This is a genomic window from Streptomyces sp. NPDC030814 (assembly GCF_055572155.1).
This window is the reverse complement of record NZ_JBVIDX010000029.1, coordinates 1-101860: the sequence shown is the minus strand read 5'-3', so window position 1 is coordinate 101860 and position 101860 is coordinate 1. Positions and strand designations below refer to the sequence as shown.

General features: G+C 69.5%; 81 protein-coding genes and 16 pseudogenes. 52 read left to right on the top strand and 45 right to left on the bottom strand.

What is annotated here, in order from left to right; all coding sequences use genetic code 11:
• Nucleotides 1–185 precede the first annotated feature (185 nt).
• Both ACZ43N_RS37075 and ACZ43N_RS37070 read right to left on the bottom strand, forming a co-directional pair.
• Nucleotides 186–497 (bottom strand): NIPSNAP family protein, encoded by a 312-nt coding sequence (locus tag ACZ43N_RS37075; RefSeq protein WP_468103510.1) that lies wholly within the window; start codon nt 495–497, stop codon nt 186–188.
• 103 nt (nt 498–600) lie between these two features.
• A complete protein-coding gene (locus ACZ43N_RS37070; protein ID WP_468103508.1) occupies nt 601–1233 on the bottom strand; it encodes a hypothetical protein in 633 nt (210 codons plus the stop codon).
• A gap of 335 nt (nt 1234–1568) precedes the next feature.
• Between ACZ43N_RS37070 and hisC the strand changes: the two genes are divergently transcribed.
• Together hisC and ACZ43N_RS37060 are read left to right on the top strand one after the other, a co-directional pair.
• The gene (hisC, locus tag ACZ43N_RS37065) at nt 1569–2615 is read left to right on the top strand and encodes a histidinol-phosphate transaminase (RefSeq protein ID WP_468103507.1); all 1047 of its coding nucleotides are present in this window, start codon (nt 1569–1571) and stop codon (nt 2613–2615) included.
• A gap of 4 nt (nt 2616–2619) precedes the next feature.
• A complete protein-coding gene (locus ACZ43N_RS37060) occupies nt 2620–4314 on the top strand; it encodes an aldehyde dehydrogenase family protein (RefSeq protein WP_468103505.1) in 1695 nt (564 codons plus the stop codon).
• A 117-nt stretch (nt 4315–4431) separates the two neighbouring features.
• Here the strand turns inward: ACZ43N_RS37060 and ACZ43N_RS37055 are convergent, their stop codons facing one another.
• Nucleotides 4432–4932: an Lrp/AsnC family transcriptional regulator gene (locus tag ACZ43N_RS37055; RefSeq protein ID WP_468103504.1), complete on the bottom strand. Its 501-nt coding sequence runs from the start codon at nt 4930–4932 to the stop codon at nt 4432–4434.
• Between the two features lie 120 nt (nt 4933–5052).
• Here ACZ43N_RS37055 and pdhA point away from each other — a divergent pair, with 120 nt between their 5' ends.
• From pdhA to ACZ43N_RS37025, 6 genes and pseudogenes are all read left to right on the top strand, one after another.
• Nucleotides 5053–6240: a pyruvate dehydrogenase (acetyl-transferring) E1 component subunit alpha gene (gene pdhA / locus ACZ43N_RS37050; RefSeq protein ID WP_468103502.1), complete on the top strand. Its 1188-nt coding sequence runs from the start codon at nt 5053–5055 to the stop codon at nt 6238–6240.
• Between the two features lie 6 nt (nt 6241–6246).
• Nucleotides 6247–7266 (top strand): alpha-ketoacid dehydrogenase subunit beta, encoded by a 1020-nt coding sequence (locus tag ACZ43N_RS37045; protein ID WP_468103500.1) that lies wholly within the window; start codon nt 6247–6249, stop codon nt 7264–7266.
• Nucleotides 7263–8693 (top strand): dihydrolipoamide acetyltransferase family protein, encoded by a 1431-nt coding sequence (locus tag ACZ43N_RS37040; protein WP_468103499.1) that lies wholly within the window; start codon nt 7263–7265, stop codon nt 8691–8693. Before ACZ43N_RS37045 ends, ACZ43N_RS37040 begins: the two co-directional genes overlap by 4 nt.
• A gap of 110 nt (nt 8694–8803) precedes the next feature.
• Entirely contained in the window at nt 8804–10516 is a 1713-nt protein-coding gene (paaN, locus tag ACZ43N_RS37035; RefSeq protein ID WP_468103497.1) for a phenylacetic acid degradation protein PaaN, read from the top strand.
• A gap of 10 nt (nt 10517–10526) precedes the next feature.
• Nucleotides 10527–10711, top strand: a pseudogene (locus ACZ43N_RS37030) (3-oxoadipyl-CoA thiolase); the annotation flags it as partial.
• A gap of 8 nt (nt 10712–10719) precedes the next feature.
• Nucleotides 10720–10873: pseudogene (locus ACZ43N_RS37025) on the top strand (enoyl-CoA hydratase/isomerase family protein); the annotation flags it as partial.
• A 532-nt stretch (nt 10874–11405) separates the two neighbouring features.
• Here the strand turns inward: ACZ43N_RS37025 and ACZ43N_RS37020 are convergent.
• The gene (locus tag ACZ43N_RS37020) at nt 11406–12725 is read right to left on the bottom strand and encodes an outer membrane protein assembly factor BamB family protein (RefSeq protein WP_468103495.1); all 1320 of its coding nucleotides are present in this window, start codon (nt 12723–12725) and stop codon (nt 11406–11408) included.
• A gap of 366 nt (nt 12726–13091) precedes the next feature.
• Here ACZ43N_RS37020 and ACZ43N_RS37015 point away from each other — a divergent pair.
• Nucleotides 13092–13436, top strand: a pseudogene (locus tag ACZ43N_RS37015) (SulP family inorganic anion transporter); the annotation flags it as partial.
• A 376-nt stretch (nt 13437–13812) separates the two neighbouring features.
• On the opposite strand, the gene ACZ43N_RS37010 reads toward ACZ43N_RS37015, so the two are convergent.
• A complete protein-coding gene (locus tag ACZ43N_RS37010; protein ID WP_468103494.1) occupies nt 13813–14418 on the bottom strand; it encodes a dihydrofolate reductase family protein in 606 nt (201 codons plus the stop codon).
• 524 nt (nt 14419–14942) lie between these two features.
• Between ACZ43N_RS37010 and ACZ43N_RS37005 the strand changes: the two genes are divergently transcribed.
• Nucleotides 14943–15620: a hypothetical protein gene (locus ACZ43N_RS37005; protein ID WP_468103493.1), complete on the top strand. Its 678-nt coding sequence runs from the start codon at nt 14943–14945 to the stop codon at nt 15618–15620.
• A 416-nt stretch (nt 15621–16036) separates the two neighbouring features.
• Here ACZ43N_RS37005 and ACZ43N_RS37000 read toward each other — a convergent pair whose 3' ends face one another.
• The 10 genes from ACZ43N_RS37000 to ACZ43N_RS36955 all read right to left on the bottom strand — a co-directional run bounded on the left by ACZ43N_RS37000 (nt 16037) and on the right by ACZ43N_RS36955 (nt 24881).
• Nucleotides 16037–16588 (bottom strand): alpha/beta fold hydrolase, encoded by a 552-nt coding sequence (locus ACZ43N_RS37000; protein ID WP_468103491.1) that lies wholly within the window; start codon nt 16586–16588, stop codon nt 16037–16039.
• 266 nt (nt 16589–16854) lie between these two features.
• Complete coding sequence (locus ACZ43N_RS36995) at nt 16855–17277, bottom strand: nuclear transport factor 2 family protein (RefSeq protein ID WP_468103489.1); 423 nt, start codon at nt 17275–17277, stop codon at nt 16855–16857.
• Nucleotides 17278–17282: 5 nt separating this feature from the next.
• A complete protein-coding gene (locus ACZ43N_RS36990) occupies nt 17283–18089 on the bottom strand; it encodes an MBL fold metallo-hydrolase (protein ID WP_468103488.1) in 807 nt (268 codons plus the stop codon).
• A gap of 61 nt (nt 18090–18150) precedes the next feature.
• Nucleotides 18151–18774: a DsbA family protein gene (locus ACZ43N_RS36985; protein ID WP_468103486.1), complete on the bottom strand. Its 624-nt coding sequence runs from the start codon at nt 18772–18774 to the stop codon at nt 18151–18153.
• Nucleotides 18775–18931: 157 nt separating this feature from the next.
• Nucleotides 18932–19426 carry a MarR family winged helix-turn-helix transcriptional regulator gene (locus ACZ43N_RS36980; RefSeq protein WP_468103484.1) on the bottom strand — a complete coding sequence of 165 codons (495 nt, stop codon included), beginning with the start codon at nt 19424–19426 and terminating at the stop codon, nt 18932–18934.
• A gap of 379 nt (nt 19427–19805) precedes the next feature.
• Entirely contained in the window at nt 19806–21077 is a 1272-nt protein-coding gene (locus tag ACZ43N_RS36975) for a multidrug effflux MFS transporter (RefSeq protein ID WP_468103483.1), read from the bottom strand.
• A 238-nt stretch (nt 21078–21315) separates the two neighbouring features.
• Nucleotides 21316–22257 carry an SMP-30/gluconolactonase/LRE family protein gene (locus tag ACZ43N_RS36970; protein ID WP_468103481.1) on the bottom strand — a complete coding sequence of 314 codons (942 nt, stop codon included), beginning with the start codon at nt 22255–22257 and terminating at the stop codon, nt 21316–21318.
• Nucleotides 22258–22352: 95 nt separating this feature from the next.
• Nucleotides 22353–23003 carry an NADPH-dependent F420 reductase gene (locus tag ACZ43N_RS36965; RefSeq protein ID WP_468103480.1) on the bottom strand — a complete coding sequence of 217 codons (651 nt, stop codon included), beginning with the start codon at nt 23001–23003 and terminating at the stop codon, nt 22353–22355.
• Nucleotides 23004–23034: 31 nt separating this feature from the next.
• A complete protein-coding gene (locus tag ACZ43N_RS36960; protein WP_468103478.1) occupies nt 23035–24048 on the bottom strand; it encodes an SMP-30/gluconolactonase/LRE family protein in 1014 nt (337 codons plus the stop codon).
• A gap of 53 nt (nt 24049–24101) precedes the next feature.
• On the bottom strand, nt 24102–24881 hold the full coding sequence (locus ACZ43N_RS36955; RefSeq protein WP_468103477.1) for an MBL fold metallo-hydrolase: 780 nt from the start codon (nt 24879–24881) through the stop codon (nt 24102–24104).
• A 128-nt stretch (nt 24882–25009) separates the two neighbouring features.
• Between ACZ43N_RS36955 and ACZ43N_RS36950 the strand changes: the two genes are divergently transcribed.
• Complete coding sequence (locus tag ACZ43N_RS36950; RefSeq protein ID WP_468103475.1) at nt 25010–25918, top strand: AraC family transcriptional regulator; 909 nt, start codon at nt 25010–25012, stop codon at nt 25916–25918.
• A 378-nt stretch (nt 25919–26296) separates the two neighbouring features.
• Here ACZ43N_RS36950 and ACZ43N_RS36945 read toward each other — a convergent pair.
• From ACZ43N_RS36945 to ACZ43N_RS36935, 3 genes and pseudogenes are all read right to left on the bottom strand, one after another.
• Nucleotides 26297–26767 (bottom strand): annotated as a pseudogene (locus ACZ43N_RS36945) (hypothetical protein); the annotation flags it as partial.
• A 232-nt stretch (nt 26768–26999) separates the two neighbouring features.
• Nucleotides 27000–27197, bottom strand: a pseudogene (locus tag ACZ43N_RS36940) (transposase); the annotation flags it as partial.
• 73 nt (nt 27198–27270) lie between these two features.
• On the bottom strand, nt 27271–28032 hold the full coding sequence (locus tag ACZ43N_RS36935; RefSeq protein ID WP_468103474.1) for a ribosome-inactivating family protein: 762 nt from the start codon (nt 28030–28032) through the stop codon (nt 27271–27273).
• A gap of 854 nt (nt 28033–28886) precedes the next feature.
• Here ACZ43N_RS36935 and ACZ43N_RS36930 point away from each other — a divergent pair.
• The 5 genes from ACZ43N_RS36930 (at nt 28887) to ACZ43N_RS36910 (ending at nt 35342) form a co-directional block, all read left to right on the top strand.
• The gene (locus tag ACZ43N_RS36930) at nt 28887–29822 is read left to right on the top strand and encodes a MerR family transcriptional regulator (protein WP_468103472.1); all 936 of its coding nucleotides are present in this window, start codon (nt 28887–28889) and stop codon (nt 29820–29822) included.
• Nucleotides 29823–30352: 530 nt separating this feature from the next.
• Complete coding sequence (locus ACZ43N_RS36925) at nt 30353–31627, top strand: DUF418 domain-containing protein (protein WP_468103470.1); 1275 nt, start codon at nt 30353–30355, stop codon at nt 31625–31627.
• A gap of 7 nt (nt 31628–31634) precedes the next feature.
• Nucleotides 31635–32798, top strand: a complete 1164-nt coding sequence (locus ACZ43N_RS36920) for a sensor histidine kinase (protein ID WP_468103469.1) — start codon at nt 31635–31637, stop codon at nt 32796–32798.
• Nucleotides 32795–33460 (top strand): response regulator, encoded by a 666-nt coding sequence (locus ACZ43N_RS36915; RefSeq protein ID WP_468103467.1) that lies wholly within the window; start codon nt 32795–32797, stop codon nt 33458–33460. Before ACZ43N_RS36920 ends, ACZ43N_RS36915 begins: the two co-directional genes overlap by 4 nt.
• Before the next feature lie 1048 nt (nt 33461–34508).
• Nucleotides 34509–35342, top strand: a complete 834-nt coding sequence (locus tag ACZ43N_RS36910) for a PIG-L family deacetylase (RefSeq protein ID WP_468103466.1) — start codon at nt 34509–34511, stop codon at nt 35340–35342.
• A gap of 1202 nt (nt 35343–36544) precedes the next feature.
• Here ACZ43N_RS36910 and ACZ43N_RS36905 read toward each other — a convergent pair.
• Entirely contained in the window at nt 36545–37180 is a 636-nt protein-coding gene (locus ACZ43N_RS36905; protein ID WP_468103464.1) for a TetR/AcrR family transcriptional regulator, read from the bottom strand.
• Between the two features lie 133 nt (nt 37181–37313).
• On the opposite strand from ACZ43N_RS36905, the gene ACZ43N_RS36900 reads away from it, so the two are divergent.
• On the top strand, nt 37314–37703 hold the full coding sequence (locus ACZ43N_RS36900) for a VOC family protein (RefSeq protein WP_468103462.1): 390 nt from the start codon (nt 37314–37316) through the stop codon (nt 37701–37703).
• Nucleotides 37704–38198: 495 nt separating this feature from the next.
• Here the strand turns inward: ACZ43N_RS36900 and ACZ43N_RS36895 are convergent, their stop codons facing one another.
• Complete coding sequence (locus ACZ43N_RS36895; protein ID WP_468103460.1) at nt 38199–38522, bottom strand: ANTAR domain-containing protein; 324 nt, start codon at nt 38520–38522, stop codon at nt 38199–38201.
• A gap of 577 nt (nt 38523–39099) precedes the next feature.
• Here ACZ43N_RS36895 and ACZ43N_RS36890 point away from each other — a divergent pair.
• From ACZ43N_RS36890 to ACZ43N_RS36880, 3 genes and pseudogenes are all read left to right on the top strand, one after another.
• On the top strand, nt 39100–39687 hold the full coding sequence (locus tag ACZ43N_RS36890; RefSeq protein ID WP_468103458.1) for an RNA polymerase sigma factor: 588 nt from the start codon (nt 39100–39102) through the stop codon (nt 39685–39687).
• Entirely contained in the window at nt 39684–40298 is a 615-nt protein-coding gene (locus ACZ43N_RS36885) for a hypothetical protein (RefSeq protein WP_468103456.1), read from the top strand. Before ACZ43N_RS36890 ends, ACZ43N_RS36885 begins: the two co-directional genes overlap by 4 nt.
• A gap of 310 nt (nt 40299–40608) precedes the next feature.
• Nucleotides 40609–40740 (top strand): annotated as a pseudogene (locus ACZ43N_RS36880) (MFS transporter); the annotation flags it as partial.
• Between the two features lie 307 nt (nt 40741–41047).
• Here ACZ43N_RS36880 and ACZ43N_RS36875 read toward each other — a convergent pair.
• A complete protein-coding gene (locus ACZ43N_RS36875) occupies nt 41048–41581 on the bottom strand; it encodes a hypothetical protein (protein ID WP_468103519.1) in 534 nt (177 codons plus the stop codon).
• A gap of 50 nt (nt 41582–41631) precedes the next feature.
• On the opposite strand from ACZ43N_RS36875, the gene ACZ43N_RS36870 reads away from it, so the two are divergent.
• The gene (locus ACZ43N_RS36870; RefSeq protein WP_468103454.1) at nt 41632–42834 is read left to right on the top strand and encodes a serine hydrolase domain-containing protein; all 1203 of its coding nucleotides are present in this window, start codon (nt 41632–41634) and stop codon (nt 42832–42834) included.
• A 493-nt stretch (nt 42835–43327) separates the two neighbouring features.
• Nucleotides 43328–43639: pseudogene (locus ACZ43N_RS36865) on the top strand (VOC family protein); the annotation flags it as partial.
• A 186-nt stretch (nt 43640–43825) separates the two neighbouring features.
• Here the strand turns inward: ACZ43N_RS36865 and katG are convergent.
• The 8 genes and pseudogenes from katG to ACZ43N_RS36825 form a co-directional block, all read right to left on the bottom strand.
• Complete coding sequence (gene katG / locus ACZ43N_RS36860) at nt 43826–46018, bottom strand: catalase/peroxidase HPI (protein ID WP_468103452.1); 2193 nt, start codon at nt 46016–46018, stop codon at nt 43826–43828.
• A gap of 555 nt (nt 46019–46573) precedes the next feature.
• Nucleotides 46574–47479: a hypothetical protein gene (locus tag ACZ43N_RS36855; RefSeq protein WP_468103450.1), complete on the bottom strand. Its 906-nt coding sequence runs from the start codon at nt 47477–47479 to the stop codon at nt 46574–46576.
• A 114-nt stretch (nt 47480–47593) separates the two neighbouring features.
• Entirely contained in the window at nt 47594–47953 is a 360-nt protein-coding gene (locus ACZ43N_RS36850) for a DUF6069 family protein (protein WP_468103448.1), read from the bottom strand.
• A 689-nt stretch (nt 47954–48642) separates the two neighbouring features.
• Entirely contained in the window at nt 48643–50289 is a 1647-nt protein-coding gene (locus ACZ43N_RS36845) for a glycoside hydrolase family 27 protein (protein WP_468103447.1), read from the bottom strand.
• 86 nt (nt 50290–50375) lie between these two features.
• Nucleotides 50376–51791, bottom strand: a complete 1416-nt coding sequence (locus ACZ43N_RS36840; RefSeq protein WP_468103446.1) for a non-reducing end alpha-L-arabinofuranosidase family hydrolase — start codon at nt 51789–51791, stop codon at nt 50376–50378.
• A 166-nt stretch (nt 51792–51957) separates the two neighbouring features.
• Nucleotides 51958–54264, bottom strand: a complete 2307-nt coding sequence (locus ACZ43N_RS36835) for a beta-L-arabinofuranosidase domain-containing protein (RefSeq protein WP_468103444.1) — start codon at nt 54262–54264, stop codon at nt 51958–51960.
• 27 nt (nt 54265–54291) lie between these two features.
• Complete coding sequence (locus tag ACZ43N_RS36830) at nt 54292–55620, bottom strand: glycoside hydrolase family 43 protein (RefSeq protein ID WP_468103513.1); 1329 nt, start codon at nt 55618–55620, stop codon at nt 54292–54294.
• A 417-nt stretch (nt 55621–56037) separates the two neighbouring features.
• A pseudogene (locus ACZ43N_RS36825) lies at nt 56038–56493 on the bottom strand (IS701 family transposase); the annotation flags it as partial.
• Nucleotides 56494–56722: 229 nt separating this feature from the next.
• Between ACZ43N_RS36825 and ACZ43N_RS36820 the strand changes: the two are divergent.
• Together ACZ43N_RS36820 and ACZ43N_RS36815 are read left to right on the top strand one after the other, a co-directional pair.
• Nucleotides 56723–57010, top strand: a pseudogene (locus tag ACZ43N_RS36820) (IS5 family transposase); the annotation flags it as partial.
• Between the two features lie 95 nt (nt 57011–57105).
• Nucleotides 57106–58047: an RNA-binding protein gene (locus tag ACZ43N_RS36815; protein WP_468103442.1), complete on the top strand. Its 942-nt coding sequence runs from the start codon at nt 57106–57108 to the stop codon at nt 58045–58047.
• Nucleotides 58048–58230: 183 nt separating this feature from the next.
• Here ACZ43N_RS36815 and ACZ43N_RS36810 read toward each other — a convergent pair.
• A pseudogene (locus ACZ43N_RS36810) lies at nt 58231–58410 on the bottom strand (telomere-protecting terminal protein Tpg); the annotation flags it as partial.
• 443 nt (nt 58411–58853) lie between these two features.
• On the opposite strand from ACZ43N_RS36810, the gene ACZ43N_RS36805 reads away from it, so the two are divergent.
• From ACZ43N_RS36805 to ACZ43N_RS36795, 3 genes are all read left to right on the top strand, one after another.
• Entirely contained in the window at nt 58854–59921 is a 1068-nt protein-coding gene (locus tag ACZ43N_RS36805) for a YihY/virulence factor BrkB family protein (RefSeq protein WP_468103440.1), read from the top strand.
• 77 nt (nt 59922–59998) lie between these two features.
• Nucleotides 59999–60541 (top strand): phosphatase PAP2 family protein, encoded by a 543-nt coding sequence (locus ACZ43N_RS36800; RefSeq protein WP_468103439.1) that lies wholly within the window; start codon nt 59999–60001, stop codon nt 60539–60541.
• Nucleotides 60542–60603: 62 nt separating this feature from the next.
• Nucleotides 60604–60834: an e9imm peptide gene (locus ACZ43N_RS36795; protein WP_468103438.1), complete on the top strand. Its 231-nt coding sequence runs from the start codon at nt 60604–60606 to the stop codon at nt 60832–60834.
• Nucleotides 60835–60910: 76 nt separating this feature from the next.
• On the opposite strand, the gene ACZ43N_RS36790 is transcribed toward ACZ43N_RS36795, so the two are convergent.
• Nucleotides 60911–61936, bottom strand: coding sequence for a cyclase family protein (locus tag ACZ43N_RS36790; protein ID WP_468103436.1), 1026 nt, complete (start codon nt 61934–61936; stop codon nt 60911–60913).
• Nucleotides 61933–62925 (bottom strand): annotated as a pseudogene (locus ACZ43N_RS36785) (fumarylacetoacetate hydrolase family protein). Before ACZ43N_RS36785 ends, ACZ43N_RS36790 begins: the two are co-directional and overlap by 4 nt.
• 185 nt (nt 62926–63110) lie before the next feature.
• Here ACZ43N_RS36785 and ACZ43N_RS36780 point away from each other — a divergent pair.
• Nucleotides 63111–63945 (top strand): annotated as a pseudogene (locus ACZ43N_RS36780) (LysR family transcriptional regulator); the annotation flags it as partial.
• A 12-nt stretch (nt 63946–63957) separates the two neighbouring features.
• Here the strand turns inward: ACZ43N_RS36780 and ACZ43N_RS36775 are convergent.
• Entirely contained in the window at nt 63958–64545 is a 588-nt protein-coding gene (locus ACZ43N_RS36775) for a carboxymuconolactone decarboxylase family protein (RefSeq protein WP_468103434.1), read from the bottom strand.
• Between the two features lie 69 nt (nt 64546–64614).
• Nucleotides 64615–65520, bottom strand: a complete 906-nt coding sequence (locus ACZ43N_RS36770) for a helix-turn-helix domain-containing protein (protein ID WP_468103432.1) — start codon at nt 65518–65520, stop codon at nt 64615–64617.
• A gap of 177 nt (nt 65521–65697) precedes the next feature.
• Between ACZ43N_RS36770 and ACZ43N_RS36765 the strand changes: the two genes are divergently transcribed.
• The 13 genes from ACZ43N_RS36765 (at nt 65698) to ACZ43N_RS36705 (ending at nt 83555) form a co-directional block, all read left to right on the top strand.
• Nucleotides 65698–67647, top strand: coding sequence for a maleylacetate reductase and hydroxyquinol 1,2-dioxygenase domain-containing protein (locus ACZ43N_RS36765; protein WP_468103430.1), 1950 nt, complete (start codon nt 65698–65700; stop codon nt 67645–67647).
• Between the two features lie 46 nt (nt 67648–67693).
• Nucleotides 67694–69454 carry an FAD-dependent oxidoreductase gene (locus ACZ43N_RS36760; RefSeq protein ID WP_468103428.1) on the top strand — a complete coding sequence of 587 codons (1761 nt, stop codon included), beginning with the start codon at nt 67694–67696 and terminating at the stop codon, nt 69452–69454.
• Nucleotides 69455–69969: 515 nt separating this feature from the next.
• A complete protein-coding gene (locus tag ACZ43N_RS36755; protein WP_468103426.1) occupies nt 69970–70293 on the top strand; it encodes a hypothetical protein in 324 nt (107 codons plus the stop codon).
• Nucleotides 70294–70713: 420 nt separating this feature from the next.
• The gene (locus tag ACZ43N_RS36750; RefSeq protein ID WP_468103424.1) at nt 70714–70995 is read left to right on the top strand and encodes a hypothetical protein; all 282 of its coding nucleotides are present in this window, start codon (nt 70714–70716) and stop codon (nt 70993–70995) included.
• A gap of 297 nt (nt 70996–71292) precedes the next feature.
• Nucleotides 71293–73866 (top strand): GMC oxidoreductase, encoded by a 2574-nt coding sequence (locus ACZ43N_RS36745; RefSeq protein WP_468103422.1) that lies wholly within the window; start codon nt 71293–71295, stop codon nt 73864–73866.
• Nucleotides 73863–75779, top strand: coding sequence for a hypothetical protein (locus ACZ43N_RS36740; protein WP_468103420.1), 1917 nt, complete (start codon nt 73863–73865; stop codon nt 75777–75779). The genes ACZ43N_RS36745 and ACZ43N_RS36740 overlap by 4 nt, the downstream gene beginning before the upstream one ends.
• A 13-nt stretch (nt 75780–75792) precedes the next feature.
• Complete coding sequence (locus ACZ43N_RS36735; protein WP_468103419.1) at nt 75793–76797, top strand: alpha/beta hydrolase family protein; 1005 nt, start codon at nt 75793–75795, stop codon at nt 76795–76797.
• Nucleotides 76794–77723 carry an acetoacetate decarboxylase family protein gene (locus ACZ43N_RS36730; RefSeq protein WP_468103418.1) on the top strand — a complete coding sequence of 310 codons (930 nt, stop codon included), beginning with the start codon at nt 76794–76796 and terminating at the stop codon, nt 77721–77723. Before ACZ43N_RS36735 ends, ACZ43N_RS36730 begins: the two co-directional genes overlap by 4 nt.
• A complete protein-coding gene (locus ACZ43N_RS36725; protein WP_468103417.1) occupies nt 77720–78202 on the top strand; it encodes a hypothetical protein in 483 nt (160 codons plus the stop codon). Before ACZ43N_RS36730 ends, ACZ43N_RS36725 begins: the two co-directional genes overlap by 4 nt.
• Complete coding sequence (locus tag ACZ43N_RS36720) at nt 78199–78660, top strand: hypothetical protein (RefSeq protein ID WP_468103415.1); 462 nt, start codon at nt 78199–78201, stop codon at nt 78658–78660. The genes ACZ43N_RS36725 and ACZ43N_RS36720 overlap by 4 nt, the downstream gene beginning before the upstream one ends.
• Before the next feature lie 14 nt (nt 78661–78674).
• Entirely contained in the window at nt 78675–80069 is a 1395-nt protein-coding gene (locus ACZ43N_RS36715; RefSeq protein ID WP_468103413.1) for a patatin-like phospholipase family protein, read from the top strand.
• Nucleotides 80070–80340: 271 nt separating this feature from the next.
• Nucleotides 80341–82362 carry a LodA/GoxA family CTQ-dependent oxidase gene (locus ACZ43N_RS36710; RefSeq protein WP_468103411.1) on the top strand — a complete coding sequence of 674 codons (2022 nt, stop codon included), beginning with the start codon at nt 80341–80343 and terminating at the stop codon, nt 82360–82362.
• On the top strand, nt 82359–83555 hold the full coding sequence (locus ACZ43N_RS36705; RefSeq protein WP_468103410.1) for an NAD(P)/FAD-dependent oxidoreductase: 1197 nt from the start codon (nt 82359–82361) through the stop codon (nt 83553–83555). Before ACZ43N_RS36710 ends, ACZ43N_RS36705 begins: the two co-directional genes overlap by 4 nt.
• Nucleotides 83556–84763: 1208 nt before the next feature.
• Here ACZ43N_RS36705 and ACZ43N_RS36700 read toward each other — a convergent pair.
• Nucleotides 84764–85651: a hypothetical protein gene (locus ACZ43N_RS36700; protein ID WP_468103408.1), complete on the bottom strand. Its 888-nt coding sequence runs from the start codon at nt 85649–85651 to the stop codon at nt 84764–84766.
• Nucleotides 85652–86561: 910 nt separating this feature from the next.
• On the opposite strand from ACZ43N_RS36700, the pseudogene ACZ43N_RS36695 reads away from it, so the two are divergent.
• Nucleotides 86562–88003, top strand: a pseudogene (locus tag ACZ43N_RS36695) (NF041680 family putative transposase).
• 120 nt (nt 88004–88123) lie between these two features.
• Here ACZ43N_RS36695 and ACZ43N_RS36690 read toward each other — a convergent pair.
• Nucleotides 88124–88627: a MarR family winged helix-turn-helix transcriptional regulator gene (locus tag ACZ43N_RS36690; RefSeq protein WP_468103511.1), complete on the bottom strand. Its 504-nt coding sequence runs from the start codon at nt 88625–88627 to the stop codon at nt 88124–88126.
• 85 nt (nt 88628–88712) lie between these two features.
• Here ACZ43N_RS36690 and ACZ43N_RS36685 point away from each other — a divergent pair, with 85 nt between their 5' ends.
• A complete protein-coding gene (locus ACZ43N_RS36685; RefSeq protein ID WP_468103406.1) occupies nt 88713–89582 on the top strand; it encodes an alpha/beta fold hydrolase in 870 nt (289 codons plus the stop codon).
• A 78-nt stretch (nt 89583–89660) separates the two neighbouring features.
• Here the strand turns inward: ACZ43N_RS36685 and ACZ43N_RS36680 are convergent.
• Nucleotides 89661–89913, bottom strand: a pseudogene (locus ACZ43N_RS36680) (IS5/IS1182 family transposase); the annotation flags it as partial.
• Nucleotides 89914–90382: 469 nt separating this feature from the next.
• On the opposite strand from ACZ43N_RS36680, the gene ACZ43N_RS36675 reads away from it, so the two are divergent.
• The gene (locus tag ACZ43N_RS36675) at nt 90383–90940 is read left to right on the top strand and encodes an FG-GAP repeat domain-containing protein (RefSeq protein WP_468103404.1); all 558 of its coding nucleotides are present in this window, start codon (nt 90383–90385) and stop codon (nt 90938–90940) included.
• Nucleotides 90941–91543: 603 nt separating this feature from the next.
• Here ACZ43N_RS36675 and ACZ43N_RS36670 read toward each other — a convergent pair.
• The 4 genes from ACZ43N_RS36670 to ACZ43N_RS36655 all read right to left on the bottom strand — a co-directional run bounded on the left by ACZ43N_RS36670 (nt 91544) and on the right by ACZ43N_RS36655 (nt 94701).
• Complete coding sequence (locus ACZ43N_RS36670; protein ID WP_468103402.1) at nt 91544–92056, bottom strand: hypothetical protein; 513 nt, start codon at nt 92054–92056, stop codon at nt 91544–91546.
• 131 nt (nt 92057–92187) lie between these two features.
• Nucleotides 92188–92349, bottom strand: a complete 162-nt coding sequence (locus ACZ43N_RS36665; protein ID WP_468103401.1) for a hypothetical protein — start codon at nt 92347–92349, stop codon at nt 92188–92190.
• A 34-nt stretch (nt 92350–92383) separates the two neighbouring features.
• Nucleotides 92384–92857 carry a cation transporting ATPase C-terminal domain-containing protein gene (locus ACZ43N_RS36660; protein ID WP_468103399.1) on the bottom strand — a complete coding sequence of 158 codons (474 nt, stop codon included), beginning with the start codon at nt 92855–92857 and terminating at the stop codon, nt 92384–92386.
• Nucleotides 92773–94701, bottom strand: coding sequence for an HAD-IC family P-type ATPase (locus tag ACZ43N_RS36655; protein WP_468103397.1), 1929 nt, complete (start codon nt 94699–94701; stop codon nt 92773–92775). Before ACZ43N_RS36655 ends, ACZ43N_RS36660 begins: the two co-directional genes overlap by 85 nt.
• A gap of 38 nt (nt 94702–94739) precedes the next feature.
• Here ACZ43N_RS36655 and ACZ43N_RS36650 point away from each other — a divergent pair, with 38 nt between their 5' ends.
• The 4 genes and pseudogenes from ACZ43N_RS36650 to ACZ43N_RS36635 all read left to right on the top strand — a co-directional run.
• The gene (locus ACZ43N_RS36650) at nt 94740–95093 is read left to right on the top strand and encodes a hypothetical protein (RefSeq protein WP_468103518.1); all 354 of its coding nucleotides are present in this window, start codon (nt 94740–94742) and stop codon (nt 95091–95093) included.
• Between the two features lie 306 nt (nt 95094–95399).
• On the top strand, nt 95400–95744 hold the full coding sequence (locus ACZ43N_RS36645; protein WP_468103395.1) for a PadR family transcriptional regulator: 345 nt from the start codon (nt 95400–95402) through the stop codon (nt 95742–95744).
• A 77-nt stretch (nt 95745–95821) separates the two neighbouring features.
• On the top strand, nt 95822–96652 hold the full coding sequence (locus ACZ43N_RS36640) for an HD domain-containing protein (RefSeq protein WP_468103393.1): 831 nt from the start codon (nt 95822–95824) through the stop codon (nt 96650–96652).
• Nucleotides 96577–96750 (top strand): annotated as a pseudogene (locus ACZ43N_RS36635) (transposase); the annotation flags it as partial. The gene ACZ43N_RS36640 and the pseudogene ACZ43N_RS36635, both read left to right, overlap by 76 nt.
• A 232-nt stretch (nt 96751–96982) precedes the next feature.
• Here the strand turns inward: ACZ43N_RS36635 and ACZ43N_RS36630 are convergent.
• From ACZ43N_RS36630 to ACZ43N_RS36615, 4 genes are all read right to left on the bottom strand, one after another.
• Nucleotides 96983–97237, bottom strand: coding sequence for a hypothetical protein (locus ACZ43N_RS36630; RefSeq protein WP_468103516.1), 255 nt, complete (start codon nt 97235–97237; stop codon nt 96983–96985).
• Between the two features lie 586 nt (nt 97238–97823).
• Entirely contained in the window at nt 97824–98282 is a 459-nt protein-coding gene (locus tag ACZ43N_RS36625; RefSeq protein ID WP_468103391.1) for an NUDIX hydrolase, read from the bottom strand.
• A complete protein-coding gene (locus ACZ43N_RS36620) occupies nt 98279–98464 on the bottom strand; it encodes a hypothetical protein (protein ID WP_468103390.1) in 186 nt (61 codons plus the stop codon). Before ACZ43N_RS36620 ends, ACZ43N_RS36625 begins: the two co-directional genes overlap by 4 nt.
• 403 nt (nt 98465–98867) lie before the next feature.
• A complete protein-coding gene (locus ACZ43N_RS36615; protein WP_468103389.1) occupies nt 98868–99647 on the bottom strand; it encodes a Mu transposase domain-containing protein in 780 nt (259 codons plus the stop codon).
• Between ACZ43N_RS36615 and ACZ43N_RS36610 the strand changes: the two genes are divergently transcribed.
• The 4 genes and pseudogenes from ACZ43N_RS36610 to ACZ43N_RS36595 all read left to right on the top strand — a co-directional run.
• Nucleotides 99646–100176 carry a hypothetical protein gene (locus tag ACZ43N_RS36610; protein WP_468103515.1) on the top strand — a complete coding sequence of 177 codons (531 nt, stop codon included), beginning with the start codon at nt 99646–99648 and terminating at the stop codon, nt 100174–100176. The genes ACZ43N_RS36615 and ACZ43N_RS36610 overlap by 2 nt on opposite strands.
• Before the next feature lie 250 nt (nt 100177–100426).
• Nucleotides 100427–101215: pseudogene (locus ACZ43N_RS36605) on the top strand (IS5 family transposase).
• A 40-nt stretch (nt 101216–101255) separates the two neighbouring features.
• Nucleotides 101256–101582, top strand: a complete 327-nt coding sequence (locus ACZ43N_RS36600) for a hypothetical protein (protein ID WP_468103388.1) — start codon at nt 101256–101258, stop codon at nt 101580–101582.
• Nucleotides 101583–101618: 36 nt separating this feature from the next.
• On the top strand, nt 101619–101860 hold a 242-nt coding region (locus ACZ43N_RS36595), incomplete at its 3' end, for a helix-turn-helix domain-containing protein (protein WP_468103387.1).

Here is a 101860-nt window from a genome sequence, read left to right as displayed (position 1 = left end):
GCTGTCCCGTAATCCCCGGCGGGCGCACGACGCCGGCTACGGCACCTCGCCGCGTTGTCGGAACGCCCGCATACATCCCGTATGCGGACGCCCCTGCGCCTTGCGATGCTCCCCCACTGCCTGAACGGCGTGGGAGGCAGCATCCGACGCCGTGCGCTGATCCACCGCGGATCACGGGACAGCCCTTAGGATCCGCCGTCGAGCGGTCGCAGGAAGCGGCGCTCGTACCGCTTGATACAGCGGGTGTCACGGGCCAGTTGGAACGCTTCCCGGCACTCCGGGTCGGACATGCTGTCCGTGCGGTACTGCTCGTACACGGCCAGGCTGGGAAAGGAGAACAGGGCGTAGGCGATGTCGCTGTCACCCTCACTCGGCAGGAAGTAGCCGTGGTGCGTCCCGCCGAAACGGTTGACGAGCCGGATCCAGCGGCGACCGTACTCCTCGAAGTCCTCCAGCTTGTCGGGGTCGATCTCGTACTTCAGATGAACAGTGATCATGTCCGTATGATGCCGTGCGGCAGTCCTGAGCACCCCATGGCGGGGGAGGGCGGAGCGGAGGACGGGCTCCGGCCTGCGTGAACGCTCCCCTTGGGGGCGTCGCTCACGGGTGGTTGCTGCCCCAGGGGTTCGGCGTGGTGGGAGGGGCCGTCATGCTCTCTCCGTTCGCGCGGCATGATTCCGGTTCCGATGGGGGGAGCAGCCGGTAGGCGGCGATCCGGTCGGTTCTGAACCTCACCTCCGCGGTGCCGGGAATCAGGTGGCCGATGTCCTCGGGCAGTTCGCTCTCGGTCAGGGGCTCGCCCACGTACACCGCCATGAGGACGCCGGTGCAGCCGCCGCGTTCCCCGGCGGAAAGCCCGGCGGGGAAGCCGATGCTTCGTTCGTCACCGCCACTGGTGGCCAGCCGCATGTGCTGTCCGGGCCTCGTCTCCGTGCCCGCTGCGGTGGCGCTGAGCTTCCAGAACTCGACCTCCACCGCTATCGGCTCACACAGCAACCCCCCGTTGCCGGCGGCACGCGGGTGCATCACGACAGCCTCGTCGCCGCGCGCGGACCCGGGAAACGAGACGGTGGGGCGCAGCCATTCCGCCCGCTGCTCGGCCGTCCAGTCGCCGTTCTCGCGGCAACCACCGGCGTGCGCGGTGTCGGAGGTTCCCGAGCAACCGGCGGTCAGCAGCGTGGCGGCCGTTGCCAGTGACGTCAATGACCGGTGTGCGAGATGGGTCCTGGACATGGGCTTCCTCGGTCGGAGCGGGCGAGGCGCGGAGACCTCACGGGGTCGGGGAGCAGTCTTCGGGGCCGTTCCGACGACCAGGGGCCGGAAAGGGCCATGTGGCCGACTTGTGATCAGTGGGCGGGGTCCGGGCCCGGCGGAGCCCCGGCAGTCCGTCTCACGGGAGGGGCCCTGACCGGACTGCGGTCGGACTACTTGCCGGTACAGGTGCGGTCGATCGGCTGTCTGTCGCCTGATCTGCCAACTGGTTGAACGTTTGTCATCCGTTGCCCACGATTCTCCTGTCGAGTGCCCGAAGGCACGGCTTCGGGCCACGCGGAAGAAGCGAGTCGAGCATGGTGTGTGTCCGTCCGGCCCTGGCGCAGTTGCCCGCCTATGTGCCGGGTCGCAAGCTCCCGGGTGCGGCCGCCCTGGCCAGCAACGAGTCCCCGTACGGGATGCTGCCGGGAGTGGTGGGAAGGCTCGGGGAGCTGGCCGGTGGTGTGTCGAGGTATCCGGACATGAGCGCGGCCTCTCTCGTGGTGGCCCTGGCCGAGCATCACGGCGTCGATCCGGAGCGGATCGCGGTCGGCGCCGGTTCCTCGGAGGTCTGCGCACAGTTGCTGCACTCGGTCGTCGGCCCCGGTGACGAAGTCGTCTTCGGGTGGCGGTCCTTCGAGGCCTATCCGATTCTCACGGCGGTGGCGGGCGGCAGGGCGGTGCAGATCCCGCTTCGCGAGCACGCGCTGGACCTCGACGCCATGGCCGAGGCGATCAACGGCCGGACCCGACTGGTCTTCGTCTGCAACCCCAACAACCCCACCTCCACCGCGGTCGGCGCGCGGGCGTTGCGCGACTTCGCGGACCGGGTGCCCGACGAGGTACTGATCGTCGTGGACGAGGCCTATCGGGAGTACGCCGATCCGGCCCTGGTCCCCGATGCGCTCGACCTGCTCGGCGACCGGCCGAACGTGGTGGTGTTGCGGACCTTCTCCAAGGCGTACGGCTTGGCGGGCCTGAGGGTCGGCTACTGCGTGGCACCGAAGGAGATCGCCGCCACGGTGCGCAAGACGCAGGTGCCGTTCAGCGTCAGCGCGCTCGCCCAGGAGGCCGCCGTCGTCGCTCTGGGTGAGCGCGCGGAGGTCGCCCGCCGCGCCGCGCTCACGGTCGCCGAGCGGGAACGGGTGACGGGGCGGCTGCGTGCGCTCGGCTTCGAAGTGCCGGACTCCCAGGCCAACTTCGTGTGGCTGCAGCTCGCCGGCGCCGGCGCCGACTTCGCCCTGCACTGCCTCAGCGGCAAAGTGGTCGTCCGCCCGTTCCTCGGCGAAGGCGTCCGGGTGACCATCGGCCTGCCGGAGGAGAACGACGCCCTGCTCGCGCTCGCAGCGACCTGGAGAGGCTGAGGCCGTGCGCCCCGGTCCCTACGAGCGGCATCGCGACCTGCTCCAACAGGCGGTACGGGCCGTCACAGCCGGTGAACGCTGCGCGTCCTTCACGGAGACGACATGGAGCGGCGCCACCAGCACGGGCATGCGCTCGCCCCGGACGGCGGCGAAGGTCTTCGGTTCCCTGCTGGGCCGTGCCTTCGACCTGGACCAGCCCGGTGAGCTCGGCCGGCTGGCCACGGAGTCCTCTCCGTACGGCACGGTCATGGACATCGGCTACCCGCGGTGCGACCCCGCGGTCCTGGTGGCGGCGGCGCGACGGGCGACCGCCGAATGGCGGGTCGCCGGGCTCCACCACCGGGCGGGGCTGGCGGTGGAGATGCTGCGACGGCTGAACACACGCAGCCACGAGCTGGCCCTCGCCGTGCACCACACCACCGGTCAGCCGCCTCCGGCGGCGTTCCGGGCCGCCGGACCGAGCGCCCAGGACCGGGCCCTGGAGGCGGTCGCGATCGCCTTCGCCGAGTCGGAGCGCGCCCCTGCGGACCGGCGCTGGGGGAAGACCCGCCGCCGGGGGCAGTCGCTGCCGGTGTGCGGCACCAGCACCCTGGTCCCGCGCGGGGTGTCGCTTCTCATCGGTTGTCCCGACTACCCCCTCTGGAACGGGTATCCGGGCCTGTTCACCAGCCTGGTGACCGGGAACCCCGCGATCGTGGCTCCGCATCCACGCTCCGTGCTGCCCCTGGCGATCACCGTGCGCATCGCCCGCGAGGTGCTGGTGGAAGCCGGCCACGACCCGGACATCGTGACCCTGGCGGTGGCCGCACCCGGGGAGCGCCTGCACCAGCGGCTGGCCATGGACCCCGCGGTGCGGATCGTCGACTTCACCGGGTCGGCACGCTTCGCCGACTGGCTGGAGCGGCACGCCCACCAGGCCGCCGTGTTCGCGACCCGGACCGGGCTGAACACCGTGATCGTCGACTCCACCGACGACTACCGGGGACTGCTGCGCGGCCTCGCCCTCGCCCTGTGCCGGTGCAGCGGCACGGTCCGCACCACGCCGCAGAACATCCTGGTTCCGGCGTCGGGCTTCGACACCGACGAGGGCGCCAAGAGCCTGCGGGAGTTCGGTGCCGACCTCGGCGAGGCCGTGGACCGGCTGCTCGCTCATCCAGCGCGGGTGGCGAGGCTGGTGGGCGCGCTCGCGGGCGAAGAAGTCCGGGCGGCGCTCGCGGAGGCCGGGCGGTACGGCCCGGTGGTGCACGCGTCGCAGCCGCTGTGCCTTCCGGGTCGCCCCGTCGTCGATGTGCGCAGCCCGCTCATCGTCCGGCTCGGGGCGGAGAACGAGCGCGTCTACACCCGGGAGTGGCCGGGGCCGGTGGCGTTCCTGGTGAGCACCGAGTCGACCGCGCACAGCCTTGCCGTGTTCCGCGGCACCGTCGGCCGCCACGGCGCGCTGTACGCCGCGGTGCACTCGGCCGATCCACTGGTGCTGGCGGCCGCCGAGACGGCAGCGCTCGACGCCGGGGTGCATCTGGTGCAGAACGTCGCCGACGACCTCCCCGGCGATCCGTCCTCGGCCGTCGCCGACCTCCCCGGTACGGGTGCCCACTTCGTCACCGGGCGGTTCCGGGTGCTGCGGTCGCGGCACGCCTCCGTGCCGGCCACGGTCACGGCCGGGGATCGGGGGCCCGCCGGTGCGCTGCTCGACGTCTGACCGGAACGGCCGGTCGGCGGAAGGATCGGCACAGGCATCGGCATCGGCTGCGGCATCGTCGTCGGCGGGGAGGGCCACCGCGGTACGACGGGCGGGGCCCGGGCGTCGGGCCCATGGTCAGGCGGTCCAGTCGGCCCCCGGGCCGCGTACCTCGTCGAAGACCAGCCAGGTACGGGTCGAGCGCACCCCGGCGATCGCCTGGATGCGCTCCAGCACGATGTTGCGCAGCGCCTCGTTGTCCGGTGTCCGGACCAGCACCAGGACGTCGAAGTCGCCCCCGACGAGGGCGACGTGCTCGACGTACGGGATCTCACGCAGATCGCGTGAGATGTCGCGCCAGGCGTTCTGCTCGATGGTCACCGTCACGTACGCGCTCGTGCCGAGGCCCGCCCGCTTCGGGTTCAGGCACGCGGTGAAGCCGCTGATCACCTCCTCGGCGAGCAGCCTGCCGATCCGCGTGTAGGCGTTGGCGCGCGAGATGTGGACCTGTTCGGCCAGCGAGCGGACCGACACCCGGCCGTCTTCGAGGAGCCTGCTCAGGATCTGCCGGTCGATGCCGTCGAGTGTGGCGGCAGTTCGTCCGGACACAGGGGCCGACGTCGAGTCCTTCTCAGACATTCTGCGCTCCCATGTGACCCGTTTCGGCAGTTCGTCGCCGGTTCTTTCGAAGCATTGAACACTTATTTCGTAGTAGCGACCATTCCCTTGTCAAGTGTCCAGAGAAAGTGAGCGCCCTCCATGTCCGTGAAGAGCCTCCGACAGACGGTCCAGGGCCTCCTGCCGTCGTTGACGCCGGTTCGGTTCGTGGCCGAGGACGGCACTCCGGCCAAGCCGCCGGCCGGATACACCGAGCCCCCGGCCGATCTGCTGCGCGCGGCGTACCGGCACATGGTCCTGGGGCGCCGGTTCGACACGCAGGCGACCGCGCTGACGAAGCAGGGACGGCTCGCCGTCTATCCGTCCAGCCGGGGCCAGGACGCCTGCCAGGTCGGCGCCGTGCTCGCGCTGCGCCCGACCGACTGGCTCTTTCCGACCTACCGGGACTCCGTCGCCCTGGTCACCCGTGGCATCGACCCCCTGGAGGTGCTGACGCTGCTGCGCGGCGACTGGCACTGCGGATACGACCCTGCCGCCACCCGCACCGCACCGCAGTGCACCCCGCTGGCCACCCAGGTACTGCACGCCACCGGCATGGCGGAGTCCCTGCGCCGCAAGGGCGAGGACGGCGTGGCGATGGCGCTGGTCGGCGACGGCGCCACCAGCGAGGGCGACTTCCATGAGGCACTGAACTTCGCGGCCGTCTTCCGCGCGCCGGTGGTCTTCTTCGTGCAGAACAACAAGTACGCGATCTCCGTGCCGCTGGCCCGGCAGACCGCGGCGCCCGCCCTCGCCTACAAGGGCATCGGCTACGGGGTGCGCTCCGAGCAGGTCGACGGCAACGACCTCGTCGCGGTCCTGGCGGTGCTGACCGCCGCCGTCGAACACGCGCGCGCCGGGCACGGTCCCTTCCTGGTGGAGGCGCACACCTACCGCATGGACGCACACACCAACGCCGACGACGCGACCCGCTACCGGGACGACGAGGAAGTCGAGCGATGGGGCGCCGCCGACCCGCTCAGCCGCCTGGAGGCCTACCTGCGAGCCCGCGGGGCGCTCACCGACGAGGACGTCGCGGCGGTGCGGGAGCAGGCGGAGACCATGGCCGCGGGGCTGCGCGCGGGCATGAACGCGGAGTCCGTTCCCGACCCGCTGGAGCTCTTCGACCACGTCTATGCCGAACCGACCCCGCAACTGCGCCAACAACGCGCCCTGTTGGCGGCCGAACTGGCAGAGGCCACCGAATCCACCGAACCCACCGAATCCGCCGAATCCGCCGAATCCGCCGAATCCGCCGGATCCACCACGCCGCAGACTCAGGAGGGCTGATCCGCCATGGCGAAGGTCACGATGGCGCAGGCGCTGAACACCGCGCTGCGGGACGCGTTGCACGAGGACGAGCGCGTACTCGTCTTCGGCGAGGACGTCGGCCCGCTGGGCGGCGTCTTCCGCATCACCGACGGGCTGACCCGCGACTTCGGCGAGCAGCGGTGCTTCGACACCCCGCTCGCCGAGGCCGGCATCGTGGGACTGGCCGTCGGCATGGCCATGGGCGGCTTCCGGCCCGTGGTGGAGATGCAGTTCGACGCCTTCGCGTACCCGGCGTTCGAGCAGATCGCCTCGCACGTCGCCAAGCTGCGCAACCGGACCCGGGGGCGGCTCACGCTGCCGATGGTGATCCGCGTCCCGTACGCGGGCGGCATCGGCGGAGTCGAGCACCACTGCGACTCCAGCGAGGCGTACTACGCGCACACTCCGGGACTGAAGGTCGTCACCCCGGCGACGGCCGAGGACGCTTACTGGCTGCTGCGGGACGCCGTGGCCGACCCCGACCCGGTGGTCTTCCTGGAGCCGAAGAAGCTGTACTGGTCGAGGGAGGACACCGACCTGGAGCGGCGCGGAGCCCTGCCGTTCGGGCGGGCGGCGATCCGGCGGGAGGGCCGCGACGCCACGGTCGTCGCATACGGGCCGTCGGTTCCCGTGGCCCTTGCGGCCGCGGAAGCGGCGGCGACCGAGGGCGTCGAACTCGAGGTCGTGGACCTGCGGACCGTGGTGCCCTTCGACGACGAGACGGTGAGCGCGTCGGTACGCCGGACCGGGCGCTGCCTGGTCGTGCAGGAGGCGCAGGGCTTCGCCGGTGTCGGGGCGGAGATCGCCGCACGCGTGCAGGAACGCTGCTTCCACTCGCTGGCCGCACCTGTTCTGAGGGTCTCCGGGTTCGACATCCCGTATCCGCCGCCCAAGCTCGAGCACGCCCATCTGCCCGGTGTCGACCGGATCCTCGACGCCGTCGACCGTCTCCAGTTCGACGACGAGCCGGACACCCGGCATCTGCTGAAGGGAGCGGTCGCATGACCACCGCAATGCTCCGGGAGCAGCTGTTCCGGCTGCCCGACCTCGGCGAAGGACTGACCGAGGCCGAGATCATCGAGTGGAAGGTCGCGGTCGGCGACACTGTGACGATCGACCAGATCGTCATCGAGGTCGAGACCGCCAAGGCCGCGGTCGAGGTGCCGGTCCCGTACGCGGGCACCGTGCTTCGACTGCACGCGGAGGCCGGCACGGCGCTGGCAGTGGGGGAACCGCTGATCACGGTGGGTGCCGGAGCCCCCGGGGGGGCCGGAGGCACGGGCGAGGGCTCGGGCGTTGCGTCGCCCGGCGGGTCCGCCGCCGAATCCGCGTCGGCCGGGGCCGCCGCGGAGCGATACCGCGAGGAGGAGCAGGCCGGGTCCGGCAACGTCCTGATCGGCTACGGCACCGGCCACGGTCCGGCTCCGCGTCGCCGCCGCCGTCGACGCGCCGGTGTGGCCACGGCAGGCGGTCCGGGTGCCGAGGCAGCGCAGCCCACCGGGCCGCACGCCCCCCGGGTCATCTCGCCCCTCGTACGGCGGATGGCACGGGAACAAGGGATCGACATCGCCGGATTGACGCCCTCCGGTCCCGCAGGCGTCGTTCTCAGACGAGACGTGGAGCAGGCTCTCGCTCGCGTCCGGCAGACGGCGGGGCATTCCGGTGCCGCACCGGTCGCTCCCGCTCACCGGCCGTCGGCGAACCCCACCGTCGCACCGCAAGGGCGGCCGGAGTCGGACGGTCCCCAGCGCATCCCGCTCCGCGGAGTGCGCCGTGCCGTGGCGGACAAGCTCTCCCGCAGCCGGACCGAGATCCCCGACGCCACCACCTGGGTCGATGTGGACGCGACCGGGCTGCTCCAGGCCAAGAAGGCGCTGGAGGCCACCCAACCCGGCCGCCGCATCGGGCTCATGGCCCTGCTGGCGCGCATCTGCGTCGCCGGACTGAGCCGCTACCCGGAGCTTAACTCCACGGTGGACACCGAACGGCGGGAGATCGTCCGCTACAGCGAGGTGCACCTCGGCTTCGCCGCACAGACCGAGCGCGGCCTGGTCGTCCCCGTCGTCCGTGACGCCCAACTCATGACGACCGTACAACTGGCATCCGAACTGGCCCGGTTGACCGAGCTCGCCCGCAACGGAAGCCTGCCGCCCGATCGTCTGACGGGTGGGACCTTCACCCTCAACAACTACGGCGTGTTCGGTGTCGACGGATCCACGCCCATCATCAACCACCCGGAGGCCGCACTCCTCGGGGCGGGACGCATCGTGGACAAACCGTGGGTGGTGGACGGTGCCCTGGCCGTCCGCAAGGTCATGCAGCTCTCCTTCAGCTTCGACCACCGAGTCTGCGACGGCGGTGTGGCGGGCGGGTTCCTGCGCTATGTGGCCGACTGCGTGGAACGCCCGGCGATCCTGCTCGCCGACGTCTGATCCCACCCTGTTCCCCGCCGACGTCTGATCCCACCCTGTTCCCCTGCGTCAGCCCTGGGCGCCCCGCACCACACCCACTCACCTACCGAACGTTCGGCCTGGAGTTTCTCGTGACCACCGACCACAACCCCGACTTCTTCGTCCGCCACACGGAACTGCTCCACCAGGCGGTGGCGCGTACCGCCGACCGCGGCTACTGGACGCCGTACCCCGAAACCCCCAGCGCCTCCGCGTACGGAGCCGGTGCACCCGAGCTGGGCGAGGCCGCCTTCCGCGGCCTCCTCAACCACCCCTTCGCCCTTGAAGGCCACCCCACCACCGGCACCGTCCCCGCCGGCGAGGTTTCGCCCTACGGCTTTTCGCTCGGCGTCAGCTACCCGTACCTGGTACCCGAGGTGGCCGTCGCGACGGCCAAGGCCGCCGCAGTGGCATGGCGCTCCGCAAGCCCCGACACCCGGGCCGGCGTCGCGGCTGAGATCCTCGCCCGGCTGAACACGGCGAGCTTCGAGATCGCGCACGCCGTCCAGCACACCACCGGCCAGCCCTTCATGATGGCGTTCCAGGCCGGCGGCCCGCACGCCCAGGACCGCGGTCTGGAAGCGGTGGCGTACGCCTGGGCGGAGCAGAAGCGGCAGGTCGGCGCGGCGCGCTGGAGCAAGCCGCAGCGCAAGGGCGGGCCGCTGGTGATGGACAAGACGTACACGCCTGTGGGACGGGGCGTGTCCCTACTGATCGCCTGCAACACCTTCCCCACCTGGAACGGCTACCCGGGCCTGTTCGCCAGCCTGGTCACCGGCAACCCAGTGATCGTCAAGCCGCACCGCAAGGCCGTACTGCCCCTGGCGATCACGGTACGGGTGGCCCGCGAGGTCCTCGCGGAGGCCGGTTTCGACCCGGATGTGGTGCTGCTCGCCGCCTCGCGTGCGGACGAGCGCCCCGCGCCCGCCCTGGCCACCCATCCCGACGTGCGCATCGTGGACTTCACCGGCTCGAAGGAGTTCGGCGACTGGCTGGAGGCCAACGCCCGCCAAGCCGTCGTCCACACCGAGAAGGCCGGGCTGAACACCGTGGTCGTGGACTCCACGGACGACTACGCGGGACTGCTGCGCAATCTCGCCTTCTCCCTGTCGCTCTACAGCGGCCAGATGTGCACCACCCCGCAGAACATTCTCGTACCCCGCGACGGCTTCCCGACGGACCAGGGGCCCCGCACGGCCGACGAGTTCGCCGCCGACCTGGGCGCCGCCCTGGACAAGCTGCTCGGTGATCCGGCGCGCGCGGCCGCCACCCTCGGGGCCATCGTCAACGACGGGGTGCTCAGGCGCCTCGACGAGGCGACGGGGCTGGGCAGGACCGCTCACCCGTCGAAGAGCGTCACCCACCCCGAGTTCGCCGAAGCGGTCGTCCGCACCCCTCTGGTGGCACGGCTCGACGCCGAAGCCGACGAGGAGACCTTCACCAGCGAATGGTTCGGGCCGGTCTCCTTCGTCATCGGCACCGACTCCACCGCGCACAGTCTGCGGGTGCTCCACGACACCGTGCGCCGGCACGGTGCGCTGACCGCCTCCGTGTACGCCACCGGCGAGGCCGCACTGGACGCCGCGCGCACGACGGCCCTGGAGGCGGGCGTGCATCTGTCGGAGAACCTGACCGGCGGAGTCTTCGTCAACCAGTCCGCCGCGTTCAGCGACTTCCACGGCACGGCGGCCAACCCCGCCGCCAACGCAGCCCTCACCGACCCGGCCTTCGTCACCGGACGCTTCTCGGTTCTCCAGTCCCGCCGGCACGCGCCCACCCCCGCAGACGAGAACTCCCTGGGCTGACAAGGCGTCCCTGATCGACGGGGCTCGCAGCCGCAGGGCCCTTACTGCGGGGATCGGCTTCCGTACGGGCGGATGACCTGCCCGTACTTGTGGTCTGCGAGGCGGCGCGGTGGTCGGGGACCCCTGGCCGAGCCGTGGACGAGGTGATCCGCGGAGCGGCCAACCCAGGCCGGTGAGGACCACTGGGACGTGGCCACTCACGGGGCGCGGCAGGGGCCGTCGCCGACGGCGCCGCCATCGCCGAACTGCGCACCCGAGGCCGTGAGGACGCCCTCCAGGGCAGCAGGCTGCCTGCCCACCATGGCCGCCGTGGACGGTTGGGCGCTGGGCGGAGGCGCTGATCAGGCGTTCGCCTGCCGCACTGAGATGATGCCCGGCGCCTTCCGCCAGACCCGCCCGTGAGGTCCGCGAAGCCATGAACGACTGACCCATCGCAACGCCGGCCGTGCACCCCGGCACACCGCCGGGGCGCGCGGTCTTCCGACCCCGCGGAAGTCCCTGATGTACCTGCTCCCTTGATGGTCACCGAGTAGCCCCGCGTTCGCAGCGCGGGTCGGGAAGGCACGCCCGCGCCCAGCGTAGTCACCGACGACGGCTCCTTCCGGTCGGGCTCCCTGATCGAGGAGATCGTCCGCGAGGGCGCCAGGCGGATGCTCACTGCCGCGCTGCAGTGAGTGCGCTGGTCCGGTGGCCGGCTACGGGGCTGCGGCGGTCTGCGGGCGAAGCGACGTTTGTACCTGTGACGCCCCTGAACGGGGGCCGGGTCATGCGGGGTATCGGTGGGGGAGAGAGCCGCAAGGCGGCGGGCGTCCATGCGCGGACCGACATCAAGGTCGCCTCCGCCTGCCGACGTTCGGAGCCACCGGCGGTTTCTGAGGTCCGCGGAAGGTCAGTCCGTGACGACGAGCAGCTCGTTCCGGCCGCTGCGCCATCGGATGGTGACAGCTCCGTCGGCGACCGCGACGTCCAGTACGGTGCGGGAGTCGACCCGCTCGGGTGCGGTCAGCTCCGGCAGCCGCAGAGTATGTAGCGGGCGTCCGGTGTCCGCGTCGAGGACGAGCAGGTCGGCACCGGTGAGGGTGTCGGCGTCCCCGTATCGGAAATCCTGTTGGCGGACGACGTACACGCGGCCGTCGGCGATCGCGGGCTCGCCGAACGCCTGGCGGGACGGAGCACGTAGCGTCCACAGCGGGTGTCCGTCCGCGAGGTCGTAGGCACTCAGCAGAGTGTTCGACTCGATGTCGTAGATCTCCGGGTCGAGGTAGGAGACCAGGAGTCCGTCGCCCGCGACGGTCGCCCAGGTCTCCCTCACCCGGACCTCGCCCCGCTCGGAGACCCCGGCGCGGTTCACGTCGAGCAGGTCGACGCGCGGGATGAGCCGGTCCGGGTCGAGAGCGACCAGGGTGTCCTCGTCGCCGCCGACCACGTCGTCCGCCCGGGAAGGCCGCTCCCACAGCAGGGCGCCGGTACGGTCGTCGACGCCGAGCAGGAGTTCGGTGCTCTTCTCGACGTCGGGCGTGGTCGAGGGCGGGCCGACGTCCTTCTTCGGTGCGCTCAGCGTGTCGCAGCTGATTCGGATCACGGTCAGGTGATCCGGGAACGCGTACGTCGACAGGATGGGTGTTTCGTCGCAGGAGCGGCGTGGCTTCACGGTCCACAGGGTGCGGCCGTGGCGCTCGGAGAGGGCGCGCAGGCTGCCGCGGACGTCGATGACGACCTGGCCGCGGCCCACGGTCCCGGTCGCGGGGCGACGGCTCTTGGCCCACGGAATCCGGGTGTGCCACAGCGGTCTGCCCGTCCGCAGGTCGACGGCGGTGAGCTTCCGGTCGGGGAACCAGATGACGACGGTGCGTTCCGACGCCTGGAGCCACGCCCCCGTGACGGTCGTGTCCCGGCGCTCATAACGCCAGTACCACTTGCCGGTCCGCAGGTTCACCGCCCGCACACCGGAGTCCGTCGACCGCAGGCCCAGTCCGTGCACCAGGACCTCGTCGCCCGTCGTACGCCGGATGACATGCTCGGGCGCGGCCTGGGCGTCGGCCCTGAGCGCGGGAGGGAAGGCGCCCCGCGCGCCGGTCACCAGGTCGGGCTTCTTCTCGGTGGCCGCCGACCGGGCGTACCACTGCGCCAACTGCGACAGCAGGACGACCGCGGCGCCGAAGGCCACGACGAGCAACAGCGTGTCACGGGCCGAGCGGCCGATGCGCACGGGCGCCACCCCACGAATCACCGCAGCCCCCAACCGGCAGCGCGCCTGATCACCACGACCGGCGGATGAGGGATCCTGCATCACACACGCACCGCCCGGCAACCCCCGGAGCACATGTCCTTGCGAGGAGAACCGGCGAACACTTCGAATCCCAGCCGGCCGCGACCTACCTGATCCGTATACGCCGGCGAAAACGATGAACGTGTTCCCTGGACAAGTCCCCTCGGTGGGTCGTTCGTGAGGGCGTTGGCAGGCACGCCGATCAGGGCCTCCGTGGTGACCCGCACCGCGTACCTCCGCCGCGACCGCACGCCCCCGCGACCACACGCCCCCGTGACAGGACTCCTCCAGCCGTTTGAAGCAAGCTCCATCACCGTCATGGTCATCTTCGCCAAGCGCGTCGCCCACCTCGCCGAAGACACCGCCGTGGTCGACCCCGACGGCGAGACGGCCGTCCAGCGGGTCACCGGCGAGCCGTTCTTCGCCTCCTCCAACGACCTCGTCGGCCGGTTCGACTACGCCGGCTACCCGGAAAAGGTCGTCATCACCTGTCCGCCGACCACATCTGGGACGCCTCCTCCGTTGCCGACCTTGACGCGATCGAGACCACGTACGCCCAGCGCGACAAGACCGTGGAGATCAACGGGCCTGAACGACCCCGGTGCCCACCTGCACGGCAAGCTCAGCGGCGAACTCGCCGCCGGCCACTGACGCACGGACCGGCCCGCCCGTCGCCGGCACCCGCCACCAGGGGGCGGCGGCGGTCGGCTGCCGTGTACAGCGTCCCTCCGCTCGCCCGGGGCTGGGCACGAACGCCGGCACGCCGATGGGGCGACTCGTTGCGCCGCCCGCAGGTGTACGCACCGCCGGGGGCGGCCAGCGCATGGGCCACAGGCGTGAGAACTCCGCGGCCGACCCATGCCCGGACGGTCACGTCCACCGGTACCGGTTGCTCAGCCTCGCCTTCAAGGGCGCCTCACGACTTGGACCGGGCGTCCCGACGTTGGCCGTTTCCCCGCTATCGTTCTTGCTCCGTGCCCACCGGCGCCGGCCCTGGCGGCCGTCCAGGCGCGCGGACGGGGCGACGTCACGCAGGGACGCCGAGCGGCGGGTGCTCGAGCACGCGGGGCTTGTACTCGACCAGCTGGATACGGCCGTCGAAGGTGCGGTGTTCGATCATCTCGAGGGCAACGTCCGGATAGCCGTCATAGATGCGTTCTTCGCCCGTGGCCCCGGTGATCACCGGGAACATCACGACCCGGAAGCGGTCGACGAGTCCGGCTCGCAGCAGGGACCGGCACAGGCTGAGACTGCCGATCGTGCTGAGGAGCCCCGAGCCACTCGACTTCATGGCGCGGACCGCCTCGACGGCGTCGTCGCGGACGAGCGTGGAGTTGGCCCACGTCAGTGGCTCCTCGAGTGAGGAGGAGAACACCACCTTGGACGCTTGCGTGAGCGCGTCGACGGACGCCTCTTCCTCGGGCCTGAGCTCGTCTTGGCCATTCGGGACCTCGCCTGCGGCGAAGCCCGACATCAGGCGGTAGGTGTTCGCTCCCATCAGGTAGGTGGCCTCGGGCTGCTCGCCGAGCCATGCGAGGTACTCCGGGCCCTCGAGGCCCCAGAACCCGGGCCATCCCTCTGCCGATGCGTGGCCGTCGAGGGAGGTGATGAAGTCGACGAGGAGCTCCGACAAGGCGGTGTCCTTTCGTAGGGTGTCACTAGCTTGGACCGGTCGGGAGCCACAAACTCATCGGCCGCGCCGTGGACCAACGAGACAACTCCCGCTATGGCCTGCCTCCCGATCACAGCGGCGTGCCCGATCACAGGGCGGCACGGCTCGAAAGACTGTGCTCGTGGCGTTCTTTCTGCACCTCGTGTGTGCGACTTTCGCCGGCAACGGGTCGACTGCGAGCGACCTCGCAAGCAGCGGGCCGCAACCGCACTACTTGACCGCGGCACCCGCCGTCTGCAGGAACCGCACCACCAGACTTGTAGGGGCAGTGTCGGCGGTGTGATCAGCGCGTCCTCCCAGGGCGGGGAGTTCCCGGGGGCGGTCGATGTCGCGTACCCGTTGAGACCACCGGGGCCCGCCACTGCGCGGGCCTTTGCCGTTCCCCCTCACTCTCGTGTGTCACAGAACGATCGCGAAGTCTTCACATCATCCACACATCAACTAGATTCGCCCCCCACGCACAAAAGCACGCCATGGGGGGCGAGATGAACCAGCAGTACCCGCAACAGCCGGGACCGGGGGGACCGCAACAGCCTGGGTGGGGACAGCAGCCGCAGTACCCGCAGCAACAGCCCGTATGGGGCGGACCGCCCCCGCCGCCGAAGAAGACCCCCGTCGGCATGATCGTCGGCCTCGGATGCCTCGGCGTCGTCGTCCTCTTCGTTCTCATCGGCGTCGTCGGCGCCATCGCCGGAGACGGCTCCAGCAACACCAGCAAGGGCACCTCCGTCACCGCCGACAAGGACACCAAGAAGGACGCCGAGGCCGAGAAGAAGGACGACGAGCCCGCGGCCGAGGAAGATCCGACCGAAGAGGCAACCAAGGAAGAGGCCGAGGAAGAGCCCAAGAAGAAGGCCAAGAAGCCGGTCGTCACCTTCAAGGTCTGGGGCACCGCCCCCGCCGGCGTTCTCGGCCCCCTCGACATCACCTACGGCTCCGACAGCGACACCCGCAAGGGCAAGTTCAGCAACGGCAAGTTCACGGCCACCCTCCCCCTCGACGAGGACGCGCTGTACTTCAGCGTCATGGCGCAACTCCAGGGCGAGGGCGACATCAACTGCTCGATCACCGTCGACGGCCACACCGAGAAGGCACACGCGGCCGGCGGGTACAACATCTGCCATGCCCAGGCCAACGCCGGTCTCCTCGGAGGCTGGGACTGACCCAGCCGGCCGGCCACGACCCACGGACGCTTGGACCAAGCCTGGGGACCGGCCACCACGCTCACCGTAGGGAGCGGCCGGCTTTGGGGTCATCTCATTTTGCGAGTCTGTGCGACGATTCCTCGGCCAGTGGGAATCCATGAGCGGTGGCGAAAGGCCGATGTAGTACGTCAATCTCGCGCAGGCCGGCGACCTGTCAGGGTTCCTGGACCCGGCTAGCCACCTGAGGCACCCACCAACGATCGCCGGTGACCTGCCGCCAGGGGCCCGGGGCTTTCGCCACGGACACGGACCACTAGGCGGAGGTCGAGTTCCAGCACAACTGCTGGAAGCATGACCAGGACTTGCTGATCCGCTAATTCTCCGCGAACGACATCAGGAGCGGTGCCGTGTATGACTTGTGGATCGGTTGACGGTCAGCCGCGGACGGGGTTGCGCGGGCCGTTTGCGGCGGTCCGAGCGTGCAGGTCGTTCGTCCCGTCCACGGCGTCGGGGTTGAGGTAGTGGTGCAGCTCCAGCCACGCGTCCTCGGCGAGGGCGTCGGCGACATGGTCGGCGTGGGACAGGTGTGGGGAGTGCCCGGAGGGGACGCGGAGGGTGTGGGCGGCACGCGCTGCCCACTGTTCCTGTACGGCGGGCGGCAGTGCCGGATCCTCGGTCGCCACGACGTACGTGAGGGGGACCTTCGTGGGTGCGGCGCCCAGCCTCTCGGTGAAGGCGCGCATGCCCTGCCAGTTGAGGCGTTCGACAGCCTCGGCGGTCAGGGCGGGGTCCACGCCGCTGAAGATGGACTGCTCCGCGTCCGCTGCCTTGACGGCCAGGCCGTCGGGGGAGTGGATCCAGGTGGGCGGGAAGTCGCCGCCCATCCACTCCAGCATCGAGGTTCCGGGTTCGAGTGCGAACGCGGCGAGGTAGACGAGTTCGGCGACCCGGTCCGCTTCTGCGGCAGCCCAGGTGGCGGGGGACACCGCCGTAGGAGTGGGCGGCCAGCACGACGGGCCCTTCAGCGGCTTGGATCGCGGCGCGGACCACGTCGACGTCCTCGGTCAGCCCTCGGGCTTCGGTGCTGTCGGGGTTGCTGCTGGGCAGCTGCACGGCGCGGGAGGTGACGCCGGGGGCGGTGAGCCGCTCGCGCAGCGGTTCGAAGATCCACGGGGTGTGCATCGCCCCGTGGACCAGCACGACGGTCGCGTTCATCGGGTAAGTCCTTACGTCCTTGAGGTGGCGCGGGAGGTCAGTCGGTCATCGCGTCGCTGACGAGCGCGGTGTCGACGAACTGCTCGAAGCGGACGATCAGGCCGCCGCGGACGGTGAAGTGGTGGGCGACGCGGACGTCGATCGGTTTGCCGGTGGCCTTGTTGGTGGCGGTGTATCGGGCCAGGACGACGACGTTCTCGCCGTCGACGACGTAGGTGTCGTCGTGGGCAGTCCAGTCCTCCCAGTCCTGGCCGAGCTTCTCCATTACGTTGGACGTGACGCCTTCGGGGGTGCGGTAGGTGCCGGCGAGGGGGAAGCCGGCCATCTCGGTCCACTCGACGTCGGGGGCGAGGGTGGCGCGCAGTGCCTTCAGGTCGCCGGCCGCCGAGGCCAGGTACTGGCGGCGTACGACGTCGGCGGGGGCGGTGGAGGTGGCGAAATCGGTGCGGTCGTGCGTCATGGTGCTCAGCCCCACTTCATCTCGCCCTTGGCGACCTTCGCACCGATCTGGGCGGCGATCAGCATGCCGTTGTCCGGGTAGCGCTTGACCAGCGCGTCGGTCAGGGCGGCGCCGTCGGCTGCCTTGCCGAGCTCCTCCTCGAAGGCGAGGAGATAGTCGCGGGTGGCGGTGATGGCGGAGGCGTCGGCGGGCGTGCCGGGCAGGCGGTGGCCGGGCACGACCAGTTCCGGCTCGAGGGCGGCCATCTCGTCCAGGAGGTCGATCCAGGCGGCGCGGTCGGCGGGGGTGGCGGTGTCGGCGACCCAGACGTGCTCCTGCTGGAACAGCAGGACGCCGCCGAGGATCGCCTTGTGCTCGGCCTGCCACAAGTAGTGCCGGTCGGGCAGGCCGGCCGGGCCGCCCTTCAGCTCGAAGCGGTGGCCCTCCAGGGTGAGCTCGCCCGTCAGGGGCTCCAGGTCGACCAGACGGGTGGGCAGGTTCGGGCCGAGGGCAGCCCACGCCTTGAGCTTGCCCTCGTAGGAGTGCCGGATGTGCTCGATGACGATCGGGGTGGCGACGAAGCGCGCCTGCGGGAAGGCGTCGGCGAGCACTTCGGCGCCGAAGTAGAAGTCGGGGTCGCCGTGGGAGATGAAGACGGTGGTCAGCTTCTTGCCGGAGTCGAGGATCTCGGCGGCCAGGCGGTGGCCGTCGGCGCGGGTGAAGGCGGCGTCGACCAGCAGGGCCTCGTGCTCGCTGGTGACCAGGGTGGCGGTCTTGTTCTTGGTGCCGGCCGGGAAGTCCAGGTCGAGGACCTTGAAGGAAAGGGTGCTCATGGCTGCCTCCTTGGGAGCTCTGGGGCTTACGCGGACGGGGCTGTGGGGACGGGGGTGCAGGTCAGACGGTGTGGGCGGCCGTGAACGCGAGACGACGCTCGACCTCGTCCGCGGTGGCGTGGCCGCGGGCCAGGGTGGTCACGCGCTCGCCGTCGACGGCGAGGAGCGTGGGGAAGCCTTCGACGCCCAGCTCGGCGGCGCGCGCGAAGTCGGCCTCGCCCGCAGCCCGGGCTGCGGGCGCTTCGAAAGCGGCGGCGACGGCGACCGCGTCCAGCCCGGTCTGCTCGGCGATCTTCCGGTAGGTGGCCGTCTCGGACAGGCTGCGGCCGTCGAGATAGAAGGCCCGTTGGGCAGCGGCAGCCAGTTCCACCGCCCGCGCGGGAGCGACCTGGCGCAGGGCGGCCACGCCGCGGGCGGCGGCCTCGGAGTCCATCACGAACGAGCCGTCGGCGATCAGCCGCTCGTATGCCTCGCCGAACTCCGCGCCGGTCAACTCACGGATCTTGGTATTGGCGCCCTGGACATAGCCGAACTCCCGGATCGGTACCCGGCGCTCTGCGGTGAACAGGCCGCCGGAGACCACGTCTACTGGGAGCTCGGGATGCCGGGAGGCCACTTCGCGCAGCGTCGGGGAGAATCCGTGTGACCAGCCGCAGTAGGCGTCGAAAACGTAGATGAGCTTCATCGAGGACCTCGGCAGAACGGTGCGGTGCCCGCTGATGCGAGCCTTTCACCTGACACAACAGTATCTGATAAGTCAGGTATTTCGGTCGATGGAGTGGCGGCCATCACACACTGGTGCCCACCTCCGCGGATCCTGCGCCGCCCGCCGCAGACCGCGGTCAGGGAAGCCGGGGCAGCATGTCCCGCGCCGCATGACTCAGCATGCGCAGGTTCTCGGCGAACCGCTCCCGGTCCTCGACCGGCAGGGGCGCGAGGAAATAGCGCCTGATGTTCTCCACGTGCACCCGTGACGCGGCGACCGTGGTCCGCTCCCCCAGCGGAGTCAGACGCACCAGCCGTCCGCGCCGGTCCCCGGGGTCCTCGACGCGCTCGACCAGGCCGGCCGCCTCCATGCGGTCCACCAGACGGGTCGCTCCTCCCGTGGTCAGCACCTGCTCCTGGGCGATGGCCCGCATCGACAGCCCCGGCTCGCCGGCACGCCCCAGAATGAGCAGCACCTCGAACATCAGATGGCTGATGCCGCACTCCACCTCCAGAGCCCGGCCCAGGATGTACTCCAGCCGGTTCGCCGCCCCCTGCAACCGCCCGAAGGCCAGGACCAGCGCGTTGTTCGCCGCATCCTTCGACGTAGAGATCTCCGCCTGTTCGTCCACAGTCGTGGCGCCCCCTTCCGTCCCGCTTCCACCCCGCCCACCGATCATGCCGCACAGCAGCAGACGACTCCTCGTTCACTGCCCCCTCTGACCGGTCAGGTGTGTCCATGCAGCGGTGTGACCACAGGTGGGTGGGGGTTACCAGCGGCCGACTGAGAGCCGGCCGTCGATGGTGATCCCGGGAGGCGTTCAGCGCGGTTCTCCTGCGCTGAGACCAGCGTCCGCGGCCCTGCCAGCTGGGCCGGGCCCGCCGACCATGCGGACGCACGCCGGCGCGGTGGCTCCCGGCGTGCCGCGGGTGCTGGGTGCATGGAAGGGGTTCGCTTGCTGCGGTGTTCGATCGGTCTGAGGGTGTGGTCTCGTGTCCTCGCTCGTCGGCTCACTGGGCCAGCGGGTCGGGAGTGGCTCGCCAGGGGCGGCACAGGGCGAGGAAGCAGCCGGCCGCGGCCAGTGCGAGGCTGAGGACCGACAGGGCCATGGGCAGGGCGGTGGGCCGTCCGCCGAGGCCGGCCAGGGCGGGCGCGAGGGCGCCCATCAGGAACTGGGTGGTGCCCAGCAGTGCGGAGGCGCTGCCCGCCGCGTGTGGCGCGCGCTGCAGGCACAGGGCCGTGGTGGTGGGCAGGATCAAGCCGACCGGGCAGGCGGTGAGGAAGAGCGCGGCGGCGATCCAGGGCAGGCCCGCGTGCGTGGCGGTGACCAGGAGGACCAGGGCGATGCCCGCAACACCCAGCAGCGCCAGGCCCGTTGCCAGGACGCGGTGCGAGGAGAAGCGGCCCAGCAGCAGCTTGCCATTGAGCTGGCCGGTCGCGACCAGGCCGATCGAGTTCAGGGCGAACAGAAGGCTGTAGGTCTGGGGGGAGGCGCCGTAGATCTGTTGCAGGGTGAAGGAGGAGCCGGCGATGTAGGCGAACATGGCCGCGAAGCCGAGGCTGCCGGTGAGCAGGTAGCCGGTGAAGCGGGCATCGCGGACCAGGTCGCTCATGGTGCGCAGGGTGCTGGTCAGTCCGCCGGGGCGGCGGTGTGCCGGGGGCAGGGTCTCGGTCAGCTGGGCGGTGGTGGCGGCCAGTATCGCCAGGCCCAGCAGGGTGAGAGCGGCGAAAACACCGCGCCAGGAGGTCAGGCGCAGGAGTTGGGCGCCGAGTACGGGGGCGAGGACCGGGGCGGTGCCGGAGACGAGCATCAGGGAGGACAGCAGGCGGGCGGCGGCGAGTCCGTCGTACAGGTCGCGGACGACGGCCCGGGCGATGACGATCCCTGCGGCGCCGGCCAGGCCCTGGACCAGACGCATGCCGATGAGCACCGCCGGATCCGGAGCGAGGGCGCATACGGCGCCTGCCGCGATGTACACGGTCAGTCCGGTCAGGAGGGGACGTCGTCGGCCGAGGGTGTCGCTGAGCGGGCCGATGACCAGTTGGCCGACGGCTGTGCCGATCATGAAGGCGGTCAGGGTGAGTTGGGTGACGGCCTGTGAGGCGTGCAGGTTTGCGCTGACCTGGGGCAGGGCGGGCAGGTAGAGGTCGATGGTGAGGGGGCCGAGCGCGGTCAGTGAGCCCAGGATCAGCACGAGCGGCAGACGGCGGGGGTGGCGTGCTGGGGTCGGCGGGCCGGGGGCTTGCGTGGGGGCGGCGCCGGCCGGGGATGGTTCGGACATATCTGTTCCAGGGCTTTCGGGGTGGACAGGCCGGGTGCCTCGCGCGCCGGGGGGATGTGTGATCGTTGGCGGCCCCGGGGGCTCCGTCCGTGGGGTTCCGGTGTCAGGGCTTGCGGCCTCGGCAGCCGGACGGGAGCCCCCGGCCGTTGTGCCGCCGCTGCCTGACCGTGCCGGTGCCGTCCGGTCGGCGCGGCACCGCCACGGTCACGGATGAGGTGCGCTGTCCTGGTGGGCCGTGTCAGTGGTCGAGGTGTGCGACGAGCAGGTTGGGGTCCTCGTTCGTGAGGTAGGCGGCGCTGGGGATGTACACCGTGTCGCCGTGGATTGCGACGGACGTGGGGGTCTGCAGGCCGTCGGCCGCGGTGAGCACGGTGGTGTGGGTGCCGTCGGGGCGGACGAGGTCGACTTCGTTGTTGTCGCGGGCGGCCAGGAGGGTGTCGCCGTGGCCGGTGAAGGCGAAGTCGTCGATGGACGGCATGCCGGTGGCGCGGACCTGGACGGGTCCGGCCGTGCCGCGTGCGGTGACGGGGATGCGCAGGACGGTGCCCTTGTCGAGGTTGGTGGCCCAGACGGCGCCGTGGTGCAGCTTCAGTCCGTTGGCGCCGGCGAACGTGGTGGGCTTCAGGGCCTCGTCGTCGGCCCAGACGGTGGCCCTCCCGCCGTGCGCGGGGAGGCGGTAGATGACGCCGTGGACGGAGTCGGTGATGTAGAGACGGCCGGTGCGCCGGTCCAGGGCGAGGCCGTTGGGCAGGCCGTCGGCGGGCAGGGCGGCGATGCGGTGCGGACGGCCGCCTGGGCGTACGGCCCACACGCCGGTGAGGTCGGCCGTACCGGTGGCGTAGGTGACGTAGAGCGTGCCGTCGTCGGCGCGGGCGATGCCGCCGACGAACGCCTTGCCCAGGTTGGGGGTGCTCGCCTTGGCGGGGGCCGGGAGCGTGGCCAGGACGTGGGTGCGGCCGGACGGGGTCACGCGGGCGATCTGCCGGGCGAAGGAGAAGGTCAGGTAGGCGGATCCGTCGCCGTCCAGGGTGATGTTCTCGGGCTGCTGGGCGGCGGGCAGGCTGAAGTGGGCGGCGATCCGGGGTGCGGAGAGTGGCTCGGTGGCCGCGGTGGCGGTGGGTGCGCAGACCAGCAGGGCCGAGGTGACCGCGAGGGAGGTGAGCAGGGTGCGGGGGTGCATGGGGCGGTTCTCCTGAAGGCAATGGGTGACGGTCCGCTGCCGGCCCGTGGGGGAAGCGGGCCGGCAACGGGGTGCAGGGGGCGTGCCCGCGCGGCTCACGGGGCGATGATCTTGATGGTGCTGGCCCAGCCGTGGCCGCCTTCGCGGATCTGCAGGGCCATGTGCAGCAGCTGGAAGCCCTCCAGTTCGCGTGCGTGCTTGAGGGCACCGACGTCGACCGGATTCAGCCCGCCGGAGCTGACGAGGTCGGCGACCTTCCCGCGGGCCGCCTCGTCGTCGCCGGCGATGAAGACGTCCAGCGGCGTGCCGTCGACCTCTCCGGCGGCCAGGGTCGTGGCGAAGGTGGTGTTGAAAGCCTTGACGACGCGCACCTGCGGCGGGGCAGCTGCGGCGATCTGCTCGGCGGCCGAGGTGCCCGGGGCGACGACGAGCGCGTCCAGCGCGGCGTCGACGGGGTTGCTGATGTCGACCAGCACCTTGCCGTTCAGGCGTGCTCCGTAGGAGGTGGCGAGGTGCTTCGCCGCCTCGAAGGGCACGGCCAGGATGACGATGTCCGCGTCGTCCACAGCCAAGTCGTCGGCGGCGTCTATCCGGCCGCCGCCGTGGTTCTGCTCGCGCAGTTCGTCGGCGAGCCGTCCGGCCTTGTCGGCGTCCTTGGCCGTGATGGTGACCGTGTGGCCGCCGGCCAGGGCGCGGGTGGCGATGCCGCGGGCCATGTTGCCGGCGCCGATGACGGTGATCTTCATGGTTGTCGCCTTTCCTGGTGGTGTGCGGCCGCTACTCGACGTGGACTCGCACCACGTCGAACGGCAGGTGCGGGTCGGCGATCTGGAACTGGAAGTTGACGATCAGCAGGTCGGGGCCGTCGAAGGCCGCCGTGGACGGGCTGTGCATGCCGTGGCCGTGGACGGTGCGCACGAGCCGTGCCCCGGTGTAGTCGTGGCTGAGCTTCAGGACGCTGATCTGGCCCTCGGGGTGGTCGAGTTCGGTGACGGCGGTGAGGGTGTTGCCGCGCAGCAGCAGTCCGTCGCCGGAGATGCCCTTGGCGCCGCCGAGGTCGATCGGGACCACCCGATGAGTGCGGACGTCGATGCGGTAGAAGGCGTAGTCGTTGTAGTCGGCGAGCAGGACGTAGCGGCCGTCGCGGGTGACCGCCAGGCCGTTGCCGTTGAAGCCGGCGTCGTAGACCATCGGCGACCGGCTCAGATCCACTCCGACGCGCAGGGGCTGGTGGACGGTCCCGCTGTGCAGCTCGGTTGCGGTGATGTGCCACAGGGCCGGGTGGAGGGAGTCGGAGATGTAGGCGTCGCCGTTCGGGGCGAGGGCCACGTCGTTGAGGAAGACGTCGGTGCGGCCGGTGTCGAAGACGTGCAGCAGGGCGCGGGTGCGGGTGTCGTAGACGAAGACCTTGCCGGTGGCGCCGCCGGCGACGATGAGTCGGCCCGCGCGGTCGGTCTTCATGCCGGCCACCGACGTACGTCCGTCCTCGCCGCCGGGCAGGAACACCCGGGTATCAGGTTGGTGCACGTCGCCGCGGTAGATCGTGCCGTCGGTGGTGCTGCCGACGTAGAAGTAGGGCGTGCCGTGCTGGCGGGCGATGCCCTCGGGGTAGGTCTTGTCACCCGGGATCGTGTAACTGCTGGGCAAGGGAGGCTTTTTCGCAAGGGCGGGGTGGTGGGACCTGCCGCCGCCGGAGGTGGCGAGGGCCGCCGGGGCCGCGCCGCCCAGGACGAGCAGGGCGGCCGTCGCGACAGCCGCGGCACAAAGGCCGCGAAGACGTACTGAGGACATGGTGGATCTCTCTGTGGCGTGTGCCGGAGGGAAAATGAGAACCGAGAGGGGAGTCAGCCGGCGGCGGGGAAGAGGGACCGGTTGGCGATGTCGATGATGAACGGGCCGACGTGGGCGGGGTAGCGGTCGACGATGGCCTTCTTGTATGCGTCGCCGTCGTCGCCGAGGAGTTCGCGGGCGTCGGTGAGGTAGCGGCGGATGTCGTCGTAGACCTCGGGGCCGGCGGGGGCGCCGTGGCCGGCGAGAATCGTGTCGTAGCCGGACTCGGAGGCCAGCGCGTCCACGAGCTGCTGCCAGCCGGTGATGTCGTTGTTGCCCAGGTAGAGGTGGACGTCGTTGTAGACGAGGTCCTGGGCGACCAGGACACCCTGATCGGGCAGCTTGATGAGGAGTTCGTCGGCGGCCTCACCACCGGAGACGGCCTCGAAGACGAACGGGACACCGTCGATGACCTCGCGTCCCGGGGTGATGTCCACGCTCCCGGGCAGGTCGGTGGCCGCGATGGCCAGGCCGCCCGGCAGTTGGGCCGCAGGACGCGCTGCGATCTGCTCACGTACCAGGGGCAGAACGTGGACCGGCACGCCGAAGCGGTCGGCTCCGTTGTAGTGGTCGGGGTGGGCGTGGGTGACGATGAGCCGCTCCAGCGGCTTGCCGAGCCCCTTGGCGTAAGCGACGGCCTCGTCGGCGTAGGCAGGGTTCAACTGGGCGTCGATCGCAATGATCCGTGCCGGGGTCTCGATCAGCTGAGTGGTGGCATGGAAGGTGTCCGCCGGCGACATGTAGCTGTGGATGCGGACCGCGCCCTTGTCGAGGACCGTGACCGTGCCGTTCATAGGATGCTCCTTGCGGTGAGGGCGGACTGGCGCCGCCTTGACGCCCTCCACTCTCGCCGGGAAAGCGCAGGCAGGCGAGATACGCTGGAGACCCGCCGTGGTAAATCGAGGACATTCAGGAGCCCGTGATGATCCCAGCGGACCCTGCCGGGGCTGATCGTGGCCCGGGCGGTGACATCCCCAGGCTCGACTTCAATCCGCCCGAGGAACGGGTCCCCGGCTTCGAGATCATCGACCTGGCCACCCTGCACCAGCGGCGCCGACGCCGGGGCAGCCGGCAGGACGCGGTCCACCGGGTGGACTTCCACACCCTCACCCTCATCACCGAAGGCAGCGGCGAACACGCCGTCGACTTCGTGACCCATCCGCTGCGTCCGGGCACGCTGCTGTGGGTCCGCCCCGGACAGGTGCAACGGTTCGTCCGGCCGGGCACCGCGAACGGCACGCACCTGCTGTTCACGCCCGCCTTCCCGCCGCACACCAGCAGCGCCGACCGGCTGGTCAACGAGTGGTACGGGCCGGGGTGCTGGCAACTGGGTGCCCGTCCGCAGTACGCGGTGCTGTCCACGCTGCTGGGCCAGTTGCGGGCCGAGTACGGCCGGCCGGAGCAGACCGTGTCGGCGGAGATCCTTCAACTTCTGCTGGCGACCGTGTTGTTGCAGATCGACCGGCTGCCCCACCCCCACGGCGGCGGGGACCCGAATGCCGGCGGGGAGGTCTACGCCCGCTTCCGCTCCGAACTGGAACGCTCCTACGCCACCACCCGCCGCGCCGCCGACTACGCCTACCGCCTCGGCTACACCGTCAAGACTCTGACCCGAGCCTGCACGGCCGCCACCGGGCAACCCGTCAAACACGTCATCGACGGCCGTGTCGCCCTGGAGGCCCAGCGGCTGCTGGCACACACCAACGACCCTGTGGCCACCATCGCCCGCCGCCTCGGCTTCCCCGAACCCACCAACTTCGGCAAGTTCTTCGCCCGCCACACCGGAATCACGCCCGGCGCCTTCCGTCAGCTCCATAAAGGCCACCAGTGAGCGGCACATCATGCGCTGCTTACCGCGCCCAGCGGTTCAGGACTCCATGAACGACGCTGTCCGGCCGCGATCACTCGCTTGCTCCACAACCGCGAGGTCGATGCGGACGCCTCCGCAGGGCCGATCTATTTCATGATGCACGGCGTGTCGAGCGAAGAGCGAGCCCGTGAACTCGAGGCCGCACTCCACGCCGCCTTGCACGGAGATTTGGGAACCTCTGCAACGCGCCGTTGCTCCCCACGTCCTGACCTGAACGCTCAGACGAGGACTCGCTGAGGCCACCTATTGATCCTCACGAGGGCCAACTACATATCCTCGCAGCCCGCCGACCTCGTCGACGCCCGAGGGCACGAGGCCATCTATCGATCGAAGCCACAGCAGCGACAGCATCAGCAGCGTGACCGCGACGGGCGCCGCCAGCAGGGCCGTCCGCCGGGAGACGGGCTGCGGCAGGGCGCGGGCGGCCACCAGACCCAGCGCGACGACCAGCAGCAGAGTGCCGAAGGTCCAGCCCCAGCCAAGAGCCTGCTCGGCCGCACGCGTGAGGGGCTTCAAAACGAGTCCCCCGAACGGGGTACCCGTGAACCGCGTCGAGTCATACAGCGAACCCGCCACATGCAGCACGCCGTCCGGCCCCACCCAGGTCTCCAACTCCGTCAGCCGCTCCCCCTTGGGCGTGCGCAGCACCAGGGCGATCTGCCGCACCGCCAGAACGGCGGCGACCAGCCAGAGCACGACGCGCGTCGTCCCCAGCCGCACCGCCGCACCCGTGCCGACGACACCGCCCGGTCCGCTCTGCTCCGCGTTCGCCACGCCCTGTCGTCCCTCCCGCCCCGTTCGCCGTCCCATGGAAAAGGCTTGCACCGCCTCGCTGGTGGCACGTGGGCAACCCCCGCCTCACCTCACAGCCGCCCGTCTGTCGAGTGCGTCCCCCTTGAGGCGGGGGAGCGGGCGGTGGATCGGTGCGGGCGCCGGCAGCATGCCGATGCGCCCGCACGATGGAGGAGTCGACCGAGATGTCACAGTCGATCTCGCCCCCAGCGTCAGCCTGAGCATGAACCTGCTGGAGTAGGCGCTCACAGGTGCCGTCGGCCGACCACAATCGTTGCCGCCCATACACGGTCTTGCCCGGACCGAACCGTTCGGGCAGGTTACGCCACTGAGCGCCTGTCCATACCCGGTGTAGAACCTCGTCGATCACCTGCCGGGTGATCCCGCCACCTGCCACAACGTCTGTTGCTGAACGGCAGGAACGGCCGCAGCCGGTCCCATTCGGCATCCGCCGGATCACCCCGCCCCATGTCCACATCAATGATCCGAACGCGCAGTAGTCGCATGATCGACCGGACACGTCATTGCGCATGGGTCGACTGCTGTGCGGTGAGGAAGACGTTGGACCCGTTGTCCAGGCCGTTCGCGATGCGGTGGGCGATGGGGCGGAAGCGGGAAGCTTCGGTGATGGCGATGAGGTACCGCAGCATGCCGCGTGCCTGGGCGGTGCGGTCGGTGCCGCGGACGCCGAGGTCCCTGAGGCTGTTTTCGAGGCTGGACTCGCTCAGATCGACGCCGGTCAGCGACTGGTTCGCGACGCGGGTGAGGGCGTCGTAGGCCTCCTTGCCGAGGAACCAGTTGTCGTCGGTGGCGTCGTTCTTGTGGGGGAGGTCTGAGGTGAGGTTCAGGACGAAGTCGTGTGGGGTGTCGCTGGAGAAGAACCGCACGACGTGGAAATCGCTGAGCCGTACGACCGCATGCACCGTGGGGGTGTCGTCGTCGCTGCTGATCACAAGGTCGGCGAAACTCCGGCTCTCTGTGGCGTCGGTGACGGCGAGGTTCATCCCGGTGTCGAGGCTGCGTGCGTGGCGGCCGTCGGCGGAGGTTTCAGCGAGGTTCCGCAGCTGGTCGAGCATTGTCAGGTAGGCGCCCGAGCCGCGGCTGATGTTCCAGCGGACCCGTGGGAAGTCGATGTGCTTCTTGCCGACGACGGTCTCGGTGTTGGTCGTCGTATGCTCCGCCGCCGTCAAGTCCGTTCTGTGGCTGTCCACCCAGTGCAAGGTGATCACCAGGAATCCGAGAAGGACGGACAAGGCGACCACGGCCAGGACGCTGGTGGGCATGGTGCGCTCCGGATTGTTCGACGTGCGGCGATGTCACGACTGACACTCACAGCCCGGAAGTTGTTTGGCAGGCCCCCTTTGTCACCGCAGACAATTCCAGACGATCAAGTTTCGCATTCTTTGTCCGGATATCGTGTTTTCGTTGCCTCCCGTGTCTACCTCACTGGCTTTCACCCCCGAGGCCACGAAGGTGGACGCGAGCAGTGCGTGCAAGCGACGTGTCACGGAACTCGCCCCGCAGAGCGGTATCGACACCTTGAGGAACATCTGGCGGGCGACACGCTGGCGCAGCACGCCACCGGCGTCGGGGGCTGCGCGGCAACCTGCTCGATGCCCTGGCCGCCTCTTCGCGCCGGGGGGGGGCGAAGCCCGCGCCCGCACGTTCGCCCGCGCACGTTTCCCGGAGTGATGGCGGCGACGGCCAGGCCACGACAGCCTGAAACAGGCTGCCGGAGTCGTACGTGCAGCAACTGGTGTCAGCGACCGGCGGAAGCGGCCATCCCCCTGGGGCCTTGTCCCACTCGCTGTCGGCTCGGCCTACGGCAAGGCGGGGGCTATGGCGTCACAGCCGAGTTGTCTCGGTAGGGACGCCCAGCAGCATCCGTCCGGTCCTTTTACGCGCACGACGACGACCTGCGCGCGCTGGCCTACCGAGAACAATGACGGACCATGCCCCGGCTCGGGCACACGAAGTCGCGGAGGAACTCCGCGAGAAACACACCACGGACCTGGGGGCCGACGGTACGACAGAGGTTCCGCGCCGCTGAGTAGGCGGGGGCTGGTGGCATCGGTCCTGCCTGCTGGCAGGCGAAGGGACTTGAGTCTCCAGTAGGGGGAGACACAAAGGTGGGGACATGGACGGCGACACGCTCTACTCGATCGGTGAACTCGCTCGACGGACCGGTCTCACGGTCAAGACCATTCGGTTCTACTCCGATCGCGGAATCGTGGCGCCGACGGACCGCAGCCCGGCCGGCTACCGCCTCTACAGCATCGACGCCGCCGCGCGCCCGGACCTCGTGCGGACCCTGCGCGAGCTGGGACTGGACCTTCCCACGATCCGCAAGGTCGTGGACCGCGAGCTCTCGCTTCCCGAAGTCGCCGCAGCGCACGCCGAAGCACTGGCAGTGCAGATCCGCGTCCTGCGCCTGCGGCGCGCGGTGCTGACTGCGGTGGCCGAGCGCGGGTCCACACCTGAGGAGACGAAACTCATGCACCGGCTGGCCCAGCTTTCCGAGGACGAACGCAGACGTCTGATCGGCGATTTCCTCGACGCCGTCTTCGGCGGTCTTGACGCCCCCGCATTCGCGGGGATCATGCGTTCGATGACCCCCGAGTTGCCCGACAACCCGGAGGCAGAGCAGGTCCAGGCGTGGGTGGAGCTGGCCGAAATGTCCCTGGACCCGGGTTTCCGCGCCGTCGTGCGGCGGATGGCCGAGGACCAGGCCGCCGAGCAGACCCGAAGCGACATGACGGTCCCGCGCCGCGACATCGCCGCAGCCGTCCGTGACCAGGCCGCCCCGGCCCTGACCGCAGGCATCGACCCGGCCTCACCCCAGGCCGATCCGATCGTCGCGGAGTTCACGGCTCACTACGCGCACCTCCTCGGCCGGCCCGACGACGTCGAGCTTCGCCGCCGGCTGGCGACTCGGCTGGAGAGCGTGAACGACCCACGTAGGGAGCGATACCTCCAGCTGCTCGCAGTGGTCAACGGCTGGCCGGCCCCGGAGAGTCTGGCTCCAGTGTTCGATTGGTCCGTCCAGGCTCTGCGCGTCCGGACACAGCAATGACGGGGCGGTCGCATGGCGGCATACGCAAGGCGGCATGGGGCGGACTCGGCTGGCGTCGAGTGAAAACGCCGCCGCATATGATCGGTTGATGAGTGCCCCGGTCGTACTTCGGGTGGCCGCGTCGCCGGTCTCTCCCGCTCTCGTTCTTCGCCCCTGACGCATAGAGGACGTTGCCGTATTGGTCGAGGTGAGCCGGGATCCCGCACTGCGCCGGTGGGCGAGCTCTGTCGTGGACAACGATGCCGACGGGACACGCTGGGTGCAGGCTCAGCAGCAGGGCTGGGCAGCGGGGGGACCGGTTCGGCTTCGCCGTCCCTGAGGCACAACCCGGTTCAGTTCGTTGTCGGGCAGCGGGGTGCTCGCAGACCCTCTGACGGGCGATCAAGCGCCGGGCCCGAGCCCCAGACGACTCCTCGAGCGGCGTCAGCGGGCATCACCCCTTCTGAGGGTCGTCCCTCCGCCGAAGTGATGAGGCGGCCTTGTACGTCGGTCTGACGTGTCCGCGGGCACCGCCGCCATAGCTTCGCCTCGTGTCAAAGGAAACCAAGTCGAAAGAAGCACAGGCGAGTCGGCGTTTACAGTCGCTGGATGTGCTGCGCGGTGTCGCCATCATCGGAACGCTGCTGACCAACATATGGATCTTCGTCATCGGCTCCGGGGGCGATCCTGTCCAACTCCTCGGCAGGTCGGAGGAGTTCCTGGCTCCCCTATCGAACGCCATCTCGAACGGTAAGTTTCTCGGGCTCCTGTCGATTCTGTTCGGTGTCGGCATGGCGATCCAGTTCGAGTCGGCGGTCCGCAACGGGCTTCGCTGGCCATGGCGGTACGAGTGGCGCTCGCTCCTGTTGCTGGCCGACGGCTTTCTCCACTTCGCGCTCGTCGTGGAGTTCGACATCCTCATGGGCTACGCGCTGGTCGGCATGGTGATCGCCCCGCTGCTGCGCCTGAGCACCCGCTGGCTGGTGGTGGCGACCGTGCTCTCCGGGGCACTGCACCTGGCGCTGGAGTTCAACCGCATGCTGGCGGGCCGAGCCGCCGGTGGGCGTGCTGGGGACGACGACTGGGCGGAACGGTTCGACGAGGGCTCGTTCGGATTCGGATTCGGCGGCGCCTGGGACGACGAAGTGCCCACAACCTACTTCGCCGAAGTCGCCGGTCGGGTGGGGGACTTCTGGGCCCTTCGCGAGGAAGCGTTCATCATCGCCCCGCCCCTGTCGGCATTCCTCTTCCTGTGCGGGGTGTTGCTGTGGCGGGCGGGACTGTTCAGGGGCGACGCGCGGGCGCACGCGATGAGCCGCTGGCTCGCGGTGGGCGGGCTGACCATCGGCGGAACACTGACGGCGTGGGAAAATCTGCCCCTGGCTGGGAACGACATCATCGGGGCACTGTCCCGCTACACCGTCGCTCCGATCGTGGCGTTCGGCTATCTGGGGCTGATCCTCATCCTGCTGCGCCGCCGTGGCGGCTCGGGGTTCCTCAGCCGCCGCCTCGCAGATGTCGGCCGCACCGCGCTGTCGTGCTACATGCTGCAGAACGTCGTCGCCATAGTGGTCTTCTCCCAGTGGGGACTGGGTCTGGGACCGTTCGGCCCCCTTGGTACGGTGCTGTCCTGGGCGGCGATCAGCGCCCTGCTGATGCTCGCCGCCTGGTGGTGGCTGCGGCACTTCCGCCAAGGCCCGTTCGAACTCGTCTGGCGCTGGGCCGTCAACGCCCCCTTCCAACGCGCCGACCGCAGGCAACGGGAAAAGCGTGATGAGGACGAGAAGCAAGCGGCGGCCGGCAAGACCTCCGTCGGCGCCCCGTAGCGGCACCGTGCTGACAGCGCTGGCTGTGGTCGCGGCCTCGATCGACCTGGTGGAGCTGCTGTGGTTCGAAAGGACAACGGCCCACACCGTGCTCCTGGCCGTCTCCGCGGCCGTGTTCGCGTTCGCCGTCCTGTGGCGCCGCTCGCGTCCGGTGACGGCTCTGGCCGTCGTCGGTCTGGGGTACCTGGTCACGTCGGCCTGGCTGGGTGACCAGGCCGCGACGACGCCCGCCCTGGCGCAGGCAGGCGTGTGGGTCGCCGCGTTCAGCGCGATCGCAGCGGGCACGGCCCGGTTACGACTGGCGGCCATCGCCGCGCTGGGCGCCTGCGTCGCCGTGGACGCCTACCGCGCCCCATGGAGCGCCGAGGCCTACGACGTCGGGCTGGTGGGGCTCTTCTACGATACGGCGGTCTTCGGCTTCATGCCCGTGGTGGTGGTGGCGATGGCAGATGCGGCGCGCAGCCGTGTCCAGCTGGCCGCCACGCAGGCCGAGCAGGCCGAACGGCTGCGGGAGCTGGACGCCCGCGCAGCCGCTCGCGACGAGCGGCTGCGCCTGGCCCGTGAGTTGCACGACGCGGTGGCGGGCCGGCTCAGTGCGGTGGCGATGCGGGTCACGGCCGTCGGTCATGTCCACCGGGACCGGTGCACACCGGAGGGCGAGGCCCTCGCCGAGATCGGCCGGGAGGTCGGCGCCGCGCTGGGCGAGCTGCGCGGCGCGCTGGACTCGCTCAGGGACGACGAGGCCGCCGCCGACCTCGTGGCGCAGCCGTCGCTGCGGGAGGTCGAGGCGCTGGCCGACCAGGCGCGACGGGCCGGCGCCGCGGTGGACATCGTGACCAGCGGCGAACCGGGCCCCCTGTCCCGTATGGTCGACCTCGCCGCCTACCGCATCGTCCAGGAGGCGTTGATGAACGTCGCTCGGCACGCCCGCCCACCACACGCGACGGTCAGGCTCGACTACGGCAGGGATCGGCTGTGCATCCGCGTCGACGACGAGGGAGCGCCCCAGGGCAGGCCGCGGACCCGCCCGACCACCGGTCATGGGCTCATCGGGATACGGGAACGCGCCGCGCTGTGCGGAGGCTCGGCCACAGCGGGCCCCCGGCCGGACGGCGGCTGGAGGGTCGACGCGATGCTGCCCCTCCCGACGGAGGAGGCACGGCAGCAGTGACCATCTCCGTGCTGCTCGCCGACGATCAGGACCTGGTGCGTACCAGCATGCGCATGATGATCGATGTCGAGCCCGATCTCGTGGTCGTCGGAGAGGCCGCCGACGGGGCAGCCGCGGTGGAGCTGGCCGCCCGGCTACGCCCCGACGTGGTGGTCATGGATGTGCGTATGCCGCGGCTGGACGGCGTCGCGGCCACTCGGCAGATCATGGCCCAGGCAGGTCCGCCACCCATCCTCGCGCTCACCACCTTCGACCTCGACGAGTACCTGTTCGGAACGCTGCAGGCCGGAGCCACCGGGTTCGTGCTGAAGGACGACCCTGCCGCCACGTTGCTGGACGGCATCCGGGCGGTCGCCCGCGGTGACGGGTTCGTCTCGCCGGGCCCGACCCGAAGGCTGATCGCCCGGGCATCCAGCCACAGCATCGGGATCGTCACGCTGCCCGACGGCCTGACACCGCGGGAACGCGAAGTCCTCGCCCTGGTCGGACACGCCCTGAGCAACGCGCAGATCGCCCGCCGACTGCGCGTCGAGGAGAGCACCGTCAAGACGCACGTGCAGAAACTGCTGGCCAAGCTCGACGTCCGCACGCGGGTAGAGGCGGCGCTCATCGCGAGCCGGGCCGGGCTCGTCCAGAACGGTTCGGCCGAGCCAAAGAGATGAAAATGCTGGGAGAGCCCGCCGAGAGCAAGTGGATCAAGCGCCTGGTGTGGGGCAGCTGTTGAGCCTGCTCGTCGATCTTGTTCATGGCCTGCTGCCGCTCAGCTGCACCAAGCGGTATTCCTGTTCCGCGAGTGAGGCGCGGGGCCTACGGCTGTCACGTGACCGACCCGGCAGCCGCTCCCGTCCTCAGACCGGGCCCCATCGGTCGATCGCCGACCGGAGGCCCAGCGGGAGCGGTTTCTGTTTCTCCTCCGAGATCGGCCAGTCGACGCATGGGGTGCGCCACATCACCTCGAACTCGTCGCCATCCGGGTTCACGCCCTGCAGGGGCCTGGCCGTCAGGAGGTCGGTGCTCCCCGTCAGGCCTGGCGCGCTTCGAGAAGTTCCGCCGTCTCGGCGGGTTCACCAAGTGGGCCAACCTCCCGGGCGAGATGGTGCAGTCCGACGGGTCGCCCTGCGAGCCGGGCGCGTCGGGTTCAAGGGTGAAGAGGCCGAGATCTGCTTTCCCCCCTGCACAGTCGGCGAGAAACCCCTGGCCGTCTGCCAGCCGGAGCATCAGTTGAGGGACATGCGCCCGCACCCCGCTCGGCCCGCGCCACCGCAGTCCAAGCGGCCGGGCGGCCGGGCGGCCAAGCCAATGACGCGCGGGTGGCGATCGAGGAGCATCACGTGCAGTCGCATCGCCGCGGATCCGTAGTGCATCAATTGCCCAGTGGTTGACGGGCCACCACCATCCCGGCGCCAGCCGCCTGCTCTTGCGGGCTGGAGACGGTTGCAGCGTGGGCACCGCTCAAAGGCCACCTCAGGAGCAGCCGCCTGGTCATCTGGAAATCTTGAGGTGCGAGGAGGTGCTTCCACGCCCTACCTGCCGCCGCGCCGGGAACAGCCGGCCCGGCCGGCAGTGTTGCATCGACCGAGGGACCGGCGCTGCACGAGCGGGGAACAAGGAGACCACCAGGTCGTCCGTCCCACCAGGATCCGGGGCTCCAGGAGCGGTACGCCCGCCGCACACTCGGACCAAGACGTATTTCCACAGGAGGACTGCTTGATGACTGACCGGCCCTTGACGTTTATGGCCGTACACGCCCACCCCGACGACGAGGCCACCGGAACCGGAGGGGTCCTCGCGCGGTACGCGGCGGAAGGCATCCGCACGGTTCTCGTGACGTGTACCGACGGCGGTTGCGGTGATGGACCGGGGGGTGTCAAGCCGGGCGATCCCGGGCACGATCCGGCGGCGGTCGCCCTGATGCGCCGTCAAGAACTCGAGGCGAGCTGTGACGTCCTGAAGATCAGCGACCTGGAGATGCTGGAGTATGCCGACTCCGGGATGATGGGCTGGCCCAGCAACGATGCCCCCGGATCCTTCTGGCAGACCCCCGTGGAGGAAGGCGCGGCCCGACTCGCTGAACTCATGCGGCACTATCGACCCGATGTGGTCGTCACCTACGACGAGAACGGTTTCTACGGCCATCCCGATCACATCCAGGCCCACCGCATCACGATGGCGGCGCTGGAGATGACCGCGCTGACACCGAAGGTGTACTGGACCACGGTGCCCCGTTCGGGAATGCAGCGGTTCGGGGAGATCATGCGCGAGTTTCATCCGGACATGCCGGAGCCGGATCCTGCCGAGGCCGCCGCGATGGCCGAGATCGGCCTCCCCGACGATGAGATCACCACATGGGTGGATACCACCGCTTTCAGCGGCCAGAAGTTCGACGCGCTGGCCGCGCACGCCAGTCAGGGCGAGAACATCTTCTTCCTCAAGATGGGCAAGAAGAGATTCGGCGAGTTGATGGGCATGGAGACCTTTGTACGGGTCCAGGACTCCACCGGCGCGGCCGTACCCGAGAACGATCTCTTCGCCGGACTGCGCTGATCCACCCATCCGGGGCGGAGCTAAGAGCTGTCCCGTAATCCCCGGCGGGCGCACGACGCCGGCTACGGCACCTCGCCGCGTTGTCGGAACGCCCGCATACATCCAGCATGCGGACGCCCCTCCGCCTTGCGATGCTCCCCCGCTGCCTGAACGGCGTGGGAGGTGCCCCCAGCATCCGACGCCGTGCGCTGACCCACCGCGGATTACGGGACAGCCCTTAGGGAAGGCTCATCGGGCGCGCGGCGCGATCGAGCGCGTCACACAGCCGGGGGCCTTTCCGCGCGGTCTCCGCGGCCCATGGCCATGGCCACTCGGCGGCCGATGAGCCAGGAATCCGAGATCGACGGTCCCACCCTTCACGTGATCTTCGGCAAGTAGCGATGCCGTGATGGATGAGGGGGCGCCTGTCGTGCTCGGCGGGGCGTCAGGGGCCCTGCTGAAACGGGCTGTGCGGCGTTGATCGAGGCCGTGTCGGGCAGGACGAGGACTGATGGGCGGCGTGTTGTCGCGGAGTGGAGACAAGAGGTGACTGACTCATAGAGCCTTCGTCGTGGTCGGCCTGATGCTCGTGGCCTGATGCTCCTGGCCGGATGCGAGGACTCACGAGGAATGCCGCCCCCGCCGCCCACTGGAATGTCTGCCATCGCCTCGTGTGCGACGGCACCAGGGGTGCTGATCACTGACCTGAACGACGACGGGCATCCGGATCGCGCATCCGACCCGTCCCGTAGTGGCACTCACTTCACCATCACCTTCGGTGTCGGCTCGGCCGATGAAGCGACTGTCGGGGCGCGAGCCTTGGCCGACTACACCGGTGGCCGGCAGGGGTACGTGATCGGCGCGCCGCCGCGGACTTCAACCGTGACGGATGGGCCGACCTGGGCATCGTCGCGAGAGACAGGCAGGCAGGCGATAACCCGATCCATTTCTGCGGATCACTTGAGCGGATACGGGGGCTCGTCGAGGCGTGGAGCGAGCTCACCGGCCTGGGTGACACCTGACCTTGTTGCCCGCTCGCCGCGCTCCGCAGGAGGGTGCCGGTGGTCCAGGTCTCCAACGAACGCCCGGGAGACGAAGACCTTGCCCCGGTCGATGACGTTCGATGAACGCCGCCAGCGGCAGCAGCCACTGCTGCTGACATCGGGTGCGGGCAGCCGCCGGATGCCCCGCACCGGGCGTCGTCCGGGCTCTGGAGGCGGCGCTCATGCCACGGCGTAGTGACCGAGGGCCGGTTCCAGGAGGCCGAAGGCGTCGGCGGCTTCTTCCGCGACGACTGCGGCGATCTCGTCGTCCGTGCGGCCGGCGAGGGTCAACTCCTGGATACGGCGGAACATGACGCGGTGCACCGCTGCGAGGAGGGCCGCGGCGGTGCGCGCGGTGATGGCGTCAGGAGAGGAACCGGTGGCCTCGGCGAGGGCGGCGGCGAGTACTTCTTCGCGCCGGTCGTGCAGTGTGCGCAGGCAGGCCGAGAGAGTCGGACTCTCGTGGATCATCCGGGAGAAGTCCTGGCCGGCGAAACCGATCACCGGGTCCTGGGCGGCGACGCCCGCTTCGAAGGTACGGCGCAGCGCGCCGAGGGCAGACTCTCCGGCGCGGCGGGCGGCCACGGCCTCGGCCAGGCTCGCAACGAACGTCTCCTGGTGGTCGAGGGCCATGTCCTCCTTGCGCGGGAAGTAGTTGGTCACGGTCTTCTTGGCGACGCGGGCGGCGGTGGCAATCTCCGCGATGGTCGTCGACTCGAAACCCTGCGCGATGAACAGGCGGGTGGCGTGGTCGGAGATCAACTGCCGGGTCTCGCGCTTCTTGGACTCGCGCAGTCCGGTGCTCTCGATACTCATGGCTAAATCTTACATCCTTAGTAAAATTATGTTGACCTCAAGCTCGCCTCTGGACTAACTTTACGTCCAACGTAAGTTTCACTTTCAGCTTGCGTCGCCTGCTCCCTATTCGTCCCGAACCGAAGGAACCCGCGTGCAGATCACTGCTTCCACCGTGTCCCTCACTGTCGACGACGTGGCCGCGTCCCGCTCCTTCTTCATCACCCACCTCGGCTACGAGGAACGCATGGCTGCCGACGGCTTCTCCTCGCTGAGCCGGCCCGACGCCGCGGCCGACATAGTCCTGTTGCGGCGGGGCATGGAGGTCCTGCCGACCGACCAGCGCGATCAGCGCGCCGGCGGGCTCATCCTCGCGTTCACTGTCGACAGCGGCATCGCCGAGGAAGAGGGCAGGCTCCGGGCCGCGGGCGTCGACATCACCATGCCGCTGCGTGAAGAGCCGTGGGGCGAACGCCTCTTCCAGATCACCGACCCCAACGGTGTGGTCGTCCAGTTCGTGGAGTGGGCCTCCGCCACGACCTGACCTCCGGCACCGCAGACAAGTCGACCACCCCACGGAAGCGCACCAGTTGCGCAAGCGTGTACCGCATCGCCTCCACCCACGATGGCTTCATTGCCGGGCCTGACGGGGCGGACCCATCGGCCCCCACGGCTTCTGGCCGATCGCTCCCGGCGACACCAAGCACCTGGCCGCTACGTACCCCGACACACACGCTGCACCGCAGCGGCCCGCGAGCTGCTGGGCATCACAGGCGAGGGCACCTATTGCGACGCCGTCCTCGAGGGCCGCATGAGCCACGAGATGGAAGGGCGGGGGGGGCACCTTGGTGTAATGCAGGCAGAGGGCACCTGAAGGCCTGCAGCGCGCGGTGACGAGCCGCGGCGTCAGAGCGTGCACAACCTCGCTGTGCGGGTCTGCGGCGAAGCGCAGTACAGACCCCAGCTGCTCCGCCAACGCGGCGGCCGGGTCATCCGGGGTATCGGTGGGGGAGTGGTGGGCGGGTTCGGCCAGTGCTGTTCAGTTCGCATCTGCCCGTCTGTCTTTCTGCGTACGGCGGGATGGGCCCAGGTGCATCCGGCTGCCTCTCCATGAGGATGGCGGCGTGCCGGGTGATTCTTCGCCGGAGCCCGCTAGCTCTGCCTCTGGCGGGTGAGCGCCTTGGGCAAAGGCCATGATGTGTTCGGTGGCGGTGCGCAGTTTGGTGCTGGTGCCGGTGGGGCACGTCGACAAGGCTCGGCAGGCCTCTTCGGGAGGCATATGTCCAAGGGTGACGATGGCGCCGATGGCCTGGTCGACGATGGCGTGTGAGGTGATGGCCTGCTGGAGCTGAGCGACTTCCACGGCGAGACCTTCGTTTTCCAGGACGAGGTCGCTGTTTCAGATTTATTCCGCTTGGCCGCCTGCCGACGACGTTGGGTGGATCGCGACCACCGGCCTGACCCTCGGACACTCAGCAGGCCGCCGGAAGTACAGCCCGGGACCGGGGTGGGCTCCAGTCCGCCGACACGTCACGAGGCGTCGTGTTGATCGACCAGGCCCCGGAAACATGAGCCGGAATCGGCCATGTCGGCTCGGGTGCCCCTCTCCGGACAACTGCAGGCCACCCGCTTGGCCTCGGCCGTCGCGGCAAAGAACGCGGACAGAAGCCTTGCCGGCCTGTGGGGCAGGGGGCCGGTGGATCTCGAGGGCGGGCCGTGGATGGTGAGGTGCTTGGCGAGCGTGGTGAGCCCTTCTCCCTTTGGAGCAGGTGGCGATCAGGCACGGGCGATCGCGCGGGTGTGTACTCACGGCAGGCTCGTGATCTGTGTCCCGCCTGCCAAGACGGCCCGCACTCGAGTTGTCCGGAGGCTGTAAGAGATCCGGCCCGGCCGTACATCTCCCGGTTGACGGCAGTTGACGGACGGACCATGGAGGTGTTGTGAGACGACGACGAACAACCGCAGGGAAGTACGGTGACCCGGACGGACACCGGGCCCTGGAGGCTCTCTACACGGCTCATGCCGATCGGGTACTCGCGTATCTGCTGCACCGTACGGACCGGGAGACAGCACAGGACATCCTGTCGGAGACCTTCGTGCTCGCCTGGCGCAAGTCCGGCTCCGTACCCGACGATGCTCTGCCGTGGCTGCTCGCTTCGGCTCGGCGGCTGCTCGCCAACCGCGTGCGGTCCGACCAGCGGCACCGCGCACTGGCCGAGCGCTTGGCCGTGATGGCCGACCGGCCGGAGGCCTCGGAGATCGGCGACGCGATAGGGACGCGTGCCGAGGTGGCCGCCGCGCTCTCGGCGCTTTCGGAACAGGACCGGGAGGTGCTCGTTCTGAGTGCCTGGTACGGCCTGACGTCCAAGCAGGCGGCCGTGGTCGTGGGCTGCACGGCCACTGCCTTCGCCGTGCGCCTGCACCGGGCACGCAAACGGTTCAGGGCTGCGCTGCCCCGTACAGCCCATGTGCAGCCGGTCCATGGCGCTCTTGCCCAGCCCCATCTCACCCAGCGGGAGTCAGCATGAAGCCGACCATCACCCAGCACGGCCAGGCACCCGACCTCGCCGCCATCCGAGCCCTGCGCCCCACCGGCGACGACACCAACGGCTGGACCACGTCCCCCGACGGCCAAGCCGTCCTGCGGAACATCCTGCGACGCACCGAACAGCCGCCTGCCAGGGCCGGTTCAGCCAGGCGTCGGCATCTGTTCATGGTGAGTGCGGTCACGGCCGCCCTCCTGGGGGGCGCCACCACGGCCGCCGTAGCCACGCTCGGGCCCTGGGATGAGGACGGGCGCAATGTCATGTGCGCTCGCACACTGTCACCCGAGGCCGACCTGAGCCAGCTGCCGCTCAAAGACATGAAGGATTTCGATCCGCGGGACGCGACGCGTTCCTGCGCCGTGACCTGGGACCGGCTGTGGAACCAGCCTGGACAGGGCACGGTGCCACCGATCCCCAGACCGACCTGGTTCGTGGCCTGCTATCACCCCAACGCGCAGCCCGACCACGGCGAGTCCTCCGCCACCGACGGCCATGAGGTACTCGGCGGGCCGGTGATCTACCCGGCGGACGGCTACGCCACGAAGAAGGCGGCCTGCGCGGCCATCGGCTCCAAACCCGTGACAGGCGGCTGAGGCCGACGGGGGACAGCTGACGCAGGTCGTTTCGAAACAGCCCAGGAGTCCAGAACACGGCCTCCGGCCTCAACAAGCGGGGGCCAGGGCTCGACCGGCTTGTCGTGCAGGACGAGGATGCCGGCCGCGTTGCAACCGTCGACCAGCTCGGTGGCCAAGGCCGTGATCCGCTCCAGCGCGGTGGCCACCGAATCCTGCGCCAGCAGATCCCGAGCCATCACCGCCATCTGTGCGCGAACCGACCCCAGTACACCGTGTCCATGGCGTCTCAGTTCTTCGTGTTCGCCAACTGTGAGTGGGCGACGGTGTGGCGAGCTTCCAGCAACGCTACTGCCCGCCGCATCTCCTCGGTCGCCTCACCGCAAGCACCGCATTCCTCAGCTACGGAACGATCCCCCTCGGAGCACTGCTCGGCGGCGCGCTCGGAACCGCACTCGGCCTCACCCCGGGCGCGCTCTCGGTCTACCTGCACGAACTGGTGCAGCAGTACTTCAGCCGGGTCGTGAACGACATCAGCGAGAACTGGGACGACACGTGGCGGAGCGCCGGCACCATCTCGGACTGGAGTGACCAGCGGATGACCCCCGATTCAGCTGGAGGCGCTTCCTTGAGGGACCCCAGCCGAGCGTCGCCGGGGTCCCTCTCTTTCGATCACGCGGTCAACCCGCCGCGCTCGTGGTCAAGAGCACCCTGCCGGGCGCCCTTGACCACGCAGCATGCGAGGGACGTCACAATCGTGACGCCCACCATCAAGCGACAGGACTCATCAGAGACGCCAGGGCATAGCGCGAGCCCCTGCCATGCCGGTCTTGCGGTAGCCCGACCTGGCGGTGCGAGCAGTGCGTGCCTGCTTCGGTCGGTTGAGCATGCCCGCGCCAGCGCCGCGAACCCCGCCAGCAGCCTGGGTTGTTGAACTCCAGCCATTCCGGGTCAGCCTCGCGCGGCCCCTGGTGTACAGCTGGTGGGTGCGCAGGATCGACCCGTCCCGCGGCTCCGGCATCCCCCACCAAGGCCCAGCCGCCGGCCTCGCGCATCGCGAACAGCGACAGCATCCTCGGCGAGCTGAACGTCCGGGCGACGCTCTGCGCGACCTGCGCTGCCGAGATCGCCTCGCGCTGCCGACCGCTGGCCTTGGCCAGCAGAGACAGACAGCCGAAGGCGTGCGCCTCCAGACCGGCCTCCTCGGCGACCCGCTGGTCCGCCCGCTGATCCAAACCAAACCGCCTGGTTCCCTCGGCTTCCCGCCCCAGACGATCAACCCGCAAGCCCGCGTTGGGCGTCATCCGCACCGAGGGGCAAGCCCTGCCCCTAGGTGAACGGGAGGCACACACCCATGAAGCAGCGGGCTTCACGCACCGTCTCATTAGGCCTGGCCGTGGCGTTGTGCGCCGGAACGGCGGCACTCGCCCCGTCCGCACATGCGGCACAGCCGCACGCCGACCACGAGGCGACCCGGACCGCCCTGCGTGACCTGGTCGACAAGGGGGGACTGCCCGGAGTGGCCGCCAAGGTCCATGACAGCAAGGGGGGTTGGTACGCGGCGGCAGGCCACGCCGACACCGGCACGGGCCGCGAGCGCTCTCCCCGCGACCACTTCCGCGGGGCCAGCATCACCAAGACGTTCGTGGCGACAGTCCTGCTCCAACTGGAGGCCGAAGGCAGGCTGAGCCTGGACGACACGGTCGGGCGATGGCTGCCCGGCCTGGTGCGAGGCAACGGCTACGACGGCGACAAGATCACCCTGCGGCAGCTCCTCAACCACACCAGCGGTATCGCCAACTACACCGACGACCCCGCGTTCGTCCACGACGCCGCCGGTCCCGGGTTTCCGGAGCACCGGTACGACACGCACATGCCCGAGGAACTCGTGGCGGTCGCGCTGAAGTACCCGCCGCTGCCCGATCCGGGGACGAAGCCTGTGTACTCGAACACCAACTTCGTCATCGCCGGGATGGTCATCGAGAAGGCGACGGGCCGCTCGTACGCGCAGGAGATCACCCGCCGCATCATCCGGCCGCTGAAGCTGCGCGGCACGTCGTTCCCCGGCACGTCACCTCACCTGCCGAAGCCCCACCCGGTCGGCTACTCCCGGCTGCACCAGGACGCCCCGGACGCCCCGACCCACGACGCCACCGAACAGAACATGACCTGGCTGGGCGCGGCCGGCGATGTCATCTCCACCAGCGGCGACCTCAACCGCTTCCAACGGGCCCTGTTCAAAGGAGAGTTGCTGCCCCGCAAGCAGATGGCGCAGATGCTCGACGAGGTTCCCGCGGGGGGCGGGCTCGGGTACGGACTCGGAGTCGAGTTCGCGGAGCTGTCCTGCGGCGTGAAGGTCGTGGGCAAGAGCGGCCGTACCAACGGCTCTCTGTCCGCGATGGTCGGCACGCGTGACGGGAAGCACCAGCTGACGTTCAACATCAACGGTGACTGGCTCCCCAACCCGTCGCTCTACATCAACGTGATCGAAGCGGAGTTCTGCGGCAGCGTCCCGTCCCGCACGGACAAGCCGTCGGCGCCCCTGCTGGAGTACTAACAGACCACGCTCACGGCAGGGCCCCGTTGTCAGCCCTCCTCGCCTTCCGACCGTCGACAGCGTTCCTCAATCCGCTGTTGGCGGGCGGCGGCATCGTATCCGCCGCCGCGCCGGCCCTCGAGCTCGTCGGCGGCAGGCCGGCGAAGTCCGTCCTTCGAGCCCGTCGCGTCGGAGGCCACCCCGGACGTACTCCAGCAGCTGCAGTAGCGCGTCCAACTCGCCGGTACCAGCGGCACATCGATGACCGGGTCCTTGCCCTGCGGCGTCAGAGCGTCAAGGACTCGCCGTGTGTGGGCCTTATCGCGGGCCGAGGAGAACCGCAGGCGAGTCGGGTACTCCATGGACTTGCGGGTCGGCACGTAGGCGGACAGCCGCTGGAGAAGGGCGGGGAAGTCGCTGCCCTCGCGTCGACAGCGTGGCGCGCCGATGACCGGGGTGGGTGTGGTGTGCCCTGAGATCTCGGAACAGCTCAACCCTGAAGGAGAGACAGGGCATGTTCGGACAATCCCAGGCGTTCAGTGGCTTCGCGGTCGACGACCTCGGCGAGGCCCGACGGTTCCACGGTGAGACTCTCGGTCTCCGCGCGGAGGAGAGCGGGGAGGGGGGCATGCGGATGCTGACTCTCACGCTCGGCGGAGGCGCACGGGTCTTCGTCTACCCGGAGGAGTCTCACATCCCCGCGACCTTCACGATCCTCAACTTCCCCATGGACGACATCGAAGCCGCTGTCGACGAACTGGAGCGGCGCGGCGTGAGCCTTGAGCGCTATCCCGGGTTCGACCATGACGAGAGGGGCATCGTCCGGGCCGGTGACGGCGGCCCCGCCGCGATCGCGTGGTTCACCGACCCCGCTGGGAACGTTCTCTCCGTACTCCAGGAGACATGCGGACGGCGGGCACGCGCGCTGCGGGTGGAGCGCGCGTGCCCACCGGGGAGGCGTTGCTGGAACTCCGGGCGAGCAGTGTTCACCAGCCCGACCCGGACATCGGGTTCAGGAGAGGTCGAACCGATCGAGGTTCATCACCTTGTCCCACGCGGCCACGAAGTCACGCACGAACTTGTGCCCGGCGTCCCGGGACGCGTAGACCTCCGCGACGGCTCGGAGCTGGGAGTTCGCACCGAAGACGAGGTCCACCGCGGTGGCGGTCCACTTCAGCTCGCCCGTGGTGCGATCCCGCCCTTCGAACACGTCCTCGTCGGAAGCCGACACCGTCCACTCCGTGCCCATGTCGAGCAGATGGACGAAGAAGTCGTTGGTCAACGTCTCCGGTCGGTGAGTGAACACGCCGTGCGGCGAGCGCTTGTAGCCGCTGTTCAGAACGCGCATGCCGCCGATCAGCGCCGTCATCTCGGGAGCGGTGAGGGTCAGCAGATTGGCGCGGTCCAGCAGAAGTGTCTCCGGCGACAGCTTCTCTCCCGCCCGGAGGTAGTTCCGGAATCCGTCGGCCCTGGGCTCGAGCACGGCGAACGAATCCACGTCGGTCTGCTCCTGCGAGGCGTCCGTGCGCCCTGGTGCGAACGGGACCGTGATGTCGAACCCGGCGTTCCTCGCGGCCTGCTCGACGGCCGCGCACCCGCCCAGGACGATCAGGTCGGCGAGTGAGACCCTGGTCCGGCCCGCCTGCGCGAGGTCGAAGTCCTGCCGGATCCGCTCCAGTTTCTGCAGCACCTCAGCCACCTCGGGGAGGTGGTTGACCTCCCAGTCCCTCTGCGGTGCCAGTCGGATCCGGGCCCCGTTGGCCCCGCCCCGCTTGTCGGTGCCGCGGAAGCTGGCCGCCGATGCCCAGGCGGTGGTGACCAGTTGGGAGATGGACAGCCCCGAGGAGACGATCCTGCTCTTGAGATCGGCGATATCCTCGTCCCGGACGAGTTCGTGGTCGACCGGGGGGACGGGATCCTGCCACAGTTGTGGCTCGGGAACCCACGGGCCGAGGTAACGCGTGACGGGTCCCATGTCGCGGTGCAACAGCTTGTACCAGGCCTTGGCGAACGCGTCCGCGAGTCTGTCCGGGTTCTCGTGGAAGCTCTTCGCGATCGGGCCGTAGACCGGATCCAGCTTCAGCGCCAGGTCCGTCGTCAGCATCATCGGGGCGTGCCTCTTCGACGGATCATGAGCGTCGGGCACCGTGCCCTGGGCCGCGGGATCCGTGGGGGTCCACTGCTTGGCACCGGCGGGGCTCGTCGTCAGCTCCCAGTCGTAGCCGAACAGGTTGTCCAGGTACCCGTTGTCCCACCTGGTCGGCTCGGTGGTCCAAGCGCCTTCGAGCCCACTGGTGAGCGTGTCGGAGCCCTTGCCGGTGCCGTACGTGTTTCTCCAGCCGAGACCCTGTTGCTCGATGGAGGCGGCCTCGGGTTCCGGGCCGATGTACGCGGGGTCGACCGCGCCATGACACTTGCCGAACGTATGGCCGCCGACGATGAGCGCGACCGTCTCCTCGTCATTCATCGCCATGCGCCCGAAAGTCTCGCGAATGTCCCGGGCGGCCGCCAACGGATCCGGGTTTCCGTCGGGCCCCTCAGGATTGACGTAGATCAGTCCCATCTGTACGGCCCCGAAGGGAGCGGCGAGTTCCCTGTCTCCGCTGTATCGCTCATCTCCGAGCCAGGTGTCCTCGGGGCCCCAGAAGATCTCCTCGGGCTCCCAGATGTCCTCGCGGCCGAATCCGAAACCGAACGTCTTGAACCCCATCGATTCCATGGCACAGTTACCGGCGAAGACCAGGAGGTCGGCCCAGGAGATCTTCTGGCCGTACTTCTGCTTGACCGGCCAGAGCAGGCGGCGGGCCTTGTCGAGGCTCGCGTTGTCCGGCCAACTGTTGAGGGGGGCGAAGCGCTGGGCGCCGGTGCCGCCACCGCCCCGGCCGTCAGCGACACGGTAGGTGCCCGCGGCGTGCCAGCTCATCCGGATGAAGAGCGGGCCGTAGTGGCCGTAGTCTGCAGGCCACCAGTCCTGTGACGTCGTCATCACCTCGAAGACGTCCTGTTTCAACGCGTTGAGGTCGAGGGTCGCGAACTCCCGGGAGTAGTCGAAGTCCTCGTCCATCGGATTGGAACGGGACGAGTGCTGGTGGAGAATTTGAAGGTCCAGCTGATTAGGCCACCAATCCCGGTTCGACCTGGGCCGAGTGGGGGTGGGGGTGGTCGGGGAGGAGATCGCCGGGTTTTCGCTTTCGCTGCCGGACACGTCGTCCTTCTTTCTCTCTCGGTGTTTTCACGCAGGCGCCGATGACATCGATGTCGGCATTTATATGGTCGCGCACCGCGGGCGACACCGCTAGAAAACACGCAGAGCACTCCCGCATGGCAAACGTGTGGGCGGCGAATTCCTTTCCGCCGAGAAATCGACCCGCCCACGGCTTCGAGATGCTTCCGGACGTCGGCGGGCGCGTGGCTCTCCCGATGTTCCGCTGCGACGATCAACCCGTTCGGACCGCTGGCCGACGACAGAACCACCGGGAGGGAGGCGGCAGTGTCCGACGGCGACGCGGATCGTTGCACCGTCCCTTCGATACCGACACTCCGGAAACGAGCCGCCGTCGAGTCGAACCGCTGAGCTTGACGACGGCGAGGACTGGCGAGGGCATCTGCCCGGGATGGAGCTGATGTATAGCGCTGCGTGGACAATGCAGCGAGGGCCCGGACGCCGCATCGGAGCGGGGGCGGGCCGAGAACCAGCGAAGGCCGGCTGGATCGCTGAAGGTGCCAACGTGATGGTCCTCCGCCATCTCGTGGAGGTCTCTCAATCGCTGTTCCAGGGGACGTCCGGCGTGAGCATTTCGTGGACGCAGCGGCGGAGTCCGCTGCTGGAGTCGACCGGTCCGAGCCACGGCACCCGCTGGAACAGGTCGCTGCATCGGTCGGCACTCGGGTCGGTCAGGACGGCTCGGAGCTCGTCGGGGACGGGGTCGCAGACCAGGCACAGCCAGGCGAGGCCGGCGCCGATGCGGACCTCGGGTGACCGGCCGGGATCCGACCACAGCTCCCGGGCCCACGCCGGAGCGTGCTCATCCCGGTGTTCGCGTGCGAGCTGGGCGATCGCCAGGATCAAGCTCACACGGACCCCGGGATCGTCCTCCACCTCCAGCCTGCGGTGCAGTGTTGAGGAGACGCGCGGGATGTCGCTGGTCGCCGCCGCCAGGACGAAGGCGGCCGCGGAGCGGACATCGGGATCAGGGTCGGGGAGAAGAGGGAACAGGAGGTGCAGGTCGTCCGTGATGGCATCGCGAGCAGCCTGGATCGTCCAGTTCGTGGGGCACATCGTGGTGCCCTCCGCCTCCAGCGGATCCTCGGCGACTTGGAGAAGGCCTTCGCGTGTTGTGTCCCCGAAGTGCTGGCATCGTCCGATCTCGGCGACAAGGCGAAGGGTGTTCGCCCGGAGCCCGGGGACCCCGGTAGTCGCGATCCGGAGCAGGAAGGGTACTGCCAAGGCTCCCACCGCGATCGTGCTGCCCTGGTGATTGAGGTTCTCCCACAGTTCCGCCAAGGCCAGGGCGGCGGCTTCGGCATCTTTGGAGGCGAGCGTCGCGAGGCGACCGGGTACCTCCTCGCCCGGGCCGTGGACGTGCGGAAACCGCTGCCACGGGATCTCGTCGTACTTGAACCCGTCCTTGACCTCCCGTGGGATCGCGCCCATGACCGTCCGCATGTCGGTATCCGTACCAGCCCACGGCTCTGGCCACCTGGCCCAGTGGTCATCGTCCATGGTTTGGCCTTCCGGTCCACCGACGCCATCCGAACATCGGGAGTCCAACGGCCATGATCAAGAGCGCGGCCTGCCACTGTTCTTCGTGGTGCTGCAAGACGGGCGCTGGCCTCCGGGCCCAGTATGACTGTTGCGCCCCCCGATGCGGCATCGTGGATCGGTCCCGGTCCGGAGGCTCCGCGCCAGGATGGGAGTCATCACCGTCGCAGGGACGAGGTGTAGCCCGAGGAGGGCGGTGGTGGTGGCGGTGTTTGCCCCGGAGGGGAAGGGCGGGACGAACGAGATCGCGGTCAGTGACACTGGTGCCCATACGAATTGCTTGGCGGGGCGAGCGCTCCGACGAAGAAGAGCGATGGCAGTGGCGATGCCCACGACCGAGAAGAGCGAACCCGGGGACCGGGATCTTCTCGCCGCCATCGGGGTCCTCGAAGTCAACGCCAACGGCCTGGGTAAGCGTCGCGGCGAGGGTGGTGGCCACCATCGCTGCGAGCGTGGCAATAAAAGCCGGTGCCGGTGAGCCGCGGAGTCGGTGGGCGTAGCTGGTCTGGCCCGATGCCGCGTCCGCGACGACCCCGGTGTCCTGGTACGCGATCGAGGCGTCGGTCACGGTCTTCTCGGCCGCACCCGACGGGGCCAGGCCCGACACTGGAGTGAGGGCGGCGGTATCGCCCTCGACCCGGACCGGCGCCGACCCGGCCGCCAGAACGCTCTTGACGTTCCGGGCGTTGCCCGCGACCGAAAGGACTCCGTCCGCCCATCGGGCGATCTGTCCCGCACCTTCAGGTTGAACAGCGACTCCTTGGGCACTCTCAGTCCGTCGGCCACTGTCTGGTCGATGTCTTCGGTGTCGATCTCCGCCCGCAGGTCACACCCCAGCTTCCGGGCCGCAGCGACGAGCGGCAGGGTGCCGACCGTCACCGCGCCTCGGTGGCATCGCCCGCCAGTCGGACAATCGCAGCGTCGCTGCCACCGTTGGCGCATCACCCAACTCGGCCACTCCCGCTGACACCACTGTCCGGTGGGGGAGGGCAGCCCCCGCAGCGCGGCACGCTGCGGTGGGACTGCCCCCTTCCCGCCGGAGGTCTCCCCGCACACCAGGGGGCTGGTTACGCCAGAGAGGTCCACTTCTGGTTGTTCTGGCCGTTGCAGGTCCACAGGACCAGTCGGGTCCCGTTCGCGGTGGCGGCCCCGCTGACGTCGAGGCACAGCCCGGCGTTGACGTTGCGGATCGAGCCGTCGGCCTGTGTGGTCCATTTCTGGTTGTTCTGGCCGTTGCAGGGCCAGATGATGACCTGCGTGCCGTTGGTGGTGCCCTGGTTGTTGGCGTCCAGGCACTTGTCGCCGAAGACGCGGATCTCGCCGCCGGCCCAGGTGGTCCACAGCTGGTTGGCGGCGGTGTGGCAGTCCCAGATCAGCGTCGCCGTCCCGGAGGCGGTGCTGCCGCCTTCCACATCCAGACAGCGGCCGGATCCGGTGCCGCGCAGGCGTGCCGTGGTGGAGGACAGGGGGCTGCCGCCGCTCATCTTGAACACGGCGACACCGTGCGCCGGGACGCTCGCCGAGATCTGACCGGACGTGCTCGACGTGCCGCCTGTCCACAGATCGGTGAGGGTGAACGACCCTCCGGTGAGGCCGACCTGTGCGGCGCTGGTGGTGATCGTCGCGGTGCTGCCGCCCCGGTTGAACAGGCCCACGGCGACCGAGCCGTCGGACAGGCGCTTGGCGAAGACCTCGGTGGCGCCGTCGTCGCGCACCCGGCGCCCGCCCGCGCCCAGCGGGTCCTGGTTCACCGCCAGCAGGCGGGGGTTGCGGAGGATCGCGCTCACGTCGGCGGACATGGTGCGGATGTCATTGCCGGCCATGAGGGGAGCCGAGAGCAGCGACCACAGGGCGAAGTGGGAGCGGGCCTCGGTCAGCGACAGCCCGGGACGGCCGACGACCAGCATGTCCGGGTCGTTCCAGTGGCCCGGGCCCGACTGTGCGGCCAGCGGCGCGGTGATGTCCAGGACGTTGCCGACGCCCATCGGATAGCTGTTGGTGTTGTTGTTCTGCCAGATGTCGAGCAGGTCCTCGGTCGTCCGCCACAGGTCGGCGACCTGGCCCCAGTCGTAGGAGGCGCCGGTGGGGGCGTGGAAGCTGTTGGAGTTGATGCTGTAGACGATCGGGCGGCCGGTGGCGCGCAGGGCGTCACGCATGGTGGTGAACTGTGCGACCTGCTCGGCGAGCGTGCCGCTGCCGGAGCACCAGTCGTACTTGAGGTAGTCCACGCCCCATGCGGCGAACGAGGCGGCGTCCTGTACCTCGTGCCCCTTGCTGCCGGTGGAGCCGGGGTAGGTGCCCACGCCTTGGGCGCACGTCTTCTCGTTGGGTGCCTGGTAGATGCCGAACTTGAGGCCCTTGCCGTGGATGTAGTCGCCCAGCGCCTTCATGCCGCTGGGGAACTTGGTCGGGTTGGCCCGGAGGTTGCCCGCGCTGTCACGCTGCGGGTCGAACCAGCAGTCGTCGACGACGACGTACTGGTACCCGGCGTCCTTCATGCCGGAGGACACCATCGCGTCGGCGGCCTGGCGAACCTGCGCCTCGGTGATCCCGCATCCGAAGCTGTTCCAGCTGTTCCAGCCCAGGGGCGGGGTGAGCGCGGGGCTGCCCGGTGCGGCCTCGGCGACCGTGCCGGCGGAGGCGGTGACGCAGGCGGTGAGCGTCAGCGCGGTGGCTGTGAGGAGACGTAGGAGTCGCGTGTGCAAGGGGGCCATGAGGGGGTCCTTCCTGGCCCGCACAGCGGAAGCCGCTGTGCGGGGCGTTGGGGGCATGGTCACGAGCTCGGGACGACGCGATCCGGTCAGCGCTGCAGGGTGAGCAGGCCCGGCCGGTACGGCAGTTTCAGGTAGTCGGTGCCGTCCGAGGAGGGGTTCCTGCCCTGGTAGAGGAACTGCAGGTTGCAGGGGTCGATGGTCATGGTCTGGTCGGGGTTGTTGCGGACCAGGTCACCGTGGCTGATGTCGTTGGTCCAGGTCTGGTTGGTGTTGACCTTGCCGGCGAAGGGGTTGCTCTCGGTGCCGGCCTGCTCGGTCCACGGACCGTTCAGGCTGGAGGCGGTGAACGAGCGGAAGTAGCGTCCGCCCGCGCCCTTTGCCTCGACGATCATGAGGTACTGGTTCCGGCCCTGGACCTTGTAGACCTCCGGCGCCTCGAACAGTTTGTCCTCCGTGTCCTTCATGACCGTCGTGTACGACGAGCCGAAGCTGCTCGGGAAGTTCCCGAGCGGCATGGTCGACCTGTAGATGCTTCCGAGGTCATCGGCGAAGAACAGGTACATGTTCTGGTCGTCGGCGATCATGGTCGGGTCGATCGGGCCGCCCACGGGGAGGCTGCCGGTGAACAGCGGCTGCGGGGCGGACCAGCCGTTGGGGTTGGTGGGGTCGCTGGACGTGCGGTAGACGAAGGGCCAGGCGGTACCCCAGCCGTTCGAGGCCAGCACCCAGATGTTCTTGGTTGAGAGGTAGAACAGTTTGGGCGCCACCGCCAAGCCCTCGGCCATCCCGGTCTGGGTGGCCGTCGCCATGTCCGACCAGTTCGTGAAGGGACGGAACGCCATGGAATCCCATGACCCTCCGTCAGAGGTGGTCGCGTAGACCAGGTTCTGGCCGTTGTACTTCACGGCGGTGAAGTCCTTCAGCGCGACCCACCCGTTCGCCGGCTGCGCCAGCGGGCCCGTCGAGGTCCACTTGTACGTCGACGGAAGCGAGCACGTGCTGCCCGTCCCGGACAGACCGGTCCACTTCTGGTTGTTGCCGCCGTTGCAGTTCCACAGCTGCACCGCCGTGCCGTTGGCCGTGGCGCCGCCCGACACGTCCAGACACAGCCCGGACTCCACGGCGACGACCGTGCCGTCGGCGTTCACCCGCCACTGCTGGTTCGTACCGCCGTTGCAGGACCAGATCACCGGCCGGGTCCCGGCCGTGGTGGCGTGGCCCGGCACGTCCAGGCACTTGTTGCCGTACACGGTCAGCTGGTTGCTGTCCGTCAGCGTCCACTGCTGGTTGGTCCCCCCGTGGCAGTCCCAAATCTGCACATTCGTGCCGTCGGTCTGAGCGGCGCCCGGCACATCGAGACACCGGCCGGAGCCTACGCCGCGCAAGGCGCCGGTGCTGGCCGCCTGAGCCGGGCCGGGGTTGGCGACGAGCGTCGCCGCCGAAGCGACCAGGACCGAGAGTGCCACGGACAGGTGTTTGCGAGTGAACGTACGACTGAGCACGTGAACCTCATTCTTTGGGGGAGCGGATCCGGACGGCCCGCTGACGGGCCGTCCGGACGGATGGGGCTGCGACCAGGGGGAGATGTTCGGAATGCCGAACCATGGTCGGAGAATTGGGCGGACGATGAGGGGCGGGGAGCGACGGAGATCTGGTTCCGCGGCGGACTCAGTTCCGCACGATGCGCCACCGGTTGTCTGTGGTGCCGTCGTCCGCGTCCTGGATCGCGAACGCGCCGACAGCGGTGGAGTTGTTCGCGATGGCGAGCAGCTTTCCGCTGTTGACGTTGCGGATCTTGTACGTCCCGTCCCCCTGGTCGAGCAGCGTCCACTGGTGGTCGGCGGTGCCGTTGTCCGACCATTGCAGCACCGTCGCGCCGTCCGCTGTGGACATGTTCAGGACGCCGAGCACCTTGCCGCTGTGGGCGTTGCGGAAGCGGACCGCGCTTCCGTCGGTGATCATGTACCAGTCGTGGTCGGCGGTGCCGTTGTCCGACCACTGAAGAGCGCGGCCGCCGTCGGCCGTGGACATGTTCTGGATGCCCAGCAGCAGACCACTGGCCACGTTGACCAGCCGGACGGTGCCGGTGGTGTTCCAGTACACCGTGTAGTTGTGACCGTGCGCGTCGTGGAACGGGCCGAGGTTGACGGTGGAGCCGTTGGCGGTGGCGGTGAAGACGAGTGAACTGCTGCTGGTCCGTGTGATCGAGGACGTGTTCAGTGTCGGGAGGGAGCTGAGCGAGGTGTCGCCGTAGTTGCCGGACAGGACCACCGGGCCGTAGGTGATGGCGGAGACGTTCGGGTTGTCGTTGGCCGCTCGCATCACGACCCGCATGGGCAGGCGGACGGTGACGGTGTCGCCGGAGGTCCAGGAGCGGCTCAGGGTGGCGTAGCTGCCGGGGTTGGTGGTGATGTTCTGCTTGACACCGTTGACGCTGACGGTGGCCTCGGTGGTCCAGCTCGGGATACGGATGCGCATCCCCCAGGTCCCGCCGACGCTGCCGGTGACCTGCAAGGTGGTGGTGTCGCTGGCGGGGTACGACGTGGTCTGGGTGACCGTGATGCCGCGCTCCGACCAGGTGAGCACCGAGGGCACGAACATGTTCACGATCAGCGTGGTGTCGCTGCGGAAGTAGATGGAGTCCATCAGTCTGGTGTGCATCTCCAGGCCCGTGCCCTGGCAGCACCAGAAGGTGCCGTAGTCGGTACTCCAGGTGCCGCCGCCCCACGCCGGGCCGACACCGCGCCGGCCGCCCGGCTTGAGCGGGGTGAAGTAGGTGACGTGGCCGTGGTCGTCGGCCGGGTTCTGCTGGCCGATCATCTGGTTCAGCCATGCCCGCTCGTAGTAGTCGAACAGCGCGGCCCTGTTCGGGTCCAGCGCGAACAGCTCACGGGTGAGGGTGAGCATGTTGAAGGTGTTGCAGCTTTCGCATGTGTCGTTGTTCAGGAAGCCGGCGATGGCGTTCGGGGCGCGGAAGTGCTCCGCCTGGCTGTTGCCGCCGATGGCGTAGGTGTGCGCGTTGACGGTGATGTTCCAGGCGTTGGTGGCGATGTCCCGGTAGCGGGTGGTGCCGGTGGCCTTGTACTCCCGGGCGGCCCCGATCCACTTGGGTACCTGGGTGTTGGCGTGCAGGCCGTTGAGCTTGTCCTGGTTGGCCGCCAGCGGGTCGAACACCGCGGCGTGGTCGAACCGCCGGGCGACGGTGAGCCACCGCACGTCGCCGGTCTGCTGGTAGAGGTCGGACAGCACGGTGTTCATGCCGCCGAACTCGGTCTGCAGCATGGCCTGCATCTGCTGGTCGGTCAGCCGTCCGGTGCGCAGGTCGACCCATCCCGCCAGAGCGAGCAGCACGTCACGGGCCTGTGTGCTGCCGATGAGGCGCCACACGTCCAGCAGGCCGACGAGAGTCTTGTGGATGGTGTAGTACGGCACGTTGCCGTTGGTCAGAGTCCGCTGCTCGAGAGCGGTGAAGTCGGACTCGGGGTAACCGGACAGGTATCCGGCGTTGAATCCGGCTGCGCTGTTGTTGGCCTGGCATTTGGCCAGCTCCGCGACCATGTACGTGGCCTTGTCCCGGCAGACGGTGTCACCGGTCACGGCGTACAGCTGAGCCCACGCCGTGAGGAAGTGGCCCTGGACGTGGGTGCGGAAGGGGAAGTTCGGCGCGTCCCAACCGCCGGTGGCGACCGCGCCGTTGGTGGACAGCTTGTGGTTGGCGCGGAAGTTGTACAGCAGCCGGTCCACATCGACGAACCGGAGGTAGTTGCGCGTACGGTTCTGGTTGTCCAGCCACCGGCTCGCGGTCAGCCGGACCTCGTCGAGCGCGAAGGGGTGCGCCGAGACCCCGACGTCGGCCCTCGCGGGAGGGACGACCGCACGGGCGGGAGACGCGCCGAGGAGGGACCCGGTGGCAGAGGCGGCCACGGTGGCCCCGGCCGCCTGCAGGAGGCGCCGTCTGCTGAGGGAGGAAGACATCTCGAACCTTTCGGTGAGCAGAAGTGGTCAGGCCGAGGGGGTGACCCCTGTGAAGGAGCTGTCGGCGCGGAACGTGTCGGTGTTCTGGTAGAGGTCCACGCGCAGCGCATAGTCGTAGTGGCGCAGATAGCGGCCCGGGTAGTTGTACGACTCCAGGCGGACGGAACCCGAGGCGGTGCCCGGGCGGGCGCAGTAGGTGGCGTCCTTGTTGAAGACGGCCGTGCCGTTGCTCGTGTCGAAGCGGATCCGGAAGTCCCAGTGGCGGAGATAGCGGCCGGAGGAGTCGCGGAAGGAGTAGCAGTTGGCGTCCGCGAGACCGGGCACGATCGTGAAGGTGGCGCTCTGTTTGACGGCGGTGCTGCTGGAGGACGTCACCGGGTCGATGTAGCCGAGGCTGTCGGAGCGCAGCACGGCGTACCGGTCGGGGAAGTTGACCGACCGCAGGGACCTGGTGGTGTCGGTGGGCAGGGTGACCCCGCCGGGGACGGTCTCCTTCAGCACGGTGAGGTGACGGACGAAGCCGGTGAGGCCGGGCAGTTCGGTCGGGGTGGACCAGGTGGCGAAGTTGTCGTAGCTGTCGCTGTACCAGTACTTACCGGCGCGGTAGCCGTCGTAGTAGATGCGCCAGCCGCCGTTGTCGAGCGAGACGAGGGCCGGACCTTCGACCCAGTCGCCGAAGCCCGCCCAGTTGCCGGTCTTCCTGAAGGTGTAGGGGCCGGTGAGGCTGGAGGCGGTGGCGTACTCGATGTACTTCGTCGTCTCGTTCTTGGTGAACGCGTGGTAGGTGGAGCCGACCTTGACGATGAAGGTGTCGATGTAGTTCGGGGCGATGCCGGACAGCTGGGTGGGCGCGGACCAGGTGGTCAGCGCGGAGTTGGTCGCCGTGATCTTGTAGGGGGTGAAGGCGGTGGCGGTGCTCGCCGTCGTGAGGGACACGATGATGTTGACGCTGCCGTCGGTGTCGATGAACCACTCGGGTGCCCAGGTGCGGGTGAGACCGCTGATCGGGATCGTGTAGTTGTACAGGAACGTCCAGTTCACCCGGTCGGTGCTTCGGGCGAAACCGATCGTGTTCCCGGTCCAGTTGGTGGTGTAGGTGATGTAGTAGAAGCCGTCGGTGTGCTTGAAGATGCTGGGGTCGCGGATCAGCCCGGACGGCGGGGTGTAGGCGGGACCCTTCTGCAGGGTGAACGCGGTGGCGTCCGGCGAGTCGTACACAAACATGTTCGACTCGCTGCTGTTGGTGAACGCCGTCATCGTGTAGCGCGTGGCCTGCCCGGCCGGCGGGGCGGCGGCAGCGGCCGTGCCCTGAACAGCGGGGACGCCCAACAGGGCGAGCAGGAGCGACCCCAACAAGGCGAGCAGTGTTCTTACGGGTCTCTTCAACTCTTCCTCCGGGCCGGCTGGTCCGCTTGGCCGACCGCCGTAGCGAGACTCCTTACCGTTCGAAATTGCGAACAATGTGCGATAGTTCGAGCAGAAGATAGATTTGGGGCGTGGTGACGTCAATGTTTCTGACGGGTACGCCTTCGGTTTCGTCGGACAGGGCATGCCTGTTCGGGGATCAAGGGTGATATAGCCGCCCAGAGTGCTGAATCCGCTGTCGGTGGATTCGCTTTCATCCTCTGACCAGCGGTGGCACGTCAGCACCGTCGGAACGCGTCGAGTTGGGCCCGGTGCAGGTCCGGGACGGTGAAGCGCCGCGGAGCGCAGCACGCGGGCCATCGCCTGGGCGGGAGGGGTGGCGGGGCGTGCCCGCGGCGCGCGCTCTGAGGACGCGCGGGGTCGGTGCCGGGACGCCGGAGGCGAACCGCAGTGACGTACTCGGACGATCAGGGCCCGTCCCCGGGTGGTGGCCAGTGCGAGAAATACGCCCACCTGCGAGTTCTCGATGTGCCCGGCGGTGCCGGTGTACTGCCGCTGCACTCCGGCCGAGGAGCGGCCCTTCTTCACAAGTCGGTCTCGTCCACGATCAGCACCGCGCCGTCGGTACCGAGGTGGTCGGCGGCGTAAGCGCGCAGGTCGTCACGGACCGCATCGGCGTCCCAGCGGGCGTAGCGCAGCAGTCGCTGCATCGGTCCATGCCGGGTGCGGCCCGCGTGTTCGGCCAGCTGCCAGCAATCCTTCCGCTCGACACGCGACAGCAGCCCAAGCAGGTAGGCCCGGGCTGAGGGATCGAGGCTCAACTCGCTTGAATGGCCTTGCGATCCGGACCATGGCCTGGTCGAGCATCGCCCGACAGCGTGCAGGGTCTACGCTATGGCCTGTGGCCACCGCACGATCTTCAGGAGTCACACAACCCCCGATGAGCACGCGGTGGCCGTACCGTTCCCAGCCGTTCTCGTACGCCGACCACAGGGCGGCCGGGGCGTTGAGTCCCCCAGGGCCGAAGCAGTCCACGTCCGCGCCGACGGCGAACAGGAGCGTGTTCCGCGTCTTGAGCCGCCGCTGGGGGAGGGGCGGGCCGCGCACCCGACCCGGTCGGGTGGCGAGCCGACACGGCGTACGCCTCCCGTCGCAATCGCGCCTACCTGCGGCGGCGTGGAATCCGCTGCACCATCCCCGACAAGGCCGACCAGGCCGGCAACCGCAAGAAACGCGGCTCGCGCGGCGGCCGACCGCCGAAGTTCGACCCGCGGGTATTGACAAGGCGCGGCATGCGGTCGAGTGCGGCATCAACCGCCTCAAAAGACACCGGGCCGTGGCCACGCGCTACGGCAATAACGGCATCGCGCTCTGTGACTGAGCACTGAATCTGTCGGGCTGTGCAGCGGAATTCGGAACTGCGAGTTCGGCCCGGGACCTACGCTGGCGCTACCTTCCACCCTGTCTAGGAGTAGCGTGCCGCCTGCCTTCGTTCACCGGATCACGAAGTACGACCCCGCCGACCGTGATGAACACGGCAGCTATCGGGGCGCGGAGGAGGCGGTCAGCGACCACGGGCCGGTCGAGGCCGCGTATCTGGAGGCGATCTCCGCGTTCGCGGAAGCTGCGGGCATTGACCGGCTGGAGATCCGTGAGCCCTCGGTCGCCGGGCTCGTCCACCTCGGTGCCCGGCCGGCGGTCGAGGGGCACGGTCTCAGCGGGCTCTTCCCGGCTGACCTTGCCGGTTACCACGACGGGGCCGAGGTCTGCCTGGCGGGGGCCCTGGAGTTGATCCGCGTCATGCTCCGTGAGCAGGGCGCCTGGTGCCGGCTGGAGGCAGGAGACGTTTTCGCCGTGCACGTCGGATGGGACCAGTACGTGTACGTGGGCAGCGACCAGCCCTGCCCGGACGCCGTCGCCCGCACGCGAGAACTCGGCCTCTTCGCGGAACCGGTAGCGGCTTCCCCCTACGCCGCGGAACCAGTGGTGACAGAGGCCGCCGACGAAGGCTTCTGGGCGTTGGTGCGCACCGAGCTGGCGGCGCGCCAAGGCCTGCTCCTGGAGGAGACCCCCATCGTCAACGCCACACGCTGGCACCGTCTCACCACGGAAAACCTCAACGCGGTGCGCGCCGGTCTCGGCCCGCGCGCCCTGCTGACCGTCTGGCCCGACCTGCAACCCGAAGTCGGCGCGGTCCTGACCGCGCTGCCGTCCGAATGGCACATTGAGTTCGTCTGGGAGACGAAGGATGGAACGATCAGAGACGTGGTCGTCGATGAGACCGAGTACCAGGAGCTCGCTGCCCTGGTGGCCGACGCGCGAGCGGCCTGTGCCCTGTCCCTCTGCACCGACGAACGCAGTCCACTGCTCCAAGCCGTTCTACCCGACAGCGACGGCGTGCTGCGCGCACGATGGTGACCCGATTCAAGCCGGCCCGACGAAACCGCACGGCAGCATGCTGACCGCCAACTCGACCGCCCAGTTGTCAAACTGAAGCGCACAGTCACACAGCAACGTGTCGGTGACAACAACCCTGCCGATGTGACAGCTACGGTGCGTCGGTCCAACGGGCAAATTGCAGAATCCCGGTCGCTGCCGGGGTCAGTAGTCGAGGTCGAGATAGTCGATGTCGTTGAGGGTGACGTCGGAGAGTCCGCTGGCGCGGTATCCGCCGTCTTGGAAGCAGATGTCTTTGAGGCCTTCGGCGATGATCTGGCGCATCTGCTGGTCGCTGGCTCAGGTGTCGCGGGCGTTGAACAGGCGTTGTGCACAGGCAGGGGGTGCCCCTATGCCTTTGGTCAAGGTGGATGGGTGCTGGTTCGGGCGCCTGGAACGATGTGCCTGTGCACGCTGATGGTCAGGTGGGCGAGGGTGTCTCTGCGGAGCTCGCGGTGTTTCTCCGGAACGCTGCCGACGGCCGTCCGGTGAAGATCGTTCCTTCCGTCTGTGGCGGGTGTGGCGGGCGCGTGTTTTCCGTGGTCCTCGACGATGTCGAGGGCGGAGCCGATCGGGTGTGCGTTGGTCGCGGAGGCCGCGCGTTCACCCGGTCCGCGTGGGGCGACACTCCGGGGTGGTGCAGTCCTGCACAGCTCCACCACACCGGAGGTCTTCGCCATGATCAAGCCCGGCAAGTGTCAACAACACTCGTGATCAAGACAGGTGTTGGATGCGAAGTGGTGACCAAGGGGTGGAGTGGGCCGGGGCACGGAGGTTACCCGGTGGACATGGCCAGGTTGTTGCATCTTCCAGGACGGAAAGCGCGTCGCGGCAGTGACGAGGAGCAGGCACCGGAGGTGCCGACGCCCGAGGAGGCCGGGCCCGGGCCCGAGGTCGAGCGTCGGGCCCCGGACGCGCCGACGAACCTGCCCAGGCGGGCTTGGAGCTCTGTACTCAAGGGAGCCCTGCGGGAGTTCAAGGACGACGAACTGACCGACCGCGCGGCGGCTCTGACGTACTACGGGGTGCTATCTCTCTTCCCGGCACTGCTGGTGCTGGTCTCCCTGCTCGGCCTCGCCGGGAAATCGGCCACCGATACCGTGCTGGACAACCTCAAGCAGCTCACGCCCGGCTCAGCGCGCGACATCATCACCGGGGCCGTGGAACAGCTCCAGGGCAATGCCGGTGCGGGGTCCGTCATGGCGATCGTGGGCCTGGCACTGGCGGTGTGGTCGGCCTCCGGCTACATCGCGGCGTTCATCCGGGCCGCCAACAGTGTCTACGACATGCCGGAGGGCCGCCCGGTGTGGAAGATCCTCCCCATCCGCATCGCGCTGACCGTGGTGCTGATGGTGCTCGCGGTGATCAGCGCCATGATCGTGGTCTTCACCGGCGGCCTGGCCCAGCAGGCCGGGCAGGCTCTGGGAATCGGGGACACCGCTCTGACGGTGTGGTCGGTCGCCAAGTGGCCCGTCCTGGTCCTCCTGGTCACCGCCATGATCGCGATCCTGTACTGGGCCAGTCCGAACGCCAAGGTCAAGGGATTCCGGTGGGTCACCCCGGGCAGCTTCCTCGCCCTGGTCATCTGGGTGATCGCCTCCGCCGGTTTCGCCTTCTACGTCGCGAACTTCGCCTCGTACAACAAGACATACGGCACGATGGCCGGTGTCATCGTCTTCCTGGTGTGGCTGTGGATCACTAACCTGGCCATCCTTCTGGGCCTGGAGTTCGACGCCGAGACCGTACGACAGCGGGCCATCGCGGGCGGCCTGCCGCAGGACAAGGAGCCCTACACCCAGCCCCGCGACACCCGCACGTGGGACGAAGAGGACGTACGCCGCCTGGATGACGCATGACCATCACACCAAGGCCAAGAGAGGCGAACCCCGGTGTCAGCGGCCTACTCCGCGGCACTTCGGGAAACGTGCAGGTCATGAGGTTGCTGATGGCGTTGCGCAAATCTGATCGAGTAGGAACGCAGCAGGCGGCCCGCCGCATCCCGCCCGGTGCCGGCAAGGTGCTCTCAGCAGTGGAGGAAAGCGCCGAGAGCACCAAGTTGTGGTGCGGCGGCGCCGCCGCAATGGCGTTGCTGTGCGGGTGGCGCGGCCGCAAGGCGGCGGCCGGCGGTATGGCCGCCCTGGTGGTCGCGCAGCTGATCTCGAACGGCCTGTGCAAGCAGATGGCCGACCGTCCCCGGCCGCCAAAGGAGTGGTTCCCTCACAACGAGGCCGACGACCGCCCCCAATCCTCCTCCTTCCCCTCGGGACATACCGCAGCCGCAGTCGCCTTCACCGCAGCCGTCGCACCCACCTGGCCGGCCGCCGGCGCAGCGTGCGCCGTTCCGGCCGCCATGGTCGCGGTCGAGCGTGTGCAAAGCGGCGCCCACTACCCCAGCGACGTAGCCGTTGGCGCCGCCATCGGCCTGGCCAGCGCCTGGCTCACCCGCCATGCTCCACATCTGGTCCTGCGCCATTGAACCTCCTAGGAGCTGTCCGGGCGATCACGCGTCCCGTTAGGGTGACTCGGCGGAGGGACGTGATGAGCGTTGTGGAGATGAGTCGCGCGGAGGCGGTCGCGCTCGTGCGGCGGATCATGGACGCTGACTACGCCTCAGACGACGAGGTGGACGGCTGGCTGCATAGTCTCGACAGAGCCCTGACATGCCCGTCCGGACATGTCAGCGGCTTGATCTTCTGGCCGCCGGAGCGGGAGCTGTCGGCTGATGAGGTGGTCGATCAGGCCCTGGCGTATCGGCCGATCCCTTTGTGAGGTCGTGACTCAACTCCGAAGCCAGATGAGCAGAGCTGCGGTGGTTGCGGTGCCGAGGAAGCCGTAGCCCCGCTTGTCATAGCGAGTGGCGACGGCCCGGGACTGCTTCAGCCTGTTGATCGCTCGCTCGACGGTGTTGCGCTTCTTGTACCGCTCCTCGTCGAAGCCGGGTGGCCGTCCGCCGCGTGAGCCTTTGCGCAGGCGGACGGCCTGGCTGTCGGTCTTCTCCGGAATCGTGTGCCAGCAGGCCCATGTTGGGGATGACGACCTGGTGCAGCGGCTGGAAGGCGCCCTCGAACTCGTTGGGCCGGACCTCGAAGCCCCAGGTGTCGGTGGCGATCGCGGCGATCTCGCTCGCGTGCAGCCAGCCGGCGGTGGTGAAGGACAGGCCGGGTGCGTCACCGCCCGCGTATTCGCCCCAGCCCTCACGGCGCACCCGGGCCAGCTGCCCGGTGCGCACGAGGACGATGTCACCCCGGCCGACGATGACGCCGTGTGCCTCGGCCGTGGCGGTCAGGTGCTCCTCGGTGATGGCGAAGCCGTCGGGCAGCTCTCCCCCACTCTCGGCTCCGCTCGAGCGGGAGGTGCCCCCACCGACGCCGACGACCCGTCCCACGTCGAGGAGGACGCCGCGCCCGGCGACGTGCGGGGCCATGTGCTCGATGCCGGTGACGAGGTCACCGTCGGCGGTGACGACCTTCTGCGCGTCGCGTCCGTTCCACGCCTTGCCGTGGTCGAAGACGTGGCCGAGTCCGTCCCACTGGGTGGAACACTGCAGCGGCATCGTGATGAGGTCGTCGGCGCCGCCGATGCCGTGCGGGGAGCCCTGGTTGTCGAGGGCGGCGTCGGTGCCGGTCATCAGCATGGTGTGGATGGGGTTGGTGCGCCTGCGCCATCCCTTCTGCGGGCCGTTCATGTCGAAGCGCTGTGAGAGAGAGAAACTCACCCCGCGTCGGCCCAGGGCCATACCCTCGCGGCGTTTCGCCTCGTCGAGGAAGTCGAGGGTGCCGAGAACGTCGTCCTCTCCCCAGCGTCCCCAATTCGAGTACGCCTTCGCGGCCTCGGCGATCGCGCCCTCGGGGTCGCGCCGGTCCAGGCTCATGCCGGTGTCTCCGCCCCACAACGGGTGCGCTGCACACCGAGCCCGGTGATGGAGCCCTCCATGACGTCGCCGCCCTGCAGCAGGCGTCCCCAGTGGATGCCGCTGCCGGCCGGACTGCCCGTGAGCACCAGGTCACCGGGTAGGAGCCGGGCAGCCTGGGAGATGTACGACACCAGCCGTGCGATGTCGAAGAGCATGTCCTTGGTGGACTCGTCCTGCATGGCGTCGCCGTTCAGCTCCAGCGTGACCCGCAGGTCACCGGGGTCCGCGATGGACTCGGCGGGGACGATCCAGGGGCCGAGCGGGGTGAAGCCGGGAGCGTTCTTGCTGCGCAGCCAGTCGGTGCCGATGCCGGGCATGTCCTGGCGGAAGACGGTGGCGCGGTCGGTGAGGTCGTTGGCGATCGTGTAACCGGCGACGTACTCCGGCGCCTCCTCCACGGAGACCCGGGTGGGTGGGCTTGGCGATCACGGCCGCCAGCTCCAGTTCCCAGTCCGGCTGTGCGGCCCATACGGGGAGTACCACGTCGTCGTACGGGCCGGTGATCGCGCTCGGCAGGCCGATGAACACGTACGGCAGGTCCTCGCGCGCCCGCCGGTCCATGACCTCCGCGAACCGTCCGCGCCTCCTCGACCGTGCGGGGGTCGTCGGGGGAGCGGTGGGCGACGGCCAGGTCGACCAAGTGCTGCCGGTAATTGGCGCCGGACTGGCACACTTGCCGTGGCTCCACCGGGGCATGTACCCGCAGGCCGTCCAGCGGCAGCCAGTCGTCGGCCGTGTCCGCGGCCAGAGTGCTCAGACGGGGCAGTACCTCATCCCAGCCCTCCAGCAGCGTGCGCACGGTGAGCTCCGGCGCGCCCAGAGCGGCACGCAGGTCAAGCACGCGGAGGCCCGGCAGGACCAGAGGGGAACGGATCCCGGCCTGGTGCGCTGACGGTGCCGAGGGCGAAGGGGCCGGGGAAGGTCGGTGAATCAACATCACGTTTCACGGATGTGTCCTCTCGGCGGCGGTGCGATTCATCTGGCCGCACGGCATCCGATTGGGGAAACCGATTCGCCGGATGCAGCTCATCGGCGGCACCGATGAGCTTCTTGTCTCGTCTCTCGTCCTGCGGCGGGTGACCAGCCCTCGGGAGCGCCATGCATCTGGCCAGCCTTGACCTGAATCTCCTTCGGGCTCAGCCAGCCGGCGATGAGCGGCGCCCTGGCGCGACTGCGCCGGCATTTTTTTCGACGACGAGCTCCTCTTCAGGACCGGCAACAGCTACGAGCTGACCGCCCTCGGGCAGGCGTTGCTGGACCGGACGGCCAGGGCCTGCGACATGGCGGAACGGGTCTTCAGCAGCCAGGCCGAGTTCGACCCGGTCGTGGACCGCCACGAGTTCAAGATCATCATTTCGGACTACGCGGTGACGGTCTTCGGCACCGAACTGACCCGCACCATTCACCGCGGAGGCGCCCGGGGTCCGGCTCCATTTCGAGCTGACTCCCGCCACGGTCACCGAGGAGACGGCCGCGCTGCTGAGCACCACCGACGGGATGCTGCTGCCGCACGGCTTCATCAGCGGTACCCGGCGGTCGAGGTCTTCCAGGACCGCTGGGTCTTCGTGGTCTCACAGGACAATGCGGAGGTGGGCGACGAGCTCACGCCGGACGACCTGAGCCGGCTGCCCTGGGTGACGTACCGGCGGCTGTACGACACACCGTCCACGCGGCAGCTGAGCATGCTCGGCATCGAGCCCCGCTCGGAGGTCTCCGCCGACACCTTCCAGGCACTGTGCTTCCTCGTCGCCGGAACCGGGAGAATCGCTCTCGTCCCGGCCAGGCTCGCCGAGCGGCTGCGGGACGCCGCAGGCATTCGGATCATGGAGCCGCCGTACGGCACGATGCCCCTCCACGAAGCTCTCTGGTGGCACCCCGTCCACACCCACGACGCGGCGCACACGTGGCTTCGCGAGACCATCGCGCGGGTCGCGAAACGGATGGCAGAGCGCTCACAGGAGGGGTGACCGGGCTTTCCCTCAGGGCGCCGACGGCCTTGGCTGGCCTTCCTCACCTGCGAAAACGCGGAGTTGCAGGGCGAGCGTGGAGTAGTAGCCCACCAGAGTCGTCAGCTCGAACAGGCCGCGCTCACCGATGGCCGACACCGCCGCGTTGTACTCGTCGTCGCCCAGGCTGCCAGAGCTCAGGAGCGAGGCCGTGGTGCGCAGCGCGATTGTCTCGTCGGGATCGGTGAGGGCCGGCAGCGCACCGCAGCGCAGGGAGCAGAGTTCCTCCTCGGTCAGACCGCAGGCACGCCCCACGGCCTCGTGCGCCTCTCGTTCGAATGCGCTGCCCCAGTGGGCGGCGACGAGGAGCACGGCCATCTCCCGGACGCGGTCGCTGAGAGAGGACCGAAAGCGCACCGCCGCACCCACGGTCTGCAGAGCGGCGCCGACCGGAGGGCTGAGAAGCATCGCGTTGAACGGTCCCCGAAGCCGTCCTTCGCTGTCGGTGAGGGCGAAGAGCTGGGGATCGGCGGCGCGTGGGCCTCCGGAGATGGCCTGGTAGACCGCGGCCTGTTCCTCGGTCAGATCGCCGGGGAGAAACCCGGCCAGGCGGGCGACCATCGTGGCTCCCTTCGTTCGACGACGGGGAACCATAGCCCGCTGTGGCGCGCGCCTCCCGCAGCGATTCCGTCAGCCCTCGCGGCGCAGGGCGGCCGGCGTCGTGCCGAGTTGGGCGCGGATCACTCGTGTCAGGTGCTCCTGGTGGGAGAAGCCGCATGCCGCCGCCACCTGCGCGATGGGCATGGAACCCGCGCGCAGCAGGCGGGCGGCCTGCTCCACGCGCAGGCGCACGAGGTACCGGTGGGGAGGGCACCCGACGCGGGCCTTGAAACGCCGGGCGAACTGGCTGAGGCCGAGGCCCGTGGCCGAGGCGAGGTCCTCCAGCGACAGCGGCTCGGAAAGCCGGGCGTCGATGAGTTCCCGAACGGCTGCGAACTGCCGGTCGGTGAGCCCCACTTGCCGCCCCGCCCGCTCGCCGACCCTCCCCCAGCCTCCGGCCGGGGGTGCCCCCAGCCGCACGCTGTGGCGACGGGCCAGCTGGGCCGCGGTCATGAGCGCGAGCTGATCCGCGTAGGTGCTGGCACTGGGCTCCCAACGCCGTACGACACCGTCGAGGGCCAGAACCAGCTGCTCCAGGAGCGGATCCGTGGTGCCGAACTCCTCCTCCAGCCGTACCGGCCGGCCACCGTCTGCGGTCGCTTGGAGGGCCGCGTCCGACAGGTAGACATGCACGGTGTTCAGGTAGCCGCCGAGTTCCACGTCCAGCTCCGTCTCGGCCGGATGCAGGAACAGACCGCCGGGCGGCACCTGCCGCACGGCCGTCAACCCGCGGCGTCCCCTGCGGACGGTGACGGGCCCGTCCAGATGCAGGATCACCAGGTGGCTGCCGGCTCCCTGAAAGGCATCCCGGTACGGCAGCTCCCGCTGCGTTGACACATACAGCCTCTCCCAGCCGAGACCCGCACTCGTGCGGACGGGACGCACCCCTGGCCGAACCAGTATTCCGTGGGTGTCACCGAGTCCCATCTCGCTCATGTGGCCCTCCTTCGCGGCACAGTCTTGCTGCCTTCCGTACGGGCGGGCAAGCACGGACCAGGCGGCGGCCGACGCCGTTTCTGTGCAAAGCGATGCCGAGATTGTGCAGGAACGCCGGTGCACGGCCTCGAATACTGCGACAGACCCCCTGACCCCCACAGCACGGAGAGCAGCTTCATGAGGAGTTTTGTGCACACGGCCAGCCCGAGCCGGGTGGTCTTCGGCGCGGGAACGCTCCCGCAGGTCCGCGATGAGGCCGAACGGCTCGGCGGGTCCCGGGTACTGCTCCTCTCCGACGGATCACCGGTCCTGCGCAAGGACACCGAACGGCTCCGTGAAGTCCTGGGCGACCTGGTGGTGGCCGAGTTCGATGGCGCGGCCATGCACACCCCCGTCGAAGTGACCGAACAGGCCCTGGTCCTCCTGCGCGACCAGCGGGTGGACTGCCTCGTGGCCATCGGCGGCGGCTCGACGACCGGCCTTGCGAAGGCGCTGGCGGTCCGCACGGACCTGCCCCAGATCATCGTGCCGACCACCTATGCCGGTTCCGAGGTCACCCCCGTGCTCGGCGAGACGGTGGACGGCCGCAAGGTCACCCGGTCCTCACCCGCGATCCTGCCGGACACGGTCGTATACGACGTCGAGCTCACCCTCGGTCTCCCCGTCGCCATGTCGGTGACCAGTGGCATCAACGCGCTGGCCCACGCCGTGGAAGCCCTCTACTCGCCGGACGCCGATCCCGTCACCGACGCCATGGCCCTGGAAGCGGTCGCCGCCATCGGCCGAGCCCTCCCCGCCCTCCACGACAATCCCTCGGATGTGGCGGCACGGGCGGAGCTGCTGCAGGCGGCATGGCTGTCCGGCAGCTGCCTCGGCGCCGTCGGCATGGGACTGCACCACAAGCTCTGTCACACGCTGGGCGGCACCTTCGGCCTGCCGCACGCCGAGACCCACACCGTGATCCTCCCGCATGCCATGGCGTACAACGCGCCCGCCGCTGAACAGACGATGGAACGCATCGCGCGTGCCCTGGGCGTGACCGACGCCCCCACCGGCGTCTTCGACCTGATCCGCCGGGTCGGCGGCCCGACGTCGCTGCGGGATCTCGGCATGGCCGAGGCCGACCTGGACCGCGCGGCGGAACTGGCCACCGCACAGCCGTATCCGAACCCGCGCGAACTGACACAGGTCGGCCTCGCCGACCTGTTGCGGGACGCCTGGCATGGCCACCGCCCGCAGGCGGCGGCCGGGTCCGTTCCCGACCTGGGCGCGCTGACCGACGAGGTCGTGGCCAGCTTCGACGGCTGCACGAACCCGCGTCTCAGGCAACTGCTGACGGATCTCGCCCGCACCCTGCATGCCTACACGATCCGCAACGACCTGACCCCACAGGAGTGGCAGCGGGCCATCGACTTCCTCACCGAGGCCGGCCACATCACCACCGACACGCGGCAGGAGTTCATCCTCCTCTCCGACACCCTCGGTGTGTCCAGCGTCGTCGATGCCCTCGCCAACTCCCGTACGCCCGATACCACTTCCTCCGCGATCCTCGGACCCTTCTATGTCGCCGGGCCGCCCGCCGCCGAACACGGCAGCGACATCGCAGGAGACTTCACGGGCACGCCGATGTGGGCGGACATCACGGTGACCGACCAGGAGGGGAAACCGGTCGCCGGTTCCGTCGTGGACGTCTGGCAGTCCAACGAGGACGGCTTCTACGACGTACAACTCCCCGATCTGGACGGGCCGGTGCTGCGCGCCCGGTTCACCACCGGCGCCGACGGGCGGTTCACGTTCTGGTCGATCCTGCCGTCCGAGTACCCGATCCCGGACGACGGTCCGGTCGGCAAGATGCTCTCCGCCGTGGGCCGCCACCCCTACCGAGCACCGCACGTGCACTTCCTGATCAACGCCCCCGGACACCAGCCGCTGATCACCCAGCTGTTCGTCCGGGGTGGGGCCTACCTCGACGGAGCCCCGGGCCGGCGCGACGCGGTCTTCGGCGTCAAGGACGACCTGGTCACGGACTTCGTCCGGCGCACCGGCCCCACGCCCGACGGCCGGCCTGTCGACGGCGAGTGGCGCCGACTCGACTTCACCTTCCGCATCGCGCGTCTCGGGCTTTGAGTGCCCCATTCCCCTACGGATTTCCACAGAGCTTCATGGAGACAGCATGACCACGCCTGAAAGCTACGACACCGACGTCCTCGTCATCGGCAGCGGACCCGCCGGCGGAACCGCCGCCCTGCTGCTGGCCACCTACGGTGTGCGCACCCACCTGGTCACCAAATACGGGTGGCTCGCCGACACCCCGCGCGCCCACATCACCAACCAGCGCGCCATGGAGGTCTTCCGCGACCTCGGGATCGAGCAAGAGGCGCTGGAGAAGGGCACACCGAGCCATCTGATGGGCGACACCGTCTTCGCCACCTCACTCCTCGGCGACGAGATCGGCCGCATCCGCACCTGGGGCACCGGTGACGAGAGCCTGACCGAGTACGCGTCCCAGAGTCCCTGCGGGATGATCGACCTCCCGCAGACCTACCTGGAGCCCATCCTCCTGGCCAACGCCGCCAAGCGCGGCGCCGTGGTCCGGCTGAACACGGAACTCGTCGACTTCGAGCAGGACGCGGACGGCGTGACCGCCACCCTGCGCGACCGGCCCAGCGGAAACGAGCACACTGTCCGCGCCCGCTACATGATCGGCGCCGACGGCGGCCGCAGCATCGTCGCGGAGAAGCTGGGGCTGCCGATGGAGGGGCAGATGGGCAAGGCCGGCAGCATGAACATCGTCTTCAGGGCCGACCTCGGGCAGTACGTCGAACACCGTCCCAGCGTCCTGTACTGGATCATGCGCCCGGGCGCCGACGTCGGAGGCATCGGCATGGGCCTGCTGCGCATGGTCCGGCCCTGGAACGAGTGGCTCATCGTCTGGGGCTACGACATCGACAACCCCCCGCCCGCGCTCACCGACGAAGCCGCGGCGGCGATCGTCCGCGACCTCGTGGGTGACGACGAACTCGACGTGCAGATCGACAGCGCCTCCCTGTGGACCGTCAACCACGCCTACGCCACCCGGCTGCACGCCGGCCGCGTCTTCTGTGCCGGGGACGCCGTCCACCGGCACCCGCCGTCCAACGGCCTCGGCTCCAACACCTCCGTCCAGGACTCCTACAACCTGGCGTGGAAGCTGGCGGCCGTCCTCAAGGGGCACGCCGGGCCCGAGCTGCTGGACACCTACTCCGACGAACGAGCCCCGGTCGCGAAGCAGATCGTCGAACGCGCGAACCTCTCCCGGGACCAGTTCCTGCCGCTCTTCGAGGCTCTCGGCGTAGTGGGTGGGGACGAGGAAGGCATCTCCAAGGCGCTGCACGCGGCTCGGCAGCCGGACGCCGACGGGGCCAAGAAGCGGCGGGCCATCCGCGAGGCGATCGAGTTGAAGCACTACGAGTTCAACGCCCACGGCGTCGAACACAACCAGCGTTACAAGTCGGCCGCCGTCATCCCCGACGGCACCGTCGAAACGATCTCCCGCGACGACGAACTCTTCGCACGCCCGACCTCCCGCCCCGGCGCGAAGCTGCCGCACGCCTGGCTCGTGGACGACAAGGGCGGGCGCATCTCGACGCTCGACCTGGTCGGCAGGGGCAAGTTTTCCATCGTCACCGGCCTGGCCGGAGCCCTGTGGGCCGACGCCGCCGACACCCTGGCCCGGGAACTCGGTCTCGACCTGTGCGCTGTCGTCATCGACCGCGACGCACAGGACGCGTACGGCGAGTACAGCCGCCGCGCGGAGATCGACGAGGAGGGTGTGCTGCTTGTCCGCCCCGACGGGTACGTGGCCTGGCGCCGGCCGGGCGGCGCCGCCGACATCACCGAGGCGACCCGTCTGCTGCGGGAGGCGCTGACCCTGGTGCTCTGCCGACCCGCATGACGCGTTGCACCACGCTGCATGGCGCGGAGATCGGGCTGTTGTCGGTGCCGACCAGGGTGGTCCGCGCGCCGTCGACCTCGGCCTCCACGGTCACCCGCCGCTGGGCGGTGTACTGGTCTGGGCCGGCGGCATGCACCAGACAATGGGCTCGGCCGAGTCGGGCCGCGAACTCGGCGACGCCGACGGGATATGGCGTCGCCATTGCCCACCCCTGGTCCGGGGAACGGTGCGGCCCCGGAGCCGGCAGCGGTCGAGCGTGCACCAGCACGTGGCACACGGGCCGCCCTCACGCCTGAGGCGCCCAGCGTGCAGCGGCGGAGCGCATCGGCTGGCACGGCGGCCGAAGCGCTCGCCAGGGTCGGCCAGTAGCCGGCCACGCACAGCCCCGCCCGTCAGTGCCCGGCGGTCGGTGACAGTCAGGGCATCAATGGCTGGGACGCAGTCCGGACAGGGGGACGGCAACGAGCCGCCGCGGCCGGCGGCCTGCGATGACAGGCGCCGGCCGCGGCGAGCGCGTGCAGGCAGTATCCCGTCAGCTCGTCCAACCCGACATCATCGCGGACTTCGCCTGCCTGAACTCCCTCGGCCGGCAAGTCCCGGATGAAGTGGCGCAGATGCTGCTCGGCATGTACCACGTGACCACCCTGGTGCAGGACGGCAGCAAGCTCTCCTCCGTGAGAGTGCCGCTGTTGCTGGATGAACGCATAGCGTTCCAGCACGGCCGCCAGCCGCCCGCCCGCGGTGCCGGGGCGGTCGCGGAGTTCGGCAAGCTCTGCGAGATGTCCGGTGATCGCACTTGTACGCATGAGCCGATGAACGTGCGGTATTACGCGGCGTAGCCCTTCGTGGCTCGTCAACAGCCTGGCGGCTGTTCATCCGCGCACGCCACCGCATCACGACCCTCCTCCGCTCGCCGAACGGCGGGCGCCGACCACGGCAGAGCAGACGACGCGGGAGGCAGGCCGGCTCGGTGTGCTGCTGTGCTGCTGCCTGGACCTGCGCCAGCCGCTCAGCCCGGCAACATCTCGGCGACGAACCTGCGCCTTCGGGATACCGGCTGGCACGCCGCGAATATCGGGGCCTCGCCCTTCGCGTATGACGTACGGGCGGCCGCGATCGCGGCTGAAGGAAGAGGGGAACCCGCAAGGTGACGATGCTGGATCTGGGAGTTGTCGGCCCGGCGCAGAGCGACTGTCTGTAATCACTTCACCGGTCGCAACGGACAACGGCCCGACTCGGTACCGGAGTCGATTCAGGGCATGAGCGCGCAGGAGCGCCTGGACTGCTTCCTGGGAGAGAAGCTGTTCAGAGCGTACGCGCCGTTCGTCGCGGCCACCCCCTGTATCTGCTTCTCCGAAAGCCCGCCCGACCACCTCAAGTACCTCATCGGCATCGGCCGGTTCTCCCCCTGGGGAATCGTCACCCACCGCTCAGGGCGCGAGGCCGCTTACCGGGGGATGCGCTTCCACATCGTCGCCCGCTACGTGCTCGTCAGCGACGCTGTAGTGGACCTGGGTTCGGAGTGGGGCTCGTACGAGTAACGTCGCAGTTCATTCCCGGGTGGCCGTACTCCTTCGTCGCTGTACTCGAGATGGGAGCCACGTCCTGGACGCCGTCCGCGTCGGCCAGGCCGACGATGCCACCGCCGTCACTGCCGTCACCGCAGACCGGATTCTGACGGGCATCTGAAGTTGTAAGTGATATGCGAAGTTGAAGTTGAAAGATACGCGAAGTTGAAAGAGATACAGCAAGAACTTCCCGTTTGCTGGCATCTACTCCCGGTGTGAGCATATTGAGGAGGTTTGAGCACGCTGTGGGGGGCCAGGCAGGGAGTACCCATGGCCGACGCACCGCACGACAGCCAGGACACAGCCCACGTGGACACCGTGGTAGTCGGCTCGGGCTTCGGCGGGGCGGTCACCGCGTACCGCCTCGCCGAGGCCGGACACTCGGTCATGGTGCTGGAAAGGGGCAAGCCGTACCCGCCGGGTGGCTTCCCCCGCAGTCCCGCCGACATGGCCCGCAACTTCTGGGACCCGAGCAACGGCCTGCACGGCATGTTCGACCTCTGGTCCTTCCGCGGCCTGGAAGGCGTCGTCTCCAGTGGCCTGGGCGGCGGATCCCTCATCTACGCCAACGTCCTGCTGCGCAAGGACGAACGGTGGTTCGTGCACGAGTCGCCGCTGCCCGGCGGCGGTTACGAGAACTGGCCGATCGGCCGCGCCGACCTCGACCCGCACTACGACCGGGTGGAGCGCATGCTCGGCGCCACGACGTACCCGTACCAGGACACCCCGAAGACACTCGCCCTGCACCAGGCGGCCCGTCGGCTCGACCTGCCCGTGTTCCGGCCGCCCCTCGCCGTCTCCTTCGCGCCCCGGCCCGGCGCGCCGCCCGTGCCGGGCGCGCAGATCACCGATCCCGACTACGGCAATCTGCACGGCCTGCCCCGCAGCACCTGCCGGCTGTGCGGTGAGTGCGACGTCGGCTGCAACTACGGCGCGAAGAACACCCTGGACCACACGTACCTGTCGGCGGCCCAGCACCACGGCGCCGACGTGCGCACCCGATGCGAGGTGCGGGGCTTCGCACCCCGCCCCGGCGGTGGCTACGACGTCTCGTACGTCGTCCACGATCCCGCCCGCGAAGGCCACCGCACCGCCACCGACCGGCTGCCCCTGCACCGCATCCGTTGCCGCCGACTGGTGCTGGCGGCCGGCACCTTCGGCTCGACCTATCTGCTGCTGCGCAACCGCGCTGCGCTGCCCGGCCTCAGCGGCGCGCTGGGCACCCGGTTCAGTGGCAACGGCGACCTGCTCGCCATGATGCTGCGCGCCACGGCCGACGCCGACGGGGACCGGCCCCTGCGGCTGGACGGCAACAGAGGACCGGTCATCACGAGTGCCGTGCGCGGCGGCGATGCACTCGACGAGGACGGCTCGGCGGGGCGCGGCTTCTACATCGAGGACGCCGGATACCCGGACTTCGTCGCGTGGCTCGCCGAGTTCGCCCAGATGCCGGGCGGTGCCCGCCGCCTCCTCGGGTTCGGGCTGCACCGGCTGCTGACCCGCCTCGGTGTGGATCCGGCGGGCCGCGTCGGCGGGCAGCTCGCGTTGCTGCTCGGGCCCGCCATGCTCTCCGCGACCTCCCTGCCCCTGCTGGGCATGGGGCGCGACGTGCCGGACGGCCGGATGCGGCTGCGCCGCGGCGTACTCGACGTCGACTGGACGACGCGCACCTCACGCGCGTACTTCGAACGGGTCCGTTCGACCATGCGGGACATCGCGGGCGCGCTGGGCGGCGACTTCCTCGACAACCCGCTGTGGTGGTGGGGCAATCGCGTGATCACCGTGCACCCGCTCGGCGGTTCCCCCATGGGTCGCCATCCGGGGGAGGGCGTGTGCGACGACCTCGGCGAGGTCTTCGGCTACCCGGGCCTGCACGTGCTGGACGGCGCGCTGCTGCCGGGCGCGGTGGGCGCGAACCCCTCCCTGACGATCGCCGCCGTCGCGGACCGGGCCTGCGACCGGATCCTGGACGGGGAATCGGCGCCGCACGCGGCCGCCAGGGCGTCGGCGGCACGGACGGCACTTGAGGAACCGGCGGCCGACGGGTCCGCGCACGGCACTCCGCTCGAAGCCGCGACGCCGGACCCCACGATGCCGGGCGCCCACGCCTCGCCCGCGAAAGCAGCCTCGCCCACCGGACCCGCCTCGCCCACCGGACCCGCCTCGCCCACCGGACCCGCCTCGCCCACCGGACCCGCCTCGCCCACCGAGCCACCCACCAGCCTCAGCTTCACCGAGGAGATGAAGGGGCACATCGCCCTCGATGTCGACGCCCCCGAGCAGGGGCACGCGCTCGGACGCTCGCTCGGACAGCGGCTGAGCTTCCGGCTCACCATCACCGCCGCCGACATCGACCGCTTCGTCGCCGAGCCGACTCACGCGGCGGACGCCGTCGGCCACGTCGACTGCGACGTCCTCGGCGGGCGACTGGAGGTGGAGCGCGGCTGGTTCAACCTCTTCGTCCAGGACGGCGAGGTGGGCCGACGGCGCATGCGGTACCTGCTCCACCTGCGCACCCAGGAGGGCACCCCGCTCACCCTCACCGGGCACAAGGACGTCCACGACGACCCCGGCGCCGACGTCTGGCCCGACACCTCCACCCTCCACGTCCGCCTGCTCGCCGGGCACACCCACGCCGACCACGACACCACCGCGCCCGCCATCGGTGCCGGGATCGTCATCATCCGGCTCGGTGACTTCGTCCAGCAGCTGACCACCTTCCGCACCACCGGCCCGCATCCGGCGCGGGCGATGGAACTCTTCGGCAAGCTGTTCCTGGGCGAACTGTGGGCCGTCTACGGCCGGCGCCTGGCGCGCGCCGTACCTGCGAAAGACAGGCCATGAACCTCAAGCAGCTGCGCGCGCACGCCAAGGAGCTCGACTTCACCCCGTGCGAGCCGGTGCGCTGGCTGGACCCGACCTGCCTCGTGCGGACCGGCGTCAAGGTCGCACTGGCAGACGTATTCGCCGCCTACGCCGACAAGCGGGAGATCCAGGGCACCCTCAGGGCCGCGCCCCTGCGGGCCCCGCTCGGGGACCCCGATCCGCGCGAGCTGTGGATCGACTACGTCGCCGACCTCGGTGACGGCTTCGAGCCCACTGCGTCGGTGGCCTCGGCTCTCGCCGCCGACGCTCTCACCGTCAACCGCGAGCGGCTGCCGCGCGGCGCACTGCTCGTGCTCGGCGGGGACGAGGTCTACCCGGTGGCCTCGGTGGCGGCCTACCGCGACGGCATGACCGGCCCCTACGCCTCCGCCCTGCCGTCCACCGACGGCGTCCCGCCGCTGATGCTGGCCCTGCCGGGCAACCACGACTGGTACGACGGCCTCACCGCGTTCCTGCGGACCTTCACCCTCCAACAGCCCGTCGGTGGCTGGCAGACCCGGCAGACCCGCAGCTACTTCGCCGTACGGCTGCCGTGCAAGTGGTGGCTGGTCGGCCTCGACAGCCAGCTCGGCGCGTATCTGGACGACCCCCAGATGCGCTACTTCCAGAACCATCTGTCGGCCCGGCTGCAACCGGGCGACGGAGTGATCGTCTGCTGCGCCGAACCCACCTGGGTCAAGTGTGCCGACGACGCCGACGCCTTCGACACGCTGCACTGGTTCGACCGCACCGTGGTCCGTACCCGCACCGACCAGCGCACCGGCGAGCAGGTGCCCACCGGCGCCTCGATCCGGCTGTGGCTGACCGGCGACAAGCACCACTACGCCCGCTACGCCGAGCGCCTGCCCACGGATCCGCCCGAGTGCGCCTACCCGCCGCCCGACCCCCGGCGCCGGCAGATGGTGACGTGTGGTCTCGGCGGCGCCTTCCTGTCGTCGACCCACACCCTGCCCCGCGACCTGTCGCTGCCGCCCTCGGGGACCCTGCTGCGGGAGAAGGACGACCCCCCGGTGACCTTCACGCGCGCCGACGAGAGCACCTACCCCCGGGTGCCGGACTCCCGCCGGCTCGCCCGCCGGATCGCGACGCCGTGGTCCCCGTACTGGCTGCCCCGGCGCAACCCCGGCTTCTGCCGGCTCACCGCGGCCCTGCACACCGCCGCCTTCGTTGTTCTCGGCTTCCTGTTCGCGGTGGCGCGCGAAGGGTTCCAGCCCGTCGACGCGGTACGGCAGGGGAGCGCCGCGGACCTGGGCCTGTTCACCGCGGTGACCGGCGGGGTCCTGGTGGTGTTGTGGGGTCTGTCGCGCCGGACCTGGAGCCCACGCCCGGCCAGACCCCGGGCCGCCGACGCCGTACTCCTTCAGGCCGTGGTGGCGCTGGGGACCCTCGCCGTCACCGTCGCGCTGCCGTTTCCCGCCGACTGGCCCGGCTGGGGGGTGCTGCTGGTCTGTCTCGCGGTCGCCGCGATGCTGGGCGCGGTGGCCGGCTCGCAGGCCTTCGCCCTGTGGGTGCTGTCGGCACGTGGCGGCGCCGTCGCCGACTGGCAGATGTCCGGACAGGCCGTCGAGGACCACAAGGGCTTCCTACGTCTGCACATCGAGCCGAACGGCGACCTCACCCTGCACGCCCTGGTGCTCGACGGGATCTGCCATCGGTGGAACCTGACCGACGCACCGGACGGCCGCAAACGTGCGGTGCCCGCCGATCCCCTCACCGTACGGCTGATCGAGGACCCCGTCGTGATCACCCGGGAGGCGAAACACCATGACCGCACGCCCCGAACCGAATCCGCGAGGCCACGGGAGTCCCGGCCCCCGGACCGGGACCGGCTCCATCCGGCGCACGCGCACGCGCCCCACGACCCGCCGTGACCACATCACCGAGGTGCGGCCCTTCACCGCCCGCGACGGCCGGCCGCTGACCGTCGTCCATGTGCAGGGCCGGCATCCGCCGACCCGCGGCCCGGTGCTGGTCGCGCACGGCGCGGGCGTACGGGCCGAACTCTTCCGGCCGCCGCTGCCCAGGACCTTCGTCGACGCCCTCATCGACGTCGGCTGGGACGTGTGGCTGCTCAACTGGCGGGCCTCCATCGACCTGGACCCGATGCCCTGGAACCTCGACCAGGCCGCCGCCCACGACCATCCGGCCGCCGTCGAGCACGTCCTCGCCGCCACCGGCGCGGACCGGCTCAAGGCGGTCGTGCACTGCCAGGGCTCGACGTCGTTCGTGATGGCCGCCGCGGCCGGGCTGCTGCCCCAGGTGGACACCGTGGTCAGCAACGCCGTCTCGCTGCATCCCGTCGTGCCCGCCGTGTCCCGGTTCAAGATCAGCAAGGTGGCACCGGTCGTCGGCCGCGTCCTGCCACACCTCTCACCGGCCTGGGGCGACCGGCCCGAGGGCCTTGCGGCCCGCTGCGTCGCCGGCTTCGTCCGCGCCACCCACCGGGAGTGCCGCAACGGCGTCTGCCGCATGGTCAGCTTCACTTATGGCTCCGGACGGCCGGCCCTGTGGTCCCACGCGAACCTCGACGAGCCCACCCACGACTGGATCCGCGGCGAGTTCGCCGAGGTCCCCATGACCTTCTTCGCGCAGATGGACGCATGTGTGCGGGCCGGCCATCTCGTGGCCACCGGCGAGGTCGAGGGTCTGCCGCTGTCCTTCACCGACCGGGCACCGCAGACCGACGCCCGCTTCGCGCTGTTCGCCGGCGAGGACAACCGCTGCTTCCTCGCCGAGAGTCAGCGCCGCACCTTCGACTTCCTGCACCGCCACCGCCCAGGCCGCGACAGCATGCACATCCTGCCCGGATACGGCCACCTGGACGTCTTCCTGGGCCGCCGAGCGGCGGCCGACACCTATCCGCTGATCCTGGAGGAGCTGGCGCGATGAATCCCGCACTGGGCCTGGCTCGGATGGTCATGTCTGCGACACGGTCACCGGTCCCGGGCCGGCAGCGACGACTTGCCGGACGGCACGCCCTCGTCGACGGCATCCCGTTCGTGCTGCCGGTGGATTCCACCGACACGCCCGCGCTGATGGCCGCGTTCCCCGTCGACCGCGCGGCGGCTGCCCGGCTGCTGCCCGGCGGCGAACTGCACCCGCTCGCGATCCCCGGCGGCCGCGGCCTTCTCGTCGTCACCGTCGTCGACTACGCCCGCACCGACATCGGCCGCTACATCGAGTTCTCCGTCGGCATCGCCTGCACCCACGGACCCCGGCCCGCGCCGCCGCTGCTGCCTGGGCTGCTGCGCGGCAGCTTCGGCACCGGCCAGTACGTCGTGGACCTTCCGGTGAGCAGCGAGATCTCGGTCAAGGGCGGCAAGGGCATTTGGGGCATGCCGAAACACCGGGCCAGCCTCGACTTCAAGGTGGGCGACCGGGCCGTCTCGAGCCAGTACGAGGACGACGGCCGGCTGGCCATGCTCATCGAGATCGAACGCCCGCCCGAGACGCGGCTACCGCTGCGGGTGGCCGCGGTCAACTACTGCGCTTTCCGGGGCATGCTGATGAAATCGTCCATCTACTTCGAGGGCGCCGCCGACATCGCCCTGGGCAGGCGGGCCCGCGCCCGTCTCGTCCTCGGCGACGCCCCCGCAGCAGCCGCACTGCTCGGCCTCCAGATCGCCGAACAGCCGCTGTTCACCAGCTTCCTGCCGTCGACCCGGGGCATCCTCGACGACCACTTCGAATGCTGGTTCCTCACGAGTGAGGAGGCCGGGCGGACGTTCGGCGAACCACTCCAGAGCATCGTCGGTCTGGGCCTGTCGGAGGAGTGGCCCGCACCACCGCGGATCGACGTGGGAGCCCGGCCGTGAACACCTTGCTGCTGGTGAACGCGCTGTACTTCCTCTTCGGCGCGACGATGTACATGGGCACCATGTGGGTGCTGCGTCTCTTCCTGTATCCCACCTGGCGTGCGCTGACCCCGGAGAATGTCAACGTGCACTTCGGCGTGCCCACGACGCTGGCCACCCGGTTCTTCACGGTCGTCGTACCGCTGATGTTCATCTCCGGCATCGTGCTGGTGTGGAGCGAGTGGGGCAGCTGGTACGTCGTGCTGGCGGCCGTCTGCCTGGTCGGTATCACGCTGCTCACCTGGGTCGGACAGGGGATCATCATCCCGGTCAACAAGCGGATCCGGGGCGGCCAGTTCGACGGCCAGGCCGGGCTCACCCCGCTGCTGGTGCGGTGGATGCGGCTCAACGACATCCGGTTCGTCGGTGCCACGGTGACCTGGGCGGCGATCGTCTGGTACGTCGCGGCCAAGGGGGATCTGTGGGGTGCCCTCTCATGACCCTGCTTCCGGCCCGGGTGACCGGTGACCCGCTCCGGCTGGTCCTGCTGGCCATCGCCGCGGTCACGGTGGTGACCGGGGCGTGCCAGATGGTGGCCCCCGGCCTCGTGCTGGAGCTGCTCTCCACCGATTCGGCCGGCTCATCGTCCCTGAGCCGGCATCTCTTCGCGACCGTCGGAATGTTCATGATCGTCATCGGTGGGCTGCTCGCCCAGCAGTTGCTGTCCCCCGGGGCGCCGTCCTTCCCACTGCTGTGGGTGGGGCTGCAGAAGTTCGGCGCGTTCGCCCTGGTGACGGCAGGGGTGGCGCGGGACCTGTTCACCGGCCTGGCACTGCTCGTGGCGCTGTTCGACCTGGCCACGGCGGGGCTGTGCTGGCTGCTGTGGCGCCGGCCGCCCCGCCCGGCCGAGTCCCCCGTCGCCGCGGACGCCGGTACGGCAGGGCCCGAGATCCGGTGAGGCGGTGATCGACGATGAGACGGTCGCTGGTCCTGGCGGGCGGCGGACTGCGGGTGGCCTGGCAGACCGGCGTAGTCCGGGCACTCGACGAGTACGGCACGGAGTTCGACCACGTCGACGGCACCTCCGGCGGCATCCTCACCACGGGCATGCTGCTGTCCGGCCAGGACCCGGCGGAGATGGGCCGACGCTGGTCCGACCTGCGGGTCCGTGACGTCAACTCGCCGCGGCCGCTGACGGACTACCTGCGCGGACCCTGGGCGCTGCCCGCCCTCGGCGACGCGGACGGGGCGATCCACCGCGTCTTCCCCGCGCTCGGCATCGACCCGGAGGCCATCCGCTCCTCGCCGCTGCCCGGCACCTTCAACCTGGTCGACTTCGCCACCAAGACCTGCGTCGCCGTGCCGCACACCGAGGTCGACGCGGACCTGCTGGCCGCGGGCATCTCGCTGCCGCTGTTCATGCCACCGCTGCACCGCGACGAGCACATCTGGACCGACGCCGTATGGGTCCAGGACGCCAATGTGGGGGAGGCCCTGCGCCGCGGCGCCGACGAGGTCTGGCTGGCCTGGTGCATCGGAAACACGCCGTACTGGGGCGACGGACCGCTGGAACAGTACGTCCACATGATCGAGATGTCCGCGAACGGGGCGCTGTTCGCCGAACTGGCCACCGCGTCCCGGCCGTTCACCCTGCACGTGGTCAAACCGGAGTACCCGCTGCCCCTGGACCCCGAGTTCCTCGCAGGGCACGTCACCGCCGACACCCTGATGGAGATGGGCTACCGCGACGCCTGGCACTACCTCGACGGTGCCGACCCGCAGGGCGTGCCGAAGGACTCCGGCTGTACGGCGATGCGGGTCCCCCCGCGCGGAGTGCGGTACCGGGAGCGCCTGCACGGCGAACTCGACGGCGCCGACCTCGTGCTGGACGTCGCCGTCGACCTGACGCTGCCCGACGACGACGCCCCGCCACCCGGAGCCCGGCTGGTCGGACACATCGACCACGATCCGTGGGGCGGCCGGGTGCTGCTTGCCGACGGTCGCGTGGAGGCGGACGGCAGCGCGCTCACCTACACGGCCCGGGTGCACCTGGCGGGCCGGTGGCACGAGGTCCGGGCCCGCCGCGCACCGGCCGACGCGCGGGTACCGGCCCTGTGGTCCCAGACCCGACCCGTGCCCTTCCGGATCGCCGACGGCAAGGACGTCCCACTCGAACTGGGCCTGCGCGACGCGGCACACGCACTGGCCTCCCTGGCCCCCTTCGGCACACACGGCATCCGCGACCGCGCCGACATCATCACCGAACTGGCCGGCACCCCACTCCGCAGCACGGTGACGACCGCGCCGGGCAGGCCCGCTCGGCGGCCGGAAGCCCGAGGCGGGCCTTGGCGAGGAGGCCGTCGATGAGGCGGGGCGGTACGGCATTTCGCACCGCGCCGGGTCCCCACCTGCGCGGTGAACTGATCGAGACCGCGTCCGGTGAGCTCCGCCGGCGATCTCCTCAGGTGCGGCCACACATCTCCGACCGGGGCGAGCTCACGTGTGTGCGGAAGCAGTTGGCAGAAGACCAAGTGATGATCGGACGTCGATCAGCTCCTGCGCGGTGTGACCCTCGGGCGGAATTGCACGTCTTACGTTCGAGACCGCATCCCGGCGGCCCCCAACGGAAGGTTCTTCGATGGACAGTCAGATTGTGAAGGTGAAGATTCACCCCGCCATCGGGGTCGCCCGGGTCGGCAACAGTGTCGAAGCACCCTTCATCGGCCCGGAATCACCGGACCAGAAACCAGCGGACCCCGGCTCCTACAAGGACGGTTCCGGGGCGCTCCGCAGGCAGGCCGCACGGTTCCGTGTGTACGGCTACAACGCCGCGGGGGAGGTGGTGAGGGAGCTGAAGCCGGGCGCCGAGGGTGTCTCCGAGATCGAGTGGACGGTGCATCTGGCCAACAAGAAGGCCGCCTGGTACCAGTTCCATCTGGCGCTGGACATACCCGAGGGCAAGACGCTCGCGGCGGAGCAATACGCTCTGCGCAACGCCGACGTCGTGGGCGCCGAGAGGAAGAAGCTGGTCAACGACCCCGGAAGCCGCACCGTCCGCGGCTCGAAGACCGAGACGCAGAAGTTCGACTCCGGCAAGATCATGGGCAAGGCGGTGTACCTCGGCGAGATCTCCACCCGTTCCGACGGCCGCCTGGTGGTGCTCGGTGGCCGGGGAAACTCCGCCTCCTACAAGAACCAGCCGATCACCGGGGTCGCCAACAACAACACCTGGTACGACGACGTGTCCGACGGCCCGGTGACGGCGAAGGTCCGTATCGACGGCAAGGATCTGACCGCCACCCCGGCCTGGGTCGTGGTGGGGCCTCCGCACTACGCCCCCGGCGTGAAGTCCATACGTACCCTCCACGACCTGCTCTTCGACGTCTTCGTCCAGGCCGGTTCGCTGACCCGCCCGGAGAAGATCTCGTTCACCGATCACATCGAGCCGATCCTCCGCCGGTTCTGCGATCTGCAGTGGGTCAACCAGGGATTCGCGGCACAGTTCGGCTGGAACGGCCCCCACTTCTTCCTCTCGCCCGCCATGCGGAAGAGGCTCGCCGATCCGTCCGACCGGAACCGGGAACTGCGCCGCCAGACGTACGCCGCCCTGCGCGACTACGACCGGGACGGAATGTCCCCGCTGCCGTGGCCGTGGATCTACGGCGACGCCATGGCCAGCAAGCCCAAGTCCGTGCGTCAGCACCTGGTGCTGACGCCGACCCAGGACTGGATGCTGCAGCGCTGGGCGGACGGGGCTTTCCGGGCCGGATCCCTGTGGCAGCCGCGCCCCACGGTCGACGACGCCCCTGTCGGCGAGCAGCCGGGGCTGTTGGACCGGGCGGCCCTGGAGAACTGCGCTGCCGACGCGTTCCACCCGGGGTGCGAGGTCACCTGGCCGATCAGGCACCCGAGCATGTTCAGTGAACCCTTCCGCATCCGGCACCGCGCCACCGGCACCGCGGAACCAGACTACGGGCCCACCCTCACCCCGCAGGAGGCGCTCGCCGCCAATGGCCCCCTGCACGCACAGGGGCCCGGAGACCTCACTCGCTGGATGGCCGCCCCCTGGCAGGCGGACACCGCGAGCTGCCGCTCCGGCTATGAGGTGCTGGCCAACCTGGGGCCCCGGTACAGCCCTTACCTGCCGACCTTCTGGCCTGCCCAGGTACCCAACCATGTCCTCAAACTGGAGGACTTCGAGAAGGTCAACAGGCCGCCGGCCGGGAGCGACGACAGCGCCCGGGAAGAGGCGTTCGAGCGGCGGGCGACCTGGCTGCGCGGCCTCAGCGGCACCATGAACCAGCAGCGCACGCAGATGATCAAGGACTGGCCCAAGCTCGGCATCGTGGAGGTGCGCGACTACACAGTGGGCGACGGGAAGTTCCCGGAACGGATCCTGGTGGAGTCGCGCCCGGGACAACCGCTCGATCAGGCACCGGACACGGCGAACCTCGTCAACCTGCACGTGCCCGACGCGGGTCCGCACGTGTTGTCCGCGGCGGCGGGCATCCGGCCCGAGGGAAGGCTTTCCCCCGAAACCGCCGAGGCCGAGTCCGCGGCACGGGTGATCGGCGAGGCCGCCCGGGCCACCGGCTTCCGCGAGGAGGAGATCACCGCCGGATATCTCGAGATCCTCGACCCCTTCCGCGACGCGCGGTGAGCGCCGCACTCGCTCCCGGCACGGACACCTACGACGTCGTGGTGGCGGGCGGCGGCCCGGCCGGCTGCGCCGCCGCGCTCGTGCTCGCCCGTGCCGGCCGTACGGTTCTGCTGGCGGACGCCGGCACCGGGCCGCCCAAGGTCGGCGAGACGCTCGTGCCCGCCGGGCGGGTCCTGCTCGGCGACCTCGGCGTCGCCGACCGTGTTCTCGACTCCGGGCATCTGCCCTGCTACGGCAGCCTCTCGGCGTGGGGTTCGGCCGACCTGCACGCCGTGGACTTCATCAACGACCCGCACGGCCATGGCTGGCACCTCGACCGGCGGTTGTTCGACCGGCGTCTGCGCGACGCCTCGCGCGCGGCGGGGGCCGAGGTCGCCGAGGGCTCGGCCGTACGCGACATCGCGCGGACGCCGGACGGCGGCTGGACCCTGGTCCTGCGCGGCGGCACCGGCCCTGCCGGTACCCGGTCCGGTGGCGAGCGTACGGTGCGCTGCCGCTGGGTGATCGACGCCACCGGCCGCGCCGCCGCGATCGCCGTCCGGTGCGGTGCCCGGCGGCGGGTCGGGGACCGGCTCACAGCTCTGTACGTGCCCCTGGAGGCGGACCCACTGGACACCGACCGCCGTTTTCTCGTCGAGTCCGACGACGACGGTTGGTGGTACACCGCCCCGCAGCCCTCCGGTGGGCGACTGGTCGCCTACTTCACCGACGCCGACCTGCCCGCCGCTTCCCACACCGCCCGCCACTTCCGCCGGCGGATGACGGCCACCCGCCACGTGTCGCGATGGGCCCACCGGGACGGACCCCCGCCCACGTCACCTGCCGCGCCCCGCCGGGCCGCCGCGCACACAGCGCACCTGGACACGGTGTACGGAGACGGCTGGACCGCCGCCGGGGACGCGGCGGTCGCGTTCGACCCGCTCTCCTCCCAGGGCGTGCTGACCGCTCTCTACACCGGGCTGGGCGCGGGCCTGGCCGTCGACGCCCGCCTGGGCCGCGCCCCCCACGGCGCGGACTCGGCCCTGGCCGCATACGCGGACAAGGTCGCGGCCGCACGGAGCGCGTATCTGCGCGGCCACCGTGTCATCCACGCCCAGGAGGCCCGCTGGACCGACCGTTCCTTCTGGGCGCGGCGCCTGGCCGGCCTCCCCGATTCGTCCTGGCGGCCGCAGGAAGGGCCCAGCACGTCATGAACACGCAACGCCCCCGAGTCGTCGCCGAGGTCGGCTGGACCGTGCCGCAGCGACGGCACTCGGCTGGACGGCGTCTTCCGGCCGAGCCGACCGAGCGCGGCACCCCGGGTGTCGTCGGTGTGCCGCGCTGGGTCGCCGCCGTTGAGGCGCTGGTGGCCGCCGTCCCGGAGTGGCTCCGTGGGCCTGACCCGCCCGCCCGATGTGGGGAACTCCCTGGCTGGGGCCGTCGCCCTGGAGCCGATGACCGTGACCTTCTATCCCTGCGACACAGCGGCACTCCTCGCCAAGACCGTTCGCCGTCATGTGGTTGACGGCTCGGCACATCGCATTGGGTCCCGTGCAGTGCTCGCCCAGATCAGGAAACGCATATTTCCGGCATCGTGGTTCCCTGCGCGACCGTCGCCCTTCATGTTGCCAAGAGCGACACCGCCGCACGTCCCTCCTTTTTCTGCCACGCTCGGCCAGGGCGCCACTGCCTCCGCGTTTGCCCCCTCGGCCTCCGCGATGGTCGCGCCCTCAATCCGGCCGCCAAACGCGGCCGTGCCCTCGGCAGCTACGGCTTCTCCGAATCCATCGGCCACCCCCTCGGCCCGCTGCTGGGCGGTGTAGGGCGGCCCGCGCCTGCTCTTCACCGTCATGGCCCTGTGCGCCGCTGCGGTCGCCCTGTGGGCAGCGCTCGCCGTACCCGCCGTGCCACCACTGCCCCACAAGAGGCAAACCGTCGCAGACCTCGCCCGGCGCCTGGCCGACCGCGCCTTCCTCGTCCCCGCCGCATGCCTGGCGGCCGCCACCGCCGCACTCTCCGTCGGTGTCGGTCATCGGCACCGGCCCCGGTCTGATCACCGCCTCGGCTTCGCCAGCCTCGGCCCTCCACACCTGAAGAGCACGTGGGCCAGACCATGGGCTCGGCCGAGCCGGCCGCGAACTCGGCGACACCGACGGGCCCTTGTTCGTCGCTGCTATCGCCACCGTGTCGACCCCCGCCTCCGGCTACGCGGCCCTCGCCGTCCTGCCGGCAGCAGGACCGTTGACAGCTCTGACGGTCCGTTCCCTCGACGACCAGGTCGACGTTGTCGGCCTTGCTTCACACAGGACCACGAAGTTCGAGCTCTCGCGGGAACTGATTGAGCAACTGATCCCTTTGGTCCCCTCATTGACCAGGGTGGATGGCTGTCGATCCCCCCACGCTGAGGTGGGCCGCCGAGCGCCTAGAAGCCGCCGCCGTATCGACAGCACGCATCGCTGGACGCGGGACAGGCGCCCGTGGCCGCCTCGGCTGGGAGCGGGCCGAACATCCCGGCACCGAGGCACTGCCAGGACTCGTGGAAGTACTCGTCCGGCAATGGGCGGCGCGGACTCGACGTGTACAGAGCATTGCCCTGAAGGTCAGTGACCTGGCCATACGCACCCCGGCCGGTCAGTCGGCTGACTCCGGCACGGAGCCACCCGCCGCCTCGGCAGTCGGCTGGACTCCACCCCGAGTAGGAGCCGGGCCGCACGCCGTCGGGTTGTTTCGTGCTGTGCCGCCAGGGGGGTGTCGAACCGCCGATGCCGAAGATGTCGACCACGGGCAGGACCTCGGGCAGGGCGTACGCTCCCGGCTCTCCGGGCCCGGCAGCCGTGAAGTTGAGCAGACGTCGAGGACCACGATGGACGGCGCCTGCTGCGCCAGCACCGTACGGGGCACGGCGTCCGTCACTCCCGGTCATGAACTGCATGCGGTTCGCGATCGAGGGGATGTTGATGTAGTTGGGTCCCGTCACCTCAAGGCCGACGTCGATTCGGTTGGTGCTGCCGCCTACAACCTTGGGCTGCTTGGTGGTTGGAGCCGACCCTGTTGAAGTCGTACAGCACTCCCATTGGTCACCGCTGTCCTGGCGGACCGGCATATGGGTGTGGTTGCGCTTGTCCGGCTCAGGGGCGTGCAGGACGCCGCGGTCTGACCCGCGCCGGCCATCCAGGCTCTGAAGCACCCAGCCGGTCGGGCGGCGCGGCCCGAGGATCTCCCGCTCGATCGGAGTCGGCGGAAGCCGGATGGTGGGGACGTCGTCGTACGAGACGTCGTCGACCCGCTTCACGTAGGCGGGAGCCTTCACCCACACGGTGTACGGGCGGGCTCTACGGTCCCTTGAGCGCGGCCCGGCGCCACCCGCTGCTGCCCGTGCCGTACCCGAGGGTTGAGGAACCTTCGTGCCAGATCGTGCGCTAGGAGTTGTCGTCAAAGTGCCAGGCCCGCGTCAATAGCGATGGGCTGCTTGGTAGGACTCGACGGTCTTCTCGTAGCGGGTGGCGATGCCGCTGAGCATGACCGAATATGACCTGCTGAACTTCTAGTTCCTGCTGAACGGTGGGACCCGGGCGGCGTTCCGCCGGCCGACAAGCTAAATCTCGCTGACGGGGGTAAATAGATGCGGCGTACATGGAAGGTCAAGCTCGCTGGAGTCGCCATGGCAACGGCCGGGGCGGCTTCTCTCATCATGGGAGGGGCGGGATCTGCTGCCGCCGACCCCCCTGTTCCTTGCGGCCTTCGCGATGCCACCGGAACGGGAGGCGGCTATTACGTGGTGAATTGCGTCTACGCCAACTCACTGTTCCGCCTCACTTATTACGCAGGAACCGTCGACCACTGCCTGGGTCCGAAGGAGTGGCGGTACTACTCGTCGTCCTGGCATCTGACAGCGGCTACACGAATCGGTAGCTGCTAAGGGCTGTCCCGTAATCCCCGGCGGGCGCACGACGCCGGCTACGGCACCTCGCCGCGTTGTCGGAACGCCCGCATACATCCAGTATGCGGACACTCCTCCGCCTTGCGATGCACCGCATCCGACGCCGTGCGCTGATCCACTGCGGATTACGGGACAGCCCTTAGCTTGTTCTTTTTCTTCCGGTCTCGAACCGTGTCTCGAACTGGGTCGCTCACCTGGGGATTCGCCGGACGTGGGGGCGGCCTTCGTCTGATCCTGTGCTCCGACCAAGGTGCACGTGACCAAGACGAAGGCCGTGAGGGTGAGTCTGCTGCCTGATGCTGTGCGGAGGGAAATCTTCGCGGAAGCGTCACGCTTCCGGGGCGAGTTCTACGAGTGTCTGACCGCTCGGCGTGACGAGTTGTTCGAGCTCACCGACGCGGTGCTGTGTGCGGAGGGGGCGGTGAAGTCCCCGGTGGACCTGACGCTGCTGCCCGAGCATCGTCGTGGGCACGGAGCGATGTACGGCGGTCTGAACCACGGCCGGGTCGACGTTGGTCGGCTGCGGGCGGTGCCGGCCGGGGCTGTCGCTGCCGCGTTTCGACGGCGGGCGCCTGGTCCTTGCCGTCGATGTCTCGCCGTGGCTCCGCTCGGACGCGCCATGCTCGGCGGAGCGGCTGTTCTGTCACGTCTACGGCCGGGCGAAGACGGTGTCGCAGTTCATTCCGGGCTGGCCCTACTCCCTTTGTGGCCGTGCTGGAGCCCGGTGCCACGTCCTGGACCGCGATCTTGGACGCGGTGCGGCTCGGACCCGTGGACGACGCGACCGCGATCACCGCCGCCCAGCTGAGGGGTGTCGTCCAGCGCCTCATGACCGCAGGCCAGTGGCAGGCCGGGGACCCTCATATCGTGATCGTCAGCGACGCCGGCTACGACGTCACCCGCCTGGCCTGGGTCCTGCGCGATCTGCCGGTCGAGCTGGTCGGCAGGGTCCGCTCCGATCGCGTGATGCGGCTGCCGAAACCACCGAGGATGCACGGCGTCAACGGCCGGCCGCCCAAACACGGCCCGGAATTCCGCTTCACCAAGCCGGAGACCTGGCCCGAGCCCGCGATCACCACGGTCATGGACACCACCACCACCGCAAGGCCGAAACCCAGGCATGGGACAAGGTCCACCCCCGGCTCACCCACCGCTCCTCCTGGCTCGACCACGACGGTGAACTTCCCCTGGTCGAGGGGACGTTGATCCGGTTGAAAGTCGAGCATCTGTCGAAAGACCGCGATGCCCCGCCGGTGTGGTTATGGTCCTCCAAGACCGGCGCCACCCCGGACGACGTGGACCGCTTCTGGCAGGTATTTCTCCGTCGCTTCGATCTGGAAGCACACCTTCCGTTTCGCGAAGCAGACCCTGGGCTGGACCACTCCGAAACTCCGTACTCCCGAGGCCGCGGACCGCTGGACCTGGATCCTGATCGTCGCTCACACCCAGCTCCGGCTCGCCCGGCCCCTCGCCGAAGACCTCCGCCGGCCCTGGGAGAAACCCACCCCCGACCGGCTCACCCCGTCCCGGGTCCGCCGGGGGTTCAGGAACATCCGTGCCCACCTCGTCTGCCCGGCCCGTGTTCCCGAACCCCGCGGCGTCGGCCCCGGACGACCGCCCGGCGCCAAGAACGGACACCGGGCACCCCGCTACGACGTCGGCAAGACCCTCAAACGCCCCGAGACCCTCAAAGCCATCGGCAAGCCCGGAAGAACTTGGTAGATAAAAAACAAGCTTAGAGGTCGCGCAGATAGGCGGCCGGCAGACGGGGACAGGCACAGTTCCATAGTCATGGAGTTGCGACGCTCTGTGACCATCGGAGATCCTGTGCCCGCGCCGCCATCATGGCTGACCGAACCGCTGTGGGAACAGCTGTGGTGTTGGCGACGTCCCAGCCGTGGCGGCGGGCGTCGACGCGTCGTGGCCGGGAGCGGCTGCTTGAAGGGCAGCGGTCAGGTAGCGGTGAACGATGTCCAGTTCGCCCGGAGTGAAGTCCTTGGCCGCCTCGACCAGGTTGGCGATGAGCGGGCCGAAGAAGGACCGCCCCAGCTCCACGGCTTTCTGTTCCACCGTCAGCACGACGCGTCGTCGGTCGTTTTCATCGCGCCTACGACGGACGAGCCCCAGGCGCTCCAGCCGGTCGAGCAGGGCAGTGGTGCCAGCCGAGTTGAGCCGCAGCGCCGTACCGAGTCGTCCCGGGGTGACGTCGGTGCCAGCCCGGTCAGCGTCAAGCAGGTGGATGAGGGCCCGCAGATCGGTCGGGTGCAGGCCGTTTCGTGCGGCGAACTCGGCGCCGCGCAGGTCGAATTCCACGGTTACTGCGCGCAGTAGGTGGACCAGCCGCATCGCGGGGTTGATGTCATCATTCACCGGGCTAGTATCTCGCCAAGCGAGATACTAGGTCAACGAGACGATTCCTCGGGGGTTCACCGTGTCCTCATCCCAAGATTTCTTCGCCGCCTACGACGCACTCCTCGCCCGCTGGCCCACCGGTACCACCGAGATCGACGTTCCCACCCCGTACGGCACCACCCGTGTCCACGCCTACGGCCCTGCTGACGCCACCCCAGTCCTCCTTCTGCACGGCGGCGGCTCCACCGGCGCGGTCTGGTTCGCCAATGCCCCGGCACTCGGCACGCACCACCGGGTGCTGGCCGTCGACATCCTCGGCGATGCCGGACGCAGCATCCCCGGCGGGCGCCCGCTGCGCACAACCACCGACCTGATGGTCTGGTTGGACGCGCTGCTCGACGGCCTCACGGTGTCCCGCACGCACCTGCTGGGCCACTCCTACGGCGGCTGGATCGCTCTGACCTACGCCCTACACGCCGCACGGCGGGTCGATCGGCTGGTACTGCTCGACCCGACCCAGTGCTTCGCCAACTTCCGCCCGAGTTTCCTGCTGCGCTCGCTGCCGATACTGTTGCGCCCGACGGAAGCCCGTGCGCGCGCCTACCTGGACCGCGAGACCGCGGGGACCGACACCGACCTGGGCTGGAAGCGGCTCTATGCCATGGCGGTCTCGGGCTTCACGAACCGGAAACTGGTCGTCGGTCGCCGCCCGGACCCCACGGCGCTGAGCGTCCCGCTCCTGGTCCTTCTCGCCGGCCGCAGTGGCACCCACGACGCCGCGAACGTCGCAGCCCGGGCCCGCAAGGCCGTACCGGACGCCCGGATCGAGATCCTCGCCGAGCTCACCCACTTCGCTATGCCCACCGCCGTGCCCGCGGAGACGAACCACCGGATCACCGATTTCCTGGCAGACAACCAGGAGAAGCAAGCCGCCCCGGGCGCAGTGTGAAGGAGATCAAGCGGAGCGGATTGCGCTGAGGCCACTCAGCAGCGCGATCCAGACTTCGGGGGGAAGGCACGTGGTCGTTCATGGTCGGCGGCGGGGGCGTCCCTCCCAGCGATGGGTGGTCCAGGCTCGGCGGATCAGGCTACGGGCGGTGATGATCGTGTCGGCAAGGTCGAAGAAGGCTTCGATGACGCTGATCCGCCGTTCGTAGCAGCGCGCGAGCTGGTGGAAGGTGTTCTGCCAGGCGTGGGGTGCGCTCGACATGCCACCGCTGGGTGGCCTGGACCGGCGCCATGGTCCCCTTGCGGGCGATCCGGCCGTACGTACCGGTTTCCGACGTAGCGGTCTCCGGGGTTGAGTGTGCCCGAGGGCTGGAGCGTGTCCACCTCGCTGTGTCGCTCTTCGCGGATGTCGTTTCGATGTGCGTTCGGGAGTCACTCGTGGGGCTTCCGCGTGATCAATGTCGATGAGAACTGATGTCATTCGAAAGCAGTTGCGAGCCCTTCGTGTCTCTCTTCAGGGGGCGCCTGTCGTGCTCAGCGGGGCATCGGGCACCCTGCCGCAAGGCGCTGTGCGGGATAGTGCGGCGTTGATCGAGGCGGTGTCGGGGAGGGCGAGGACTGATGGACGGCGTGTTATTGCGGAGTGGAGACAAGAGGCGGCGGACTCGCGCAGTCTTCGTTGTTGTCGGCCTGATGCTCTTCGCCGGATGCGAGGACTCCCGAGGAAAGCCGCCCCCGCCGCCCACTGGGCCGTCTGCCATTGCCTCGTGTGTGACGGCGTCAGGGGAACTGATCGCTGACGTGAACGATGACGGGCGTCCGGATCGCGTCTCCGACCCATCCCGTAGTGGTACTCGCTTCAACATCACCTTCGGGGTCGGCTCGGCCAATGAAGCGACTGTCGGAGCACGCGCCTTGGCTGATTACACCGGTGGCAGACAGGAGTACGTGATCGGCGCCGCCGCGGACTTCAACCTTGACGGATGGGCCGACCTGGTCATCGTCGCGGGAGATGAGCAAGCGGGCGATACCCCGATCTACCCCCGGATGGCCGAGTTGCGGCTGGGCCCTTTCTCCAACAGCGGGCGCGGGCAGAAGATAGTGCCTCTCGGCCTGGGGGCCACGCAGGAGATGTCGGTCGTTGACTACAACCACGACCGGTACCCCGACCTGGCGGTGTACGGCCACGTCGGCGACGGTGAACGTATGGCAAGTGCTCGCCTCGGTGAGGAGGCCAGGGCACTTGCCGACACCAGGGGGTACGAACACGGGACAGAGTTCGAGAGCCCGGCCAGGCTGCCCAACACACGTCTGGGCCGCTTCTATCAGCCCTGCTCGGCGAGCGACGTGACCGAGTGACAACCATCCATCCCGGCCGGCTCCCGGTCATGGTCCCGTCTCCGCCTTCAGCCGCCGCCTTCGAGCGCCGGACTGGCCAACCACAAGTAAGCGAGTTTCAGCCCTTGACCGCGGAGCTGGCGACGCCCTGGACGAACCACCGCTGGAAGAACGCGAAGACGATCAGGGCGGGCAGGACCAGTAGCACGCCGAAGGCGAGGATCTGGCCCCAGCCGACGGGCTGCTGGCGTCGGGCAGCTCGGCGGAAAGGATGCCCCCGTAGGTGGTCGCCAGGACGGTGAGGTTGAGAACAGGGTGGATTCCTTGATCGGTGGGGCCGTCTCTCCCGGAGACCCATGAGACAGCTACCGGGTCGTGCACCAGGCCCGACGTGTGGTGCACATTCCCCCCGTCCGGCCCAGTGCGACTACCCGGACTACGGCAAAGGGCCGCACAACGGGTCCAGCTCGATCACTGACTCTCATTGCGCCCGAACACGGGCGGCTGGGCTCGGTAGCGGCTTTGCCGAAGACGCCCTACCCCTTCCTCACGTACGGAACGCCGGTGGGATCCGAACGCTGTGGACAGTGTTCGGATCCCACCGGCGTTGAGGGCGGGGACGTGTCATGCCGTCGCTGTCTGTGCGGACCCCGCGGGCTCCGTCCGCCCGGTGGCGCCCTGCTGGCCCTGCTCGCGGTCGGCGCGGTCCCGCTCGATGCGCTCGTGTTCGGCGCGTTGCCGTGCGGCCTGCTCTCGGGTGATCACTTCGGTGGCGGCACCGAGGACGACCGCGATCGGCCACTCGACGGCCTCGACCACGGCCATGGCGCCGAGGAGGCCGTAGAAGGCCAGTTTGCGGGGCGAGGGAAGCAGCGAGGTCGCCGCGGATGTGGCCGTACGCGCGTTGCGGAATACGTCGCCCGGGGTCACGTAGGGGATGGGTACCTGGGGGTGCGCGGTGTGCAGGTGCAGCACCTTGCCGCCCGCCCGCTTCTCCTGGCCGCCCTCCTCCTCGCGGCGCTCGGCAGTTGCCTGCTCAGCCTCCTGGGCGCGGGTTTCCTCGGCCTGGGCCTCGGCCCGAGGTGGGGTCGGCTGCTGTTCTTGCTGAGGTCGTGGCTGGGTCTCTGGCGGTGTCATCTCCGCCTCCCGTGCATGCTGGGAAGTGTGGTCGAGGGGTTTCCCCGACCCATTTTCCACCCCTAAGCACCCGCAAACCACTTAAACGGACGAATAGTTCAGATTGTGTGGTGTCCAACCGGTATGTGCGGTCAGGCGTAGGCCGTCACCGGACGCCCGGTCGCGGAGAACGTCTTCCAGAGCTGCATGAACAGCCGTACGAGGGCGGCCTCGATCAGGGCGACCGCGACCTGGGTCAGGATCGTGGTGAAGATGTGCGGCACGGTGAGCCGCCTTTCGCTATCAGTGTGCATCGTGCTGGGAACGGCTCCTTTGTCCGGTCCGATGTCATCCGGGAGGCTGCACACGGGTGGCCTGCGGGTGAACTTTCACCAGCGGACCGGCGGCGCGCCGCACCACAGCCGGCACCAGGACCGACCCCACCGCCGAAGCCAGCGCGATCGTCCAGCCCACGGGGCACAGAGGCCGGTTGCCGAAGAAGTGGCTGAGGCCGGGAACGGTCACCACTACTCCCAGCACGACCAGGGACCCCACGGCGGCCGCGGCGACCACCCGGTCGCGGCCCGCGTCCCGCAGCGTCTGGAGCAGCTGGGAGGAGATCAGGGCGGCCATGGCGACGGTGTCGGCGTGCGCCCGGGTGCCGGTCGCCCGGGCCAGGACCCAGGCGACGGGGGCAGCGGCCGCGGTGACGGTGGCGCGCAGCTGGAGGTGGCGGGTCAGGGCCTTGCCCAGCGAGGCTTCGGGCCCCTCCGCGAGCAGCCGGTCGGCGTGGTCGGCGGGCGGCCGGGCGGCGATGGCCATGGCGGGCAGCATGTCGGTGAGCAGGTTAACCAGCAGCAGCTGGCGTGCGTTGATCGCGCTGCGCCCGGTGAGCAAGGTGGTCGCCAGGACGAAGGCGATCTCGCCCAGGGTGCCGCCGAGCAGGATGCCCAGCGCCTTGCGCACCGAGGCCCACATGGCCCGGCCCTCGACGAAGGCGTCGACGATGGTCTCGATACGGTCGTCGGTGACGACCATGTCGGCGGCGGTGCGGGCGGCCGGGGTGGGCCGAGGGCGATGCCGATGTCGGCGATGCGGATGGCGGGGGCGTCGTTGGCGCCGTCGCCGGTGACGGCCACGACGCGCCCGGCCGCGCGCAACGGGGTGACGATCCGGACCTTGTGCGCCGGGGTGACCCGGGCGAACACCGTGACGTCCGGCAGCGTCCGGGCGAGCGCGGCGTCGTCCAGGGCGTCCAGCTCCACCCCGTCATCAGCCGCGGCTCCTCCTCGGGCCGCAGTTCCCGGGCGATCGCGGCAGCCGTGCTGGGATGGTCCCCGGTGACCATGACGATGCGCACCCCAGCCCGGGACAGCCGGTCCACGCTCTCGGCGGCGGTGGCCCGCACCGGGTTCCGCCAGGCCCAGCAGACACAGCCCGTCAACGCTCTCGTCGTCGAGTTCCGTCGCATCGCCGGGCGCCTGCGAGGGCGCCACCCGCTCGGCGACCGCCAGGACCCTCAGGCCGCCCCGGGCGAGCCGGTCGACCTCCGTCTCGGTCTCCGCCTGCTGCCGTTCGTCGAACGGCTCGGTGGTCTCACCCCGGCGGATGGTGTCGCAGCGGGCCAGTACAACCTCTGGCGCGCCCTTGACCACAACCCGCGTCTCGGCATCGACCCGTCCCAGCACGGCGTGGTAGCCGCGCCCCGGCTCGAACGGAAGCTCCGCCAGTAGTTCCCAGGTGTCCGAGCCGAGCCCGGCGGCCCGGGCCGGGGCGGCACCCAGCAGCTCGGCACCGGCGGCGATGGCCCGGTCGGTGGGATGGGCCAGCGACGCGGCCGGCCCCGGCGGACCCGCCAGGGCCGCCGTGGCCAGGATCCGGCGCAGCGCCGGGGTGAGCCGGTCGGGCGGACGGCGATCGAGGCCGTCGAACACCTGCTGCAGGCTGATCCGGCCCTCGGTGAGCGTGCCAGTCTTGTCGAAGCACAGCACATCGGTGCGGCCCAGCGCCTCGATGGTGGAGGAGCTGCGCACGAGCGTGTCGCGGGTGGACAGCCGACGGGCGGCGGCCAGCTCGGCGACCGTGGCGATGAACGGCAGCCCCACGCGCACGGCCGCCACGCACAGGCTGACCGCGGAGCCCAGGGCGGCGCCCAGCGGCCGCCGGCGCAGCAGGTCGATGGCGAACAGCACGACACCCGCCGCGACGGACAACGGCAGGAACCACCGGCCCAGCGCCTTCAGCCGCCGCTCCACACCGCTCTGAGGCGGCCCGCCCTCCGGGGCCGCCTCGGCCGCGCTGCCGGCCTCGGTGGCCGTCCCGGTGGCAACGACCACGGCCAGCGCCTCACCGGCCGCCACCGTCGTCCCCTGATAGAGCATGGAAGTCCGGTCCGCGACCGCCCGGGCAGCAGTCGGCGCGGCGCTCTTCACCACAGGCAGCGACTCGCCGGTCAGACTGGACTCGTCGACCTCCACGCCCTGCGCCCGCACCACCCGGCAGTCCGCCGGAACCGCGTCCCCGGCCCGCAGCTCGATCACATCGCCGCGCACCAGGTGCTCGACGGCCGCCGCGCCCGGCCCCGCGCGGTCGGGCCGACGTACCCGCACCCGTGCCGAGGTGGCCTCGACCAGCCGTTCCACCTCCCGCTCGGCCTGCTGCTGCACGCCGCCGAACCAGCGCGTCCACCCCGAGGGCGCCGCCGATGAGCACGGCGTCCAGTACGGAGCCGAGCGCGGCCGAGACTCCGCCGCCGACGGCGAGGATGGGGGTGAGCGAGTTGGCCAGCTCCTCCGCGACCGGCCAGGCCGGGCACCACGACGGGTCGATGTCCTCCAGCTGCTCGCGCCGCTCCTCCGACAGCGCGCCGGCCACCGATCCCACCGGCAGACCCTCGGCACGCCGCTGCTCGATCTCGGCAGCCTTCCGCGCGGCGGCCCTGGCGTTCTTCGGAAAGATCCCGACCTTGTACCCCGCGTGCGTCCGCCTCAAGGGCGACGGCGTGCACCACGCGATGCTCGGCATCGCGCGCCTGCACAACTTCGCCCTGGCAGGCTGATCGAACAAGCCGCCCGACGGGCATCTACGTCACCGCCTCAGCGGAGATCATTTACGGGACCGGGTGCGGGCCTCCGGGCTTCCGCGCCGTCCCAGCAGCGGCGCGCTCCTGCGGGCCAACTGTGTGCGGAGCCGGCTTATCTGGCCTGAGCGGGGTTCAGGATTGTTGCCCATGTAGTGAAGGGCGCTATGGGAGTCTCCGCATCTCCGGGGGTGCTGACTGCTGTGCGCCCTTGAGTCCTTGAAGGTTCACGAGACGTGTCACCGTCTCTGGACAGCTCATATATAGGCTATGTAGAGTACGAGTATGGGTAGTCCGCGTATGACCCTGCAGACCCAACTGGTGCTCCGGGCCTTGCTGGAAGACCCCGCCAAGGAGCGTTACGGCCTTGAGCTGTGCGAGCTGGCGGGGCTGCCGTCGGGCACGATCTATCCGATCCTTGCCCGTCTGGAACAAGTCGGCTGGGTGGACAGCACCTGGGAAGACCCTGCCGTACATGAGGAAGCCGGCCGTCCGCGCCGTCGCTTCTACCACATCACCGAGGACGGTGCCGAGCGCGCGCGGGACGCCCTGGCGCGTGCCTACCGGGCCCGCAGGCAGCCCCTGCCGGGGTGGGCCGCCCGCCCGATCGCCGACGGGGGAGTGTCATGAGGGCCCGGCGCCGGTTAGCACTCCGACCGAACAGGCGGCACTCCGCCGCCCCGTCCCTGGACGGTCTCCTGGATATCGTGCGTACGCATCACCCGGACGCCGACACCTCGCTCATCCAGGACGCCCACGATGAGGCCGCCATGTGGCACGCGGGCCAAACCCACCGCAGCGGCGACCCGCTCCTCACCCACTGCATCGCCGTCGCCGCCATTGTTGCCGACATCGGCATGCCACCGCCCGTGATCTGCGCGGCCCTTCTGCACGACATCGACGACAGTGCCTGCCCGCCGGGCTGCTTGACCGAGCGCTTCGGGCAGGAGGTCGCCGACCTGATCTCGGCCGTCCGCACCGCCAGGCTCAGCGCGATCCCGCTCAGCGCACTCAACTTCCACACCGCACGGACGCCGACGCGTGAGGAGGCCGTGCTGGCCATCCGTCTCGCCGACCGGCTGCACAACATGCGCACCATCGCCTTCGTCCCCCCGACAAGGCGCTACCGCGTCGCCCGTGAAACCCTCGACGTCATCGCACCACTGGCCCGCGCAGCCGGCCTGACAGACGTGAGCCGCGAACTGCACGACCTCTCCTCCGCCGTCATCCAGCCCACATCCACCGCCCCAGTCACCACACGCGCACTTACCATACTGACCCTGCTGCTTCCCACGCCGACGCGCGCGCGATGGCGCGAGGAATGGCACACCCAGGCTGTCGTGGACACTGCGCCGAACGGCCTTGCGGGGACAACGATGGTGAGCACCGTAGCCCGCATCGGCAGCGTGCTGGGTGCGGCGGCCGCTTTCGCCATCGCCATGGCCCGTGGCGGCCTGCCCGCCTGGACCACCGGAACTCTCCCGGCAGGCACCCTCGCCCTCGCCGCTCGTTCACGCCGGAGTTCAAGGCCGAGATAGTCGAGCTGTGCCGGCGGGGTGACCGCTCGGTCGGTCAGGTCGCCAAGGACTTCGACCTGACCGAGACCGCGGTGCGGGACTGGGTCAAGCAGGCCGAGGCCGACGCCGGCGAGCGGGACGGGCTGACCAGCAACACCCTCGCAGGGGCCCGCATGAGGGCGTCCCGCCCGTACACGGCGGCTGCAACCGGCCCCGGCCCGGCAGCACTCATGACCGGGTGCGTGCAACCGGCGGCGCTCCTGCGCAGCCGCCTTGACGGGGTATGGGAGCACCTTCGCTCCGACGCCGGATCCAGGACCGCCCCCGCCACGACGGCCCCGGCCGTCCGCGCTACGGATTACAGAGTTCCTCCACCGCTACCTGCCACTCCTTCACCGTCTTCCTGCCCTCCAGCCACAGGTCCCTGAAGTGTTCGACCTTGGCCATCTGAGTCTCGATCGCCACCTCGTTCGGGGGCTCTGCGGCTTGCAAGACGAGGAGCTCGTCTTGAGCGTCGTTCAGGAGATTCAGCCTGGCAACAGCCACCTCCTGGGACTTCTTAAGGCCAGCCTTGGCATGCTCACAGATCGGCGGTGTTCCCGGCATCTGTCCTCCTCGGTAAACGCACTCGACGTGCGGGGGCTGGGTCGGGTGTCGGCCAGGTGCCACGTATGAACGGGACGCGGCCGCCCGTCCTCCCGCAAGCTAATGGCCGTTTCGCTCCAGGCAGAGGAATCCGCACCCCGCGCGGGAGATGTTGCACTGTTCGGCGGAGCCCCGGCGGCACACTGATGAGGCTCTTTGAAAGCGGCCAGAGCTGCTTGTCTTCCCCATTTGGTTCGGTTTTGGAGGATGTGGGGAGGGTGGGGAGTAGGAGCATGTGCCGCGGTGGTCGGCCTGGTCATCACACGGCTGTGCGTGTTGTGTAGCTTTGGCCAGAGGCTGATCTTTGGGGGGAGAGGGAGATCGTGCACGACTTGGGGGCGTTGCGCTTCGTGTCCTGCGCTGGATCGGCGCCGGGATAGCCGCCGCGCTGGAATACACGAACCTCCGTGACGGCTTTCGGGGGCTCAGGCGTGACAAGCGGCGCGGAGCGCGCCGTTCTCGCTGAGTGGTGAAGTTCTTCCGCTGAACAGAACCTGCTGAGGGGCCGCCGACCGTTAGGTCGGCGGCCCCTGGTGATCGGTGACGGTCAGGTGTTGTCGGCGTAGTAGACGCGGAGGATGCCGTCGATGTCGTTGACTGTGTCCGAGATGCTGCTGGTGTCGATCCAGCGGTGTCCGATGTGGGAGTCCTGGCAGATGCTGTCGGGGTGTTCGACGGTGACGGCGAAGACGAAGACCCGGGTGACCTGGCCGCGGTCGTCGAGGTGGTCGTTGTGGCCGAGGTAACGCCCGACGTCCGCGGTTGAGAAGCCGAAGTGCTCGGCCAGGATGCGGTGCATGCCCATGACCAGGGTCTCCCCGGCCCAGACGCAGCCGGCGGGCAGTTGCCAGCGGGGTGGGGTGTCGAAGTCGGGGGCGGCGGCCTCGATGAGGAGGAAGCGTCCTTGGTGCTCGATCAGGGCCGCGGTGGCCAGGTCGGTGATGCCCTCGCTGTGGGTTCGCGAGACCAGGTCGTCGATCTGGCCGTGGCCGGAGAGGTCGATCACGGGGCCCTCCGCAGGGGGATGATGTCCGGGCTGCGGACGGGCATGGCGGGGCGGGCGGCTTCGGGGGTGGCGGGGCGGGCGGCTTCGGGGGTGGCCAGCAGGGCGACGATGGTGACGGGCTGCTGGCAGTGTGGGCAGTTCCGTGTCGCGGCGGGCTCCAACGGTTCGCGTTCGGGGGTCACTTGGCGGGATCCTCCGGTTCGGTTGGCCGTTTTGGGTGGCGGCGGGAGTTCGGGCAGCGGCGGTGGTGGTGGGGGCGGTGTCTCGCCCAGGCGGCGGGCTCGTGCCTCGTCCCGTTCCTGTCCGCGCTGGCGGTCGGCGTCCCGCCGGCAGGTGGGAGAGCAGTAGACCTGCCGGGTGGTCCGGGGGGCTTCGAAAGCCTCCTGGCAGCTGGGGCAGGTGCGTTGTTCGAGGAACGCGGTGCTGTTGCGGGCGACGGCCCGGCACTCGGCCGAGCAGTAGATGCGCCGGGGGCTGACGTCGGTGGTGAACTCGTTCGTGCAGGCGGGACAGCTCCGCTGGACCGGTGTGTGCTGGCGGTTGGCCTCGCGGCAGGCGGGTGAGCAGAAGGTCTGCCGGCTGGTACTACTGGCTGCGGTGAACGTGGTCTGGCAGACCGGGCAGTGACGGGCCAACTCGGCAGGCCAGTACCGACCGCTCCAACGCGATCACGTGGCCGGCGTCGCGGACGGTCTGGCCGGCCCCGCGGACCGCCTTGCGGTGCCGGGCGATCACAGCCCGTCCGGCGGTGGCGATGTCCAGGAAGTCCTCGCCCAGGCGGCAGGTCAGCGTCACCCGGGCGCCGGGCAGGCCCGGCGGGACCGAGTAGAAGTTGCCCTCGAATGGCACCAGGCTCTGTGCGGTCACCGTCCGTTCCACCGACAGCTGAGCCGGGAACGGCAGCACGGGCAGCGCCAACGGAGGCTCCGCAGCGGCGAGTTCGGCCACCGTGGTTCGTGCCCCGTCGACAGTGCGGCGGCGCGCGTCCATCCGGACGGACAGTTTGTCGACGCCGGACTGGGCCTGCTCGACACTCAGGTCGTCCGGGAGGGTTCGCCACCACCGCTGGGCGGCCGAGTGGTTGGCCTTCTCCACCACGCCCTTGCGGTTGCCGCGACGTGAGGGACACACGTCCACCCCGACGCCGTAGTACTTCGCCACCCCGGCGAACGCGGCGGTGACCTGACCGCTGGACGGGTAGCAGACCGTGGACATCCGGTCGAAGCGCCACCGGCGAGCGGTCCCGCCGAGCTTGCGCACCACCTGGTCCAGGCCGTGGACCAGGTGCGGGAAGTCCTCGCACTCCGCGAGGACCGCCCGCCAGCGGCCCGAGTGCGCCAGGGCACCGACCAGCAGTGTGCGCATGCGCGCCAACACCCCATTCCCCGGGCAGATCCGGCAGCTCAAGCCAGTCGAACTGGATCTCCTCGCCCGGAGGGTGCGCCATGATCGCGACATCCCGGCCGCGGGTCGTCTGGCACGGATCGCAGTGTGGCCGGACGCCATATCGACGAAGAGCCCGCGTGAAGGTCGAGTAGCCGCCGTGATAGCCCAGTTCCACGACCTCGTCGAACAGGGCACTCGCCCACAGATGCGGATCGTCGGCCAGCCGCTGACGGCAGTAGTCCAGGAACGGCACGAACGCATCCGGTGCCTGGCGGCGCCGGCCGGCCTCCACCTCGCCGTTCAAATACGCACGGATCGCCTTGCGATCACGCCCCAGATGCCGGGCGATCGCCGAGATCGTCCAGCCCTGACGACGCAGAGCATGCGCGTCCACGTCTTCCTCCCGCGTGAGCATCCGGGCCTCCGAACAGGCCGACCGTCAAGCACACGCAGGCTCTCCACGACTCGCCGATACCAGTTCGACACGCCGGACAAGATCACTCAATAAGTGGGGAGATCAACTGAGCAAATTTGGGGACACCACCGAGCACGGGTGGGGAAATTCAAAGAGCGTCATCAACACCGGAAACCGTCGGGCCGGTAGCGGTAGGGAACCTAGGTCGCGCCACGACTCCTCGTCCAGCAGCCCTCGTGGCCGCCGCCCGGCGAGGCCTCCGGACGCGTTCGGCGGCCGGCCCTGGCTGGTCTTCGTCGCCGGTATCGAGATCGACGACGTTGGACGGGCCGGACAGCGACGCATCCCACAGCGCACCCACCGTTTCTCGAGGGCAGTTGTCCGAGGACGTCCGTACGCTGACCCCATGCCCCCCAATCCTTCCGGCCGTGGCTCCGTGCGGTCCGCGGTCGACCTCAACGAGCGGATCCCCACCCTCTTCCGCACCGCCGGCGGCTACCTCCGCCCCCACGAATGGCTCGAGTACGAGCAGCTCGTCACCGCCTGGGCCCTCGCCGACGCCGCCGAACGTGGGCCAGGCTGCACCGGGTCATCTTCGACGAACTCGGCGCCAGAGGAGACCTCGACTGGTTGAGGTGCGCGATCGACTCCGTCAGCGTACGGGCAGCAAAAAAGGGGGGCCACTGACCGGACCGAATCCGGACCGACCGCGGCAAGAGCGGATCGAAAATCCACCTGCTCACGGACCGGAACGGAGTGCCCCTGTCACTGGGCATATCCGGCGCCATGCACGACAGCCTCGGCCTGGAGCCACTGGATGGGCGGGATCCCACCCATCCGATCCCGGCGTGGCCCTCGCCGTCGGCGCCCGGCCAAGCTCCACGCGGACAAGGGATACGACTATGACCACCTGCGGCGATGGCTGCGAAAGCGCGGCATTCGCCACCGCATCGCCCGCAAGGGAATCGAGTCCTCACAGCGGCTCGGTAAACATCGCTGGGTCGTTGAGAGGACAGTGTCCTGGCTCACTGGATGCCGCCTGCACCGCCGCCGTGAACGCAAGGCCGAGCACTTCCTGGCCTTCTTCGGCACAACCGCAGCCCTCATGTGTCACCGCCGCTTGAACAGGTGAACAGCATCCGCAGTGCAGTCACTGCACGAAGATGAGTTGCGTGGACAGCCCTACTGAGCACGAAGCCGCTGTGACCCGCTTGTGGCGGGAACACCTGCGCGCGGCCTTCCCCGCTGGCCTGCGCGGGGCCGAGAGGGCAGGCATCGACATGGTGTTGCTTGACGCTGACATCGCCGGGTGCCTCTCCACCTGGCAAAACAACGGTGGCACTCTGGACTCAGAGCGCCACCGGATCTTGCGCGACTGCATCGCAGACCTAGGCCACGTCCTGCCGTTACTCAACGAAGCAGAGGACTTCTTCTACTTCCAGCGCCTGCGTCAGCTGGCTCAACTCGTGTCGGATACTGGCCCACAATCGACCAAGTGAAACGACGTCTTACTGACCTTTTCGTAAGTTCGGTGGATGTGCTGGCCTTGTGAGTGGGAGGCTTCCGGGGTGGCTTATCGACCCTCGCCTTCGGATGCCAGCTCGTCTCTTCCTCCTTTGTCGCGGCCTCAGTTGGCGGAGGCACGGCGTGTTCGGGCGGTCGAGTTGTTCGAGGAGGGCGCTTCGAATGCGGCGATCGCGCGGGCGGTGGGTGTGTGTGCCGAGAGTGTGCGGCGTTGGCGTCGGGTGTGGGAGCAGGGCGGCGTTTCGGCCCTGCG

Coding starts and splice junctions, on each gene's coding strand:
- ACZ43N_RS37075 (WP_468103510.1), bottom strand. CDS start 497: ATGATCACTGTTCATCTGAAGTACGAGATCGACCCCGACAAGCTGGAG.
- ACZ43N_RS37070 (WP_468103508.1), bottom strand. CDS start 1,233: ATGTCCAGGACCCATCTCGCACACCGGTCATTGACGTCACTGGCAACG.
- hisC (WP_468103507.1), top strand. CDS start 1,569: ATGGTGTGTGTCCGTCCGGCCCTGGCGCAGTTGCCCGCCTATGTGCCG.
- ACZ43N_RS37055 (WP_468103504.1), bottom strand. CDS start 4,932: ATGTCTGAGAAGGACTCGACGTCGGCCCCTGTGTCCGGACGAACTGCC.
- pdhA (WP_468103502.1), top strand. CDS start 5,053: ATGTCCGTGAAGAGCCTCCGACAGACGGTCCAGGGCCTCCTGCCGTCG.
- ACZ43N_RS37045 (WP_468103500.1), top strand. CDS start 6,247: ATGGCGAAGGTCACGATGGCGCAGGCGCTGAACACCGCGCTGCGGGAC.
- ACZ43N_RS37040 (WP_468103499.1), top strand. CDS start 7,263: ATGACCACCGCAATGCTCCGGGAGCAGCTGTTCCGGCTGCCCGACCTC.
- ACZ43N_RS37005 (WP_468103493.1), top strand. CDS start 14,943: ATGAACCAGCAGTACCCGCAACAGCCGGGACCGGGGGGACCGCAACAG.
- ACZ43N_RS36995 (WP_468103489.1), bottom strand. CDS start 17,277: ATGACGCACGACCGCACCGATTTCGCCACCTCCACCGCCCCCGCCGAC.
- ACZ43N_RS36990 (WP_468103488.1), bottom strand. CDS start 18,089: ATGAGCACCCTTTCCTTCAAGGTCCTCGACCTGGACTTCCCGGCCGGC.
- ACZ43N_RS36985 (WP_468103486.1), bottom strand. CDS start 18,774: ATGAAGCTCATCTACGTTTTCGACGCCTACTGCGGCTGGTCACACGGA.
- ACZ43N_RS36975 (WP_468103483.1), bottom strand. CDS start 21,077: ATGTCCGAACCATCCCCGGCCGGCGCCGCCCCCACGCAAGCCCCCGGC.
- ACZ43N_RS36970 (WP_468103481.1), bottom strand. CDS start 22,257: ATGCACCCCCGCACCCTGCTCACCTCCCTCGCGGTCACCTCGGCCCTG.
- ACZ43N_RS36965 (WP_468103480.1), bottom strand. CDS start 23,003: ATGAAGATCACCGTCATCGGCGCCGGCAACATGGCCCGCGGCATCGCC.
- ACZ43N_RS36960 (WP_468103478.1), bottom strand. CDS start 24,048: ATGTCCTCAGTACGTCTTCGCGGCCTTTGTGCCGCGGCTGTCGCGACG.
- ACZ43N_RS36955 (WP_468103477.1), bottom strand. CDS start 24,881: ATGAACGGCACGGTCACGGTCCTCGACAAGGGCGCGGTCCGCATCCAC.
- ACZ43N_RS36950 (WP_468103475.1), top strand. CDS start 25,010: ATGATCCCAGCGGACCCTGCCGGGGCTGATCGTGGCCCGGGCGGTGAC.
- ACZ43N_RS36935 (WP_468103474.1), bottom strand. CDS start 28,032: ATGCCCACCAGCGTCCTGGCCGTGGTCGCCTTGTCCGTCCTTCTCGGA.
- ACZ43N_RS36930 (WP_468103472.1), top strand. CDS start 28,887: ATGGACGGCGACACGCTCTACTCGATCGGTGAACTCGCTCGACGGACC.
- ACZ43N_RS36910 (WP_468103466.1), top strand. CDS start 34,509: ATGACTGACCGGCCCTTGACGTTTATGGCCGTACACGCCCACCCCGAC.
- ACZ43N_RS36905 (WP_468103464.1), bottom strand. CDS start 37,180: ATGAGTATCGAGAGCACCGGACTGCGCGAGTCCAAGAAGCGCGAGACC.
- ACZ43N_RS36885 (WP_468103456.1), top strand. CDS start 39,684: ATGAAGCCGACCATCACCCAGCACGGCCAGGCACCCGACCTCGCCGCC.
- ACZ43N_RS36875 (WP_468103519.1), bottom strand. CDS start 41,581: ATGACGCCCAACGCGGGCTTGCGGGTTGATCGTCTGGGGCGGGAAGCC.
- ACZ43N_RS36870 (WP_468103454.1), top strand. CDS start 41,632: ATGAAGCAGCGGGCTTCACGCACCGTCTCATTAGGCCTGGCCGTGGCG.
- ACZ43N_RS36855 (WP_468103450.1), bottom strand. CDS start 47,479: ATGCGGACGGTCATGGGCGCGATCCCACGGGAGGTCAAGGACGGGTTC.
- ACZ43N_RS36850 (WP_468103448.1), bottom strand. CDS start 47,953: ATGGCGGCGAGAAGATCCCGGTCCCCGGGTTCGCTCTTCTCGGTCGTG.
- ACZ43N_RS36845 (WP_468103447.1), bottom strand. CDS start 50,289: ATGGCCCCCTTGCACACGCGACTCCTACGTCTCCTCACAGCCACCGCG.
- ACZ43N_RS36835 (WP_468103444.1), bottom strand. CDS start 54,264: ATGTCTTCCTCCCTCAGCAGACGGCGCCTCCTGCAGGCGGCCGGGGCC.
- ACZ43N_RS36805 (WP_468103440.1), top strand. CDS start 58,854: ATGGCCAGGTTGTTGCATCTTCCAGGACGGAAAGCGCGTCGCGGCAGT.
- ACZ43N_RS36800 (WP_468103439.1), top strand. CDS start 59,999: ATGAGGTTGCTGATGGCGTTGCGCAAATCTGATCGAGTAGGAACGCAG.
- ACZ43N_RS36795 (WP_468103438.1), top strand. CDS start 60,604: ATGAGCGTTGTGGAGATGAGTCGCGCGGAGGCGGTCGCGCTCGTGCGG.
- ACZ43N_RS36790 (WP_468103436.1), bottom strand. CDS start 61,936: ATGAGCCTGGACCGGCGCGACCCCGAGGGCGCGATCGCCGAGGCCGCG.
- ACZ43N_RS36775 (WP_468103434.1), bottom strand. CDS start 64,545: ATGGTCGCCCGCCTGGCCGGGTTTCTCCCCGGCGATCTGACCGAGGAA.
- ACZ43N_RS36770 (WP_468103432.1), bottom strand. CDS start 65,520: ATGAGCGAGATGGGACTCGGTGACACCCACGGAATACTGGTTCGGCCA.
- ACZ43N_RS36765 (WP_468103430.1), top strand. CDS start 65,698: ATGAGGAGTTTTGTGCACACGGCCAGCCCGAGCCGGGTGGTCTTCGGC.
- ACZ43N_RS36760 (WP_468103428.1), top strand. CDS start 67,694: ATGACCACGCCTGAAAGCTACGACACCGACGTCCTCGTCATCGGCAGC.
- ACZ43N_RS36750 (WP_468103424.1), top strand. CDS start 70,714: ATGAGCGCGCAGGAGCGCCTGGACTGCTTCCTGGGAGAGAAGCTGTTC.
- ACZ43N_RS36745 (WP_468103422.1), top strand. CDS start 71,293: ATGGCCGACGCACCGCACGACAGCCAGGACACAGCCCACGTGGACACC.
- ACZ43N_RS36740 (WP_468103420.1), top strand. CDS start 73,863: ATGAACCTCAAGCAGCTGCGCGCGCACGCCAAGGAGCTCGACTTCACC.
- ACZ43N_RS36730 (WP_468103418.1), top strand. CDS start 76,794: ATGAATCCCGCACTGGGCCTGGCTCGGATGGTCATGTCTGCGACACGG.
- ACZ43N_RS36720 (WP_468103415.1), top strand. CDS start 78,199: ATGACCCTGCTTCCGGCCCGGGTGACCGGTGACCCGCTCCGGCTGGTC.
- ACZ43N_RS36715 (WP_468103413.1), top strand. CDS start 78,675: ATGAGACGGTCGCTGGTCCTGGCGGGCGGCGGACTGCGGGTGGCCTGG.
- ACZ43N_RS36710 (WP_468103411.1), top strand. CDS start 80,341: ATGGACAGTCAGATTGTGAAGGTGAAGATTCACCCCGCCATCGGGGTC.
- ACZ43N_RS36690 (WP_468103511.1), bottom strand. CDS start 88,627: ATGCGGCTGGTCCACCTACTGCGCGCAGTAACCGTGGAATTCGACCTG.
- ACZ43N_RS36670 (WP_468103402.1), bottom strand. CDS start 92,056: ATGACACCGCCAGAGACCCAGCCACGACCTCAGCAAGAACAGCAGCCG.
- ACZ43N_RS36665 (WP_468103401.1), bottom strand. CDS start 92,349: ATGCACACTGATAGCGAAAGGCGGCTCACCGTGCCGCACATCTTCACC.
- ACZ43N_RS36660 (WP_468103399.1), bottom strand. CDS start 92,857: ATGGCCATCGCCGCCCGGCCGCCCGCCGACCACGCCGACCGGCTGCTC.
- ACZ43N_RS36650 (WP_468103518.1), top strand. CDS start 94,740: ATGAGCACGGCGTCCAGTACGGAGCCGAGCGCGGCCGAGACTCCGCCG.
- ACZ43N_RS36645 (WP_468103395.1), top strand. CDS start 95,400: ATGGGTAGTCCGCGTATGACCCTGCAGACCCAACTGGTGCTCCGGGCC.
- ACZ43N_RS36630 (WP_468103516.1), bottom strand. CDS start 97,237: ATGCCGGGAACACCGCCGATCTGTGAGCATGCCAAGGCTGGCCTTAAG.
- ACZ43N_RS36610 (WP_468103515.1), top strand. CDS start 99,646: ATGCGCGCCAACACCCCATTCCCCGGGCAGATCCGGCAGCTCAAGCCA.
- ACZ43N_RS36615 (WP_468103389.1), bottom strand. CDS start 99,647: ATGCGCACACTGCTGGTCGGTGCCCTGGCGCACTCGGGCCGCTGGCGG.